This is a genomic window from Pseudarthrobacter sp. Y6 (assembly GCF_050156205.1).
Taxonomy (GTDB): Bacteria; Actinomycetota; Actinomycetes; order Actinomycetales; family Micrococcaceae; genus Arthrobacter.
In genome coordinates this window covers 1412231-1527573 of record NZ_CP189574.1, presented here as the reverse complement: position 1 = coordinate 1527573, position 115343 = coordinate 1412231, and the positions used below count along the sequence as shown (strand labels likewise).

The window sequence follows — 115343 nt, the reverse complement described above, 5'->3', positions numbered from 1 at the left end:
AACCGCCTCACGATGCGGGCTGGTCCCGGGTTCGCCGGCGGCCATCGCCGGCAATGCCGCGGTGAGCCGGCCCGTGATCCGGTCCACAACGGCGGCAAAGGAATGGCTGAGCAGTTCTTCACTGCCGGCAAAGTAGTGCCGAACGGAGCCCACGGCGAGGCCTGCTTCATCGGCCACCTCCCGCAGTGACGCCCGCTCGAGGCCGTCGACGGCGATGATCCTGAAGACCGCTTCGACGATCTCTGCGCGCCGGGCTTCGGCATCAACAATTTTGGGCACCCTTATTATTTAGCACACCTGTGCTGAAATCCACGCATCCACGGAAATGGGATAGCGTGGGGGCATGAAAATTCTGGTCACAGGTGGCACCGGGTACATCGGTTCGCACACAGTCTTGTCCCTGCAGGAAGCCGGCCACGACGTGGTGGTGATCGATAACTTGGTGAACTCCAGCGAGGAGTCACTGCGCCGGGTAGCCGAACTCACCGGCAAGACCGCGGAATTCCACAACGTGGACCTGGTGGACGAAGCCGCCGTGGAAGGTGTCTTTGCCGCCCACACGATCGACGCCGTGATCCACTTTGCCGGGCTCAAGGCCGTGGGTGAGTCGGTCCGCGAACCGCTCAAGTACTACTACAACAACCTCGTGGGCACGCTGAACCTGATCCGCGTTATGGACCGCCACGACGTCCGCTCCATCGTCTTCAGCTCGTCCGCCACCGTGTACGGCGAGCACAATCCCATCCCTTACGTGGAAAAGATGGAGATCGGCGCCAACAACCCGTACGGCCGCACCAAGGAACAGATCGAGGACATCCTCGCCGATCTGGGCGCCGCTGACAGCCGTTGGCACATTGCACTGCTGCGCTACTTCAACCCGGTGGGCGCACACCCGTCAGGCCGCATTGGCGAGGACCCCCAGGGCATCCCCAACAATCTGGTGCCCTTCATCGCCCAGGTGGCCGTGGGACGCCGCGACAAGCTCATGGTGTTCGGCGGCGACTACGACACCCCTGACGGCACCTGCCTACGGGACTACATCCACGTGGTGGACCTCGCCGAAGGCCACGTCGCAGCCCTGAACCACGTCGCGGACCGCTCAGGCGTCTACCGCTGGAACCTTGGCTCCGGGAAGGGGTCCTCGGTCCTGGAGGTCCTGCGGTCCTTCGAGAAGGCCGTGGGGCAGCCCATCCCCTACGAGGTCACCGGACGCCGCGCGGGCGACCTCCCGGCATTCTGGGCCGACGCCACCTCCGCCCTGGCCGACCTGAGCTGGTCCACCACCAAGACCGTGGACCAGATGTGCGAGGACCACTGGCGCTGGCAGAAGAACAACCCCCTCGGCTACACCGCTTAAACAGCAACGCGGGGTCACTTACGGCCCGTCCCGAAGCTCGGGATGGGCCGTAAGTGACCCCGCGTTGTTCTGTAGCGGAGTTCTTAGCGGACCGGGTAATCGCGCTCCGGCTCGCCGATGTATAGCTGGCGCGGGCGGCCGATCTTGGTGTTCGGGTCGCTGATCATTTCACGCCACTGGGCGATCCAGCCCGGCAGGCGGCCGATGGCGAACAGCACGGTGAACATCTTCTCCGGGAAGCCCATGGCCTTGTAGATCAGGCCGGTGTAGAAGTCCACGTTCGGGTAGAGCTTGCGCTGGATGAAGTAGTCATCGTTCAGCGCCTTCTCTTCCAGGCGCATGGCGATCTCGAGCAATTCGTCGTTGCCGCCGAGCTTGCTGAGGATCTCGTGGGCCGTGGCCTTGACGATCTTGGCGCGCGGATCGTAGTTCTTGTAGACGCGGTGTCCGAAGCCCATGAGGCGGACGCCGTCTTCCTTGTTCTTGACCTTCTCCATGTAGTCCTCGGGCTTGGTGCCGTCGGCCTGGATCTGGCGGAGCATCTTCAGCACCGCCTCGTTGGCGCCGCCGTGGGCAGGGCCGAAGAGAGCGTTGATGCCGGCTGACACCGAGGCAAAGAGGTTGGCGTTGGAGGAGCCCACCAGGCGCACGGTAGAGGTGGAACAGTTCTGCTCGTGGTCGGCGTGCAGGATCAGGAGGAGATCCAGCGCCTTGGCGATAACCGGGTCCACTTCGTACTGCTCGGCGGGAAGGCCGAAGCTCAGGCGCAGGAAGTTCTCCACAAGGTTGTGGGAGTTGTCCGGGTACAGCATGGGCTGGCCGATGCTCTTCTTCAGGGCGTAGGCGGCGATGACCGGCATCTTGGCCAGCAGCCGGTACGTGGACACCTCGACCTGCTCGGCGTTGAACGGGTCCAGCGAGTCCTGGTAGAACGTGGACAGCGCCGACACGGCCGAGGACAGCACGGGCATCGGGTGGGCGTCACGCGGGAAGCCGCTGAAGAAGCCCTTGAGCTCCTCGTGCAGCAGGGTGTGGTGACGGATGCGCTGGTCGAAGGCTTCCAGCTCGGTGGGGCTGGGCAGGTTGCCGTAGATCAGCAGGTACGAAACCTCGAGGAAGCTGGAGTGCTGCGCCAGCTGCTCGATGGGGTACCCGCGGTAACGCAGGATGCCCGCATCGCCGTCGATATAGGTGATAGCGGAGGCGGTTGCTGCGGTGTTCATGAAGCCGGGGTCAAAGGTGACTGCGCCCGTCTGCTTGAGCAGCTTGGAAACGTCGTAGCCTTCGTTTCCTTCAACAACCTGGATGCGCGGGAGCTTGAGCTCGCCTCCTGCATGGTGCAGGGTTGCGCTGTTGGTCTCAGTCATGGAGTCCCCTTCATGAGGCGCCTTGGGCCTCTGTCGAAAGCTTGATCCAACATCAGGTGAGCCGTGGCACTGTCCCTGTTCATCCAGGAATCCAACACCCGGGCTGCCTTCTTGTAGAAAGCCACCATTGATAGTCACTTAAAAAGTACCCGCCCGATCGCGGGTGTCACTAATCGGTGGCGCTGGAAACCCCCATAAAATGACGGCTTTGTGGTGCGAGTCACATGATTGTTACGGCGTCGTGCCCAGTCTGGCCACTGCGGCATCGATCCGTTCGTCCGTGCCCGTCAATGCAACACGCACAAACCCGTTGCCGGCTTCGCCGTAAAAGACGCCCGGCCCCACCACGATGCCCCGCTCAGCCAGCCGCGCCACGGTGTCCCAGGTGCTCTCGCCGGCGGTGGACCAAAGGTACAATCCGGCGTCGGAATCCTTGATCTCCAGCCCAAAGCCCTGCAGTGCCGGCACCAGGCGGTCCCGGCGTCCGCGGTACAGGTCCTTCTGGGCCTGGACATGGGTGTCGTCGCCCAGCGCAACCCGCATTGCTTCCTGCACCGGGTAGGGGACGATCATGCCTGCATGCTTGCGGCTGTTGACGAGGTTGGCCATAATCGCAGGGTCGCCGGCCACAAACGCTGCACGGTAACCTGCGACGTTGGACTGCTTGCTCAGCGAGTACACGGCCAGGAGGCCCTCGTGGGACCCGCCGGAAACGCGCGGATCCAGGATGCTGGGCACGGGCTCCCCGCCGTGCTGTGCGTCCCAGGCGCCCCACCCGAGTTCGGCGTAGCACTCGTCCGACGCCACCACGGCGCCCATTTCGCGGGCCTGCGCCACAATGGTCTTGAGGGACTCAACGTCCCTGACGCTTCCGGTGGGGTTGCCCGGGGAGTTCACCCAGATCAGCCGCACGCGTGAGCGGGTGGCATCGTCCAGCTCGTCGAGGTGGTCGGTAGCGACAGAGGTGACGCCGGCGAACGTAGCGCCGATGTCATAGGTGGGGTAGGCAACCTTGGGACGGACGACGACGTCGCCCGTCTTCAGCCCGAGCAGGAGCGGCAGCCACGCCACCAGTTCCTTGGAGCCCACCGTAGGCATGATGTTCTTAGGGTCCAGGCCGTGGACGCCGCGGCGGCGCTCAAACCACGCCGCAATGGCTTCCCGCAACGGAACGGTACCGTGGACAGTCGGGTACCCGGGGGCATCCGCGGCGGCCCTGAGGGCATCCTGGATCAAGGAAGGAGTGGGGTCGACGGGCGTGCCGATCGACAGGTTTACGGCCCCGCCAGGGTGCTCGGAGGCTTTGGCCAGGTACGGCGTCATTGCCTCCCACGGGTAGTCGGGCAGGCTGAGGCCAAAGCTGTTCACGGCTGCGGTCAACGCGATGCCCGGTTCAGTGGTCTTGGTTCTGCAGCGGCAGGGCGGCGATCATCGGGTGGTCCTTGCCCGTGTTGCCCACCTTGGCGGCGCCGCCGGGCGAGCCCAGGTCATCGAAGAATTCGACGTTGGCCTTGTAGTAATCAGCCCATTCCTCGGGAGTGTCATCCTCGTAGTAGATGGCCTCCACCGGGCATACCGGCTCGCAGGCACCACAGTCGACACACTCATCGGGGTGGATGTACAACGAACGTTCACCCTCATAGATGCAGTCAACGGGGCATTCCTCAATACATGCCTTGTCCTTGACATCTACACACGGCTGCGCGATTACGTACGTCACGTCCCTTGCCTCTCCACGATATTTCCCGGCGGTGGCCGGCACTTGAATCCGGCACCGGCCGGACTGTTGACTTCTGAGCCTATTATCTCCCAGTTCGTCCACGCGAACCTAGCGGGCAGCCTTAGTATGAACTGGTGAGTCCCGCCGAGCCTACGCCCCGAGAATTTCTGGCCACCGCCCCGCCCGGAACACGGGTGGTAGTCCGATACCGGATCGAGGGCGGCCTGACCGACGCCCTGGGGCATCTGGTGGCCACTGACGACGGCGGCTGCACAGTCCGCACGCGGAAGGCCGACGTCGTCATCCCCTTGGACCTGGTGGTGGCTGCCAAGGAAGTCCCGCCGGCGCCCGAGCGGCGCCCCGCCCGCATCCGCGACTGACCTTTTCCTGACGCAAAAGAAACTGCCCGTACAAAGAAGCTGCCGGTACGACGGCGGGATTCCCGCCTGCCGTACCGGCAGCTTCATGGAGTTTTTGTCCAGATATCGCGGGCAAAACCGCCCTAAAGTGCGTTTATCTGGACAAAAACTGGGTTAGGCCTTGGCGCGTGCCCGGGTGGACTTGGCACGCTGGTTGACGTCCAGGATGAGCTTCCGGATGCGGATGGACTCCGGGGTGACCTCGACGCACTCGTCTTCGCGGGCAAATTCGAGGGACTCTTCGAGGGTGAGGTCGCGCGGCGGCGTCAGGTTCTCGAAAGTGTCCGAGGAAGCGGCACGCATGTTGGTGAGCTTCTTTTCCTTGGTGATGTTGACGTCCATGTCGTCGGCGCGGGAGTTCTCGCCGACGATCTGGCCTTCGTAAACCTCGGAGGTGGGGCGAACGAAGAAGGAGCCACGTTCCTGCAGGTTGATCATGGCGAACGGCGTCACAACTCCGGCGCGGTCGGCCACCATCGAACCATTGGTGCGGTACTCGATCGGGCCGGCCCAGGGCTCGTAGCCCTCGGAGATGGAGGCTGCGATGCCGGCGCCGCGGGTGTCCGTGAGGAACTTGGTGCGGAACCCGATCAGGCCACGGGCCGGAACGATGAACTCCATGCGGCACCAGCCGGTGCCGTGGTTGGCCATGTTGGTCATGCGGCCCTTCCGGGCGGCCATCAGCTGGGTGACGGCGCCGAGGTACTCTTCCGGCACGTCGATGGTCATATGTTCCATCGGCTCGTGGATCTTGCCGTCGACGGTCCGGGTGACAACCTGCGGCTTGCCGACTGTCAGTTCGAAGCCTTCACGGCGCATCTGCTCGACCAGGATGGCCAGCGCGAGCTCGCCACGGCCCTGGACTTCCCAGGCGTCGGGACGCTCGGTGGGGAGAACCTTGATGGAGACGTTACCGATCAGTTCCTTGTCCAGGCGGTCCTTAACCTGGCGGGCCGTGACCTTGGCGCCCTTGACCCGGCCGGCCAGCGGCGAGGTGTTGATACCGATGGTCATGGAGATCGCGGGATCGTCCACGGTGATCAGCGGCAGCGGCTGCGGGTTGTCGACATCGGTCAGGGTCTCACCAATGGTGATTTCCTCGATGCCGGCGACGGCGACGATTTCGCCCGGACCTGCAGACTCGGTCGGAACGCGGTCCAGTGCCTTGGTGGCCAGCAGTTCGGTGATCTTGACGTTCTTGAGCTCTCCGTTGGCGCGGGCCCATGCAACGGTCTGGCCCTTACGCAGGGTGCCGTTGTAGATGCGCAGCAGGGCAAGACGGCCCAGGAACGGGGAGGCGTCCAGGTTGGTCACGTGTGCCTGGAGCACGCCGTTCGGGTTGTACGTCGGAGCCGGGATGTGCTCGATGATGGTCTTGAACAGCGGCTCAAGGTCCTCGTTGTCCGGAGCAGATCCGTCGGCGGGCTGGTCCAGGGAGGCGCGGCCTACCTTCGCTGCTGCGTAGACGACCGGAACTTCAAGGATCTTGTCCAGGTCCAGGTCCGGAACTTCATCGGCGAGGTCCGAGGCGAGGCCCAGGAGGAGGTCCATCGACTCGTGGACAACTTCCTCGATGCGGGCGTCGGGGCGGTCCGTCTTGTTGACGAGGAGGATAACCGGCAGGTGCGCGGCCAGGGCCTTGCGCAGCACGAAGCGGGTCTGGGGCAGCGGGCCCTCGGAAGCGTCAACGAGGAGTACAACGCCGTCCACCATGGACAGGCCGCGCTCTACTTCGCCGCCGAAGTCGGCGTGGCCTGGGGTGTCGATGACGTTGATGGTGATGGTTTCACCGTTGGAGGACGGTCCGTTGTAGGCCACTGTGGTGTTCTTGGCCAGGATGGTGATGCCCTTTTCGCGCTCCAGGTCACCGGAGTCCATGACGCGGTCTTCGAGGTGGTTGTGTTCGGCAAAGGAGTTGGTCTGCTTGAGCATGGCGTCGACCAGAGTGGTCTTGCCGTGGTCAACGTGGGCCACGATCGCGACGTTGCGGAGGTCACTGCGCGATGCAGTGGCTACCGCGGTGTTGGTGGTGGTTTCAGACATGCGTGATTGCTCGATTCAGTGGTGAAGTCAGCTGTTGTATCGCGACATTTCCAACCGGAACGCACGACGGATTAGCCCAATAACACAGGGCTCCTTCCCTCATTCTAAACGCTGTGCCTATTGTTGGCCTAAAAATCTCGAACCAGCCCAGTCCGGCCGGTGGGTAATTTCGGCCCGCAACGGCCCAAAGAGTGACCAAGCTCACTGGATTTTTGTGACTTGATGCCCCATCATTGCTGTGATAACCACAGCAAGCCCGGAGAACCCCTGATGCGAAAAGCCTCGGCTCTGACCCGCTTTTTCGCACATGGAATCGCGGTAGCCGCGCTCCTGAGCGGCTGCGGACAGACCCCAGCAGCCACACCGGATTCCGGCGTGGCATCCCCGGTACAGGCGGCCGCGGCCGGCGCTTACCAGGCCCGCGGCGGGTATCCGATCAGCCTGCCTGCCGGTTCTGTGTACCGCAACCCGGCCAGCGGGCGTGACGAGGTGGTGGTGCCGGACATGCGCCACACGGCCCTCCTTATCGGCGATTCCCAATCCGAGCCAAATGACGGCTGGCCTCGTCTTGGCCTTGCAGCCATTGGCTACAAGGTCCACTTCTGCGGGCTCGGTGGAACGGGATTCGTGGCGTCTAACGGCAAGACGGGCAACTACATCGACGCCCTGCAGCGCGGTGACTGGAAGCTGCCGTACGGGACGCCCGCGCTGATCGTCATCCAGGGCGGTGGCAACGACGCCGCGCGCGGTGCTACCGATGCCCAGATCGTGGCCAACGCCGACCGTCTGATCGGCGCACTCCGGGACCGCTATCCAGGCGCCAGGATGGCCGTGATCGGCACGCTGGCCCGCGGCGCCAACTACGGCGGCGGGCGCAGGACGCAGGTGGACGCGCTGCTGGGTACCGTAGCGGCCCGGCACGGCATACCTTTTGTGGGCGTGGGCGACTGGCTGTCGAAATACAACCTCGCGAAGAACCTGGCAGATGCCGTCCACATGGATGCGGCAGGCCGCAGGTCACTGGGCGGGCTGCTTGAATCCAGGCTTCGGCAGTTGGGGCTCGAAGGCCCACCTCTGGACGGCACAGTCCCGGCGGCAACCCCCGCAGCCACCCCGGCGGGCTGAACAGACTCCTAGCGGACTGAACCGGCCCTTAAAGGCGACGGAGCCGGTGACCTGAAGGGCACCGGCTCCATCCTTAACGCGGGATACCGCGGCCGGATCAGGCCACTTCGGGTGGAAGCATGAGCTTCGCACCGGGAATGGCGTTGAGCAGCGCCTTGGTGTATTCCTGCTGAGGGGACTCGAAGACATCGTCCGTGGACCCAGTCTCCACCAGCTTTCCCTTTTCCATCACGCACACGTGGTCGGCAATCTGCCGGACCACCGCGAGGTCGTGAGTAATGAACAGGTAGGTCAGACCGAGATTGGCCTGCAGGTCCGCGAGCAGGTTAAGCACCTGTGCCTGCACCAGCACGTCCAGCGCGGACACGGCTTCGTCGCAGATGATCACCTCGGGGTCCAGAGCCAGCGCACGCGCGATGGCGACACGCTGGCGCTGGCCGCCGGACAGCTCGTTCGGGTACCGCTGCATGCTGGACTGCGGCAGCGCCACCTGGTCAAGCAACTCGCGGACCTTCTTCTCCCGGCTGGCTTTGTCACCGATCTTGTGGACGCGCAACGGCTCCTCAATGGTACGGAAGATGTTGTACATCGGGTCCAGCGAGCCGTAAGGATCCTGGAAGATGGGCTGCACGCGGCGACGGAATTTGAAGAGTTCCGCCGGTTTCAGCGCGGAAGTGTCGACGCCGTCGAACAGGATCTTGCCCTCAGTGGGCTTTTCGAGCTGCAGGACCATCTTTGCCACGGTGGATTTGCCCGAGCCGGACTCCCCCACAATCGCAGTGGTGGTTCCGCGTTTGACGCTGAAGGACACGTTATCAACGGCAGTGAAGTCCGTGGCCTTGATGATCCCCGAGCGCAGCTTGTAGACCTTGGTGAGGTCCTGGACCTGCAGGAATTCCTCATCGGCTGGGGCCGGTTGAACTGCCGCCTCACTCGGGGCGAGCAGCTCATCCGTTTCCACGCCGAGTTCCTTGGCAACCTGGATCCGCCGTGATGCAAGGGACGGTGCCGAAGCAACCAGCCGCTGAGTGTACGGGTGCTGCGGATTCCGGAGAAGTTCCAGCGACGGACCCGCCTCCACAACGTTGCCCCGGTACATGACGACTACTTTGTCCGCCCGCTCGGCTGCGAGTCCCAAATCATGGGTAATGAGCAGGACGGACGTACCCAGCCCCTTGGTCATGGTCTCAAGGTGGTCCAGGATCTGCCGCTGGACGGTCACGTCCAGCGCCGACGTCGGCTCGTCAGCGATCAGCAGCCTCGGCTGGCAAGACAGGCCGATGGCAATCAGCGCGCGCTGCCGCATGCCGCCGGAAAACTCGTGGGGGTACTGGTTGGCGCGCCGGTGGGCATCCGGCAGACCAGCCTCGGCCAGAACCTTGGCAACATCATTCGGACCGCTGGGACGCCCATTTGCCCGGAGCGTCTCCTTGACCTGGTATCCGATCTTCCAGACAGGGTTCAGGTTGGACATCGGGTCCTGCGGAACCATGCCAATCGTGTTGCCGCGCAGCTCAATCATCCGCTTTTCACTGGCGTGCGAGATGTCCTCGCCGTCCAGCAGAATCTGCCCGCCGGACACCCTGCCGTTCGTGGGCAGGAGTCCGATTGCTGCAAGTGCCGTGGTGGACTTTCCAGAACCCGACTCCCCCACAATGGCTACGGTTTCACCCGGCATGATGGTCAGGTGCGCGTTGCGGACTGCCTGGACATCGCCGCTGCCGGTTTTGAAGGTGATGGCGAGTTCGCGGATTTCGAGCAGGGGGGTGGTTCCTGAAGATCCGGCCTCGGCGACGTGAACGTCAGGACTTGTCAACTTATTATCTCTCATCGCTGCCGGCTCTTCGGGTCTAGGGCATCACGCACGGCATCGCCAAGCATGATGAAACTAAGGACGGTGATGGACAGGGCCGCCGCCGGATACAGCATGATTTCCGGCTTGGTCCGAATTGAGGACTGCGCTGCGGCGATGTCGTGCCCCCACGACATAACACCTTCCGGCAGTCCGATCCCCAGGAATGACAGGGTAGCCTCAGCCACAATGAACACGCCGAGTTCCAGCGTGGCGAGCACGATGACCGGGGCCAGCGCGTTCGGCAGGACGTGCCGGACCAAAGTACCGAACTTTGAGACCCCCAACGCGCGGGCAGAGGTGACAAAGTCCGCATTGCGGACCTCGACTACCGCGCCGCGGGTAATGCGCGCCATCTGCGGCCAGGAGAGCAGCGCAATGACCATCACCACGGTCCAGACGCTCTTGTTCGCGCGGAATACCGGCAACTGGGTGATGACCAGCGCCCCAAGGATCAGGGGCAATGCAAAGAAGATGTCACCGAGGCGGGCCAGCACCGTGTCGAGCCAACCGCCGTAGAAGCCGGCGAGTGCCCCAAACGTCACACCGACAATCAGGACGCAAATCACGGAGAGGACGCCGACTGAGAGTGAGGCCTGGGTCCCGTGGACAACCCGCGAGTAAATGTCGCAGCCCTGGAACGTGAAACCGAACGGATGCCCCGCCGCGGGACCGCCTTCCGAGTTGCCGAGTTCGCAGCCGTCGTTAGGCGCCACAGTGGAGAGGAGGCCCGGGAAGAGTGCGATGACCGTCAGTGCCAGGATCAGCAGTGCGGAAATGATGAACAACGGACGACGGCGAAGCTTCCGCCAGGCATCGGCCCACAGGCTTAACGGCGCCTCGTCAGTTTTCAGGGCATCCGTGGCAAGCAGCGGGGTTTCTTCCATGGGTGCCACAAAATGGCTGTTCTTACTGGTCATAACGAATCCTCGGGTCGAGCCAGGCATATAGAAGATCAACGAGCAGGTTAGCCACCACAAAAACCAGCACCAGCACGCTGACGATGGAAACGATGGTGGGACCCTCAGTCCGCAAGACGGCCTGGTAGAGCTTGTTTCCTACCCCTGGAACATTGAAGATGCCTTCGGTGACAATGGCGCCGCCCATAAGGCCGCCAAGGTTCGCCCCCAAGTAGGTCACCACGGGGATCAGCGAGTTGCGCAGGATGTGAGCCACCACTACGCGGGAACGCGATAGGCCCTTGGCCGTGGCGGTCCGTACGTAGTCCGCGTTCATGCTCTCGCTGACCGACGCACGAGTAAGTCGCAGCACGTAGGCAAACGACACAAGGCCTAGTACCACTGCGGGCAGCAGCAGGTTGCCCCAGTCCGCGCTGGCACCTACGGTCGGTTTCGCCCATCCGAGCTTGACTCCGAAGATCAGCTGGAAGACGAAGCCGAGAACGAAGGTGGGGACCGCGATGACAACCAGGGAGGCTACCAGAACCGTGGAGTCGAACCAACCACCGCGACGGAGTCCGGCGAAAACACCGAAAACCACCCCGAAGACGGCCTGGATAATGATCGCTTCAACGGCGAGCATTGCAGTCACCGGAAAAACCCGGGCCAAGGTGGCCGCAATCGGTTGACCCGTGAAGTCGTTGCCCAGGTTAAACGTGAAGAGGTTCTTGAGGAAAATGCCGTACTGCACCCAGAACGGTTCATCCAGGTGGTACTGGCTGCGCAGCGTGTCAATGACAGCCTGCGGTGGCTGGCGGTCGCCGAAGAGTGCGGCGACTGGGTCGCCAGGAAGGGCGAACACCATGTAGTAGACCAGGAGGGTGGTGCCAACGAAGACGGGGATGACCTGGAGAAGCCGGCGAAGAATATAGCGGACCACAGGATCACCGGCCTTCCGGGAGGGAAGTGCTGAGTTTCATTTTTGCCTTCCTGCCGTGCAGGAGAATGGGGGCCCGGATTTTGACCGGACCCCCATACGCCTGGCGGCAAGTTAGATCCTGGAGACTACTTGGCCGTGATGTCGTAGTAGAGAATTCCGCCATTCCAGCCGGTCTCGGCCTTTACAACGTGGCTGCTCCACACAATCGGCCTCGTATAATCCCAGAGCGGCAGTCCGGGAAGGTCCTGGAAGAGGACCTCCTGCGCCTGGTTGAACTTGGCGTTAGCCTCGTCGGTGGTCTTGGCAGCGAGGCCCTCCTTGAGCAGTTTGTCGAACTCAGGGTTCGAGTACTTCTCGTAGTTGGAGGAGGCGCCCGTTGCCCACACCGGTCCGAGGAAGTTGTAGAGCGACGGGTAGTCGCCCTGCCATCCGGAGCGGGTCAGGCCCGGCAGAGACTGGGACTTGCGCAGGTTGAGCACTTCAGCGAACTTGGCAAAGGGCTGAATTTCAGCCTGGATGCCGAGGTTGTTCTTGAAACCGTTGGCGACGGCGTCAATCCACTCTTTGTGTCCTCCGTCGGTGTTGGAGGCAATCTGGAGCGGCTTGGAACCGTCATACGGCTTGATCTTCTCGGCCTGGGCCCAGAGGTCCTTGGCCTTGGCGGCGTCGAACTTCAGCACCTCGCTACCCTTGAGGTTGTCTTTGAAACCGGCGATGACCGGGGGCGCGAAGGCCTTGGCCGGCATTTTGGTTCCGTTGAAGACCACCTTGGTGATTTCCTCACGGTTGATGGCGTAGGACAGAGCCTGGCGGCGCAGCTTTCCCGCTTCACCCTGGAAGTTCGGGTTGTAGTCCGGGATGTCCAGCGTGGCGTTTGACGCAACGGCTTTGGTGGCGTTGCGGTCCGGGAAGTCTGTGACGTAGGTCTTGGTGGCGTTGGAAGGCAGTACGTCGGTGATGTCCAGATTGTCAGCCTGCAAGTCGGTATAAGCGGGGCTTGGATCGGTGTAGATCTTAAAGGTCACGCCACCGTTCTTGGCTGCGCGGGGGCCGCTGTAGTCAGGGTTCTTTACCAGCGAAATGGACTGATCATGGATCCAGGAGCCGGTCTTTTCGAACTTATACGGACCGTTGCCGACCGGGTTTTCGCCGTAGGTCTTCGGGTCTTTCAGCGCAGCGGAGGGCAGCGGGTAGAAGGCCGAGTAGCCAAGTCGCAACGACCAGTCAGCTTCAGGCTGGGCCAGTTTGACGGTGAGGGTTGAATCGTCGGTGGCCGTCAGGCCGGACATGGTCTCGGCCTTTGGAGCCGGGGTGGTGGTGGTCTTGCCGTCCGCGGACTTTTCAGTGGTTACTGCGGAAACATCTTCGTAGCCGGCAATGGATTCGAAGAAAAACCCGTTGTTTTGCAGGTTCTTGGAGTTCGCTGCGAAGTTCCAGGTATCAACGAACGTCTTGGCGGTGATCGCTTCCCCGTTCGTGAACTTTTGGCCCTGCTTGACCTTGATGGTCCAGTTCTGGGCGTCCGGTGAGTCAATGGACTCAGCAACGGCGTTGACGGGCTTGCCGTCGGCGTCATAACTGCGAAGACCTTCGAACAGCAACTCGACAACGTGCCCACCACTTGTTTCGTTGGTGTTCGCCGGCATCAAGGGGTTCTGGGGTTCGCCGTTGTACGCGGTGATGACCTTGTTGGGGTCGCCGGCAGCCTGGCTGGCACCGTCATTGCTTCCGCCGCCAGCGCCGCACCCGGTCAGGGCAAGGGCGGCGATCGCCATTATGCCGAGTGCTTTGGAAGTGCGCGTGAAACGCATTCCGCCTCCTATGAGTTGTGGGAGATATTCAGGGGAAATCTTTTGCTCCCCGGTAGGCACCTCTCAGGTTCATACTGTGACGTGGCCTACATATACGAGTAGCCTAACCGCACAAAGTCCAAATACTGGTACTCCGTTGCCAAACCGTAACCAGTTAATCGCCAATAACTAGCCGGTACCTGGAAGTTACGCAAATCACATGCTACTCGCTGGTAGGACATGCGGCGAATCGAGGACCGGGGCGTGCTCCCACGGCCGGGGCAGGCCCTCAGGGGAGCCTATTTCAGGCGCCACTCCCACACGTTCCACCAGACGCCCAAAGGTCCGGAACTGGGCCTGATTCCCGTCACGCGGCTGCTGAAAGCGACAGTTCCGGTGGTCTGGTAGAGCGGCAAGCCGGAGGCGCTCTCCCACACGCGCTTGTCGACAGCGGCCATCAACTCGTCCTGCTTTGCAAGGTCCGTGGTGGTTGCGAGTTGTTCCATCGCTTTGTCGGCGTCGCCGTCGGAAAACCCATTGAAGTTGCTGCCGCCACCGGTCTTGAAGATCTGCGGGACACGGCTGACGCCGACTCCGGGACCGATCCAGCCGAGGATGGCGGCGTCATAGCTTCCGCTTCCGAGCGCCTTTGCCCAATCCGAGTTGCCGAGGCCTGCGTCTTCAACGGTGAATCCGGCCAGGCGGGCCGAGTCACGGATCAGGGAAAAGGCCCGCACGCGGTTGGGGTTGTCCTTGTTGTACAGAATCCGGACGGCCGGAGTGGCACCGCGCAACTGCGCCTTCGCCCCTTGGATGTCGACGTCCGAATATTCCGAGGAACCGTTGTTTTTCACAGTGTCCGCGTACGTAGGGTGACTGGGCAGGAAAACGTTCGAATCCAGGGGTTTCGCGTTGGCGACGAATCCGCCCACGACATCATCCACGATCTCCTGCCTCGGGACCGTCTTCAGGAATGCCTCGCGGACGTCCTTGGTGGCAAACGTGCCGGAAAACTTGAGATCGAGGTGGTCGTAACCGGACTGGCTGTAGCGCTGGACAGTATTGCCCTGGGCCGTCAGGCCGTCAAAGAGGCTTTCGGTACCGGCAGAGGGTTGTGGGGCGATGATGTCCGCCTGGCCGCTCCTGAGCGCGGCGATGGCGGTAGAGGCGGCACCTGTGAACTTTCCGGTGATGTCATCCAGATAGGGCTCCGGTCCCCAAACATAGTCCTTGTTCCGGACCAGCCGTACCGAGGCGTCCGGAACGATGTCCCTGACGATGTAGGGGCCGCTGGAGAGGTACATGGCAGGGTCGTCAGGGAGTGTTTTCGTGTCGAAGCCCGAGTTCCAAAAATTGCTGACCCGCTTGAGCGGGGAATTGATTGCAGGCTCTTTGGTGTCTCCCCGGGGCGAGCCCTTGATCAGGTCTATGAGGTCGGCTTCGTCGTTCAGGCCACTCTTGGCGGCTACAACATGGGCGGGGAGACCGACGTCGAACGCCACTTCCCAATCCGCGTACGGCTCGGCGTATTCCAGGGTGATGGAACGCCCGTCACCGCCGATCTCCGGGAGTGCGGTGGCCGCCAGGCCTGTCTTGTCAGCTGCAGCCGAAAAGTACGTAGTGCCGGTCCCCGCCTGGGGGTCAGCGTCGTCGAAGTAGCCCGAGCCGGCCGCCCACGACAGGAGGAGGTCGCCTGCGTCGATGGCGTCGCCGTCGGACCATTTCACACCCTCATTGACGGTGTACTTCACCTTCAACGGCCTGTCGGAGATCTTCTCGTAGCGGCCGAACTTCTCATTCCGCACCACCTTTTCGGTGTCATCCACGTAGTAGAACCCCGAATGGGTGATGTGGCCGATCTTGGTGTTGATGTCCGTGTTTCCATCGGCACTGAACGGGTTGAAGGACGTAAAGGCATTCACCTCGGCCACGGTGGCACTGCCGCCGCGGTTCGTCTCACCGACCACCACCGGAGGCGCTCCCCCCGAAGCGGAGCACCCCGAGATAACCAGCGCCGCAGCGACGGCACCGGTGATGACCTGAATCAGACGCCTCAGGGGCATGCCGTCTCCTTTGCCTGTCCGGAATCAGACGTTGAAGCGGAACGTACCTTATACCCGCACGACGTTGAATCTCCTTGTTTTCCTTGAATTCTAGCGGTTCAGGGCGGGGGCCAATGTCGTCCTATCATGAGGATCAGCCGTACACCGATCCTTGAAGGAAGCCCATGCCCCACTCTTCACGACCTCTACGCAAGCTTGGATTCCTCACGATTGGCCTGTTCGATCCGGCGGATCCGGCCGCAGGGCACGAATCGACGTTGCAGGTCATAGAACTGGGTGAGCGGCTTGGATTCGACAGCGCGTGGCTGCGCCACCGCCATCTGCAGTTCGGAATCTCCTCCCCCATTGCGATCATGGCCGCGGTCAGTCAACGCACTTCGCGGATCGAGCTTGGAACGGCTGTGACCCCGATGGGATGGGAGAACCCATTGCGCCTGGCCGAGGACCTGGCCACCGTGGATCTGCTCGCCGGCGGACGAATCAACCCGGGCCTGAGCGTGGGTGAACCAATGCGCTATGACACGGTGAAGCACGAGTTGTACCCGGATTCCGCCGAGCTGGAGGACTTCAGCTACGCACGCGTGGATCGGCTTGCCCGTTTGATTGCGGGGGAACCGGTACGGGAATTTTCCGGCAAGCAGGGTGTCGTCGAGGAATTCTCCAACCGCGTCGAGCCGCACTCTTCCGGGCTGCGTGAACCACTTTGGTATGGGGCTGCAAGCAAGAAATCTGCCATCTGGGCCGGTGCAAACGGATTCAATCTGCTCTCCAGCAGTGTGATCTTCCCCGAAGCGAATCAGGAACCGGCGTTTGCCCAAATCCAGCGATCACAGATCCGTGCTTATCGTGACGCCGCCGCGACATCAGGCCAATCGCACGCACCAGCTCGGGTCTCACAGGGCCTGGTGGTAATCCCGACCGATTCGGCTTCAGTGAAACAGCGGGAAAAGTACCAGCGATACGTCGATGAACGCACGCCCCGTGCCCGGGCGCCGCAGGGGCCAAGAGGGATGCTGTTCGCCCCCGATATCATCGGCACCAGCGATCAGATTGCGGAACAGCTGTACGCACATGCGGGATTCCAGGAGGTCGACGAAGTGGCGTTCGCGCTGCCCTTCAGCTTCGACCATGAGGACTACGTCCAGATCCTCACCGACATCGCCACCAAATTGGGTCCCGCCCTGGGATGGACCCCGGCCGGGTATGCGATACCCGCTTGCCCGCGGCCGCTGCAAGCCGTTGAACGCAGGCAGAGACAAAGAACCCCACTGGGGACCTGAACTGGTCCCCGGTGGGGTTCTTTGGAATCACGCGGTTAGACGTTGAATCGGAACTCCACAATGTCGCCGTCGAACATCACGTAGACGGGCACCTTGATGCGCTGAACAATGACGACGCCGTCGGGGTTCTTATGTGCAGTCTCAGCGCGTTCCATGCCACGGATCTGGAAACGGAGCTGCTCCGGACAGAACGGGATCAGCTGATCGTTGGGGGGGGGTGTCTGCCTTGTCTTGCGGACCTGGCGTGGTCATGGCGAGCATCATCCGATCATGTAGACCATGCCGCGTCCCTCCGCAGCGAGGTTCGCCGTAAAGGTCCGCGCTTGCCGAAGGTAGCTCACGACATAGTCGACCTCACCATCAAAGTCCAGACTGAAGCAATGCGATTCCCGCAGCCGCAACTCCACGTCCTCGTCGGAGACCTCTTCCAGGTCCCTTGCGACAGCCAAAACCTCCGGTGGGGTCAATGTCCGCACCCAAGGCTCCCAACCCATGTCATTCATGACCACTGCGCCCTCGAACATCCGATAGGCACGACGAGCCATCAGGTCTGGTTCCGCTGGTGCGGTGAGGCACTGCAAATGCCGCCATGCTTTGTCGAGGTACAGCATGTCCCGATTAGGCACCGCTTGCTCAAACATCGGGGTGTTGACCGTGGCACAGTGTTCGAATCCCCATGCATCGGCGAGCGGATCATTGGAGAGAAAGCTGAGCGGATCGACAAGCGCTTGATCGGTCAGGTTGCCGTCGAATGCGTACGCGTAGTATCTGATTCCCATTCGCCAAGCATCGCCGGACTGCGGGCTGCACGTAACCGCCACATTCGGGTATGTGGATAACCCGGTGGTTACTTGGAAGCAACGGCCAGCTCCCTCCTGGTGGCCTGGACTCCATCCCTTACTGCCAGAGCAACAGGCACCATAGTGAGTGCCAACAAGAGAATCACGGCCCCGATGAGGTAGGGCAACGGCATTTCCTCTCCAAAGGATTCGAATCGAGAATAGCCTTCGTAATCCCCGAGTCACACGTTGAAGCGAAACTCCACTACATCGCCGTCAGCCATCACGTACTCTTTGCCTTCAATGCGCACTTTGCCACGGGACTTGGCTTCAGCCATGGACCCAGCCTCGATGAGGTCATGGAAGGAAACCACTTCTGCCTTGATGAAGCCGCGCTGGAAGTCGCTGTGGATGACGCCGGCTGCCTGCGGCGCGGTGTCGCCCTGGTGGATGGTCCAGGCGCGGGTTTCCTTCGGACCGGCCGTGAGGTAGGTCTGGAGGCCCAAGGTGTGGAAGCCGACGCGTGCCAGTTGGTCGAGGCCGGACTCGTCCTGGCCGTTCATTTCCAGCATTTCGCGTGCCTCCTCCTCGTCCAGCTCCACGAGGTCGGATTCGAGCTTCGCATCGAGGAAGATGGCGTCCGCGGGGGCCACCAGGGCCCGCAGCTCGTCCTGCTTCTCCGGGCTGCCCAGGATGCCTTCGTCGGCGTTGAAGACGTAGATGAACGGCTTGGCGGTCAGGAGGCTGAGCTCCTTGAGGTGCTCCATCTCCAGCTTGTCGCTCTCGATCGAGGAGAAGATTGTGTCGCCGCGTTCCAGGACCGACTGCGCGGCCTTGATGGCCGCCAGCTCGGCGGCTTCCCGTTTCTTGATCTTGACTTCTTTTTCGATCCGGGGAATCGTATTTTCGATGGTCTGAAGGTCAGCCAGGATCAGCTCGGTGTTGATGGTTTCCATATCCGAGCGGGGATCCACTTTGCCGTCGACATGGATGACGTCGGGATCATCAAACACCCGGACCACTTGGACGATGGCCTCTGCCTCGCGGATGTTGGCAAGGAACTTGTTGCCCAGGCCTTCGCCCTCCGACGCGCCCTTCACGATTCCGGCGATGTCCACGAAGGACACCGGGGCCGGCAACAGGCGCTGCGAGCCAAAGATGTCAGCCAGCTGCTGGAGCCGGGGATCCGGCAGGTTCACGACGCCGACATTGGGTTCGATCGTTGCGAACGGATAGTTCGCCGCGAGCACCTGGTTGCGGGTCAGTGCGTTGAAAAGAGTTGATTTGCCGACGTTGGGCAGTCCGACGATGCCAATAGTAAGAGCCACGAGCATTGATTCTACCGGTTGCCGGACACATGGGCCCCAGGCGGTCCCCCGCGGTGTCGGCACCTTGATGGAACGGGTGGTCGAATATGTCGCTTCCGTAAATTGTCACAGGGTCATGCCACAGTGAGGATATGGATGCTTTAGCCCTGATTCTTGCCCTGTTGATGCTGCTGGTGGGTGCCGTCGCCGGCGCCGCCGCCGCCTACTTTTCCTTGCGCCGGCACAGCCGTGCCCTGGAGGACGACTTCGACGCCGTCTCGTCCCGCCTTTCCGAGGTCAGTGCCCAGTTCGCCGCCGCGGACGCGGAGCGCCGCCTCCTTGCCCTGCAGAACCGGGAGCTCGGCGAGTCCCGTAACCAGGACGGGAGCGTTCTCCGAGCACTCGCCCCGGTGGCGGAAAAGCTGACCGCGGTGCAGCAGCAGGTGACACTGTTGGAACGCGACCGTCTGGAACAGTACGGCCAATTGTCGCAACAACTGCAGGAGGCCCGGCTTTCCGATGCCCAGCTCATCCGGTCCACGCACGCCCTCGAGTCAGCCCTGCGCTCCAACAGTGCGCGTGGACAGTGGGGTGAAGTTCAACTGCGCCGTGTGGTTGAAGCCTCAGGCATGCTCAAGCACGTGGATTTCCTGGAGCAGGTCCACAGTGCCGGAACCGATTCAGCGGTCCGTCCCGACCTCGTGGTCCAGCTTCCTGGCCAGAAGCAGCTGGTGGTGGACGCCAAGGTGCCGTTGTCCTCTTACCTGGAGGCTCAGGAGCTGGGTGCGCGTCAGGATTCGGGCACACCTGGGAACCTGGGCAGCCAGCAATCCCTGCTGGCCGCCCACGCCAAGGCGCTGCGGGCCCACGTGGACGCGCTCAGCAACAAGAAGTATTGGGACATCCCCGGAAACTCCCCCGAGCTGGTGATCTGTTTCCTGCCAGCCGAATCCATCCTGGCTGCCGCCTTAACGGCCGATGCGACGCTGTTGGACCATGCGCTCTCGAGGAATGTGGTGCTCGCCTCGCCAAGTACGCTGCTCGCAGTGCTCAAATCGGTGGCATTCACGTGGCGCCAGGATGTGCTGACGGACAGTGCGCGGGAACTGTTCGACCTCGCACGTCAGTTGTACGAACGCATGGGAACGCTCGGGGATAACGTGGGCAAGCTGGGGTCGTCCCTGAAGTCTTCGGTGGACCGGTACAACTCCCTGATCGGCACCCTGGAAGCGCGGATCCTGCCCACTGCACGGAAGCTCAACGCCATGGATGAATCCGGGCTGCTCACTCCGCCAGCACTCGAGGTCACGCCGCGTTCGCTGGCGGCCCCGGAATTTCAGCAGGACGAAGCCGCCGCCTGACACGCGACCAGGCGCGGGACATGTCAGTCGCGGGACATGTCAGCTGCAGGAGATGTCACTTGCAGGAGATGTCAGTTGCGGGACCGGCGTCCGCCGAGCGCCCGGCTGACGTCTCCGGCTTCCTTCAGGGTTGCGCGGAGCTCCTTGGGCAACGAGAAAAGGAGGTCTTCTTCGGCAGTGACAACTTCCTCCACGGAGCCATAGCCGTAGTCGGCCAGCAGTCGCAGGACGTCCGTGACCAGGATCTCGGGCACGGAAGCCCCTGACGTGACTCCGACAGTTGCCACGCCTTCAAACCACGCCTCGTCCACTTCGTTGGCGAAGTCCACGCGGTAGGAGGCCTTGGCGCCGTACTCCAGGGCGACTTCGACCAGGCGGACCGAGTTCGAGGAGTTGGCCGATCCCACCACAATGACCAGGTCAGCCTGCGGTGAGATCTTCTTGATGGCCACCTGACGGTTTGTGGTGGCGTAGCAGATGTCGTCGCTGGGCGGATCCTGCAGGGTGGGGAACCGATCCTTCAGCAGGCGGACCGTTTCCATGGTCTCGTCCACACTGAGAGTGGTCTGGGACAGCCAGATGACCTTTTCTGGATCCCTGACGGTTACCTTGTCCACTTCATGGGGACCGTTAATGATCTGGATGTGTTCCGGGGCCTCGCCGGCGGTCCCTTCAACTTCTTCGTGACCGTCGTGGCCGATCAGAAGGATGTCGAAGTCGTCCTTGGCGAACCTCACGGCTTCCTTATGGACTTTCGTGACCAACGGGCAGGTGGCGTCAATAGTCCGCAGCCCGCGGTCCTCCGCTGACTGGACGACGGCCGGGGACACGCCGTGGGCGGAAAAGATCACCAAGGCGCCTTCCGGGACCTCGTCCGTCTCATCGACGAAGATGGCGCCCTGCGCCTCCAGCGAGCTCACCACGTGGACGTTGTGCACGATCTGCTTCCGGACGTAAACCGGCGGACCGTAGTGCTCCAAAGCCTTCTCGACGGCGATCACGGCCCGGTCCACACCGGCGCAATAGCCGCGGGGCGCAGCCAGGAGTACCTTTTTGGGACCGGTCACCGGAGCCGCGGCGGCTACGTCCTCAGGCGAGCGCCGCCTGCGCGGGACAGTTGGCATCGAGAGGGACACAGCTGAGGAAGTCATCCCTCCATGCTACCGGCTTGGGGGCCGCCGCCCCGGCGAGGCGATCCGGATCACAAGGGCCGCCGCGACCAGCACACCGCCGGTTATCGCGGCACCACCGACCCAGGATTGGAAGCTGCTGGAAGCGGCCGCCACAAACGCATCCTTGAACATGTCCGAAAGCCCGTTGCCGCTCGCCGTCCCCAGGACGGCATCCCTCGCCAGTTGCGAGCCGACAGACCACAGGCCGGCCAGCACCAGCGCCGCAAGTCCCACAGCGAAGACCACTGACCAGCGACGGCGGGCGGAAACCAGGGCAAGCGCTAAGGCGAAACCCGCTCCGATGGCAAGGGAGTAGCCGAGCGGCGCATAGGCGGACACCCGCTCGACCAGCTGGAGCTGCTCCGGTTCTCCAACGTTGACCAGCGTCTGCTCGGGCGCAGTCAGCGGCAGTCCCGTGGTGCGCGCGAGCTCCTCCGTCGCCAGGGCCACCAGTGGCGCCACGTCCAAGGTGAGCGACGACGGGGAGTTCGGTTCGGCAGGAACGGATGCGGGTGCCGCGAAGCTGAGCCGATGGCTCTTCCGCAGTGACTCCTCCCAGGCCGCCGTGTAGCCGGGCAGCGCCGTGAGGGAACCGGCAGCCGCCTCGAGCACTGGCCTCACCAGACCTGCCAGGGCGTCCGGGATAGCCCCCGTGTCGATGGTGCCCACAGCGGCGGCGGCCAGCCGCTGTTGGAATTCTGCGTCCTGCCCCAGCGGAGCAGCCAGCGCCACAAAGCCGTCCTCCTGGACCACATTGCGGTCAAGCCAGATGGCGGGGACGGCGAGGGCGGACAGTAAAACGCCCAGGACGACGGCGACGGCTGAAACGAAAGTGCGCAAGAACAGGTCCTCACTGGTTGGCGGCGGCACAGCCATCATAGGGCTGGTGTCTGGACAAGGAATGTCAGTCCCGGGTGATACAGCTTATGGATAAGGTTGAATGGCAACCGCCAGCTCACTGACAGCAGTCCGTTGACTGACAGCCGCCATTCAAACACGAACCGCCACCTGACGAACAAAGGACCGCCATGCCGCCACCCACAGCATCCCGGGGCAGCGGACATGTCTGAACAGGCCGCCCTGCCAGATACTGCTTCCACCACGCTGCCTGCCACAGCCGCTGAGACCAGCCCGGACAATCCATGGCCGTTGCAGTTGCTGTCCCAGAAACTCAAAGCCCATATCGACCGCACACCGTCGGCGTGGGTGGAGGGCCAGGTCATCGAGATGAACCGCCGGGGCGGTAACGCGTACCTCACCCTCCGGGATGTGGACGCGGAAGTTTCCCTGCCGGCGTCGGTCTGGACCAAGGTTCTGGACCGCCAAAACATGCCCCTGGAGCGTGGCTCCCGCGTGGTGGCCTTGCTCAAGCCGGAGTTCTGGCTGAAGACCGGGCGGCTCAATATGCAGGTCAGGGACATCAGGCCTGTAGGGCTTGGCGATCTGCTGGCGCGGATCGAACGGTTGCGCCAGGCCCTCGCGGCCGAGGGGCTGTTTGCCGATTCACGGAAGAAGCCGCTGCCGCTGCTCCCCCACCGTATCGGCCTGATTACCGGACGGGACTCCGACGCTAAGAAAGACGTCGTCCAAAACGCCGCACTGCGCTGGCCCGCCGTCGAATTCGAGATCCGGGAGGTGGCGGTCCAGGGCAACACCGCGGTTTCGCAGATCATCCGCGCCCTCCAGGAGCTGGACGGCCGCCCCGACGTGGATGTCATTGTCATCGCCCGGGGCGGCGGAGCGTTGGAGGACCTGCTGCCGTTCAACAGCGAGGAACTGATCCGTGCCGTCGCGGCCACGGCTACCCCGGTAGTCAGCGCCATCGGACACGAAGCAGACCGACCCCTCCTCGACGACGTCGCGGACCTCCGCGCGTCCACCCCTACTGATGCAGCCAAGCGGATCGTGCCTGACGTTGCCGAGGAACTGGCCGGGGTGCGCCAGGCACGCGAGCACTTGCGCAGGAGCATCGGCAGGCTCGTGGACAGGGAGTCGGACCGGTTGTCCGCACTCCATTCCCGGCCGGTTCTGGCAACCCCCGAAGCGATGGTCACCGGACGCGCGGAGGAAATCGAACGCCTCCTGCGGAGGTCATCGGCCGCCGTCAGTTCAACGGTGGTGCGGGCGGCTGACCAGCTGGTTCACCTGCAGGCCCAGGTCCGTGCCCTGTCACCGCAAAAGACGCTGGACCGCGGCTACGCCGTGGTCGAACTGGCCAACGGCCGGCCGGCCCGTGCCACTGAAGCTGCCGGCCACGCTGTGGTCCGCGACCCTTCGGAGGCGCCGTCGGGAACTGCATTGTCCGTACGCGTGGCCCAGGGCCTGTTCGGCGCCACATCCACTGGGGAACTTCAACAAGGAGAAGCACATGCCCGAGACAAAGCCTGACCCGGAAATCGAAGCACTGAGCTATGAGGAAGCCCGCGAACAGCTGGTACAGGTGGTGGGGAGGCTTGAGGCGGGCGGCGCCAGCCTCGAGGAATCCCTGGCACTCTGGGAACGCGGCGAAGCCCTGGCAAAGCGCTGCGAGGAGTGGCTGGAGGGCGCCCGCAAGCGGCTCGCTGCCGCCCGCGACCAGCCGCTCTGACCAGCCCTCTGACCACCCAGTGCGGGCCTACCCTCGGAACAACCTGCCCCAAACAGGTCAGGACCGATCAACCAGTTCCCGTTCGATGGGTACATCGAATTCAGCTTTTGGCCATTCCAGCTTCATGTCAGACAGCGCGCCCAGGACCAACTGCTGCACCGCGATCCTGGCGTACCATTTTTTGTTGGCCGGAACCACATGCCAGGGTGCCGCTTCCGTGTTGGTCTCGTCGAAGGCAGCCTGGTAGGCGCCCATGTAGTCGCCCCAGAACGCCCGTTCCTTGAGGTCACTGCTGCTGTATTTCCAGTGCTTGGCGGGGTTGTCAAGCCGGGCAAGGAGCCGTGACTTCTGTTCATCCTTGCTGATATTGAGCATCACCTTGATGATTTTGGTTCCGGCATCGGTCTGGCGCGCCTCGAACTCATTGATGGCCCGGTAGCGGCGCTTAAGTTCGTCGGGCGTCGCCCAGTTATGGACCCGGTGGATCAGGACGTCCTCATACTGGGAGCGGTCGAAGATGCCCACCATGCCCGCTCCGGGCACCTCCTTCTCGATCCGCCAGAGGAAGTCATAGGACTTCTCCTCCTCGGTGGGTGCCTTGAAAGCCTTGAACTGGACGCCCTGCGGATCCATGGTGGCCATGACGTGGTTGACGATTCCGCCCTTGCCCGCGGTGTCCATGGCCTGCAGGATCAGCAGAAGCCGTTTTTTCCCGCCGAAGCGCGACTCCGCGAACAGCTTTTCCTGAAGTTCGGCCAACGCGCCGTCCAATTCAGCCAGAATTGTCTGGCCATCGGCTTTGTTGCCCTTGTAACCGGGCGTGGCGTCAGGGTCGGCGTCGGCCAGCGAGAAGCCTTTCCCCACCCTCAGCGTATCGACGGGGTGCTTCTTGAACTCAACCAAGTCGGCCATCGGGGTCCTTTGTCCGCAGTGTCCGCGCCAACAGGCGCGTCCCCACAGGCTAGTTCCCTTTGTACCTGCTCAGGAAGTCCCCCATGCGGTTGATGGCCTCCTCGAGGTCCTTCACCAGCGGCAGGGTAACCATCCGGAAGTGGTCGGGGCGGACCCAGTTGAAGGCCCGGCCGTGGGAGACCAGGATTTTCTGCTCGCGCAGCAGGTCCAAAACGAACTTCTCGTCGTCGCGGATGTGGAATACCTCGGGATCGAGCTTCGGGAAGAGGTACATGGCGCCACGGGCCTGCTGCGTGCTCACACCGGGGATGGCGTTGAGCATGTCGTAGGCTTTGTTCCGCTGTTCCAGCAGCCTGCCGCCGGGCAGGATGAGGTCATTGATGCTCTGGTATCCGCCGAGTGCGGTCTGGATGGCATGTTGGGCGGGCACATTGGCACAGAGGCGCATGTTGGCCAGGAGGCTGATGCCTTCCAGGTAGTCCGAGGCATCCTTCTTCGGGCCCGAGATGGCCATCCAGCCGGCACGGTAACCGCAGACGCGGTAGGCCTTGGACAGTCCACTGAACGTGAGGCAAAGGACGTCGTCGCCCGTAAGCGCGGCCATGTTGATGTGCACGGCGTCCTCGTACAGGATCTTTTCGTAGATTTCATCCGCGAAAAGGATCAGCCCGTGCTTTTCGGCCAGGGCCACGATCTTCTTCAGTGTCTCTTCCGGATAGACCGCGCCCGTGGGGTTGTTGGGGTTGATCACCACAATGCCTTTAGTGCGCGGCGTGATCTTGGCTTCAAGATCCTCAATGTCCGGCTGCCAGCCTGATTCCTCATCGCAGAGGTAGTGCACGGGCTTCCCGCTCGCCAGGGCAACGGAAGCCGTCCACAGCGGGTAATCCGGTGTGGGGATCAGCACTTCATCGCCGTCGTTGAGCAGCGCCATGAGGGACATGGTGATCAGTTCGCTGACGCCGTTGCCCAGGTAGATGTCGTCCACATGGATGTTCTGGATTCCGCGGGTCTGGTAGTACTGGGAGACGGCGGTCCGGGCCGAGAAGATGCCCCGGGAGTCGCTGTAGCCCTGGGCATGTGGCAGATGGCGGATCATGTCCACCAGGATGGCGTCCGGGGCTTCAAATCCAAACGGCGCCGGGTTTCCGATGTTCAGTTTGAGGATCCGGTGACCCTCCGCCTCCATCTGCTGGGCGGCCTGAAGGATCGGTCCACGGATGTCGTATAGGACGTTGTGAAGCTTGGTGGACTGCTTGAATTCTGCCATCCATCAAATATGCCATATGACGGATGTACTTCCGTTGAGACCTCAGACACAGAAGTAGAGAGCAGACGACGGCGGCTGCCGGCCCGTGTGGGTCCGGCAGCCGCCGTCGTGATCTGCGTTGTGGAGTCAGGCGTTACTTGACGATGCCCTTGTCCTTGAGCCAGGTGGCCGCTGCGTCTTTGGCATTTTGCTTCTGGCTGCCGCTGACTGCGCGGTTGAGGTTGACCAGGTCCTCAGTGGTCAGGATCTTTGATACGGCGTTGAGCGCGTCCTTGGCCTTGTCGGTCATTTTTGCCTTGTTGTAGAGCGGCAGGACCTGCTGGGCCTTGAAGTTGTTCTTGGGATCCTCCAGGACCACCAGATCGTTGTCCGCGATGGACGGCGTGGTGGTGTAGATGTCAGCCACCTGGACGTCGTCGGTCAGCAGTGCCTGCAGGGTCAGGTTGCCGCCGCCGTCGCTGAAGGGCTTCAGGGCCTTGAGTTCGCAGCCGTAGTTCGCTTTGAGCCCGGGCAGACCATAAGCACGGGTTTCGAAGGTTGCCGGGGCCGCCATGGTCAGGTCCTTGCAGACTTTGGCCAGGTCCTCAACGGACTTCAGCTGGTACTTCTCAGCGGTGGCCTTGGTGACCACCATGGCGTCCTTGGACTCAGCTTTGGACGCCTGCAGGACTGCCAGCCCTTCGGGGAGCTTCCCCGGCAGGGCCTTGTAGACGTCATCGGCCGAGACCTCGGCAGCTTCATGATCCACATGCGAGAGCAGGTTGCCGGAGTAGTCCGGGACAAGGTCAACAGAGCCGTCCTGGACCGCTTTGAAGTAGATTTCGCGGGCACCAATGTTGGGCTTTGTGGTTGCAGTGACCCCTGCAGCAGTGAGTGCGCCGGCATAGATTTCAGCCACGATCTGGCTCTCCGGGAAGTCTGCCGAGCCGACCACCAACGATCCGCCGCCGGCGCTTCCGGCGCTGGTGCTGGGGGTGGCCAACGGGTCACTCCCTCCGCAGGCTGTCAGCGCGACGGCCAGGCCGACGCCGGCAGCCATGCCAGCCAGTCCCCGGCGGGTAAGGATTGTCTTGGTGTTCTCTTTCATGGGTTACCTCCTTGAACAGCAGCTGGCGCAGGCGCGGCAGCTGGGAGATCAGCGGCGGCCTTCTGGCCACCGTGCAGATCGGTTTTGAGGCCAGGCGAAAGAAGGACTCTTTGCACCGCGGCCAGGATGAGGTCAACAACGATGGCCAGCCCTGCAATCAGGAAGGACCCGGCAAGCATCCGCGGAAAGTCCTGCAGCGCTAGGCCGTCAAAGAGGTAGCGGCCCAGCCCGCCCAAGGGCAGGTACGCAACCACAGAAACCGTGGCTATGACCTGCAGAACGGCGGTTCGGACACCGCCGAAAATGACCTGCAGCCCGTTGGGCAGCTCAACCCGGATCAGGATCTGCAGCTCGGTCATGCCCGTGGCCCGGGCAGCGTCCACCACGGCCCAGTCCACACTCGAAATGCCGGCGTACGTTCCGGCAAGGAGCGGCGGCACGGTCAGGATGACCAGCGCCCACACCGGTGGCATCAGACTGCTTCCCGCCAGGAGGGCGAAGAGGACCAACAGGCCCAGGGTAGGCAGGGCCCGCAGCGCACCTGCCACTGCTACGGCCACCACGCGCCCGCGGCCCGTATGGCCGATGTAGAGCCCTGCGGGAACCGCGATGCCAGCGGCAATCACAAGGACCAGCCCGCTGTACTGGAGGTGCTCCAGCAACCGGACCGGGATGCCTGAACTGCCGGTCCAGTGCAGGGGATCGGCAATCCAGGCCAGGGTGTCCACAAAAACGTTGCTCACTGCGCGGCCCCCGTGTGGACGTTGGCATCGGCCACGTAGCCTGCAGCCGAAGGCGCCGAGGGGCCGGCCGCTTTGGCGGCTCGGGTCCACGGCGTCAGCAGCCGTTCGAGGAGGACCAGCACGGCATCCATGAGCAGCGCGAGCACCAGGATGGCGATGATTCCCACCACCACTTCCGTGACGAAATTCCGTTGCAGTCCATCCGTAAAGAGCATGCCCAGGTTCCCCACGCCCAGGAGTGCTGCGACGCTCACCAGGGAGATGTTGCTGACGGAGACCACCCGAAGCCCGGCAAACAGGACCGGAAGGGAGAGCGGCAGGTCAATCTGGACAAAGCGGAGCCAGGGGTTATACCCCATGGCAATGGCAGCCTGCCGGAGGTCCTCCTCCACGGAGTCAAAAGCATCCAGGGCGGCCCGGACCAGCAGCGCCACCGCGTAGATGGTCAGGGCGACAATGACGTTGAGCGGGTCCAGGATCCGGGTTGCAAGAATCGAGGGCAGGATGATGAACAGCGCCAGCGACGGGATGGTGTACATCAATGAACTCGCGGTCACCACCAGCGACCGCAGCGCCGGGTGGGTCCGAGCCAACTGCGCCAGCGGAATGGAAATAACCAGCCCCAGGACCATCGGAATGAGGGCAAGAACCAGGTGCTGGCCTGCCAGCCCCATGACCATGCCGCTGTTTGCCAGGAACCAATCCATCAGAGCGCAGCCTGCCTGACCTGGCGGGCTTGTTCAATGACACCGAGGACTTCCTGTGCCCTGACGGTTCCCACCACCCGGCCGTCGCCGTCCACCGCCACACCTTGGCCGGAAGGGGACGAAAGCGCCGAGTCCAGTGCCCGCCGCAAGGTCTCACCGGGGCGTAAGAGTGACCCGCCCGGGATGAGCTCAGAGTCCGTCCCCGGCCTTGCCCAGCCCAAAGGGCGCAGGTCCGGATCCACCACGAGCTGCCAGTCGGTCACCGCAGCGGGATCGCCGGCGAACTGGCCGGCACTCATAACGAGCGTCGGCACCGGGTGGATGGTCACGGCGTCGGACGTGGTGAACCCGAGGTGGCGGAAACCGCGGTCCCGCCCCACGAAGGACGCCACAAAATCATTGGCCGGTGCCCGGAGGATTTCCTCAGGGGTGGCGTACTGGGCCAGCCGGCCGCCGACGGCGAAAACGGCCACCTTGTCGCCGAGAATGGTTGCCTCGTCGATATCGTGCGTGACGAAAACGATGGTTTTTGCGAGGTCCTTCTGCAGTCTCAGGAGTTCATGCTGCAGTTCGTCACGCACCACGGGGTCAACGGCGCTGAACGGTTCATCCATCAGCAGGACTGGCGGATCGGCGGCGAGCGCCCGGGCCACACCGACGCGCTGCTGCTGTCCGCCCGAGAGCTGGGAGGGGTACCGCTTCCCGAGCGCGGAAGCCAGCCCGACGACGTCGAGCAGTTCCTTGGCGCGCTTGCGGGCCTCAGCCTTGGACACGCCGTTGAGCCGGGGCACGGTGGCGATGTTGTCCAGCACGGAACGGTGCGGCATCAGCCCGGAGGACTGCATGACGTAGCCCATGGACCGTCTCAGCTCCGCGGCAGGAACCGAGGTCACGTCCCGCCCGTCCACGGTGATCACGCCGGATGTCGGTTCCACCATGCGGTTGATCATCCGCAGCGAGGTGGTCTTGCCGCAGCCGGACGGCCCCACTAACACGGTGATGGAGCCCTTATCGATGGACATGGTGAGCTGGTCCACGGCCGGATGCCCGCCCTGATACTGCTTGGTGACGCTTTGGAACTCAATCATGGCTTGGTCCATTCCGGACTTACCTGTTCTGTTGGACGGCATCGGACAGTGTTGGGTCATAAGCTCACTGATATTTACGGTAACGCAATCCGTTGTCAGCGTAACCGGATCAGCAGGCAATCCGGGCAAGAAAATCCCTACTGAAATCATTCGTTCTGTAACAGCGCGTGGATGGGTCCCTTCGATCACCGTGTGTCGCGCTGCGCTTACGCCTGACTCTGCCCCGGCCTATTGTTGGACTGTGACAAACTTGGAAATGGCTCCGCAACAGGAACTTTGTCCGCCTGCCGGCCCCGAAGGAACGTCCGGCCCCTGCCTGCAGCTGTTGCCGGAACGGGAGGTTCCGCTGGGCGGCGTGCGGGCCATGAACGTCCGGCGCACGCTCCCGCAGCGCGGCCTGCCCACCATCGGCGCCTGGTGTTTCCTGGACAGTTTCGGTCCGGACCGCACCGCCATGTCCGTGCTCCCCCACCCGCACACCGGGCTGCAGACGGTGACTTGGCCGCTCGCCGGGAACGTCCGGCACCGGGACAGCGTGGGCAGCGACGTTGTGGTCCGGCCCGGTGAGCTGAACATCATGACCGCCGGACACGGGGTGTCCCACTCCGAGTTCGCCGTCCTGCCGGATCCCGACGCTGGCGCACCGCTGCCCGTGCAGCGCGGCCTGCAGCTCTGGGTAGCGTTGCCGGACGCGGAACGCCGCCGCGAACCCGCGTTCGAGCAGCACCGGGAACTGCCATCTGTGACTGGGCAAGGTTTCACTGCGACGGTGATGGTGGGCGAATTCGCCGGGGCGGTGTCACCGGCCACGATGTACTCCCCTATCGTCGGAGCAGACATCTCCTGCGAGGGCTTGGCCGTCCTGCCGCTGAACGCTCACTTTGAACATGCCGTCCTGGTGCTCGACGGCGGGCTGACGCTGGACGGGCAGGAGGTCCCGCCAGGGCCGCTGGGCTACCTGGGCGCGGGACGCGCGTCACTTGACTTCCAGGCCCAGCCGGGCACACGGTTCCTCCTGATCGGCGGGGAGCCCTTCGAGGAGGAACTGCTGATGTGGTGGAACTTCGTGGGCCGCACGCACGACGAAGTGGAGCAGGCCCGCGAGGACTGGGAAGCGCAGGCCGTCCTGGCCGACGATGCCGCCCGTGGGGCCCGCTACGGGTTGGTTGAAGGGCACAGCCCGGATGCGGGCGCCGAAGCCGGCCGCATCCCCGCTCCCATCATGCCGGCCGTCAGGCTGACACCGCGGAAGCGGTCAGTAGGCACCTGACTCTTCCGAGACCAGCTTCAGGACGCCAAATACGGGGTCCTGGTCCAGGACACGGACATCGGTGACGCCGGCGGCCGCCAGATGGCTCCGGAAAGAGTCCTGCAGCGGGACCACGTTCATGCCCAGTCCGCTGCCGAGAATTACCGGGCCGTCGATTCCAAGCTTCCGCAATGCCTGGGCAGCCAGGCCGGCAAGATCCTTGCCGGCCTGGTCCAGCAGCTCCTGGCTGGCCGCGTGGCCCGCCGCTGCCGCGTCCACCACCAGGCGTGCCTGCTGGGCCCAGAACCGGCGGCCGGTGGCCGGGGAATGGAAAAGCGCAATCAGCCTGTTGGGGTGGTCCACTCCGCACGCGGAAAGGAGCGCATCGGTCAGCTGGTCCGCCGGGAGTCCCTGGTTCATCCGGCGCAGGCTGTGCCGGACCGCCTCGCGGCCCAGCCAGTAGCCGCTGCCTTCATCACCGAGCAGGTAGCCCCAGCCACCGGCACGCGCCTCATCGCCGGCGGCGTTCCGTCCCCAGGCGGCGGAGCCCGTTCCTGCGATCACGGCCACGCCGGTGCTGGCACCGCCCGCGGCCAGCAGCAGGCGGGAATCGTGGACCACCGTGATCCTGGCTCCCGGAACATGGGGTTCGATCAGCGCCGCAAGGGCGGCGGCGTCGTGGTCGGTGTCGATGCCCCCGGCTCCCGCATACACCTGGAGCACTTGGCCGCCGCCGATCCGGGCGAACAGATCCGCGAGGTTCAAGGCTGCCTGTTCGCGGCTGACGTTCTGGACGTTGGAGCTGCCGGCGGACTGGTCGGCCACGGCAACTCCGTCCTCAAACCTGACACCGCGGGTCTTTGTGCCGCCGATGTCCATGCCGATGATGACGCCCGCGAGGGGACCCGGGGCCGCCGCGGACGGGGCGCCGCCCACAGGCTGGTTTCGGGAAGTTGCGGTCTGGGGGTGCTCGCTGTCAGTCACGTCCCCAGCCTACTGAAATGCTGCCGGCGAATCACGGCCATGCCGCGGGCCGCCGTCGTGTCTCAACACCCCGTCGCTTACCCGCTCCCTGAACGGGCGGCAACCAGGCCGGCCAGCAACTGGGGACCCTCCTGCAGGACCATCTCACGGAAGAAGCGGACAGGATCTGGCTCGGCATCGGGGCCAGGCTTCCGCCGGCGCCAGCCCAGCCCGATTTCCCGGTACGCGAGTCCGGATTCCAAGGCAAGCTCGACCCAGCCCAGGTTGCCCGTTTCCGGGCTGACGCGGCGCCCCGGCGCATTGCCCCCGGGTGGCAGAATGCTGACACCAAGGCCCGCGGCGACCAGGCCACGGGCGGTGTGGGTGTCCTGGCTTTCGAACGCGATCCGAGGCCGGAAGCCTGCCTCGCGGAACAGCGCATCGGTCAGTGACCGCATGCCGTACCCCGGCTCCAACGCCACGAAGGGGTCCCGGCGGATGTCCTGCACCCTGACGCTGCCCCGGCCGGCCAGCGGATGGCCGTGGTGAACCACCAGGCGGAGGGGTTCACGGTAGAGCGACGCCGAGGAGATGGTGCTGCTTGCCGCCAGAACAGGGGCCGTCAGGGCCAGGTCCGCCTGGCCCGAGGCGAGTTCTGCGAGGCAGGTGTCCCGCGCCCCCTGGCTGAGGATGAAGCCGGCCTCCGGGTGGCGGCTGCGGAAGGCACTGATGAGCAGGGGCAGGGTGGCCTCGCCGAACGTGTGCTGAAAGGACAGGGACACTTTCCCCCGCACCACGTCCGACTCGTGCCGGACCAGGTCCAGTCCGGCCTGGAATTCAGCCAGGGCCGACTCGATGTACGGCAGCAAGGTCCGGGCGGCAGCCGTGAGTCGGATGCCCCGTCCGTCACGGATCAGCAGTTCAGTTCCGACGACGGCGCTGGCCCGGGACAGTGCCCGGCTCACCGTGGACTGGGGTACTCCAAGGAATTCAGCTGTTTCCGTGACGTGCTGGGTCCGGCCCAGCTCAGCGAGGATGGGGAGCAGCGGCAGGAGCCTCACCAGCTGTTTGTGGTCGGCGTGCATTGGCCCACCCTTCCAAACGTTGCACTTTTGATATTGATCGTATCTAAAAGATGCATTGGAAGCATACATTCCGGAAGCCTACCCTTGAGCTATGCCTCAAAATGCCGCAGCCCCAGGAACCTTCACTCCACCGCAGAGTGACTGGGCGGGACATCCCAAAGGCTCCGCTGCCTACAACAAGATCCTCGCCGGCCTGGCCTTCGCGGGCGTGGCAACATTCGCCCAGCTCTACTCCACCCAGGCGGTATTGCCGCTCCTGGCCGCAGACCTGAAGGTGACCGCCGCAGAGGCCGCGTTGACCATTTCGCTGGCCACTGTGGGCCTGGCCATCACTGTCATTCCCTGGTCCTTCCTGGCGGACAGGACCGGCCGGGTCAAGGCCATGGCATGGGGCATCTCCGCTGCTACCATCCTGGGCCTGCTGGTACCGCTCGCCCCCACCTTCGGCGCGCTGCTTGCCTTGCGGCTACTGGAAGGCATGGCACTGGGCGGGATCCCGGCCATCGCCATCGCCTACCTGAACGAGGAAGTGAACAGGGCCCATGCTGCGATGGCCGCAGGCAGCTACGTTGCCGGCACAACGCTGGGCGGGCTGGCCGGCCGGCTGGTGGCAGGCCCGGCAGGCGAGTTATGGGGCTGGCGCACAGCCGCCCTGGCCGTGTCCCTGCTGGCAACAGTGGCCGCCGGGCTCTTCCTGGTCCTTGTACCGAAGGCGAAGGGATTCACCGCCGCACAGGCCGCCGGGCTGCGCGGTGCCGTGGCGACTCTCGGCGGGCATGTCCGCAATCCCCGGCTGCTGGCGCTCTACATCCAGGCGTTCCTGATGATGGGCGGGTTTGTGGCCGTCTACAACTACCTTGGCTTCCGCCTGTCCGCTGAGCCTTTCACGCTGCCTGCCACACTCATCAGTCTCATCTTCCTGGCCTACCTTTCGGGAACGTTCTCCTCCCGCTGGGCAGGTGGGCTGACGGCCAGATTCGGCCGCAGGAATGTGCTGCTCGTGGGCATCGTCCTGATGGTGGTTGGGCTGGCCCTGACGCTGGCACAGGTGCTCGCCGTGATCCTTGCCGGCCTGGTGATCTTCACCGGCGGCTTCTTCGCCGCCCACAGCATCGGTGCCGGGTGGACCGGAAGCATCGCCACCACCGGCCGCGCCCAGGCGTCGTCGCTCTACAACCTTGCCTATTACCTGGGCTCGAGCGTCATCGGCTGGGCGGGTGGGCTGGTGTTCCAGTCCCTGGGCTGGGCGGCGCTTGCCGTGGCAATCATGGTCCTGGCCTGCATCACGGCGGTGACAGTCGCCGTCGTACATCTCCGGGGGAACGACGAAACCGCACGGCCCGGCACACGAGGGCGGACGGAAGCCGCACAGCCGTAGAACTATCAGCCATCAAATGGCAGGTGGCTCTGGCGATTGTTCGGCGAGAAGGACGCGTTCCGGGGTGATCGGCCGGAATCCGGCGTCTAGGATGAACTGACGGACATTCAAGGAGATTCCATGAGCAGCAACCCAAAAAACATCCGGCCGGCCAGCCACTTTGAGCCGCTGGATGCCATTGATGAACGGCTTCTCGCCGCCTTGGTGGACGATGCACGGATCTCCAACAAGCAGTTGGCAGAACTCGTGGGGATCGCCCCGTCCACCGCGCTCATGCGGACCCGCGCATTGTCCGAACGTGGCATCGTCCAGGGATTTGAGGCGAAGCTCAGCCTCTCGGCCATCGGCAGGTCCGTCCAGGCACTGGTAGCTGTCCGGTTGAGGGCCCACGACCGGGACCAGATCGACCGCTTCACCGCCCGCGTTCCGCACCTGCCCGCGGTCCTCTCCACGTTCCACACGTCAGGCTCCGTGGACTACCTGCTGCACATCGCAGTTGCCAGCACCGAGGACCTGCGGGATTGGGTCCTGGACAATCTCGCTACCGACCCCGTAGTCGGCCACACCGAGACCACCCTCGTCTTTGAGCACATCCAGGGGAACCACGGTCCACTGCCGGACTGATCCGCCCCCGTCCGGCGGCGCTCTGCGCACTCCCCCACCGGCTATTGCGCACTGACTATTGCCCTCCGCGCTGTAGCGCTGTCCGAAGCGTGACGGCGGACAGCGCCAGTGCGGCGGCGCTGCACAGCACCACAAAGCCCGTGACCGACGTCGGCAGCCCGAACACCGCTGTGGCCCAGCCCAACCCGATGACCGGCACGGCGCTGCCCAGGTACGTGATGACATAAACGGTGCTGATGACCTGGGCATGCTGTGACGATTCCACCTTGGCGGCCACATCATTGAAGACCGTGCGGAAGGCGACTCCCTGCCCCAGCCCCGCGCAGACGCTGGCAGCGGCCAGAAGCAGCGGACTGCTCCATGCCGCTGCTGCGGCCAGGAGCAGCACCGAGGCTCCCAGGACTGCCAGCCCGGCGGGCACCACAAAGCGGCCCCGCACGGACAGCACCTGGCTCAGGGCTGAGGCAGCCAGCGTCATCCCGGCCAGGGCGCCGATCAACGGGCGTGAATCGGTGTGAACGATCGGGGCGAAATAGGCCGGTGCCAGCGACAGGCAGAATCCAAAGACGGAGAAGCTGAGGAATCCGACGGCGGCCGCAAGCCAGAACGCGCCCCTCGCCTCGGTAGACACCGAGGGCCGGCGGGGAGCCAGGACCAGGACGGGGCGCCGACCGGCCGGAGGCTTGATGGCTGGCCGGGCCTGAAGCAGGTAGAGCGGCACCAGCATTCCCGCCAGGACGAGTGAGTGAACGTAGTACGGGGCGGTGGTGGGCCCCGGCAGCAGCGACAGCAGGCCGCCGATGACCGGACCGGCCGCTACTCCTCCCGCCGTCGCCAGCAGGGTGAAGCGGGTGGCCCACTCCGGCCGGGACGGGAGCAGTTCCCGCAGTGCGGCGGCACTGGCCCCCGTGGCGAGGGCAACGGCCACACCCTGAAGGGCCCGTCCGGCAGAGAGTGCCACCAGGTTATCTGCCTGCGAGAAGACCCAGCTTCCCGCCAGGCCGGCGAGGACTGCCAGGATGAGCGCTGCCCGCCGGCCGATGTGGTCCGACCAGTGGCCGGCCAGCATCAGCGTTGCCACCAGGGCCAGGACATAGCTGGCAAAAGCCGCTGTGACCCCGAGGGCCGAGAGGCCGAGGTTTGCCTGGAGCAGCGGATACAGGGGCGTGGCCAGGTTCGCTCCGACCAGCAACGTGAAAATGACGGCGCCGGCCATCACCAGCCGTGCGGTGGTGGATGCATCCCAGCCCTGCGGCCCGGCGGTGGCCGGACGCATGCGGAGTTCACTGAAGACTGTCATTGCTGCTGCCTTGGCGTCGACCGGGGCGGGAGGTCCTTGTGGGAAGCCGCCCCGGGTGGAAATTGATACCTAAAGGATGCTTCACGGTTGACTGATTTAGTCCTTGCTAGTGGAATAATTGAGCAAAATACACAATTCCTTATACCCCTAATAAGTGAAAGTGACAGTTTGCCTAGTCTTGATCCCACTGATTTGAAGATCCTGCTGGAACTCATCCGCGATCCCCGCGTCCAGATCGGCGAGTTGGCCGATCTGCTGGGGATTGCGCGAAACACAGCGCAGTCGCGCGTGCGGCGCCTGCTCCGCGCCGGGGTGCTGCACGACGGCGGACGCGAGATCGACCTCGCAGCGGTGGGGTACGACGTCGTCGCTTTCGTCACGATCGAAGTGACACACCGGGAACTGGACGGAGTTGTGGGCGCCCTCCGGCTGCTCCCCCAGGTTCTGGAGGTCCATGAGATCTCGGGGCGAGGTGATGTGTGGTGCCGCGTGGTGGCCACCGATACGCACAATCTGCAGTCCGCCCTCCGCCAGATCCTCCGCATCAAGGGCGTCATCCGGACAGAAACTGTCCTGGCTCTCCACACCCATATTCCGTACCGGACCGAACCCCTGATCAGCCGCCTCGCACAGGCCGTGCCCGGCACCCCAACACGGCCGAAGCAATTGTCCGGGCGCGGCGGCGGGTCCGCTGAAGGCGGTTAGGATTCGAGCATGGATTGGCTTTCACATATTTCACAGATCAACTGGCTCGCCGTGCTGCTGGCTTTCATCTCGAGCATGGCTATCGGCTTTGTCTGGTACGTGCCGGCCGTGCTGGGCAAGCGGTGGATGGCCGCCATCGGAAAGACTGAAGAGGACCTCAAAAACATTGGTGGCGGCGCGGGGATCTGGGTTCCCATGATGGTTGCCGCCGCCCTGACCGCCGTCCTGCTGGCGGTCCTGATCAGCAAGCTGGGCCTGGACAGCGCCGTGGCGGGCGGCTGGTTCGCCCTGGTGCTCGCGCTGGTGTTCCGCGCCGGCGCGCATGTCATCCATAACGGGTTCGCAGGCCGCCCCACTTCTGTCACCCTGATCGATTCCGGACACGACCTGCTCGCCATGACGGTGGCGGGCGCGATCATCGGGGCCATGTCCTGACGTGACCATCATCGACAATGCCGTCTACGTGGACGGTGTCCGCAGCGCCGAGCCGCAGAGCCTGGAGCAGACCTTCGAAACGCTCTCGGAGCACGGGGGCATGGCCTGGATCGGGCTGTACCGGCCCACGGCGGCGGAAATGACGGCCGTGGCCACCGAATTCGGGCTGCATGCCTTGGCGGTGGAGGACGCCATCTCGGCGCACCAGCGGCCCAAGCTTGAACGCTACGAGGACAACCTCTTTACGGTGCTGCGCCCGGCGCGGTACCTGGATGCCACCGAGACCGTAGAGTTCGGCGAGCTGCACATCTTCACCGGCCGGAATTTCGTGGTCACCATCCGCCATGCCGAAATGGCCGGCGTTGCCCGGGTGAGGCGGCGCCTGGAAGGCCGCCCCGACCTGCTCCGGCACGGCCCGGAAGCCGTTCTCTACGCACTGCTGGACCTGGTGGTGGACGACTACGCACCGGTGGTGGCCGGACTGGAAAACGACATTGACGAGATCGAGGACCAGCTCTTCAGCGGGGACACCACCGTCTCCCGCCGCATTTATGAACTGGCCCGCGAAGTCATCCAGTTCCAGCGCGCCATCCATCCCCTGCCGGACATGATGCAGCAGCTCAACCGGGGCTTTGAAAAGTACGGCGTGGATTCTGAGCTGCAGCACAGCCTGCGGGACGTCGAGGACCATGTGGAGCGGGTCATCTCGCGCGCGGATTCATTCCGTGACCTGTTGCAGAACGCCCTCACTCTGGACGGGACGCTGACCGCCAACCGGCAGAACGAGGCCAGCGCCGAACAGAACGAACAGGTCAAGAAGATCTCCTCCTGGGCGGCGATCTTCTTTGCACCTTCCTTCGTAGCCGGGGTCTACGGAATGAACTTCGACCATATGCCCGAACTCCACTGGGCTGCTGGCTACCCGATGGCCATCGCGCTGATGGCGGGCACCGCAGCCCTGATGTACGCCATTTTCAAAAGGAAAGGCTGGCTGTAGGGCTGGAGGCAACGCGGGGCTTCAGGCGGCGCAGGGCCTCAGGCGACCTGCAGGTCCACAGTCCCGTGGCCCGAGTCCGCGGCTCTGAAGACCAGACGGCGGTTGGCGATCTTGTCCGTAAAGAAACGGTCGTGGCTGACCACCACCACTGCTCCCGGGAAATGCAGCAGGGCGCGCTCCATGACCTGCGTGCTGGAGAGGTCCAGGTGGTTGGTGGGCTCATCCAGCAGCAGGACAGAGGCGCCCGAGAGCAGGCATTGGGCCATGGCCACGCGGGCACGCTGGCCGCCTGAGAGGTTGCCGATTTTTTGCTTGAGATCAGCTTCGGAGAACTGGAACATCGCCAGGAACCTGTTCACCGACTTCTTCGTCGCTGTCAGGGCCAGGCTGTCAGGCATCGCGTTGACCGCATGGGTGACCGTGTCGTCGTCGTCCAGTTCTTCCAGCACCTGGTTGTAGGAGACCATTCCGGCGCCCTTAGCCCAGGCGACGCTGCCTGAATCGGCCGGCTCTTCGCCGGTGAGTGCCCGGAGCAACGTGGTCTTGCCGCTGCCGTTGGACCCGACGACGGCGATCCGGTTGCCGCGCCCGATCTCGAAACTGAGGCCGCTGAACAGTGTCCTGCCGCCGTAGGCCTTGCTCAGGGATTCCACCCGGCACAGGACGTCCTTGACGTACAGACCGCCGTAGATCTCCGTGATGATCTGGTCCACCGGCCGGGGCGCACGGGACTTCTTGATCCTGGCCAGCTGGTTTGCGAGTCCTTTGCCTGCTGCCTTGGCCGCTTCCCGCCGGTCGGAGATGCCTTCGGCTTCGAAGGCGAGCAACTCAGACTCATGGACGAACTGGCTCTCCAGGCTTTTGAGTTTGAACTGCTTCGCCACCACGTATTCGGCGAAGTTGCCCGGGTATTCGTGGAGGTGGAAGTTCTCCACTTCGATGATCCGGGTGACAACGGAGTCCAGGAACTTCCGGTCGTGCGAGACGATGATCGCAGCGCCTTTGAAGGTCCGGAACCAGCCTTCAAGCCATTCGACGCCGGCCACATCAAGGTAGTTGGTGGGTTCATCAAGCAGGAGGACGTCCGGGGCTTCCAGCAGGATTTTTGCCAGGGCTGCCCGGTTCCGCCAGCCGCCGGAGAGCTCGTCGATGGCGCACGTGCGGTGGTGGTCGCTGAAGCCGAGGGTGGTAAGTACTTTGTCGATGCTGCGCTGGTAGTCCCAGCCGTCCAGCCGGTCCATGGCCTCAAAGAGTTCGGACTGGCGGTGGATCAGTTCATCCAGCCGCGCCGCGTCCGAGGAGTCGGCGGCGATGGCCGCGTCGATGCCGGCGAGTTCGGCTTCGATCTCCTTGACGTGGGCGAACAGCCCGTCCAGGACTTCCGCGATGGTGGATTCGCCGTTCAACTCTGAGAACTGCGAGAAGTAGGCGGCCTTGGTTCCGAGCTCGACGGCGACGGTCCCGGTATCGGGAGCCACCTGGCCCTGGATCAGCTTCAGGATGGTGGACTTGCCGGAACCGTTCTTGCCGATCAGGCCGACCCTGTCCCCTGCTTCAAGCTTGAAAAAGGCTTCGCGGAGAACCTGGGTTTTGTCAAAGCTCACGTTGACGTCGTTCAGCCGGATCAAACTCATTGATGGTGTCCAATCCAGTCATGGTCAAGCTTAAAAGCAGCGGGGGCCTGCAACCTAGGCCGTTCGCTCGCCTTGGCTGATAGTACCCTTGAGTGTCGCACTCCCCCTTCGAGAAAGGCAACGCGCTTGCTGGTGCTCCACTCGTTCTGGTCGCTCAACCGGGGCCCTGGGCTCTGGGCCGAAGAATCCGAGAAGGCGGTAAAGAGCGGAAACCAGGGTCTGAAAGCGGCCCGGCCCCATCCCTTCGCCGCATCGGCCGACGTCGTCGCGGCACTGCAACCGGGCGAGCTAGGCAGTACCACGTTGTTGTTGCCTTCGCTACGACACGCACCGTTGGACTCTCCCGAGATCGTGCGGATAACGCCCCGCCCCTCGAGCTCAACCGGTCCGTCCCTGTTGCCGTGGACAGTGCCCGTCGTGTGGGTCAATCCGGCGGCATTTACTGCCTTTGGTGACGAGCGCAGTGGCCTGGGTCTGGGTCTGGCGTCCACGCTGTTTCCTGAGCGATACCCGGGAGACGAGCCCGACTCACTCGGCGACGTACGTATTGCGGCTTCCGTGCGGTTCCTCGCAGAAGTGGGGCGATTTGCCGACGAACTCGCGGAGCGGGGCCGAGTGCTCCCGGGGATCGCCTGGATGACCGACGGGTCCGAAGACGCCGTCGCCGAGGCACGGTGGCGGGCTGTGTTGAGGGGGCCTGACGCACTCGCATTCGGCGATCTCATTGCCGGCATGCCAGCCGCGTTTCGGGCAGAACCGGGCTCGGAGGACGCGGGGGAACTGGGCACGTCGGCCCTCGACGTCCTCATCGATGCCGCGGTTCGGGGCCGACTGCCGCGCGACCTGCCAATGCTGCCTCCGCGCCGGGGGCGGAAACCCCTTCAACCCCGCGCTGCTGAGGCATGGCTGGAGGCGCTTCATACCTCGGACACCCGCGTTCGGGTCCCGGCGTCGGCGCTTGCTGAATTGGAACAGGGGCTCGCGCCTTGGAGTGAGTATGCGCGGGAGGCCGCAGCTCCGGCCCGCGCAACGTTCCGCCTCAGTGAGATTCTCAGCACGGAGGATGTCGGGGAAGACCTGCTCCTTTCGCCAGATTTACCAGAACATGCCTCCGCTGTTGGCGAACCGCTGGATGTGCCTGCATGGCGGCTGGAGTTCCTGCTTCAGTCTTCCGCAGACCCCAGCCTGTTGGTGGCGGCAGAACAGGTATGGCGCGATGGCGGCGCCCTGGCCCGCTGGCTTGGCCGCCCGCAGGAGGTGCTGCTTGCCGAACTGGGGAAGGCCGTCCGTGTCTACCCCGACTTGGAACCGGGCCTGCGGCAGCCGCGCCCCACAGGGCTGGACCTTGACTCGAATGGCGCGTTCGCCTTCCTGCGGGACGCTGCTCCTGCCTTGGACGAGGCCGGTTTCGGAGTTCTGCTGCCCTCATGGTGGGACCGTCGCTCGAAACTGGGACTGAAGCTTTCGGCGTCCACACCGATGGGCGATGATACTGGCAAAGCACCTGCCTTCGGCCGGGAGCAACTGTGTGACTTCCAGTGGAGCCTCGCCGTCGGCGACCACACCCTCACCGATGACGAGATCGCAGCGTTGGCTCAGGCGAAGGCCCCACTTGTTCGGATGCGGGGCCAGTGGGTGAGCGTTGACCCCGAGCAACTGCGCCGCGGTATTGAATTCCTGAGGCGCGAGGAAACGGGGCGCGGCACCGTTGCGGATGTTCTCCGTCTTGCCGCCGCGCATCCTGACGACGTCGAGCTGCCGCTGGAAGTCGCCACCGTCACCGCCGACGGGTGGCTGGGAGCTCTGCTGGACGGCTCGGCGGACGCGAGGATTCAACCGGTCTCCCTCCCTGAGAGTTTCCGGGCCACGTTGCGCCCCTATCAAGAACGTGGTCTGTCGTGGCTGAACTTCCTCGCCGCCCTTGGTGTCGGTGCCTGCCTCGCCGATGACATGGGACTTGGCAAGACCGTCCAGCTGCTGGCGCTGGAGGCGGTGCGCCGGGAGGAAAACCCCGAAGCCGGTCCCACCCTGCTGGTGTGTCCGATGTCGCTGATCGGCAATTGGGAAGCTGAGGCTGCAAAATTCGCCCCTGGGTTGCGGATGAGTGTGCACCACGGACCGGACCGATTGCGCGGCGAGGACTTCGGCGCGGCCCTGACCGGCATCGATATCGTAGTCACCACTTACACAACGCTGACGCGCGATCTGGAGCAGTTCGAGGCCCTCACCTGGAACCGAGTCGTGCTCGATGAGGCGCAGGCGGTGAAGAACCGGCTCTCCCACGCGACAAAAGCCGTGAAACGCCTTACCGCCACCCATCGGATCGCCCTCACGGGCACCCCGGTGGAGAACCGACTCGGCGAGATGTGGTCAATCATGGACTTCCTGAACCCTGGGATACTGGGTTCGGCGGAGCTGTTCCGCACCCGCTATTCGATACCGATCGAACGCCACCGCGACGAGGCAGCGGCCGAGAGGGTGCGGGCGATCACCCGGCCGTACCTCCTGCGGCGCGTAAAGACCGACCCGGCCATCATTGACGATCTGCCGGAAAAAATCGAAATCAAGCAGTACTACACCCTGACGAATGAGCAGGCGTCGCTTTACCAGTCGGTCGTTGACGACATGATGGAGAAGATCGAGGAGTCCGACGGCATCGAACGTCGCGGAAATGTGCTGGCTGCGATGGCGAAACTCAAGCAGATCTGCAACCATCCAGCGCAATTGCTGCACGATCGCTCGGCCATTGGGCGACGCAGCGGCAAGGTGCTCCGGCTTGAGGAGATCCTGGACGAGATCCTTGCCGAGGGCGACAAAGTGTTGTGCTTCACGCAATACACCGAATTCGCCGAGATGCTGCTGCCGCACCTCGCGGCCCGCTTCGACACCGACGTCGCCTATCTGCACGGCGGCACGTCCCGGCAGAACCGGACCGAGATGGTGCGCCGGTTCCACGCGGACGACGGGCCGCCGATCTTCCTGCTCTCACTCAAGGCCGGCGGCACGGGGCTCAACCTGACGGCCGCCAACCACGTCATTCACCTCGACCGCTGGTGGAACCCGGCCGTCGAGAACCAGGCCACCGACCGGGCATTCCGGATCGGGCAGAAACGGCGTGTGCAGGTACGGAAGTTCATCTGCCGCGGCACGTTGGAGGAGCGCATCGACAACATGATCGAGGAGAAGGCATCGCTGGCGAACATGGTGGTCGGCGACGGCGAGGGGTGGCTCACCGAGCTGTCCACCCAGAGCCTGCGCGAACTGTTCGCCCTGTCAAAGGAGGCCGTCAGTGACTAGGGGCCGCTATGAATCACCGTTCTTTCCGCCCTCCACCCCGCGCAGCGTCGACGGTGGCGTCAAAGCCCGAAGCGTGCGGGGTGCCATCGGTACGAGCTGGTGGTCGGCACGGTTCATCGAAGTGCTGGAAGGTCTTGGAGTGGGTGGGCGGCTGCAACGCGGCCGGAATTATGCCCGGCGGGGTCAGGTGATCTCGCTTGACATCGACGCCGGCACGGTCACCGCGAGCGTCCAGGGTTCACGTGCAAAGCCCTACCGCGTACGGATCGGCATCACTGCGTTCGGGAAGGCAGAGTGGGCGGCGGTGGAGGAGGCGCTCGCCGGCAACGCTTGGTATGTGGCGACCCTGCTGGCGGGGGAAATGCCCGCCGACATCGAAGACGTGTTCACCGCAGTCGGGCTGTCACTGTTCCCCCGTAGTGCAGGCGAGCTGAGCCTGGACTGCTCCTGCCCCGACTGGGAAGTGCCATGCAAGCACCTTGCGGCGGTGTTCTACCTGTTGGCCGAGCAGTTCGACGACGACCCCTTCCGGATCCTGGCCTGGCGCGGACGCGAACGCGAGGATCTTCTGGGACGGATGCACGCGGCGGACGCCGTTGGCGGGAATGAGAAACGCACCGGCGCCCCACTCACGGAAGTGCTGGACACCTTCTTCGTCTCGCCTGCGCCGATTCCTGCGCGACGCAGCCCTGCGGCCGTGGGACTGCTGGTGGATCAGCTTCCTCCAGTGGATGTCACGGTCCGCTCGCGTCCGCTTGCCGAAGTTTTGCGACCGGTTTATGCGGCGCTCCGGGCATCCGCTGAACGCGACTGAGCGGCGCACGTCTCGGAGAAGGGCCGGTTCGCGGTGCTGCAAAATGCGGCGGCATCCAACACTCAGGCGTTTGGAAAGAAATGCGTTTGCCCCACGGCTGCCCCACGCGGAGCCGTTCAGGACAAAACAAAAGCCCGTCAGGACGGGACAACCGGCGTCCTGACGGGCTTTACTATCAGTGGAGCTAAGGAGATTCGAACTCCTGACCTCTTCGATGCGAACGAAGCGCTCTACCAACTGAGCTATAGCCCCGGAAGAGTCCGCGTCCCCGGGAGGAACGGCGGTACCGGTGACCTTAGGCTACAAATTTTCGTCCCGTATTGCGAATTGACACTCCGCCCCGGGCTGACGGCCGGCTGGGTCTGCTTTTAGCGACCCAGGTGAGGCATCAGGCGCGGCGGCGCTGGAGGACGTCGTCGAGGTTGCTCAGGGCGCTCTGGGCCTTGGTGAGGGGCTTGGCGGCAGGCGCGGCGGGCGTGGCCGCGGGAACGCCCTGCTTCAGGGACGGCTTACCGACGGCTTTGGGCGCCTCGGGGAGATCAAGCGGCTGGGGGGCCGGGCGCTCAGCCTTCGCGGCCTCAACGTACACCGGCTTCGGCACGTCCACCGGTTCCCAGGTTGTGTCAGCCGGCTTCAGCGACGCGGCGGCGCTGGCATCTCCGGCGGCAACAGCGACGGCCAGTGCGGCTTCGCGGAGCTCCATCGCTGTCAGGGGCTTAGGCTTTGGCTTGGGCTGGTGGGCCTCGGCGTCAAAGAGCCGGCTTTCCGGCCGGGCGGCGGGACGAGCTGCGGTGTCCGTGGCGACAGGTCCGTGACGCCGCACCGGCGCACTCATCGCGGAGCGGAACGCGGCGTTCACTTTAGCTTTGCGGTCCCGCACGGCCAGGAAGCGTAGCACAGCCACAGCTGCGACGGCGACGGCAAGTCCGGCCACCGGCAGCAGCGCGCTCCCGATTCCGAACGGCAGAAGAACACCCGAAACAAACGCAGTCAACAACGCCAGGACACCAACAAGGGCGATCCCTGACCTGCCATAGCGGATCCGGAACGCGCCGCCCGCCGTGGCGCTGCCGGTCGTTTCCCTTGCGGTCTGGGGGCTCTTCCTGATCTCCATGGTTTTCTCCTGCTGGGCGGTGATGTTCAGTACCGTCCCGGCTCTCGGTTCCGACGATTCAATGGCTGGTACTTCCGCAAGGAAGTCGCCAACGGCCTGGGCCTGGTGCCGGCGGTTCCGCAGAACGTAGGGCGCAACCCAGACGATCCAGAGCACAACGGCAACCACAAGGATCACTGAGCTGCTTAGGGGGAAGTCCACAATCAAAACCGTATGAGTATTACGGCAGCCGCCCCCGCATTAGCCACGGTGTGTCGCCGGCAACGTGGCAATTGATTGGATTTATGACCTTGGAAGTGCCTACGGCGGAAGTGCCCATGGCCGGGTCAGGTCCGGCGGGTCAGGACCGGGACGTGAGCCACCCTGCGAGCAGCCCCTCCGGGACCTCGTCCGCGGTCAGCGCGAAGGACCGGTGGTCCGCCCACTCGCCGTTGATGTGAAGGAACCGCGGACGGTAGCCTTCGTCGCGGAAGCCCAGTTTCTCTACCACGCGCAGGCTGGGGCCGTTCTCGGGCCGGATGTTGATCTCCATCCGGTGCAGGCCGAGGGCCTGGAAGCAGTGGTCCGTTGCCATAGCCACGGCCGTGGGGGCGATGCCATGACCGGCGCGCGCCTGGTCAACCCAGTACCCCAGCGTGGCCATCATGGCCGAACCCCACACAATCGATGACACAGTGAGCTGGCCAACGATGACAGGGGCGGCCAATCTGGGCGTGCGCTCAGTGATCAGGAACGGCAAGGCCGTCCCCTGGGCGGCTTGGATTTTCAAGGACCGCACCATCTGCCGGTAGTCAGGCAGCGCACCGCCAGGTGCGGGGTTGGAGGCTTCCCATGGCGCCAGCCACTCGCTGTTGCGCCCCCGGACCTGGGTCCATTCCTTCTTGTCCCGGTACCGGATGGGGCGCAGGATCAGGTCGCCGCATTCGAGTGTCACGGGCCAGATGGGTCCGGGGCGCACGGCAGCTATTTAGCGAGACCGGCTGTGAACACGGGCAGCCACTCCCTCAGGCCAGGGCCGAGGTCGTCGCTGTCAATGGCGAGCTGGACGCAGGCCTTGAGGTAGCTGAGCTTATCGCCGGTGTCGTAACGGCGGCCGCGGAAGACCACGCCGTAAACTCCGTACCCTTCGCCTTCGCCGGCTGCCAGTTCCTGCAGGGCGTCGGTCAACTGGATCTCCCCGCCCCGGCCCGGGCCGGTGTGCTCCAGCACATCAAAAACTGCCGGGTGGAGGACGTACCGGCCGATGACGGCCAGGTTTGAGGGCGCATCGTCGACGTCGGGCTTTTCGACGAGCTTGTTGATCCTGACGTAATCTTCACCGTCGATGGCCTGCACATCGGCACAGCCGTAGGCACTGATCTGGGAGGGTTCCACCTCGATGAGGGCCACCACGGATCCGCCGGTCTTGGCCTGGACTTCGATCATGGTGCTAAGGAGTTCGTCCCGCGCATCGATCAGGTCATCGCCCAGGAGGACGGCAAACGGTTCGTTGCCGACATGCTGCTTTGCACGCAGGACTGCGTGACCCAGGCCGTTGGGGTCACCCTGGCGGACGTAGTGGATGTCACCGAGGTTGCTGGCTGCCTGGATGGACTCAAGTTTGGCCAGGTCGCCCTTGGCTTCCAAGGTGTCCTCCAACGACGGAACCCTGTCAAAGTGGTCCTCCAGGGCACGCTTATTGCGTCCCGTGATCATCAGGATGTCGTTAAGTCCGACATTGACAGCCTCTTCAACCACGTACTGGATGGCCGGCTTGTCCACCACCGGGAGCATTTCCTTGGGCATGGCTTTTGTGGCCGGCAGGAACCTGGTACCGAGTCCGGCAGCGGGAATAACGGCCTTGCGTACTGTCTGCTGAGTCGTAGTCACTGGACTAATCTAACGGAGGGACTGATCATTCAGTAATTATTGGTGGGCTCCCGGGCCAGCGCGCCGCAGACGCCGCAACGGCCACACCGAACGGCAAAGAAGGAGCAGCATGTCCGAAGGCAGCAGCCACGCCAAGGCGGACATCCGCGCACGCCATCGTGCGCGCCGCGCCGCGACGGACGCCAGCCAACGCGACGCGGCCGGCGCCTCCCTTGCCGTCCACGGCGCCGCATGGGCCGAACAGCTGACCGGTGGGACGCCGTCGACCATTTGCGCCTACCTGGGAGTAGTCCCCGAGCCGCCCACGCTGCCTCTGATCAGCGAGCTCCACCGGAATGGCCACACCGTCCTGCTCCCTGTCTGTGAGCCCGGCCGCCGGCTGAGCTGGACGCAGTGGACCCCCGGCGTCGAGTTTGTCCGCAGCCGCTATGCACCGGTGCTGGAACCGGCCGGACCGCGCCTGGACCGCGGCATCATGGCGTCCGTTGCCGCACTCTTCATCCCCGCCACGGCCGTGGACAGGGACGGCAACCGCATCGGCCAGGGCGGCGGCTACTACGACGTCCTGCTGGGCTCCCTGGCCGGGGACGGACTTGAGATCCCGTTTGCGGCCATCGTCTTCGAGTCCGAATTGCTCCCGGCCGGGAGCATTCCCGCCGAAGACTTTGACCGGAGGGTCCCGGCTGCCCTGACTCCCTCAGGTTTGATCCGGCTGCCGGATCAAACCTGACTGAGGGCTACTTTCCGGGGGTGATAGAATTGGCACTCAGGCCCTGCGACTGCTAATGGACGGTTTCCGTTCAGCGCAGCACAGGACCTCTCGTTTGCCCCAGAGGAGGATCACCAGTGCCCACTTATGCCTACGCCTGCAAGGATTGCGGCCACGCCTTCGACGTTTTCCAGTCGTTTACCGACAGCACCCTGACTTCATGTCCGGAGTGCCAGGGCGCCTTGCGCAAGAAGTTCAACAGCGTGGGTGTGGTCTTCAAGGGCTCCGGTTTCTACCGGACCGACTCCCGGGATGCCAAGGGAAGCACCGTTTCGGCTGCCCCCTCCGCCCCCGCAGCCGCACCGGCGCCGGCACCTGCCACGGCCGCTGCCGCCAGCTGACCTCGGGTCTAAAAAGACGTACGACGCCGGCAGCACGGTTGTCCACATAGGCACCTCTGTTGCTGTCGGGTTCGGTTGCCGCTACGTAGCGTGGTTCCCATGCCCGTTACCCTCTTTCGTTCCAGCCGCGGATCCGCCCCGCCGGGACGCCAGGTCCGCCGCCCGCTCCCTTCAGCACGCACCCGAGGCGCGCGCGGCCACAGGCTGTTGTCCTGGCTGGGCCGGAACCGGCGTCTTGCGATAGCCCTCCTACTCAGCCTTGCTGCCGGAATCACGGTCCATCAGCTCACTCCCCCGCCCGCCGATACGGTCTCGGTCTTGGCGGCGGCGCGGGATCTCCCCGCAGGTACGCCCTTGTCAGCCACGGACCTGACTGCAATGCAGATCCCGCCAGGGATGCTGACCGCCGGGTCCATGTCCGGCACCAGTGAAGCCGCGGGAAAACAACTGGCAGCCCCTTTGCGGAAGGGCCAACTGGTGACGGACTCCCTGCTGCTGGGACCCGGCCTCCTGACCGGAACGCCTCCAGGCTCCGCAGCCGTGCCCTTGAGAATGGCCGATCCTTCCTCCATCCAGCTGGTATCGCCCGGGCAACTCGTTAACGTGGTGCTGACCGGGGCGAACGGCTACGACCAGCAATCGCCCTCAGAAGTGCTGGCTTCATCCGTTCCCGTCCTCTGGACGTCAGGACAGGGCGGCAAGACGGGTCAGTGGTTGGGCACCGGCGAGACCGACGGGCTGATCGTCGTGGCAGCAGCCCCGGAGCAGGCTGCCCGGCTGGCGGGGGCCTCCACGCAGGGCAAGCTGTTTTTTGTCCTGGTGGGACCCGAGGGCGGGGCCGGGTGACGCCGTGGCAGCCTGAAGGTCAGCCCCAGTGCGGCGGCTTGTTTTCCTTCAGCCATGCGTCGTGGTCGTTGTCGGGGCCATCGCCCCAGCGCTTCGGGTCATCCTCCGCAGCCTTGTTGGGCAGGATGCCCGCTGTCCCTGGCAGCTGGCGGTCGGGCACAGCGGCGTTCCCGGTGACTGGGTTGTCCGCCTGGTCGTTACCGTGCGTATCTTCCTGATCGGCATTCTGTGGGGTCACAACCACCGCCTCCTCACTGGCCAGGCGTCCTGCCTGGTCTTCGTTCCTGTCACTTTGTACGCTCCCCAGCACGAGGGAGTCCATGTCCTCGTCGAAGAATCCGCCCGAGGCTGTTCCTCTTCCGGGCGGCAGAACATTCTCAAGGCCCAGATAGCCGGCGATCCGGTCCGCACAGGCGGACGGGTCCGTGAAGACCTCGATGGTCCACAGCGGCATGTACCGCCAGCCCATCCGTTCGAGCAACTGTGGGCGGAGCCGGCTCCGTTCCCGGACGCTCATGGTGCGGTATTGCTCCGTGCCATCCGATTCGATGGCCACCGGCCGCGGAATCTCGGCGTCGTCCTGACCCATGGTGCTGAGCGGGTCTGCCGCCGCCACCACGTCAATCACGCCATCGTACTGGTGCCAGACGCGGGCGCCACGGGCACGCAGCCGGTCGCCAAGATCGGCCACGAGGGGATCGGCTCCAAGCGCCTGCTCACTGGCAGCGGCACGGGACGCCGGAGTGCCGAGATCGGTCTTTCCCGCAATCTCACGGTTCAGAAGCTCGTAGAAGTCCACCGCCCCGTAGGACAGCCGCGTGTGATCGAGGTCTTCGGGCTGGAAACAAGTCAGGACGTGGAGCGAACGCCGGGCACGTGTCATCGCCAAAGCGAATTTTTCCCGCCCGCCCTCAGCGGACAGGGGTCCGAAGTTATGCAGCGCCCGGCCATGGGGAGTGCGGCCGAAACCGGGCGAGAAGATCACGTGGTCACGGACCAGGCCCTGCGCCCGCTCAAGGTCAACCACCCGGAACGACTCGGATCCTGCGCTGAAGAAGCTTGCCAGCCCCGGGTGGTTCGGCAGCTGAAGACGAATGGACTCACCGATCCGGGCAGCATGGCGCAGGCTGGCGGTGACCACCGCCAGCGACGTGCGTGGCCGCGTCCGGGCGTGCTCGAAGACCAGCTGCACCACCCGGTTAACCTCGGCCACCACGGATTCGACGCCTTCGTGGTCGGCGCTGGGCAGCCCCGTGCCGTCGGGCAGGTACTCAACCAGGAGCGCTCTGTCCAGCCCTGTGGCAGACTGCCCCTCCGGGAGCCTGTGGAGGGCGCCGTCGTAGGAGTTCTTGCTCAGCTGCAGGACCAGGTCCTCGTCAACCGCGCGGTAGACAAATTTCAACCGCCAGACAGGCAGGACGGCAGACAGTGCCGAGTACGCGCTTTCGACGCGCTGGTGGGCCGCTTCACCGGCGGCCAGCCGCTCGACACCCACGGTGAAAGTCCGGGGGCTGGCAATCTGGGCATCACCGAAAGCTATGACCTGACTGGCGCGGGCGATGGCGGGCAGGACGGCCTGCAGGGACGTCGCTTCGGCGTCCAGGATGACCACGGCGTCGAAGCGCTGTTCGGCGGGCAGGAGCCCGGTCATGAGGTACGGGCTGACCGACCAGACCGGCACCAGCATGGGGACCAGCTCGGCGGCCTGGGCCGTCAGCGCGGCGAGGGTAACCCGGCCATCCTTGAGCAGGCTCCTGAGAAGCTGGGCCTGGCGCGGGTGTTCCGCAAGCGCGGCCCGCCATCGTTCGGACAGGTCCCAGCGCAGGCGCGCCGCGCCGCTGGCAATATGGGCGTTGTCCGCGAGCCGGAATTCCGCCTCAAGCTGCCGGAGTGCTTCGCCGTCGGACATGGCCAGGTAATCGTCGCCGCTGATCATCGCTTCCAGCGCGGACTGCCACCAGGCCAGCTCAAGCTCGGCTGCGACGGACCCTGCGGGAACCTCCCGTTCCGCAAGATCGGCGAGGAGCTCCCCCAGTCCGTGCTCGCGCATATTTTCCACGAGCAGCGTGCGCTCGGGCAGCGTTTTCAGCGTGTGGGTGTCGGCCACTAGCCGCTCCAGCCGCTCCATGAGTTCCACATAGCGGGCCGTTGCCAGGGAGCCGCCGGCCTGTGTGTGCCGGAGTGCCTCCCCCAGCTGGGCCAGCTCCCGGTCCAGCGACCGGTACATCACGTTCATTTCGGCTAGGCCCGAGGGGACGGCCGGGTGGCGCTGCGAGGTCGCGTACCCGGACCAGAGGGCACGCTGGTCCTGCACCAGCACCAGTGAGCTGTGGAGATCGGTGATGTGGACGCCCGGGCGGACGTACTCTTTCGCGACGCGGCGCAGGCGGGAACGCTGCATGGAGGCCATGTCGACGTTCCGCTCCCGGCGCCAGGCGGAGGACGCCGTAGCGGAGATGAGATCGTTGACCGGCCTGTCGAAGATGTCCGGTGTGAACTTATCGAGGCTTTCGCGGACAGCCATGAGGAGTTCGAGCTGCTCCCCCCACTCCGAGAAGGATGTGCCAAGCCGTATCTCGGCATGTTCGGCGACGCTGTTCATCCGGTCGCGGAGGACCGGCAGGTTCTTGGCCACTGACCGGGCGAGCTCCTGGGCTTCCTCGGTCTCCTTACGGGTGAGCAGCCGGGCGCCGTGCCACGGGCTGGTGGTGGACGCGCGGCTGAAGCTGCCAAGTTCGGCGGCGCGGCGAAGCCTGCCGGCGAGCTCGTTGCGGTCGCGGATGCTATCCAGCACACTGCGCTTGAGCCGCACCGTGGTGGCGGGGGCGGGGTGGATGGAGGTCAGCTCGGCCAGCGACTGCATGGCCTGATACGGCGAGCAGCCCCAGCGCTGGCGCACGTTATGCAGGGACGCCACGTGGTCCATCAGCGCGTGCCGGTGCTCGGTGAGGGTCCGGTGGAGGTTCCCCAGCTGCGGTTCGAGTGATTTTTCATTCCGCACGATGGCCCGCACCAGCTGGGCCTTGAGCTGCTGCGGTGTGGCTGTGCCGGAGAGCTGGAACAGGATGGATTCAAGTCCAAGCGATTCCAGTTGTGCCGATACTTCGTTCAGGCTGGCCCGGCGGTCACCGACCACCAGGACTGACCGCCCCGCGTCCACCAAGGCACCGATGGTGTTGATGGCCGTCTGGGTCTGGCCCGTGCCCGGCGGGCTGCTGACCACCAGGGAGTCTCCTGCGCGGGCGGCATCAATGACGTACTGCTGGTCCGGATCGGCGTCGAGGAGCAGTAGTTCATCGTCCGGGTGGCGCGCGTCCACACTCGGGAAGCGGAAGGGGTCCGGCGCGGGTACGTCAGTGACCTCACCGCTGGCTGCCTTGGCCAGGGCGGCGACCAGCGGGTTGCCCTCATTGATCCAGGGATCGTCCAGGTTGCCGGAGAGGTCCGCGAAAGTGGACACCAGCAGATTGTGCTGGGCCTCGGCGCCGTGGATGGGCCGGATGAGAGTTGCGAGCTTGTCCAGGACAGGCTGGGGATCGAAGCGTGCGGTGCTGTACGCGAGGCGTGTCACGGCGTTAACGTCAAAAACAATGCCATGGATGGTCTTCAGGTGCCGGACCAGGGCCGGGTTGATATTGGCCTGCTCGGTGAGCTGCAGTTCGTAGTCGTCCTCACCCGGGCGGACCGTGAGCGAAATTGCGGTGAGCATCACCGGCGCGGAAACCCGCTGGGGTTTGCCGCCAACCGCAGACGTCCACACGACCGTGCCCGCGGAAAGGTAACCGGCATCAATGCCACGGTCATTTCCGAGTTCGAAGATTTTCGAGCGGATGTTCCGCGATGCCCGGGCCGCGACGACGTACTGCTGGTGGTCACGGATTAGTGTGGACAACCGAGTGCGGCGGCCGGCCATGAGCTGGGCCAGACCGGACGGGTGGGCATGGGTCAGGTCAATGGAACCTTCGGGGGTCTTGGTGAAACGCAGCATGGTGTCTGCCCCGGTGACGGGTTTAAGCCCGGACAGCCATTTTCCGAGCTCCCCAGAACCCTCCGAGTGGCCTTGACCAACTGACACTACTGCCTTCTTTTCTGCGTTTACACGTGACGCCCTAGACCATACCGGCATACTTTCGAGCGTAGCCGCAAAGAAGCCGGGATGAGAGACCGCAACACTGGATCAGGCCAAATTGCGGTGGATTTCAAGAGATGATAGCAATGGCCGGCCTCCGCTTACGGAGACCGGCCACTCACACTGCTATTCCCACTCGATGGTTCCCGGCGGCTTGCTGGTCACGTCCAGCACCACGCGGTTGACGCCTTCCACCTCGTTGGTGATCCGGTTCGAAATCCGGGCCAGGAGATCGTACGGCAGGCGGGACCAGTCCGCCGTCATGGCATCCTCGGACGAAACCGGACGGAGCACGATCGGGTGGCCGTAGGTGCGGCCGTCACCCATGACGCCCACACTCCGTACGTCAGCCAGGAGGACCACAGGCATCTGCCACACCTCGTTGTCCAGCCCGGCTGCGGTCAGCTCTGCACGCGCAATTGCGTCCGCCTTGCGGAGCAGGTCCAGGCGCTCCTGGGTGATGTCGCCGACGATGCGGATTCCCAATCCGGGGCCGGGGAACGGCTGGCGTCCGACGATTTCCTGCGGCAGGCCCAGCTGGGCGCCCACGGCGCGGACCTCGTCCTTGAACAGTGCCCGGAGCGGTTCCACCAATTCGAACTGCAGGTCCTCGGGAAGGCCCCCGACATTGTGGTGGCTCTTGATGTTCGCAGCACCTTCGCCGCCGCCGGATTCGACGACGTCCGGGTACAGCGTGCCCTGGACCAGGAACTTGATCTTCTCGCCGTGGGCCGCGGCCTCGGCGATGATGGCCAGCTCAGCCTCTTCGAACGCGCGGATGAACTCGCGGCCGATGATCTTGCGCTTGGTTTCCGGATCGCTGACGCCGGCCAGGGCCGACAGGAAGCGCTCCTGCTCGTTGGCTACATACAGCTTGACACCGGTGGCAGCAACGAAGTCGCGTTCCACCTGCTCGGCTTCGCCTTCACGCAGCAGGCCGTGGTCAACGAACACACAGGTCAGCTGGTCGCCGACCGCCCGCTGGACGAGCGCCGCTGCAACGGCAGAGTCAACGCCGCCGGAGAGCCCGCAGATAACCCGGGCGTCGCCGATCTGCTGACGGATCCGGTCCACCTGCTCCTCGAGGATGTTCCCCGTAGTCCAGTTGGGCTCCAGCTTTGCGCCCTTGAACAGGAAATTTTCCAGCACCTGCTGGCCATAGGCCGAGTGCTTGACCTCGGGGTGCCACTGCACGCCGTAGAGGGCCTTCTCTTCGTTGGCGAAGGCAGCCACTTCAGCGCCGGCCGTCGTCGCCAGCACTTCGAAGCCGTCGGGGGCCTCGTGCACGGAGTCGCCGTGGCTCATCCAGGTGTTCTGGTGCTGCGCCATCCCTTCGAGGACGGAGCGGCCCTCGCCGAGGATGGTGGTCCGGGTGGAGCCGTACTCGCGCAGGCCGGTCTTGTCGACCTTCCCGCCCAGGGCGTTGGCCATGGCCTGGAAGCCGTAGCAAATGCCGAAGACCGGGATTCCGGCCTCAAAGAGGTCGGCCCCGACGGAGGGTGCCCCGTCCGCGTAAACGCTGGAGGGGCCACCGGAAAGGATGATGGCGGCGGGGTCCTTGGCCAGGAGCTGCTCGGTGGTGATGGTATGCGGAACCACTTCCGAATACACATTCGCTTCCCGGACGCGGCGGGCAATCAGCTGCGCGTACTGGGCACCGTAGTCAACAACCAGCACCGGCTTCTGGGAAGTCTGGGATGCAGTGGGAGTAGTCACCGTACTAGCCTACTTTGCGGCGTCGCCCTGCCGCACCTTGGCGTGCCCCGCTGTGACGGAGCAGACTCTCCCCGTCCCGGTGCCGCTCCCGCTTTGGCTTCCTCAGTACCGCTGTGCGGCCTGCGGGTTCGCGGCCAGTTCGGCTTCCACCTCGGCGTGGAACTTCTTCTCCACCACGAAGGACAGGAAAGGCACTACGCCGCCCAGTGCCAGAAGGATGAGCTTCATGAACGGCCACCGCATCAGCGTCCACAGGCGGAAATTGGAGATCAGGTACACCACATACATCCAGCCGTGGACGATCAGCACGGCGACGGAGATGTTCGCGCCGCCCACCACGCCGTTGGGCTCAGCGTCGGCGAAACCCAGGCCGAACGGCTGGCCCGTGACGGCGCTGGTGCCGCCGGCAAACAGGTAGTGGCCAAAGGCGTAACGGGCGATGAGTTCGGCGCAGAGCAGCAGCAGCATGGCGCCCGTCAGGTATGCCAGCACCTTGTAGAACTTCAGGGCGGAACGGATCTGCCGCTCCGTACCGCCGAAGCGGCGCTTCTTGCTCTTGCCCTGCGCAGGACCCTGCTGGACGGCCGGTTTCGGTTCGATCATGGCTTTACCTTTTGTTGAAGCTGTTCAGAAGTTGCTTGGGTGGGTGGCGTGGGCTGAGCATCCTGGTGGAGATGGTCGTCGAATTCCTCTTCGAGGTCCCGCCGGTAGTCGTCTTTCACCAGCCGCCACCAGATAAACAGGGCGAAGCCAGCGAACACCACCCATTCGAGCGAGTAGAAGAGATTGAGCCAGTTGACCTGCTGCGCGGGCGGCTGGGGACCGATTTCCAGGGGTTTCAGGGCTCCGTCAATGGTTGCCGCGGACACGTCGGACCCGGCCGCCAGTTCGGAGGTTGCGGCCACAAATCCCGGGTACATGCTGATGTCCCAGTAGTTGATGAGTTCGGCAACCGACACGGCGGAGGCGCGTCCCGCGTCCGGTGCGGTGGACGGCAGCGGCGATTCAGACGGCAGCAGCCGTCCGGTCAGGTTCACAACGCCCGACGGCGGCGCGCCGGCGTCGTCGGGATCTGCCACCCAGCCACGGGCTACTGGAATCCAGGTCTGGGGGGAAGCAGCGACGCCGGTGACCGCAGGCCCTCCGGTCACGGCGAAGGCGGAAACCACCCAATAGCCGTTTTCGCCATTCTTCAGGCGCCCTGGCACGAGGACCTGTTTGGCGGGGTCGTAGGTTCCGTCGGCGGAGACCATCTGGTCTGACACTGAACCTGGGAAGAAGGCTCCGGGCTCAAGCGTCTCCGTCAGCACCCTGACGTCCTCGGTGGCGGGATTCACCGCAACTTCGGGCTGCGTGGAGCGCCCGAACTGCCACTGGCTGAGCAGGACAAACACCCCGGAGACGGCGATCGCGAAGATCAGGCCTGCGATCCATCGGGGCTTAAGGGCTGTTTTCCACACGTGTTAACCGTACTTCGTTCCACTGTAGAACAACTAAACGACCAAGGGCCCAATCCCTAGTGGTCGTAGAACACCAGGCTGGAGTTGATGAGCTCGGCGATGACTTCGGCATCGTACGCCCGCCGCAGCGACTCCCGGAAGGAATCCTTGGACAGAGAGCGGGCCAGCGTGGCCAGGACTTCGAGATGATCGGAAAACGAGCTTGCAGGGGTGGCGATCAGCAGAACGACGGTGGCCGGACCGTCGGCGGCACCGAAGTCCAGGGAGTGACCGTACTTGGTGATTCCCACGGCGATGGACGTCCGCGAGACGAATTCGCTGCGGGCGTGCGGGAGGCCGATCCCGCCCGGCAGGCCGGTGGCGAGCTGGTGTTCGCGGGCGTTGACGTGCTCCAGGAACCGCGGCAGGTCCGTGACCCGCCCGGCGGCGAAGAGGCGTTCTGCCAGTTGCGCCGCGGCGTCCGACTTGTCCGTTGCCTCCAACTCCAAAATCACCAATTCGGAGGTGGTGAGATCGGCATCGTACCGGTCAAGTGGTTCCGCCAAGGCGTGTCCCTTCAGTCAGGAGAATTGCTGGTGTGCGGTGCCGCGTCAGCGCAAAGGGACGATGTCCTCCACACCCAGCCGTGCGGCGTCGGCGGATTCGTCGTCCGGCTGCTGCTGGCTCAGCCGTTCAGCTTCAACGCGTGCTATGTAGTGCTTTATTTCGCTTTCGCGCTGTACATCGCTCCAGCCAAGGACTTCGCCCATAAGTTTAGCGACAACCGGCACCGCCGACACGCCACGGTCCCAGGCCTCGATGGAGATGCGCGTCCGCCGGGTCAGGACATCATGGACATGCCGGGCGCCCTCGTGGGTTGCGGCGTAGACGGCTTCCGCCTGCAGGTAGTCGTCAGCACCGGGCAACGGCTCCGCCAACTCAGGATTCCGGGCGATGATGTCCAGCACCTCCGGAGTCATGGACCCGTAACGGTTGAGCAGGTGCTCCACCCGGGCCACATGCACGCCCGATTCTTCAGCGGTCCGGCTCCGTCGGTTCCAGGCAGCCTTGAAGCCACTGGCGCCCAGCAACGGAATGGTTTCGGTGCAGCTCGCCGGGACCCGCTCATCCATGGTGCGGGTGGCCTCGTCCACGGCGTCCTTGGCCATGACCCGGTAGGTGGTCCATTTGCCGCCGGCCACCACCACCAGGCCCGGTACGGGGTGGGCCACGATGTGTTCACGGGAAAGTTTCGCCGTCGAATCGTTCTCCCCTGCCAGGAGGGGGCGCAGTCCGGCGTAGACGCCTTCAACATCTTCCCTGGTCAGCGGGCGTTTCAGGACCCGGTTGACGTGCTCGAGGATGTAGTCGATGTCCTTGCTGGAGGCCGCCGGGTGGGCTTTGTCGAGGTTCCAGTCAGTGTCCGTGGTGCCGATGATCCAGTGCCTGCCCCACGGAATGACGAACAGCACGGATTTTTCGGTGCGCAGGATCAAACCCACCGTGGACTGGAACCGGTCGCGGGGCACTACGAGGTGGATGCCCTTGGACGCCCGGACCTTCAGCTGCCCGCGGTCAGTGACCATGGCCTGGGTTTCGTCGGTCCACACACCGGTGGCGTTGATGACCTGCTTGGCTTTGATGTTGAAGTGCGTATTGTCTTCGTGGTTGACCACTTTGGCCCCCACCACGCGTTCACCTTCCCGCAGGAAGTCCACCACCGCCATCTGGTTCACCGCATGGGCGCCGTAGTGTGCTGCCGTCCGGACGAGGTTTGCCACGTACTTGGCGTCATCCACCTGGCCGTCGTAATAGCGGATGGAGCCCACAAAGGCGTCTTTTTTCAGGCTGGGGGCGGCCCTGAGCGTGCCCCGCCTGCTGAGGTGTTTGTGGAACGGCACGCCGCGGCTGTGCCCGCCGGTAATGGACATGGCGTCATAGAGGGCGATCCCGGCGCCCACATAAGGCCGCTCCAGGAACGGTTTGGTCAGCGGATACAGGAACGGCACGGGCCGGGCCAAGTGCGGGGCCAGGACCGAAAGAATCAGGCCACGCTCGTGCAGCGCTTCCTTAACCAGCCCGAAATCCAGCATCTCCAGGTAGCGCAAACCGCCGTGGATCAGCTTGGATGACCGGGACGACGTGCCAGCCGCCCAGTCGCTGGCCTCCACGATCCCCACACTGAGGCCTCGGGTCACGGCGTCCAGCGCCGCACCGGTGCCCACGATGCCGCCGCCGACAATCAGGATGTCCAGTTCATTGCCGGGTTCCGAGGTGGCCCTGAGCCTGGCGATCGATGCTTCCCTGGCCGCGGGACCAAGGACCCCGCCTTCGTTTGGAACAGTGTTCACGGAACGCCTCCCTTGCCGCTGCTGCCGGTGGTAGATCCACACTACTTCTTTGCCGCACGGTTGGGCAGTGCGGGTTCAGCGAGGGAGGCGCTCCAGCGGACGCCACAGCGGCGTCGGCCGCTTGTCAGTGCGAGCCTAGTTACCCGTGTACGGAGAAACTACGACGTCGACGCGCTGGAATTCCTTCAGGTCCGAATAGCCGGTGGTCGCCATCGAACGGCGGAGTGCGCCGATCAGGTTGGACGTGCCGTTGGTGTGGTGGCCGGGCCCGAACAGCACCTCTTCGAGCGGTCCGACGGTGCCGACGTTGGCGCGGTCACCGCGGGGAAGCTCCAGGTGGTGGGCCTCCTGGCCCCAGTGCCAGCCCTTGCCGGGTGCCTCTTCGGCCCGGGCGAGAGCGCTGCCCAGCATCACGGCGTCGGCGCCCATGGCAATTGCCTTGACGATGTCACCGGAGGTGCCCATGCCGCCGTCGGCAATTACATGGACGTACCGTCCGCCGGATTCATCCATGTAGTCACGGCGGGCGGCCGCGACGTCGGAAATGGCGGAGGCCATGGGCGAGTGGATCCCCAGGGCGCGCCGCGTGGTGGCGGTGGCTCCTCCGCCGAAGCCGACCAGGACGCCGGCGGCGCCGGTGCGCATCAGGTGCAGGGCGGGCGTGTAGCCGGCCGCCCCGCCCACAATCACGGGGACGTCCAGTTCGTAGATGAACTGCTTGAGGTTCAGGGGTTCGTGGTCTTTCGAGACGTGCTCGGCTGACACGGTGGTCCCGCGGATCACAAAGATGTCGACGCCGGCAGCCACCACGGTTTTGTAGTGTTCCTGGGTGCGCTGCGGGGTCAGTGAGCCGGCCACCGTCACGCCGGCGGCGCGGATCTCCGCGAGGCGGGACGTGATCAGCTCCGGCTGGATGGGAGCGCGGTACAGCTCCTGCATACGGCCGGTCACCGCGGGGCTGTTGACCTCATCCTGGAGGGCACCGATCTCGTCAAGGATGGGCTGCGGGTCCTCGTAGCGGGTCCAGAGGCCCTCGAGGTCCAGCACGCCGAGCCCGCCCAGGCGGCCCAAGGAGATGGCCGTCTCCGGGGACATGGCCGAATCCATCGGGGCGGCTATCACGGGCATGTCGAACTTGTAGGCATCGATCTGCCAGGAAACGGAAACGTCCTTGGGGTCGCGGGTACGACGGTTGGGGATAATCGCAATGTCATCCAGGGAGTAGGCACGACGCCCACGCTTGCCACGGCCGATCTCGATCTCGTAAGTCACTGCTCTAGGTTATCCCAGCCGAGGCCCGGACCGTGGACGGCCGAGCCCGGTGCCGACGAGGGGACAAGTCCCCATCGCGGTGGGCGCCGCATTGAAATAGTTTGAAGACAACAGCGGACCGGCACGGACTGCCGGTGACAATCAAACTTGGGGGACAACATGGCGCCAGGCATCTTCGGTGCTGACATCGAGCAGCTCAGAGCGCTGTCGAAATCTCTGGGACATTCAGGCACACGTCTAAAGAACGTCGAGTCCAGTGTGAATTCCCTGGTGCAGTCCACCGTCTGGAAGGGCGAGGACGGGGCAAGGTTCCGCAGTGAGTGGACGTCCTCGCTGCGTCCGATGCTCAACAAGACCTCAGAATCCCTGCAGGAACAGTCCAGGTCGCTGCTGGTCCACGCTGACGAACAGGACCAGGCCAGCAACTCAAACGCAGGCGCCGGCGCCGGATCCACGCCAGTCACGCCGGGCTCCACCGGCGGCTCCGATCCGCAGCGGAACTGGGGTGATTCCTTTACGGACCCGGACTATCAGCACGCGCCATCGGGAATTGAGTGGCTCCTCGAGAAGATCGGCGTCGGCGATGGCAGTGCCGCCTCAGGGATCGCCACAGCCCTGATGTTCGCGGCGGACAAATTCAACTGGAACCTCGAGCTCGCCCAGGTCCAGGCGGGTGTCGGCAAGTTCTTTGACTTCATGAAGGGCGCCGGGAAGGTACTCGGCGTACTGGGCGGCGCGATTGGCGTCCTCGATGTCCTCTCCGGGATTGAGAATAAGGACCCGTTCAGGATTGCCGACGGCGTCATCGGTGGCGGACTGTCGATAGCCGCACTGGTTGCCACCGGAACGATCGTTGGAGCACCTGCCGGCGTGGTCCTGGGCGGACTTGCCCTGGGTTGGGGATTGCTGGGAATGATGTCGGGTGACGTTCCTGTCACCAAGAGAATCTGGGACTTCGGCGCTGGCGTGGTAGGCGGCGTCCAGGACGCCGCCGGCTGGCTGGGCGGTAGGCTCGGATTCGGCTGAGACTCCCTTTGAAACCATGAGCCGCAACCAACAACGTGAGGAAATGATGACTGACCCCACCGGCGCGGAGGCCAAGCGTGCCGATACCGCCATGCCTGCCGCCGCATACCGCATGACCAGCCACGAGATTCTGGCCCTGCTCGCTTTCGAGCCCGGCGCCGGAACCGCCCTGACGCGCAGAGTACTGGGTTTAGCCGACCTCGCGGACGATCACGATCTGGTGCGCGCGGGTGTGGGTACCTTGAATATCCGCGGCACAGTCGAGGTCAGCGGCGAAGAAGTCACCCTTCTGGCCGAGGCAAGGATTCTCGCCAGGATTTTCAGTACGTGTTCCCAGTGGTACGACATCACACGGATCGGGTCCGGAGCAGTCTCACCAAGTTATCTGGTGGACTCCCCCGCAGGCCGTGCAGCCATTTTCCTGCGTCCCTTGAGCGAGTACGTTTGTCTTCCGCTGCGGGACGACGTGGACTTGCTCGATTTTGTGCAGATGACCGTGGACGAAGCCGTGGCCGATTTGACCACTGCCGGTGGCGGCATAGTCAGTTCCCGGCGTTACCACATGGACGTAGCGAAGCCTGTCGTGGCCAACATCAAGGTTTTGGAAGCCGGTACCCTGCAGGTTGCTTCGGCGCCGCTGGATGCCGGCGGACAGCTCGGTGTCCGTGACCTGGAGTCCGGCGAACAACCAGGCCTGACGGTCCGATCGTTGCTGGCTGCTGCATCGTGATGGACCTGAAGTCGGACGGCACCGCGCAATCCAGGGAGTATGCCTCGGGCCATGCCCATCGGCGGGCCCGTGTCTTCTGGTTCTGGTGGATGGGCATGGTCTTCGCACTCCCGGGCGCGGCACAGGCAGCCGTCCTGGCCGCTACTGGCCAAAGCCCCGAGAATGGCCTGGTACTGGCAGGCCTGGGGCTTGCCCTGTCTGCCGGCGGCTGGTTGGTCAGCCTGGGCCCAAGGTTCACACGTAAGGCGCCGGTTCCGGCGGAAGACGTTGCCCGCGCGGAGCAGTACATCCGAATCGTTCCGGGCGTGGCCATCGCCATCGTGGCTGTGATGCTGGCCATAGTCGTAGCCATGATGCTCTTCGCGCCAAAAGGAATGTCACCCGATGTCCTGCCCATCATGGGGTTCCTGGCCGTGTTTCCTGTTCCAATTGCGGCCGGCATGCTGTATTCGCGTCACGTACACCGTCACCGCGACCGGATGTATGCCAAATGGCTGGGGCGCCCGTAGCAGCAAGGCGTACCCACGAAAGTCAGACTCCCTCGGTCTCGTCCACGGTCAGCTGGGATTCGAACATCCGGAAGTAGCGGCCGCGCAGTGCCACGAGTTCAGTGTGAGTGCCCTGCTCCGCGATCCGGCCGTCTTCGAGCATGTAGACAATGTCGGCCTTCTCAATGGTGGCAAGCCGGTGGCTGATGGCAATGATGGTGCTGCTGCGGTCCGCGAACAGCCGGGAGAAGATCCGGTGCTCGGCCAGCGCGTCAATGGCAGACGTCGGCTCGTCCATCACCATGAAGGTGGCGTTGCGGTAGAAATTCCGGGCCATCGCGAGCCGCTGCCACTGGCCGCCGGAAAGCCCGCTCCCCTTCCGGCCGCGCGGATCCTCCATCCAGTTGCTGACGTAGTTGTCCAGGCCGTTGGGCAGCTTGTTGATGAACTCCAACGCTTCGGCATCGCTGGCCGCCCGGCGGATCCCGTCATCGTCCCGGGGCGAATCGACGTCGCCAAAGCGGATGTTGTCGGCGGCAGTGGCGAATTCGTACTTGAGGAATTCCTGGCTCAACACCGCCAGGTGGCGGTGCCAGGACTTAACGTCGACGGCGGCGAGGTCAACGCCGTCGAGCATTACCTGCCCTGAATCCGGCCGGTAGAGTCCGGCGAGGATCCGGATCAGGGTGGACTTCCCTGCGCCGTTCTCACCCACGACGGCGATGTGCTGGCCCTCGCGGATGGTCATGCTGATGCCGCGGATCACCTCGATGTCACTGCCCGTGTAGGTGAAGCGGATGTCCCGCAATTCCACTGTTTTGGGTGCCTGCAGCAGCGGCGGCGAATGGTCCGAATGCACCGGCATTGCCATGAACAGCTCGTAGTCCTTGAGGTTGGCGAGATCCTCGTCAATCGAACTCAACGAGGACACCAGGCTGTTGGCTGTGGACAGTGCGCGGCTGACGATCTGCTGGACATAGAGGAACTGGCCAACGGGCTGGGCGCGCGCGATGATCTGGCCCACCACCCAGATCAGGGAGATCACCTCGGCGCCGTACTGCAGGGCATCGGCGGCGAGCTGCTTGGGAATGTAGCGCTTCTGGAAGTCCAGGCGGCGCCGCTCATCGGCATCGCGCAGCCGGGAGCGGAGGTCCATCAGGTAGCCCACGATCCCGTAGAGCCGCATCTCGGCGATGTGCTGCGGGCGGAGCAGGTTGGTTTCGATCATCCGCCGCTGCCGGCGGGAGTCCACCTGGGTGTTCCAGTGGGCGATCTGTTCGCGCGAGAGCTTGAACTGCAGGTAAACGCTGGGCACTATCGCCACGAGGACAATCACCGCGATCCACCAACTGACCAGCAGCAGGGCTCCCACGGCCAGGATCACCGAAACCAGCTGTGTGAAGATGGCCGCGATCCGGTCCAGCACGCGGGCATACGAATCGGAGAAGCGTTTGGCCCGGTCGTAGAGGTCCACGGTTTGTTTGTCGTCATAGCGCCAGAACTCCAGTGCCAGGAAACGCTCGTACATCTGGTCGCCGACGATGGCGCCCACCTTGAAGCTCATGAGCTGCTGGATGTAACGGTCCACGCTGCTGAAGCCGCCCCAGAAGAGCCCCAGGGCAGCCGTGATGATGACGTACACAATGGCCTGTTGGCCTGCTGCGGAATCACCGGAGTAAGCGGCCGCCAGCGCCGTGGTGGTCAGCGCTGCGAAGTACGTGGTCACCAAAGGCAGCGTCGCCGAAATGAGCGAACCGACTACTTTCATCACGACGGCGGCCGGCGAGGCCCGGAAGCTGACCCGCAGCACCTGCGCCACAGCCCGGGCGTAGGGCCTCAGGGCCAACCGCCGCTGAGGGTCCTTTTTTGGGTTCAGTTCGGCGGGATGGCGTGGTTGGGACATGGCTTCAGCCTAGTTCCATGCCTGGCTACAGACTCCTGCAGCTAGTACTTTTCCCCATACTTGTACTCGGGGAAATCGAAACAGGCGCTGTAGCCGGCCACCCGAAGCGTCACTGGTGAATCGTAGAACGAAACGAGCAGGTGCGTCCCGTCGTCGTGAAGTATGTCGACGCGCCGGTCCCCGTCCTGATCCGTGTCGTCGGAGACCTTCCACCCGTCGCGGCCCGCAATCGAGTCCCGCACCTTGTCCAGGAAGACTTCTCGGTCGATGCCGGGGGCGAGCTCAATTTCGGCGGCTCCAGTCCACTTCTTTTGCTCACCATCGCAACGCATCAGGCTCGACACGTCATTGGCAAAACGGGAGATCACCAGATCTTCGGGAACCATCACCGTGATTTCCTGCTGCAGCGAGGTGACCTTTGATTTGGCTGATTCGAGTGTCGTTGTCATCGTTTTTCCGCTCTCCGCCTGACCGCACGCTGCCAGCGTGAGGGACAGGAATATAGTTGCAGCCGTGCGCCAGTTCAATGCCGTCCTGCGCGCTTTGCCGTTATCTACCACGAATTTCCTTATCAACATCTTCCAGCGCCTTCTCGTTATCCGGACCTGTGGTCGCAATGAGGCTGTGGTTCTCGAAGCTCAAGCCGTCCGACCATTCGAAGCCCCCGGGCGGGGCGTAGACGTGCTTGTCAAAGGCCGGTTCTTTCATCGGGTAGTTTTCACCAACGACACCGCTGAGTTCCGCGGTCAGCAGGCCGTCCGGATACGTGAAGGTGGAGTATTCGGTTCCCTGATTTGGGTTCCAGCCGGGTGGCATTGCAGCACCGGACAAGGCGATGACCTTGTCATAACGTGCCCCGTCATTCTCCGAGCCCGCTATCAGCCGGAACCCCCAGCTGTGGCCCATCGCCGCGGTCAGGGCGGATGCGGGCTTCTCCAAGTCCACGGCTGCCTGAAAGTCCCGGAGAGCGGGAGACTTGTCGGCAACGAAATGATCGCTCTTGGCTTCCACCAGGAACGCCTCACCGTAGTTTCCGTCAGGAAACTCCGACCCCTTGTAGACAAAGGCCACCGTTCCGCCAGTCCCGTCGGACTCAACGAGATATCTCGGGACGTCCTGCAGTCCCCCGCCGTAGAACGAGGCCTCGTTCGTCAAGGTACCCGGCACGTACGTCACGCCCGTGGTCGTGCCGCTGTCGAAGTCTCCGATCATCTCCACTATGGAGTTTCTGCCCGGGTCGTATCCGGCCAGCTTGATGTCTCCGTCCACCACTTTTTGCAGGTATGACTGGCGCTTTTCCCACGCTTCGTGTTGGGCGGTGAACCGTTGCGGATAGCCCGCATCCATGAGCAGCGGGTTGAACAACGGCTCGGGGTCGTTCTGGTTGAGCCAATCGATCCGGTTTTGCGCATTGATGCGGTTCGCCTCTACGCGGGTATCGAAGGGGATGCCGTTGGTGTTGCCTGCCTCCACGGGGTGGTCACGGATAAAGTGCTGCCGCTCGCGCTCCGTCAGCTCTGCCGACCAGTTTTTAATCTGCGCCGCGGATTTGCCTTGAAGGTGCAGCGGGTCTGGCTTCCACACATACACGCCAGCGGAGCTCGGCGGGAACACTGGTCCTCTCACCGCCGAACTCGCCGCATCCTGCTCGTTGGCGTTCCTGCTCAGCTCTGCGGCCGCGCTGTTGAGAAAGGCCACGGCATCCCGAAGGACACAGCTGTGGCCGGACTTCCAGTCCTGCCGGAAGTATTCCGCATCCGGGCCTGGCCACCGGGTGGACGCAATGCCTGAACTGAAATTGCTTAGCTGCATCTGCAACGTGGTTCCGGCAGACCGCATCGCCGTCGCCAGATGCCTCAGCTGGGCAACGTCTGCGCCATAGAACCCGTCCGACACGTCGCTCCCCCATATTCGATCAAGTATTTACTCCATCGAATATACAATGCCTGCGACCGATTGGAGATGGGCAGGCCTCCCCCATAAACTGCCGGACGCAGGCTGAACCAGCGGTGGGCCCACGGTGCCCGGGTTCCCTGGCCGCGGCGAAGCAAGGTCAGGGAGGCGCCGGGTGGGCCCACGGTGCCCGGGTTCCCTGGCCGCGGCGAAGCAAGGTCAGGGAGGCGCCGGGTGGGCCCACGGTGCCCGGGTTCCCGGCCGCGGCGAAGCAAGGTCAGGGAGGCGCCGGGTGGGCCCACGGTGCCCGGGTTCCCTGGCCGCGGCGAAGCAAGGTCAGGGAGGCGCCGGGTGGGCCCACGGTGCCCGGGTTCCCTGGCCGCGGCGAAGCAAGGTCAGGGAGGCGCCGGGTGGGCCCACGGTGCCCGGGTTCCCTGGCCGCGGCGAAGCAAGGTCAGGGAGGCGCCGGGTGGGCCCACGGTGCCCGGGTTCCCTGGCCGCGGCGAAGCAAGGTCAGGGAGGCGCCGGGGATTATCGCGAACCGTAGTTCGGGGCCTCCACGGTCATTTGGATGTCGTGCGGGTGCGATTCCTTGAGGCCGGCCGGGGTGATGCGGACGAACTTGCCGCGGGCCTTGAGCTCCGGGATGGTGGGCGCGCCGGTGTAGAACATGGTCTGGCGGAGGCCGCCTACCAGCTGATACGCCACTGAGGCGAGCGGGCCGCGGTAGGCGACGCGGCCTTCGATGCCCTCGGGGATCAGCTTGTCATCACCGGAGACGTCCGCCTGGAAGTAGCGGTCCTTGGAGTAGGACGTGTTCTTGCCGCGGGACTGCATGGCGCCCAGCGAGCCCATGCCGCGGTAGCTCTTGAATTGCTTGCCGTTGACGAAGATGAGCTCACCCGGGGACTCATCGCAACCTGCGAGGAGGGAACCGAGCATGACGGTGTCGGCGCCGGCAACCAGCGCCTTGCCGATGTCGCCCGAGTACTGCAGGCCGCCGTCGGCGATCAACGGTACGCCCGCGGGGATGGCTGCCTTGGCGGACTCGTAAATAGCGGTAATCTGCGGGACGCCCACACCGGCCACTACGCGGGTGGTGCAGATGGAGCCGGGGCCTACACCCACTTTGATGCCGTCGGCACCGGCGTCGATCAGGGCCTGGGCACCTTCGCGGGTGGCAGCCTGGCCGCCGATGATGTCCACGTGCGCTGCTACGGGATCGGACTTCAGGCGGCGGATCATGTCCAGCACACCCTGGGAGTGGCCGTTGGCCGTGTCAACGAACAGTGCGTCCACGCCGGCCTCGACCAGTTCCATGGCGCGTTCCCAGCCGTCACCGAAGAAGCCGATGGCTGCGCCTACGCGGAGCCGGCCCTCGTCGTCCTTGGTGGCCAGCGGGTACTGCTCGGCTTTGGTGAAGTCCTTGGTGGTGATGAGGCCCTTGAGCCGGCCCTGCTCGTCAACAAGCGGGAGCTTTTCAATCTTGTTGGTGGCCAGCTTGTGGGAGGCTTCCTCACGGCTGATGCCAACATGCCCGGTGATCAGCGGCATCTTGGTCATCACGTCGCTGACCAGCCGCAGCGGGAAGTCGGCTTCTGGCACAAAGCGGGTGTCGCGGTTGGTGACAATACCGAGGAGCCGCATGCCCTCGTCCACAACGGGGAGGCCGGAAACCCGGTACTGCGAACAGATCTCATCCAGTTCCGCCAGCGTTGCCTCAGGGCCAATGGTCAGCGGGTTGGTGATCATCCCGGACTCGCTGCGCTTCACGCGGTCCACCTGGTCGGCCTGGTCCTGGATGGACAGGTTGCGGTGGATGACACCCAGGCCGCCCTGGCGTGCCATGGCAATCGCCATCCGGGATTCGGTGACCGTGTCCATGGCGGCGGACAGCAGCGGTGTGTGAACGGTGATCCGCTTGGAAATCCGCGATGACGTGTCAGCCTCGGACGGGATGACGTCCGTGTGGCCCGGAAGGAGCAGGACGTCGTCGTAGGTCAGGCCGATGAAGCCGAAAGGATCGTGCTCGGGCTGGGTCATGAGTGCGCCTCTTACCTTGGTTATGGGTTCACGGGTAGGGGTTGCAGCTAATGACCAGCCCGTCATTACGGGACTGGTCCGTGCAGGGCCTTAGTACATTCGGGTGCCTCATGCGCGGTCACCGCGCAGAAAGCTTTGAGTAAATATTAGAACCTCGACGCCGATCCCCCTATTCCGGGAGTCCCTTGTGAGCAACGGCACGGATCCCCGCCCGAGCCCTAACCTCGCAAGCTCGGCCAGGGAACCCTGCGGGCGTGGGCCCTACTGCCGACGTGTCAGCTCCAGCCCGTCGCCGCCAGCATCCGCTCCTCAAACATGGGAATCATGCTTTCCACATATGTCCGGCTGAGGTGGTTGTCGTCCTTGTACACGTAGACGTTGCCCACCACGGCCGGGCAGATACCGCCGGCGCAGATGAAGTCGCTCAGGTCCATCAGGTGCAGCCCGTCGACCTTCCTACGGTAACTTTCCAGCGGTGATGGCTCCACCAGCGATTCGTTCAGCGGCGGGTTGCAGGCCGGGGCGTCTGCGCCGTGGCGCTGGACGCACTCGGGCATGTTGATGGTGAAGCGCGGGTTGTCCCGGATGCCGACGATCTCGATGCCGGCGTCCGCGATGGGATGGATGCCTTCGAGGTAGGCCGGCACCTCGGTCTCGAACGGGGCTTCCTCATGGGTCAGGGTGGCCACGGTAAAGACGGCATCCGGCCGGTGTTCCAGCACGTACGCTGCGCTGGCCCGGTTGTAGGCGTTGCACTCGGCACTCCGGGCCTCGGATTCGGCCCCGAAACGGCATGCCGGCATCAGCAGGGTGACCAGCTCCCAGCCGCGGGCTTCCGCGATGGGAGCCAAGGCGGCCAGATACTGCTGGGCATGGGAGTCGCCCAGCACAACGATTCGTTTGGTGGCTTCGCCTTCAGGGACGGCCTGCTGGCACCCTTCGAGGACAGGGTCCTCGGTGGCATTCGGACCGACACAGGGCCCTTGGATTCCGGCCCAGTCGTTGTCCAGCACGGTGGGCCCGGGAATGATCCTCCCCTGCGGCGCCGGCGCTCCGGCGTTGCCCGGGGTCAGCAGGGCCGCTCCCGGCGACAGCTCGCGGGGCTGCGCGGCAGTGGCAGCTTCCTCCGCGGTGAGGCTCGTCTGCCAGACCGCCACCGGTCCGGCCAGCAGGGCACAGCAGGCAACCACGACGACGGCGGTGCGCCACGTGCGCACCTGCGGCCAGCGCCACTCGCGAAGCGGACTTTCCACAAAGCGGGTGGTGAGGATGGCCAGGACCATCGAGGCGGCGATGATCGCGGCGCCTTGGATGAGGTTGGGTGACTCGACGCCACTAGCGGCCAGCGCAAGCACCAGAATGGGCCAGTGCCACAAATAGAGGGCGTAGGAGTTGTCCCCCAGGGAGACCAGCGGCTTCCAGCTCAGGAGGCGGTCCACACCAAACCGGCTCCCGCTCTGCCCGGCTACGATGATCGCCGCGGCAGCCAGGGTGGGCCACAGTGCCACGAATCCGGGGAACGCCCGGTCCACGGTCAGCAACAGACCGCAGGAGACCATGGCCACCAGGCCGGCCCAGCCGAGCACCACACGCACGAATTTCCCCGGTTTCAGGTGCGGCAGGCTAAGTGCCAGCAGCGAGCCCAGTGCGAATTCCCAGAGCCGTGTCCGGGTGTCGAAGTAGGCGTAGGCCTGGTTAGTGGCCGTCTGGTCAATCGAGAACGCGAGCGAGGCAACGAGGATGCCGGCGAACACGGCTGCCACCACGGCGCGATAGCTGGCGTTGTACCGGTGCCGGAGGAGCCGCCACACAACAGCGGAAGCGGCGAAGACGAGAGGCCACAAGATAAAGACCTGTCCCTGGATGGACAGGGACCAGAAGTGCTGCAGGGGGCTCGCCGCGGCGTGGTCCTGGGCGTAGTAGTCCACGGCGGTGTCCGCCAGTAACCAGTTCTGCCGGTACATCAGTGCCGCCCAGGCCTGGTCCAGGATGACGGGCCAGCGTCCTTGCGGGAGGATCAGCCACGTGCCTGCCAGGACCCCGAGGATCACCACGACGGCGGCCGGCAGCAGCCGCTTGAAGAGGTGCAGCCAGTGCCGCAGCAGATTGAGGGAGGTGCCGGATTCCACCTTCCGGACGAAGGACAGCGTCAGCAGGAAGGCAGAGATCAGGAGGAAGATATCCACCCCGCCGGACACGCGGCCAAGCCATACGTGGTAGGTCACCACCATCAGTACAGCGAGGGCGCGGAGGCCTTGGACTTCGGGGCGGAATGTCGGTTTGCGGGCCGGCTTCCGCGAGCCGGTCTTTGCGTCCAGCGCAGTGCGCAGGGCAGCCTCGGCTGGTGCACTGGACACAGAAGGCCTCTCGAAGCGGTAAGCAAAGCATCAAGCCTACGGAGCCGCGCGGCCGATGGCCAATCAGGATCCGGTCCCGAAGGGCACTTCAGGCCGCCGCGCGTGCGGCTTCGCGGTGAGCCGGAACAGGGATCCGTCCCGCCAGATAGCGCGCATCACGGCATGCCCCGGGCAGCGTCGCCGACGCCGCCGCGTACAAGAATTCCTGGCCCAGGAAGAACAGTCCAGGGGTATCAAGTGCCACGCCGCGCCGCTGCCTCGGCAGCGCGCCGCCGTCGAGCATTACTGGGTCTATCCAGCCGAAGACATCCCGGAACCCCGTGCACCAGATCACGTTCGAGACCTCAAGCCGGGTCCCGTCCGCGAGGACCGGCAGCCCCTTCTCCACCCCGGCAACCCGCGGCACGAGCCTCACACCAGCGGCGGCCAGGTCCTTGGACTTCGTCCTGATCAGGGGCGCCGCGTGTGCTTTGAAGGAGGGTGCCGCTTTGCGGCCGATCGGGTTGTTGAGGGTGAGGACGTGGAGTCCGACGAACCGCACCACGGGCAGGAAGTACCGGGCCGCCGTCGGGCCGTGCTTCACCGGAATCTCGCCACCGGGCTTGCCGGCCAAGACCGTGGGATGGCTGCGGGACACTTCCAGGCCGATCTCCGCTCCAGAGTTCCCCAGCCCCACGACCAGGACAGGGCCTTCCTGCAGCTGCCCGAGGTTCCGGTACTCACTGGAATGGAGCTGGACGATTGAGGGTGCCAGTTCCGCGGCGAAATCCGGTACCTTGGGCGCTTGGCTGCAGCCGGTGGCGACGACGACGTTGCGCGCCTCCCAGCGGCGGCCGTTGGAAGCGGCGACGAAACCGTCATCTTCCCGCCACAGGTGTTCGATCCGGACCCCGTTAACGATGGGCAGGTCGAACCTTGCGGCGTACCCCTCAAGGTATCCGGCAACGTCGTCCTTAGTCGGGAAGGACAACGGGTCAGCCGGGAACGGAACGCCTGGGAGTCCGTCGTACTTTGCGGGCGTAAAGACGCGGAGGGAATCCCAGCGCTGGCGCCAGGCGTCTCCGGTTCTGGGACTTGCGTCCAGGATGAGGAACGTCCGGTTTTGCTCTTTCAGGTAGTGGCCCAGGGCCAGGCCTGCTTGCCCGCCACCTATGATCATGGTGTCCAGCGTGCCGGTCACGCCGTTGTTATTCATGGCTGTTCTCCTTGGTTGTTTGCGGGGATTGTGATGGCTGAACCTTCCGTGGGCTGACCCGCTTTCCGGTACCGGAGCCACCATGCCAGCATCAGCGCGGATGCCAGGAGGTACGCCAGGTGGAGTGCCCAGATGGGTCCCGCAGGCAGGTTAAAGACGTAGACGGAGTGGACGGCGTTGGCAACGTTGGTCAGCATCAGGTTGCTGAGGCTGTACGAAGCCAGGTCCTTGGTCCGTGCGGCTTTAACCAGCATCGGCAGCATTCCCGCGGCGAACAGCACCGTGGAAAGTGTGCCGGCAAGGACTGGAAGGTTCATGCTTTGAGGCTATGGCCGCGCGCCTGGTGCCCGCGTCGGCCGAATTATGCAACTTCAGCCGCGGAGTGGCTGGGTATTTCTATGTAGGCCAAGTGGCTCTATGTGGACGTCAGCCTGCGAGTCCGTGTTCATAGGCATAGCTGGTGGCGGCCGCCCGTGAAGACAGGCCCAGTTTCAGGAAGATGTTGCTGATGTGCCGGGCAACCGTCTTTTCACTGAGGTAGAGCTCGCCGGCAATGGCCCGGTTGCCCATTCCGGTTGCCACCAGCTGGAGGATTTCAAGTTCACGGCGGGTGAGGAGGCCCGCTGAATCCGGCGTGGACCCGCTGTCCAACATGCTTTCGTGCAGCAGCGACGCCGCCCAGGTTGCCGCCGGCGCCGCGCCCAGGTCCAGGAGCGCAGTGTGGGCCGCCTCCAGGTACATCAGCGCCGAGGCCTCATCGCCAAGTGTGCGGCAGGCGCGGCCTGCCAACGCCTGGCAGCGCGCCGCTTCGTACGGCACACCGAGCTCCTGCCACAGCCTCCACGCCTCGCGGAGCGGTTGCAGGGCAGCGGAGGGGTCGCCGTCGGCCAGTCGGACCGCGCCGTCCGCCTGGCCGGCAACGGCCCGGACCATGGGCATAGGGCATTCACTGGCCAGGGCTTCCAGCTCCTGAACACCTCGCCGCGCGGCTTCCAGGTCGGAGGCGGCCAGCTCGATCTCCACCAGTGCGGGCAGCATGTTCCGGCGGGTAGCGGCGTCTGCCGTGCCGGCCGCCCTGCGGACCATCAACTGCGCCTGCTGCGCGTCTCCGCGCGCCAACAAGAGGAGCGCAAGGCCAGGCTGCGGCTCGTAGCCGCTCCGGGCAGCCTGCCGGTAGGAAGCCTCGGCGTCGTCCAGTTTTCCACTCAGCCGTTCCACTTCGCCCTGCTGGTAGTAGCCCCCGTAAAGCGCCTGGGGATCACCCTTTACGGAAAGTCCCTGGGCAGCCGCAGCCGCCATCAGCGCCTCGGCCCAGGCCCCGTGGAGCATGAAGAGTTCGGCGCGGTGTGACTGGCACTGGCCGCTGAAGGTCACCATGTCAGGGCGTGCACTGCACCAGCGGTCCAAGGCAGCCGTCCATTCCAGGGCCCTTTCCAGGTCGAAGGCCAGGTGGCAATTGCCAATGACAGCGCAGTAGATAATTCCTGACGGGATCGGGGAGAGTTCACCTGCCGTAACGGCGACCATGACCTCGTCGAACATCCTGAGGCCCTTGCCGGCCTGCCCAAGCATGAGAGTCGCCTGACCTGTACCGAGGAGGCCCAGCGCGGACAGGTCTTTGTCCTGGAATCTCTGGCCGAAGTCCGCAACCTGGGAGAAGACCTGCAGGGCGCCTACCGGATCACCGCCATAGAGCTTGCCGAGGCCCATCGGAACGAGCAAGAGGCCCTGCACAGCGTCCGGCTCGGCCAGTTCATCCACGAGCCGCTGGCCGCGGGCAAACCACCCCCCGGCCCGAGCCGGCTCATCCAGGAACATCAGCTGCATCCCCATCCAACCGGCACACCGGGCGGCACCAACGACGTCGCCCACAACCAGGTATTCCTCATGGGCCCGGGTGAGGGTCTCCAGGCCTGTGGTCATCTTGCCGGTCAGGATCTCCGCGGTTGCGAGCCGTTCAAGGTCCGGGGCCGGCAGTCCGCCGCGCCGGTCGGCATCACGGAAGTTCTCGAAGGCATCGGTCCAGCGGTTTTCGCGGAACGCTGACCTGCCCTGGTCAAGGCCCGACTCAGCTGACATCTGGCCTCCTTTCGGATACCGCCCACCCAGCCGGTCTGGCCCGCCGCACGCTGGGCGTGACGGCGGTTAAGCGCCACGGTACGCCCGCTGGAGATCCGGCACAAGCGGGCCGCAGGTGCCTCGTGGACCTGACCCTGGTGTCATCTCCGGCGCGTCGAGTGCGGCCGGCCCGAAGGATTCGTCTTCATCTGGGCACTAACGCAGCAGTGCGCGCAGCGTCTGGATAGTGTCGGCCTCCGCCGCCGTCTTGTCGTCGCGGTAGCGCTTGACACGTGCGAACCGCAGCGCAATTCCGCCCGGATAGCGCGAGGAACGCTGCACGCCGTCGATCGCGATCTCAACCACGGTGACGGGCTCGACCCAGACGGTACCCGACGTGCGCCGCACCTCGAGCTCTTGGAACGTCTCGGTCTGCCAGCGCAGCAGCGCGTCGGTGAGGCCCTTGAACGTCTTGCCCACCATCACGTAGCCGCCGGGTTGGCCGAACTCGCCGGCCGGGTCCAGGGCTCCGAGGTGCAGGTTCGACAGCAGCCCAGTGCGCCTGCCTGACCCCCACTCGCAGGCGAGCACCACCAGGTCGTAGGTGAGCACCGGCTTGACCTTGATCCAGTTAGAACCACGCCGACCGGCCGCGTAGGCCGATCCGACCGCCTTCACCACCACGCCCTCATGGCCCGCGGCGAGCGCATCGCGAGACACTCTCTCAGCAACGGCCGCATCCGCCGTGATCTCCCCCGGGATCCGGTGTTCGGGGGCGATGCGTTCGAGCACGCCGAGGCGCGTCGCCAGCGGCTCGTCGAGCAGGTCGCGCCCGTCGATGTGCAGCACGTCAAAGAACCACGGATGCAGCACCGTAGCGCGCGCCGCATCCGCCCCGAACCGGGCCATGGTCTCCTGGAACGGTCGCGGGCCGCCGTCCTCGTCGAGGGCGAGGGTCTCGCCGTCGAGGATCACATCGCGCACCGGCAGTCCGCGCACCACCTCCACCACCTCAGGCAGCCGGTGGGTCACCTCGGCCAGGGTGCGTGTGTAGATGCGAACATCGTCGCCGATGCGATGCACCTGGATGCGCGCCCCGTCGAGCTTGTATTCCACGGATGCCTCCCCCGTGACCTCCAGCGCGGCGCTGGCGCTCGCCGCGGTTGCGGCGAGCATGGGCTGCACAGGACGGCCGACGATTAGGCCGACGGCGTCAAGCTGGGCCGCCGTGCCCGTGATCGCCAGCAGTGCCGTCTCGCCGAGATCGCCGGAGAGCATCGCCGCGCGGCGTACGGCGTCGGCGGGCCGATCGGCGGCGCGGGCGACGGCATCCGTCAGCACCCCCTCAAGCGCGCCGGTGCGCAATTCACCGAGGAGCATGCCGGCAATGAAGGCCTGCTCGCGCTCGGTGGCTGCCGCCGTGAGCAAACGGAGGGTCACTGCGCGCTCCGCGGCCGAGCCGGCGCCTGCGGTGACGAGCAGCCGATCCAGCGCAGCGTCGAGGTCGGCGACAGTAAGGCTCGGCTCGGCGGCCGGCTCCCCCATGGCCGCTGTCATGCCGCGCCAGCCGATCCCAACGCGGCCCTGTCGCGGCTTAGCGATGAGCAAGCCGACGGCCGTCGCGATGTCCACGGGCTCGAGCCGGCGCAGTAGGTCCGCCAGTGCATCGACCTTCGCGAGTCTGGAGCGGGTCGACGCGACGGCATCCGTGGTTTTCACGAGCTCATCGAGCAGCATGGGACCAGTCTGCCACTCCAGCCGATGCTGGACGCGTAGGCGGCAGAAGCGGGCCACAGGTGATTTGTAAGCACAAAAAACCGGCCCAGCAGAGGCTGGACCGGTTCTTTGTGCGGAGACTTGCTACGGAGGCTGTGGTGGGCCCACGCGGTCAGGGTTCCCTGACCGAGCGAAGCGAGGTAAGGGAGACTGCAGCCTAGTGGCTGTGGCCTGCGTGCTCGTCTTCGTTTGCGGGCTTCTCCACTACGAGGGTCTCGGTGGTGAGAACCAGCGCAGCGATGGATGCCGCGTTGCGCAGGGCTGCACGGGTGACCTTGACCGGGTCGATGACACCGGCGGCGATCAGGTCTTCGTACTCGCCCGTCTTGGCGTTGAAGCCGGTGTTGGTTTCGAGCTCGGCAACCTTGGCGGTGACAACGTAGCCGTCGAAACCGGCGTTCTGGGCGATCCAGCGAAGCGGCTGGACCAGCGCGCGGCGGACGATGCCCACAGCAGCGGCGGCGTCGCCTTCGAGGGCCTTGACTGCAGGATCCTCGTCGAGGGCCTTCAGGGCGTGGATCAGTGCGGAACCGCCACCGGCCACGATGCCCTCTTCGAGGGCGGCGCGGGTGGAAGACACTGCATCTTCGATGCGGTGCTTCTTTTCCTTCAGCTCAACTTCGGTGGCTGCGCCGACCTTGATGACACCGATGCCGCCGGCCAGCTTGGCCAGGCGCTCCTGGAGCTTTTCGCGGTCCCAGTCGGAGTCGGTGCGGGTCAGCTCGGCGCGCAGCTGGGAAACCCGGGCTGCGACGTCTTCTGCGGAACCGGCACCGTCAACAATGGTGGTGTTGTCCTTGGTGACCGTGATGCGGCGGGCGGTACCCAGCACCTCGAGGCCCACCGAATCCAGGCTGAGGCCCAGTTCTGCGGAGATGACCTGCGCACCGGTGAGGGTGGCGATGTCCTGCAGCATGGCCTTCCGGCGGTCGCCGAAGCCCGGAGCCTTGACGGCAACCACGTTCAGGGTGCCGCGGATGCGGTTGACGATCAGCGTGGACAGGGCCTCGCCCTCAACGTCTTCGGCAATGATGAACAGCGGCTTGGAGCTCTGCAGCGCCTTCTCCAGGAGCGGCAGGAAGTCCTGCACGGAGGAGATCTTGCCCTGGTTGATCAGGATGAGGGCGTCCTCGAGGACGGCTTCCTGACGTTCGGTGTCGGTCACGAAGTACGGGGACAGGTAGCCCTTGTCGAACTGCATGCCTTCGGTGAGGACCAGCTCCGTCTGCGTGGTGGAGGACTCCTCGATGGTGATCACACCATCCTTGCCGACCTTGCCGAATGCCTCGGCGAGGAGCTCGCCGATTTCGTCGCTCTGGGCCGAGATGGCTGCCACGCTGGCAACCTGGGTGCCTTCAACCGGGCGTGCGTTCTCGAGCAGGCGGGCTGCAACGGCTTCAACGGAAACCTCGATGCCACGCTTGATCTGGCCCGGAGCGGCGCCAGCCGCAACGTTGCGCAGGCCTTCCTTGACCAGGGCCTGGGCGAGCACGGTGGCCGTGGTGGTGCCGTCGCCGGCAACATCGTTGGTCTTCGTGGCTACTTCCTTGGCCAGCTGCGCGCCAAGGTTTTCGTACGGGTCATCCAGCTCGATTTCGCGGGCGATGGTGACGCCGTCGTTGGTGATCGTGGGGGCGCCCCACTTCTTGTCGAGCACGACGTTGCGGCCGCGGGGGCCGAGCGTCACCTTGACAGTGTTGGCGAGCTTGTCGATGCCGGCTTCAAGCGACCGGCGTGCAGCGTCGTTAAACGCAAGCTGCTTTGCCATGGTTTTGTCCTTTCAAAGACAGAACCCCGCGCCGCTGTTCAGTCAGGGACGGAACAGCGGCACGGGGATCCAAAGAGTTACTTTACGACGATCGCCAGAACGTCGCGGGCGGACAGCACGAGGTACTCGTTGCCACCGGTCTTGACTTCGGTTCCACCGTACTTGGAGTAGATAACAACGTCGCCTACGGCTACGTCGACCGGAACGCGGTTGCCATCTTCAAAGCGGCCGGGGCCTACTGCAACAACTTCGCCTTCCTGCGGCTTCTCCTGTGCGGAGTCCGGGATAACCAGGCCGGAAGCCGTGGTCTGCTCGGCTTCGAGCGGGCGGACAACAATACGATCCTCAAGAGGCTTAATAGAGACCGACACTCGGACCTCTCCTTCTACGTCAGCAAATTCATGGACAGTTGAGCTGCTTCGCCGTGGCTGGCAAACCGTCGTCGCGGTGCCGGCAGCAGCCTGGCTGGCAGCTCTTCATGTATTAGCACCCTCCTAGGGAGAGTGCTAATGATGACTCTATGTATTCGTTAGCACTCGGTCAAGGTGAGTGCCAGAATTATGTCTCCGGCGAACAGCCTTTACCGGCCGGTGAGGTCCTCAAGATCGACGTCTTCGTCGCCGTCGTCCCCTTCATCGACGGTGCCCCGCCGCAGGTACAGCACCACGGCGCCGCCCAGGGCAGCCAGCAGCGAGAGCACCAGCAGGATGATACCGCCCACGCGTGCCCCGCTGTAGAGGCCGCGGATGTCCCGTGCCTCGTCCGTGGCGTCCTGGATGTCGTTGCCGCCCACGGAGTAGACAGTGGCGTTGAACGTGTCCAGGAAGAAGATGATCACCAACAGCGCGATGCAGACCACGGCCACTGCGGATCCTGCAATCAGCGCGGGGCGGGCAATCTTCACCAGGTCCGGTTTGCTGGCTTGGCGTGGTCCGGACGCTTGGGTGCCTGCACTGTCTTCCATGCCTTCAACCCTAGCGGGAACTGGCCGCGGGGCCACCTCCACTAGGCTTGAACCCATGGCTCAAGCACCGCAGGACCAGATCGCCCCACTGCTCACAAGCGAAGGCTGGGAGCTGCTGGCGTCCCTGGGACCGTACCGCGAGGACGAGGCCTTCGAGCTCAACTCGGCCCTCCGCAAGGCCGGGCACTCCCCCGCGCTGGTCTCCGCCGTCCTCACCCAATCCCGGCTGCGCACCAAGGCCGCGCTGAAGTTCGGGGAATTCGCCCGGAGCATGCTCTTCACGCAGGCCGGGCTGGAACAGGCCACGCGTCTCACTGTTGCCGCCCGGCACGCCGAGCGCTTTGCGCAGGCCGGCGTCCGCCATGTCGCCGACCTCGGGTGCGGCCTCGCCGCGGACTCCCTGGCCCTGGCATCGATGGACATTACGGTCACAGCCGTGGAAATGGACGAAACCACGGCCGCCTGCGCCACGGTCAACCTGATTCCCTTCCCCAACGCCACCGTGGTGCATTCGGACGCCACCACCGTCCCGTTGGAAGGGGTCGACGGCGTCTGGCTGGATCCCGCACGACGGGTCACCTCCACGTCGGGTACCAAGAGAATCTGGGATCCTGAGGCGTTTTCGCCGCCGCTGTCCTTTGTGGAATCGCTCGCTGCCACCGGGCGCGCCGTCGGGGTCAAGATGGGCCCCGGCATGCCGCACGAATCGGTTCCCGCCGACTGCGAGGCGCAGTGGGTATCAGTGGGCGGCGACGTCACCGAGGTGGCCCTGTGGTTCAACTCCGTGCGCAGGCCCGGAATCCGCCGGGCGGCGCTGCTGCTTGGCCCGCAGGGTGCCGCCGAGCTGACCAGCGCTGAAGACTTCGACGGAGGTCCCGCCGCGCCGGTGGGTCCGGCGGCGGGCTACCTGTATGAGCCCGACGGTGCGGTGATCCGCGCCGGCCTGGTGGCCGACGTCGCGCTTCAATTGGGCGGGCACCTGCTGGACGAGCACATCGCCTACATCTGCGCTCCGGAGCTGGCGGACACGCCGTTCGCCCGGGCCTACAAGGTCCTGGAAGTGATGCCGTACAACGTCAAGGCGCTCAAGGCCTGGGTGAAGGAGAACGGCATCACGGTCTTGGACATCAAAAAGCGCGGCACCTCGGTAACCCCGGAGGAACTGCGCAAGCAGCTGTTCGCCGGAAGCAAGGGGGCCGGGAAAAAGGGCGGACAAAAGACAGCCACCCTGGTCCTGACCCGCATTGGGGAGGACCGGGTGGCCATCTCGGTGGAACCGGTCTGAGGCAGCGAAGCCTTCTGAGCCCGGGCCTTACTGGGCGCGCATAAAGTCCTCGGCCGCCCGGACCTGCTCGTCTGTGGGCCGGACACCGGTGTAGAGCACAAACTGCTCGAGCGCCTGGATGGTGGCAACCTCGGCGCCCGTGATGACCTGTTTCCCGGCGGCACGGGCGGCCTTGATCAGCGGCGTCTCCGCAGGCAGCGCCACGACGTCGAACACCACGTTGGCTGCCGCGATCGCATCTTCCGGGAAGGACAGGGAGTCCACCTCCGGGCCGCCCTGCATGCCTCCCGCCATACCGATAGGCGTGACGTTGATGATCAGGTCCGCCGTGCCGCCGTCGAGCGTTGCCCGCCACTGGAACCCGTACTGCTCAGCAAGCGCCCGGCCGGTGTCTTCGTTCCGGGCGATGACGGTGACGTCCGTGAAGCCGGCGTCGCGCAGTGCCGCGACGGTGGCCTTGGCCATGCCGCCTGCGCCCTGGACCAGCACCGAGTAGTCCGTAGGCACGGCGTTGCCGGCGAGGAGCTGTTCGATGGCGGTGTAGTCGGTGTTGTAGGCCTTCAGATGCCCGTCTGTGTTCACGATCGTGTTGACCGAATCGATTGCTTTGGCGGAGGGATCCAGCTCATCCACGAGGGCCATCACGTCCTCCTTGTACGGCATGGACACCGCGCAGCCGCGAATTCCCAGGCCCCTGACGCCGGCGATCGCCTGGGCCAGGTCGGTGGGGGCGAAGGCCTTGTAGATCCAGTTCAGGTCCAGCTGCTCGTAGAGGTGGTTGTGGAACCGGGTCCCGTTGTTGCTGGGCCGGGCCGACAGCGAAATACACAGGGTCATGTCTTTATTCAGAATGGGCACCTGTCCATTAAACGCGTTCCCCCAACTGGGTCGCAGTAGATGTCGTTATGAGCGCTCAAAACGACACCTACTGCTACCTAGTTGGGGTGGGTACGTTCCGTTACGGGCAGCCCGTCCCGGCTGGGTAGCTTCCGACGGCGGCGGGCAGCTTGCCTGGGGCAGTCGCCTTGCCTGCCAGCACGGCAACGAGGACGTCAAAGGCACCCGGGGTCCGGCCGTACAGCGCAATCTTTACCGGGGCAGTGGAATCCTGCAGCGGCCATGGCGCATCCAGGGCCACGGCGATATCGCCTCCGACCGGCCGCCCGGCGTAGCCGGTGAGGCTGACCAGGGGTCCGGCCCCGGTGCCGAGCCCGGCCTTCGCTGCAGCCGCCTCAAACCGCGCCCTGTCCTGCGCTGATCCCCCGGCAATCCGGAGGCTTCCCTGGACGATTGGAGCACCGCAGTGTCCGGACAGCACTGTGACGGCGGCCGCCGAGACCCGTGCCGAGATGTCCCCGCCGCTGCCGGGGGCGGCGCTGGCAGGGGCGGCTCCCGGCGGTGAGGCGATGCGGCCGCGCCAGGTCATCATGGTGGCCACGCGGATGGCCGCTTCCTCCAGGCGTGCCGCGGGCAGGGTTCCGGCAGCCACAGCACTCACGATGGCTGCGTGGGCCTGCCCCACGTCCGTAGGCATCAGGAGCAGGTCCGCGCCCGCGGCGAGCGCCGCCGTCGCTGCGGAGCCGCCCGGGTACTGCTTCTGGACGGCACCCATGTTGAGGGCGTCGGTCACGGCCACGCCTTTGAAGCCCATGCCGCGCAGCGCAGCATAGGTGGGGCCGGACAACGACGCCGGGACGCCTGGCTCCAGGGCCGGTACAGCGATGTGCCCGGTCATGACCATGGGCACACCGGCTGCGATGGCTGCCCGGAACGGCTTCCAGTCCCGGGCCTCGAGCTCCGCGATGCCCGCGGGCTGCACCGGGAGGTCCTGGTGCGAGTCAACCGTGACGGAGCCGTGACCCGGAAAATGCTTGACGGCAGGCAGGACGCCTGCCTCCTGCATGCCCTGGGAGAACGCCACGGCAAGCGCCCCCGCTGCATCCGGGTTGCCGGACATTGACCGGGCACCGACGGTTGGATCCGCGGGGCCGATGGTCACGTCTGCAACGGGCGCGAAGTCCACGGTGAAGCCCAGCGACCCGATCTCCGCGGCCAAGGCCCGGCCGGCGTCCTTGGTGAGCGGCACATTGCCGGCCGCCCCGTAGCTCAGGGCCGTTGGCCATTCGGTCAGGGGCGCGCCCAGCCGCGCCACAATCCCGCCCTCCTGGTCCACGCCGATGAGACCGGGCCAGGGCCTGCCGTCGGCCTTGGTGGCCTGGGCGAGCCGGGCATTGACCGCCGTCATGGCTGCCGTGTCCGCTTGACCGCGCGCGTCGAGCGGGACGTTGTCGCCCATGATGATAGACCCGGCCAGATGGAGGCGTTCGATGATTGCGGCCTGGGCTTCGGGGTCGGTCCCGGCGTACACGGGCATCAGGATCTGACCGGCCCTCTCCTCGACCGACATCGCCGCCACTGCGGCTGAGGCAGCATCCTGGTCCCGCTGTTCGGGGCCCCAGCCCAGCGGCCGCAGCCCGGCGTCAGGTGAGGGAGAAGCGGACGGAGGTGCCGTCGTCGGACGCTCTGATTCCGGCGTTGAGGCCGGCACTGAGCCAGAAGTCGCCGGGGCGGTGGCGGGAACCGCCGTGCAGGCAGTCATGGCGGCCACGGCGGCAGCCGCAAAGAAGAGGGTGGATTTGTGAATACACTCACGGGTCCACATGAACAAGGCCATCAAGACGATGCTACCCCTGCATTAGACTTGAATGCGGCGCGTGCCCAGGGATATCCGAACAGTTAGGGGAACGCATGAAGATTGATTTCGCTTCATCGAAGCAATCAACTCTTGGTGTGGAATGGGAGCTGGCCCTCGTGGACGGCCAGACCGGCGAACTGGCATCAGTGGCCAACGACGTACTCCGCGGCGTTGTTGCCAAGCACCCCGAACTCAACGAAGACGACGAGCACCCGCACATCAAGCAGGAGCTGCTCCTGAATACGGTGGAACTTGTCACCGGCGTCTGCGAGACCGCCGGCGAAGCCAAGGAAGACCTCAGCCGGTCCCTGGCCGCGGTCCGCGAAATCACCGACCCCATGGGCGTCGAGGTTTTCTGCGCCGGCAGCCACCCGTTCAGCCCGCCACAGCTGCAGCCCGTGACGGACAAGGCCCGGTATGCCAAGCTGATCGACCGCACCCAGTGGTGGGGCCGGCAGATGGTCATCTACGGAGTGCACGTCCACGTTGGCTTGGATCGGCGCGAAAAGGCGCTCCCCGTGCTGGACGGCCTGGTCAACTACTTCCCGCACTTCCAGGCGCTTTCGGCGTCGAGCCCGTTCTGGGGCGGCGAGGACACCGGCTACGCATCGCACCGCGCCCTGATGTTCCAGCAGCTGCCGACGGCGGGCCTGCCCTTCCAGTTCCCGTCCTGGGACGAATACGAGTCCTACGTCCAGGACATGTTTACCACCGGTGTGATCGACACCCTGTCCGAGATCCGCTGGGACATCCGGCCCGTTCCCAACCTCGGCACCATCGAAATGCGCATCTGCGACGGCCTGGCCACACTGGAGGAGGTGGGCGCCATTGCCGCGCTCACCCAGTGCCTGGTGGATGAATTTTCCACCACGCTGGACAACGGCGGCACCATCCCCACCATGCCGCCGTGGCATGTCCAGGAAAACAAGTGGCGTGCCGCCCGCTACGGCATGGAGGCCATCATCATCCTCGACGCCGCCGGCAAGGAAAAGCTGGTCACCGACCACCTCCTGGAGACCTTGAACCGGCTTGAGCCGGTGGCCGCGAAGCTCGGCTGCCCGGACGAACTGGCCGACGTCGAAAAGATCATCCGTCGCGGCGCCGGATACCAGCGGCAGCGCCGCGTCGCTGCCGAGCACGGCGGCGACCTGCAGGCCGTGGTGCTGGACCTGGTCAAGCAGATGCGGAACGGCCCGACGGGCTAAATCCCCCCGTTGCTCTATCATTCTTGGTCCCTAAAACCGTGGTTTGGGGACCAAGAATGATAGAGCAAATGGGATGAATCGTCGGGTCAGGCGGGGAGTGACACCGCGGTGACCGGCATCGAGGAGTCCGGGGCGAAGCGGATGCCGCTGGGCCTGATCCCGGCCATCACCAGCTGCGCACCGAGGGCAGCCACCATGGCGCCGTTGTCTGTACACAGGTCCAGCGGCGGCACGTGGAGTTTGATGCCGGCGGACGCACAGCGCTGACCGGTGAGTTCCCGCAGCCTGGAGTTGGCCGCCACTCCCCCGCCCAAGAGCACATCTTTGATGCCGTGCTCGCGGCAGGCCAGGACAGCCTTGGACGTGATCACATCCACCACCGCTTCCTGGAAGGCTGCGGCGATGTCGGCCACCGGCACCTCCTCGCCACGGGCCTCGAACTGCTCGACGCACCTCGCCACCGCCGTCTTCAGGCCGCTGAAGGACCAGTCGTAGCGGTGCTTTCCCGGTTCCTCGGCGGTGCCCATGTACTTGGGCTGGCTGAGGCCGCGCGGGAACCGGATGGCTTTGGGGTTACCAGTGTGGGCCAATTTGTCGATAGCCGGGCCGCCCGGGTAGCCGAGGCCCAGGATGCGGGCCACCTTGTCGTAGGCTTCGCCGGCAGCGTCGTCGATGGTGGAGCCGAGGAGCTGGACGTCGCTGGTGATGCTGTTGATCTTCAGGATCTCAGTGTGCCCGCCGGAGACCAGCAGGGCGCCCAGGTTCTCGGGGAGACGCCCGCCGTGGCCGAGCCCTGAGGCAAGAGTGGCGGAACGGCCGGCCCCACGGCCGGCGCCAGCACCGCCGTCGGGGTTTCCGTCCAGCAGCCCGACGCCGACATGCGCCACCAGGTGGTTGATGGCATACAGCGGCTTTCCGGTGGCCACGGCCATGGCCTTCGCGGCGCAAACCCCCACCATTAGGGCGCCTGCTAGCCCGGGCCCGGAGGTGACGGCGATGGCGTCGATGTCCTCCAGCGTCACAGCGGCTTCGGCGAGGGCCTGGCGCAGGGTGGGCACAAAGGCATCAAGGTGCGCGCGGGAGGCTATCTCGGGGATCACTCCGCCAAAGCGAACGTGCTCGTCCATTGAGGAAGACACAGTGTTGGTGAGCAGCGTGGTGCCGCGGACGATCCCGACGCCGGTTTCGTCGCAGGAGGATTCGATGCCCAGCACCAGGGGCTGCGAGCGGTTCATGCCTGGCCTGCTTCTGTTGAGGGATCAAGGGCTGGTGCGGAGTCGGCTGGTGTGGGGTCCGGCACTGAGCCTTCGGGGACCATCTGCAGTCGCATGATCAGGGCGTCAACCCCGTCGCGGTAATACCCCCGGCGGACGTGGATCTGTTCGAAGCCGAACCGCAGGTACAACTGCTGCGCCCGGGGATTGTCCGCACGGACCTCCAGGAGGACGTCCGCCGCCCCGCGGTGCCGGGCTTCCTCAATCAGCCGGGTCAGGAGCGTTGAGCCGATGCCCCGGCCTTCGAATTCAGGCACGACGGCGATGGTCTGGACATCCGCGATGGGCTCGATGCACATCAGGCCGGCGTAGCCCACAATGTCCCCGCCGCTTTCCGCCACCAGGTAGCGGCGCGTTTCGCGCTGGGAAAGTTCGGACAGGAACATGTGCAGCGGCCAAGCGTCAGCCGGGAACAGCCGCTGTTCGAGAGCGTCCACGGCGGGCACGTCATCCAGGGTCATGTCCCGAAAGACCACTCCGTCAGCACTGGTCGGCATGCTCACAGGGCCCGCTTTCGCGGGCCGGGCACCTGGGCGTCGGATTCCCGGAGGTACAGGGGCGTGGAGTCGAGCAACTGCGCGCCGGCGGCGAGCCGGGCCAAGGCGAACTGTCCGAGGTAGAGGGCGTCCGGCTGTTCGTTGCTGAAGCCAGGGTCTGCGCGCAGCACATCACTGTAGAGTCCGGCGCCGGCCCCGTAAGCCGGGAGGTCCGGCAGGTCCGCGGCGAAACTGACATGCGGACCGTCCTCAAGCTGCGGCAACTGGCCGTCGGCGAGGCTGTAGCGCGCCCAGTAGACCTCCTTGCGCCGGGCGTCCGTGACCACCAGGAATTCGGCCGCGGCATCGGTGGACTCTGCCACTTCCAGCGCCACGGCGTCCAGGCTCATCAGCCCGTACAGCGGTTTGTCCCACACGAAGGCGAGCGTCCGGGCGGTTGCGATCCCGGAGCGCAGGCCAGTGAACGGGCCGGGGCCCACGCCTGTCACGATGGCGTCGATGTCCCGGCCGGTGACGCCGGCAGAGGCAAGGAGGTCCTCGATGCCGGGGGCCAGCACTTCGGCGTGGCTGCGGGTGTCCTCGGTGGAGAAGCTGGCCACCACGCCTTCGAGGGCGTCGTCCGAGACGAGTGCCGCACTGGCCACGGCGGAGGTATCGATGGCGAGAATGAGCATCAAGGTGTCCCTTTGATGGCGCCGCCCAGCGCAGGCCGCGAACTCCAGCGGGGACCAAAGCCGCGCATCACGATGGTGCGGGGTTCGTCGAGGTCCTCGGTGTCAAAGTCGAGGATTTCGGTGTGGCCGGGCATTGGTTCCGCGGCGCCTATGGCGTCCAGCCCGATTGCCCGGTGTAGGTCCACTTCCAGCCGGCTCTCGCTCAGGTGCTCCACCCGGCCGCGCCCCCACTCCACCACGGTCACGGACGAGTCCAGCGTGTTTTCCAAGTCAATGTCGTCAATTTCCGACGCCGAGCCCAGCCGGTACGCGTCAACGTGCACCAGGTCGGGGCCACCGGGTCGCCGGCCGTCGGGCAGGTTGGGGTGGATACGGACCAGGACAAACGTGGGCGAGATGATGCCCGCCCGCACGCCCAGGCCTTCGCCAAGCCCCTGCGTGAAGGTGGTTTTCCCGGCACCCAGCTCGCCGGTCAGCACCAACAGATCCCCGGACTGAAGCTCCGCCCCTAAAGCGGCACCGAGCGCATGCGTCTCATCCGCCGTCGTGACTCTCAGCGTCTGTTCCCAGGTTGGCATCTCTGCCGGGAGCACGCTCACGGTGTTGCCTGCCCGGCGCCGGGATTGACCACGTCGGGCGCATCGCCGGCTGGGCTGCTGCCGGGAACCTCGACGACGGGGCTGTCGTTAATGACCCGGCGCGGCACCCGCGGGCTGATCCGGGTCACGATCTCGTAGTTGTTGGTGCCGGCGGCGACCGCCCAGTCGTCCGCCGTGGGCCCGCCGTCGTCCCCGTTGCCGAACAGCACCGCCTCGGCGCCGAAGAGGTCCGCGCCGGCGGGGCCGATGTTGCCGAGGTCGATGACCATCTGGTCCATGGCTATCCTGCCCACCACGGGGTAGGTCCGGCCAGCCACCCGGACCGGACCACCGGTGGCGATGCGGGGCACACCGTCGGCGTATCCCAGCGGGATCAGCGCCAGGGTGCTGGGGCCGCTGGTGCGGTAGCGCAGGCCATAGGAGACGCCCTGCCCGTCGGGGACCTGCTTGCATTGGGACACCAGGGTGCGCAGCGTCATCGCGGGGCGGAGGCCCAGTTCGGCGGACGTCTGCCCTTCAAAGGGCGAGAGGCCGTAAATGCCCAGCCCTACGCGGACCAGGTCAAAGTGCGTATCGGGGCGGGACAGTGTGGCCGGGGTGTTGGCCAGGTGGCGGACTTCGGGGTCCACGCCGGCGTCCTCGGCCAGAGCCAGCACCTCGCGGAAAGCCGCCAACTGATCATCGGTTTCCGGCCGTTCGGGTTCATCCGCCACGGACAGGTGGGAGAAGATGCCCACCACCCGCAGGAGGCCCTGGTCCTGGTACTCCATGGCTTCGCCCAGCAACTGGTCCCAGGCATCGAGCGTTGCGCCGTTCCGGCCCAGGCCTGTGTCCACTTTCAGGTGGATGCGTGCGGGACGCTCCTGGTCACGCGCGGCGGCCACAATCCGGTCCAGTTCCCAGCCGGAGCAGCCGATGTCGACGCCTGCAGCCACCGCTGCGGCGAAGTTGCTTTCCGCCGTGTGCAGCCAGGCCAGCAGCGGCGCCTCGATGCCCGCGGCCCGCAGTGCCAGCGCCTCGGAGATATGTGCGACGCCCAGCCAGGATGCGCCGGCTTCGAGGGCGGCCCGGGCCACCGGAACCGCGCCGTGCCCGTAAGCGTCGGCTTTCACCACCGCCATGACCTTGGCGGGTGAGGCCGCGTCCGCCAGCCGCCGCACGTTGTGGCGGATGGCGTCCAGGTCGATGACGGCGGACCGCTCGTACAGAGGATCAGGTCCTGAGGCCGCGCTGAAGTCACCGGTTGTTGAGGGATAAGTCACCTTAGTGATTCTAGTGCGGGCGCTCAGTGCGGGATAATCGCGCTGCGTTCCGCGCGTTCCCGGCGCCCCGGCGTAGGGCGTCAGGCATCGGACAGGTGCGCGATGGTGGCGGTGGCGCGGCGCTGCGCCGCGAGCGGGACGTCGCTGACAATGTCGGCGAGGAAACCGAAGCGGCGGAGCCACTGGCTGCTCTGGCGTTCCGGCCGGGAGTTGGCCCGCTTCCACCAGTCGGCGATGTCGCCCCAGCCTGGCGCCGCCAGCGAACCGCCCACCTCCTGCACGGCCAGGGAGGCGCAGAGGTTGGCGAAACGGAGCCGGTTGCCCAGCGGCCAGCCGGCAAGGCTGCCCACGATGAAGGCCGCGTCAAAGCAATCGCCGGCCCCGGTGGGATCAAAGGCAGTCACCGGCAGAGACGGCACCCACTCTTCCTCCCCCGTTTCCGAGTCCACAGCCATGGCACCCTGTGCACCGAGTGTCACCACGGCCACGGGCACGCGGTCCGCCAGCGCGTACAGCGCGGACCACGGGTTGTCCTTCCCCGTGAACGCCATGGCCTCACGCTGGTTGGGCAGGAAAGCATGGAAATACTGCAGGTTTTCCAGCCGTACCGGAGCCCACTCCCCGCTGGGGTCCCAGCCCACATCCCCGAACAGCTTGACCCCCGCCTGGTGCGCGGCCACCGCCCACGGCTCGATCTCAGCGTCCAACGCGGCAATGCCGGCGAGTGCAGGGGGCGGCGACCCGATCAGTTCCGACGACGTCACGGGGGCCGGGTGGCCATGCGTCACCAGGGAACGGTCGTTGTGGACGCTGAGCGAGACGGTGACCGGGGAATGCCACCCAGGAATGCGGCGCGACAGGCTCAGGTCCACGTGTTCCTGCCCGGCCAGGATTTTCCAGTTGTAGTCGCCGTAGCCGTCGTCGCCGAAGGCGGCTGCCAGTCCCGTGCGCAGTCCCAGCCTCGCCGCCGCAATGGCCTGGTTCGCGACGCCGCCCGGGCAGCTGCCCATGCCTTCGCTCCAGATTTCCGTGCCCGGCTCGGGCGCGTGCGGCAGTCCGGTGAAGATGATGTCCTGGAAAACCGTGCCCGCCAGCAGCAGGTCGAATCCGCCGTCGGACGGTGTGCGGACGGTTGAGAGCGGATCGAAGCGGCGGTCCGGGATGGCGTCCATGTCCGGCACACTACGCCCTGCCGCGGCCCCACGGTAGGGGCGCGCCCGGCGGCCCCCTAGACTGCTGACTATGCGGCTTATGATTGCCGGCGGCGGCGGATTCCGCGTACCGCTTGTGTACCGGGCGCTGGCGTCCGGCGCGTTTGCGGGGCTGGTCAGCGAACTCGTGCTGTTCGACGTCGATCCCGCCCGCCTCAGCGCCATCAGCGCGGTGCTGCGCGCCATGCCCGAGTCCGACGGCGGTGCTGCCGCCGGCGCCAACGAGCGTGCCCAACCGCCCGCCGTGCGTATCACCACGTCACTGCCGGAGGCCCTGGCGGGTACAGACCTGGTGTTCGCGGCCATCCGCCCCGGCGGCACGGCCGGCCGGATCAAGGACGAACGCGTGGCTCAGGACCTTGGCCTGCTCGGCCAGGAAACCACCGGCGCGGGCGGCATTTCCTACGCCTTGCGCACCATCCCCGAGATGCTGCACCTGGCACGTCAGATGCGGGAGCTCTGCCCGGAGGCCTGGCTGATCAACTTCACCAACCCGGCTGGCATGGTCACCGAAGCCCTGCTGCCCGTCCTCGGCCGGAAGGTCATCGGGATCTGCGATTCCGCGGGCGGGCTGGTGCACCGGGCGGCCCGCGCGGCCGGCATGCCGCTGCCGGACGGAAGGCTCGACGGCGTGGGTTACTTCGGTCTCAACCACCTGGGCTGGCTCTACCGGCTGGAGTCCGGCGGCCGGGATCTGCTGCCCGGGCTGCTGTCAGACCCGGCCGCCCTAGGCACCTTTGAGGAAGGCCGGCTCTTTCCGCAGCCGTTCCTCAAGGATCTCGGCGTCCTGCCCAACGAATACCTCTATTACTACTACCAGCGGGACAGCGCCGAAGCGGCCATGCGCGCCATGGCCCAGACCCGCGGCGAGTCCATCCACCACCAGCAGGCCGAGCTGTATCCGCGGCTCGCATCTGCAGGGGCCGATGCGTACAAACTGTGGGACGCGGCCCGCCGCTCGCGGGAGGAAGGCTACCTCGCGGAGGCACGGACCCACGGCGAGCAGCGCGACGAGGACGACCTCGCCGGCGGCGGCTACGAACGCGTGGCTCTGGCCGTGATGCGCGCATTGGCGGGGGCCGGGGATGCCCAGCTGATCCTCAACACCCCCAACATGCTTCCGTCCGATCCTGGCGGGGCAACCACCCCCGGAAGCACCACCCCGGAACCGGCAATTCCGGGACTGCCGGCGGACGCTATCGTCGAGGTCCCCTGCACGGTAACGCCCGACGGCGCGGTGCCGCTTCCGCAGTCAGCCCCGGGACCGGAGCAACTCACCCTGCTCCGGCGCGTCAAGGAGGTGGAGCGGCTCACTGTCCGGGCAGCGACGCACGGAGACCGGGCGGACGCCGTCGGCGCTTTCAGCCGGCATCCTCTGGTGGACTCCCCCGCCTTGGGCGCCGAGTTGCTGGCCGGCTACGAGCGCGCCTTCCCTGCTCTGCCTGGGGTTTGGCGCGGCTAGAGCTTCCGGTACATCACGTGCCGGGGGCGTACTTGAACCAGCGGGCACGGGCGTCTGCCTCTGTTGTGTCCCGGTCCCAGGTGAACGTCTCGCCGGACCGGATGACGGGCTCCAGCACGGCCCACATGCCGCGCCAGTCGGCGTCCGTGGCGTGTCGGATCAAGTATTCTGCGGAACTGGGCGGAGTGGTGGCTGCGTTCACACGCGCCACGTTTAGCAGCAGGTCACGTGCCGGGAGGCCGCCCGGGAGCGGCTGGAGTAGTGTTTTACCGAGTGGGCAACAGCGGGCCCACGCCGCGCCAGTGGTGGGAAGGAGAAGCCATGACAGTGATCCGCAGGGTCGCGTTGCTCTCCCTCCATACCTCCCCGATGGAGCAGCCAGGCTCCGGCGACGCCGGCGGGATGAACGTCTACATCCGGGAGCTGGCCTCTGCGCTCGCCGAGACCGGCGTGGAGGTGGAGATCTTTACGCGCTCCACGTCAGCCAAGCAGGCCGCCGTCGAACATCCGGACCCCGGCGTGTGCGTCCATAACGTCCTGGCCGGGCCGCCGCGGAAGATCCCCAAGGAAGAACTCCCGGCACTGCTCCACAGCATGGTGGCCGAGATCGAGCAGATCCGCCGGCGCCAGCCGCACGGCCGCTATGACGTCATCCATTCGCATTATTGGGTGTCCGGGATCGCCGGCCTGGAGCTCTCCGAGCTCTGGGGCGTGCCGCTGGTCCACACCATGCACACCATGGCCAAGGTCAAAAACCTGCTGCTGGAGTCCGGCGAACAGCCCGAGCCGCGGCGGCGCGAAGATGGCGAGCACCGGATCGTCGACGGCGCCGCCCGCCTGATCGCCAACACCACCGCCGAGGCCGAAGAGCTGGTGTCCCATTACGGCGCCGATTACGACCGCATCGATGTGGCGCCGCCAGGCGTGGACCTCAGCACGTTTACGCCTGCGTTCCGGGCGCGGTCCCGGGCGGAGCGGGGTGTTTCGCCGGAGACGTTCCATTTGGTCTTCGCCGGCCGGATCCAGCGGCTGAAGGGCCCTCAGGTCCTGCTCAAGGCCGCGGCCCTGCTGCGGACCCGGCGCCCCGAGATCGATCTCCGGCTCACCATCCTGGGTGCCCTCAGCGGAAACAAGGATTTCAACCTCCGGCACCTGATCGCGGAGTCTGGAATGGACGACGTCGTCACGCACCTTCCCCCGGTCATCGCGGCTGACCTGGCGTCCTGGTTCCGGGCGGCCGACGTTGTGGTGATGCCTTCTTACAGCGAATCGTTCGGGCTGGTGGCCATTGAGGCGCAGGCCTGCGGGACGCCCGTGGTGGGCACCCGGGTGGGCGGACTGCCCCGCGCCATCTGCCATGGCCGGACCGGGCTGCTGGTGGACGGGCACCACGCCTCGGACTGGGCGGACGCGCTCGAAGCCCTGTACGACGATCCGGACACCCGGGCCGACATGGGGCGGGCCGCGGCCATCCGGGCGGAGAACCTGGGCTGGCAGCGCACTGCCGCCATCACGCTCGAAACGTACCACACCGCCGTCGAACAGCATCTGGGCCACCGGCTGATCCCGGCGGTCCCGGCACCGTGAGACGCGGGCAACCGCCGTCGGCCCTTACCGGCCTCAACCAAAGGACAAGGATGTCTGAACGGAATACGCTGAGCGACCTCGAGATCGCACGGCAGGCCACCATGAGGCCCATCGAGGAGATTGCAGCTGCCGCGGGCATCAACGCCGCCGCGCTGGAACTGTACGGGCGGTACAAGGCGAAGGTTGATCCGGCACGGCTGACTGCTTCCGCGCCGGCCGGGAAAGTGGTGCTGGTCTCGGCGATGTCGCCCACGCCCGCTGGTGAGGGGAAGTCCACCACCACGGTGGGGCTCGCTGATTCGCTGGCCCGGGCCGGGCACAAGGTGATGATCGCGCTGCGGGAACCCTCACTGGGCCCCATCCTCGGCATGAAGGGGGGCGCCACCGGCGGCGGCTACTCCCAGGTGCTGCCCATGGACGAGATCAACCTGCACTTCACCGGTGATTTCCATGCCGTGACCTCGGCGAACAATGCCCTGATGGCGCTCGTGGACAACCACATCTATCAGGGCAACGAGCTGAACATCGACCCCCGGCGGATGACGTTCAAACGCGTCCTGGACATGAATGACAGGTCGCTCCGCGAGGTCATCATCGGCCTCGGCGGGCCCACCCAGGGTGTCCCCCGGCAGGACGGCTTCGACATCACGGTGGCTTCGGAGATCATGGCGGTTTTCTGCCTGGCCACCAGCCTGGCTGACCTCCGCGAGCGCCTGGGCCGGATCACGTTCGGCTACACGTACTCCCGGGTTCCGGTCACCGTGGCGGACCTCGGCGTCCAGGGCGCCCTGACCCTGCTCCTGAAGGACGCCATCAAGCCCAACCTGGTGCAGTCCATTGCCGGCACTCCCGCGCTGGTGCACGGCGGCCCGTTCGCCAACATCGCGCACGGCTGCAATTCGCTGATAGCCACCCAGACGGCGCGGCGGCTCGCGGACATCGTGGTCACCGAGGCCGGCTTCGGCGCCGACCTGGGCGCGGAGAAGTACATGGACATCAAGGCGCGGATCGCTGACGTGGCGCCGTCCGCCGTCGTAGTTGTGGCCACCGTCCGCGCGCTCAAGATGCACGGCGGCGTGGCCAAGGACCGGTTGACTGAGCCGGACCTTGAGGCGCTGCAGGCTGGCGTCGCGAATCTCCGGCGGCACGTGCACAACGTGGAGAAGTTCGGGGTGGCGCCAGTGGTGGCCATCAACAGGTTTTCGTCCGACACCGCAGAGGAGCTGGACTGGCTGCTGGAATGGTGTGCGGCCGAGGGGGTCCAGGCCGCGGTGGCGGACGTCTGGGGCCGGGGCGGCGGCGGCGATGGCGGCGACGAGCTGGCGGCGAAGGTGGCGGCCGCCGTTGCTGCGCCGAACAGCTTCCACCATCTGTATCCCTTGGACCTGCCTGTGGAGGAGAAGATCCGGACCATAGCGCAGGAGATCTACGGGGCCGACGGCGTGGACTTCTCCGTCCCTGCCCTGAAGCGCCTGGCTGACATCGAAAAGAACGGCTGGTCCGGGCTGCCGGTCTGCATGGCCAAGACCCAGTACTCCTTTACGGATGACGCCTCCCGGCTGGGGGCTCCCAAAGGCTTCACCGTGCACGTCCGCGACCTCATCCCGAAGACCGGCGCGGGTTTCATCGTGGCCCTGACCGGTGCCGTCATGACGATGCCAGGCCTTCCAGCCGCCCCCGCCGCAATGCGCATGGACGTGGACGACGCCGGCAACCCAGTAGGCCTCTCCTGACCCTCCCTCCCCTCCCCTTTACCCGGTTTGCTCTATCACTTTTCGCTCTCATTCCGGCGGTTTAGCGACCAAAACTGATAGCGCAACAGAGGGTGTGGATAACTTCTGCGGGCGGCAGCGGCTTCGGGCAACAATGGTGCACATGCGCCCATCCTCGCCCCTGCCGACTCATCTTTCTTCCGTCCCGTTCACTGTCCATGAGGGGCGGGCCGCCGGTCTGAGCAACGGCAGGCTCCGCTCGTCAGACCTTGCCTCGGAAGGACGGTTGCTCTATCTGCCGACTGGCTGGGACTTTGAAATTCGGGAGTTGGCCAGAGCGCTCTCGGCAGCCACCCCGGGCGCATGGATCTCGCACCTGACCGCCGCAGTTTTGCTCGGACTCTGGCTTCCTACCTGGTTCCGCGACTGCCGCGAACTCCATCTGAGCAAGCCCAGGACATTACCGCCCGTACGGCGCAAGGCCGTGGTGGGCCACACTGTCCTGGCCTTTGAGCAGGAGGTCATGGAGCTGGACGGGATGCGAATCTCCACACCGGCCCGGACCTGGCTTGACCTTGCCGGCATCCTTCCGCTGGAGGATCTGGTAGCCGTGGGTGACCAGTTGGTCCGTCAGCCCCGGCCCGGCCTCGAAGACCGCGTGGAGCCTTGGTCAACGCTTCCAGAGCTGCACGAAATGCTGAAGAGGCACCCGAAGCTTAAGGGCATCGTGAAGGCCAGGGAGGCTGCAGAGCTCATCCGCCACGGCTCAGATTCTGCACCGGAGACCTTTCTGCGCCTGGCCCTGACTGCTGCAGGCCTTCCCGAGCCGGAACTGCAGCTGCGGGTTGTGGAGGATGACCCGTATTCGCCGTCGGCAGATTTGGGATATCGCGCACAACGGATCGCCATCCAGTACGACGGCGGCCAGCACCTGACCCGCGAGCAGCAGTCGCGCGATAATCGCCGCGACGAATCATTCAATGCTGCCGGCTGGAGGTACTTCAAATTCAACGCGGACGATCTCGCGCGGGACTTCCGCCGTGCCGTCATCCAGGTCCGGATTGCGGTCCAGTCCCGTTAAAAGCCAGTTGCCCTATCACTTTTGGTCGCCAAACCCGAGGTTCGGGGACCAAAAGTGATAGAGCAACCAGAAAGGAAGTGGTTAGCGCTCGAGGTCTCCGCGGATGAAGGCCTCTACCTTTTCACGGGCGAGGTCGTCGTTGAACTGCTCCGGCGGGGACTTCATGAAGTAGCTCGAGGCGGAGAGCAGCGGGCCGCCGATTCCGCGGTCCAGGCCGATTTTGGCAGCGCGGATGGCGTCGATGATCACGCCCGCGGAGTTGGGTGAGTCCCATACTTCGAGCTTGTATTCCAGTGACACGGGTGCGTCACCGAAGTTGCGGCCCTCGAGGCGGACGAAGGCCCACTTGCGGTCGTCGAGCCACTGGACGTAGTCGGACGGGCCGATGTGGACGTTGCGCGGTGCAATGTCGGCTTCAACGTTGGACGTCACGGCCTGGGTCTTGGAGATCTTCTTGGACTCGAGGCGGTCGCGCTCCAGCATGTTCTTGAAGTCCATATTGCCGCCGACGTTCAGCTGGTACGTGCGGTCCAGCGTGACGCCGCGGTCTTCGAAGAGCTTGGCCATAACACGGTGCGTGATGGTCGCACCGATCTGGCTCTTGATGTCATCGCCCACGATCGGGACGCCGGCCGCGGTGAACTTGTCGGCCCATTCCTTGGTGCCGGCGATGAACACGGGGAGGGCGTTGACGAACGCCACGCCGGCGTCGATGGCAGCCTGCGCGTAGAAGTGGGCAGCATCCTCGGAACCAACCGGGAGGTAGCAGACCATAACGTCTGCCTTGGATTCGCGGAGCGCGGCGACGATGTCAACGGGCTCTTCGGCGGACTGTTCGATGGTCTCGAGGTAGTACTTGCCGAGCCCGTCGAGGGTGTGGCCGCGCTGGACGGTCACGCCGGTGGGGGGCACGTCGGCGATCTTGATGGTGTTGTTCTCGCTGGCCAGGATGGCGTCGGCGAGGTCCACGCCCACCTTCTTGCCGTCCACATCAAAAGCGGCAACAAACTGGACATCGTTGACGTGGTACTTGCCGAACTCCACGTGCATCAGACCCGGGATCGTGGCCTGGGGATCGGCGTCGCGGTAGTAGTGCACACCCTGGACGAGCGAGGCGGCGCAGTTACCCACACCAACGATGGCAACACGAATCGGATTTGCAGACACGGAACTCCTTCGAAGACAACTTCAGCCGCGGGGACGTTCAGTACCGGAAAGTACGACGGCGGCACGCTGGCAGTGCGCCATTCGGCGCCTTTTCATCTTACCCAACCAAGCGGGGGCCGGGATTGTTCCCGGTCCCGCCAGTTGAAGCGTTACGTGGTTACGTCTGCTTCCACAGGTTGATGTCCGATTCCACGGCGAACTGGTCGATGGCATTAACCTCGTCGGCGGTGAAGTCCAGGTTGTTGACGGCGGACAGGGTGTCTTCCAGCTGCCGGACGCTGGATGCGCCGACGAGTGCGGATGTCACGGAGGAACCCTTGCCCTGCTCGCGGAGAATCCAGGCAATGGCCATTTGCGCCAGGGTCTGGCCCCGGCCCTCGGCGATCCGGTGGAGCCCGCGCACGCGGTCCAGATTCTCGGCGGTGATCATGGCTGAGTCCAAGGACTTGTCCTGTGCCGCCCTGGAATCTGCGGGCACGCCGTTGAGGTAGCGGCCCGTGAGCATCCCCTGGGCCAGCGGTGAGAACGCGATGCAGCCGGCGCCCACCTGCTCCAGGGCCTCGTAAAGGTTGGGGCTGCCGTTCTCGGTCCAGCGGTTCAGCATGGAGTAGCTGGGCTGGTGGATCAGCAGCGGCGTGCCCAATTCCTTCAGGATCCGGGCCGCTTCCAGGGTCTGCTGCGGGGTGTAGGACGAGATGCCGGCGTACAGGGCCTTGCCCGAGCGGACGGCCTGGTCCAGCGCGCCCATGGTCTCTTCCATCGGAGTTTCCGGGTCCGGTCGGTGGCTGTAGAAGATGTCCACGTAGTCCAGGCCCATGCGCTGCAGGGACTGGTCGAGGCTGGCCAGCAGGTACTTGCGGGAGCCCCAGTTGCCGTACGGTCCAGGCCACATGTCGTAGCCGGCCTTGCTGGAGATGATGAGTTCGTCGCGGTACGGCCTGAAGTCGTCCTTGAAGTGGCGGCCGAAGTTGGTCTCGGCGGCGCCGTAGGGCGGGCCGTAGTTGTTCGCGAGGTCGAAGTGGGTGACGCCCAGATCGAAGGCGCGGCGCAGGATGGCGCGCTGCACTTCGAAGGGCTTGTCGTCGCCGAAGTTGTGCCACAGGCCCAGGGAAATGGCCGGCAGCTTCAGTCCGCTGCGTCCGACGCGGCGGTAGGGCATGGATTCATAGCGGGTTTCCGCGGGTGAATAAGTCATACGTTCCATCCTGCCACCAGTGACCCACGCGACAGACCGCAGGGGCATCGTTACGGCCCCGGGGCCGGCAGGGAATTGACGACGGCGGCAATCGCCTCGTCGTATTGGGGCGCCTGCAGGTAGTCGCTGTGGCTCACTACGAGGAACTGGTACGTGAACGGATCCATCTCCTGCGCGTAGGGGTCCGTCCCAATGTTCTCGGCACCTCCCGGGCCCATGTACAGGACAGGGAAGCCGAGGTAGTCGGTCTTGCGGTACAGGTTCACCCACCGGTGGGCGCCGGCGCCGAGGATGTGGCTGAGGTTCACGTCGAACTGAACGCTCGGATCGCCCGTGACTATACGCTCGTCGTCCGGGCTCCCTGCGGCGGTGAGTTTTGTCCGCGCGACCGGAGCGGTGGCGAGGACGGCCGGCCCCAGGAGTTCAGGGAAGAAACGGCCAAAGTAGGATCTCAACTGGGTTCCGTAGGTCAGCAATCCGATCCGGTTGAAAGGCAGGTCAGGCCGCGTTGACTTCAGATGGAACAGCGCGCTGACGGCGATCACCGCCCCGAGGCTGTGCGCCGAGATCGCCACCAGCCCGGTCTTGGCAGGCTGAGGTGCGCCGTCGGCGCCATCCAGCCAGGCCGCGATCCTGGCGGCAAATTCGGGGACCGCCCGCTCGCCGTAGCTGGGAGGACCGAACGGATGGGCGGTCTTGGGCATAAAGCACATCAGATCCCAGAGGAGTGCCAGTGGCCGGGAGTTCGGCTTGGCCGACATCACGGCGAGCGAAACAATAGTGGCGCCGGCCGCAGCCAGGCCCAGGACTCCCATGCTTTCGATAAGCCCATAGAGCCTAGCCACCGCGCCGGTACTCCACCAGTCCTTGAAAGTCCCCAGAATAAGGGCAGACAGCAGTCCCAGGAAAATGAGGATGGCCAGCAACGACACCACGGCCTCCGCCCGGTGAGCGAGGGAAGCGGTCCGCCGGGCCGCCACCAGTTTGCGGCCGGCTGCTTCCTGTTGCGGCAAGGGCGGAACAGCATCATAGGCGGACAGCAGTTCCGAGACTGCGGCCTCCTGCGTATTCCACGTCATCGAACGCACTGCCCGCCACGTGCAAACTCCCCATGCGACGGCCCCCGCGACGATCACTGCCAGCAGCAGCCCGCTAAATAACGTGAAGACCGACGGCGGTATCAGGACATCGCCAGCCACGGGCCCAAACCGCCACATCCCGTCGTCCGTGGCAGCACGCCGCTCGAGGTTGCGCTGCAGCACGGTGGCAGCGGCCCCCACAATCGCGCAGCTCAGGATAGTCGCCGATCCCAGTGCGAGTGTCGAGAAAACAGCCGAGCCTTTGCCCCGCCAGCCGAGGGTCCGCTCGTCATAGCCCTGCCTTCGGAGCCAGCTCATGGTGAGGATCAATACCAGCATCACGAACATGAGCCCGGCCGGGGCAGTGCCGAGTCCCAGCATGCGCGCTGCGCCAGGGACCCCGCCGTCGGGAGCCCCTGAAAGAACGGCGGCCAGCCCGGCCGCCAGGACGCTCATGATGGCTCCGCCGGCAATCGGGCCCATCCATGATGAGCCGTCCCGGGAGGGCATGTCCGGATTGTCCGAGGACTTCCGGACCGTCTCAATCCCCGCAAGCACCACCGCACCCGCCGCGACCAGCCATGCGGCCATCATTAAGATCCCGTCCAGGCCGATTCGCCCGGGCGCCAGCGGGACGCACTCCGTGAAGAATGTGCCCAGGCTTCCGCAGGCGACGCCGTCGATCCGTGTCCAGAAGCCGTCCCACGCGATGATGGCGCCAACCGCAGCCAGCGACGCCCACACGTGCAGCCACCCGTTGTAGCGGATCTCCTTCCGCGCTTCCCAGAGATTCCGGATCATCAGGGTAGGGAGCGCTAATATTTCCTCGCCACTTGTGCCGGCCACCATCGGAGCACCGTTACCGAGGTTCGGGCGAGGGTGGAACCGTGTCCGCGCCAGGTAGGCGATGGCTGCCAGAACGGCCACCGCCACGACGGGTATCAGGGCGAGCAGGACGATGCGCTGGCCCCGGGTCCAGCCGGCCAGGCCGTCCAGGAAGGCCGGCAGCGCGGAGCAGACGCGGCGTTCCTGGTCCGGAACGTCGGCCGGAAAACACTGGACGGCGATCAGGTCCATGGAGACCACGGCCGCCGTCACCACAAAATAGAGGGTCAGAACCAGCGCGAACAGCCTGATCCGTCCCGCGCCGTCGCGCCCGCGGGGCATCTCGACTGCGTAATCGATGCGCGGTTCCGCCTGCCCGGACATTGGATCGGCACCGGCCTGCTGCTTCACGGCGGGCAGCGGCCGGCTCCAGTAGGCCGCATTGGTCAGCCCGAAAGGCATTAGCAGGAACCACGCCGTCCGGACTGCGGCATCGGCGATCCTGCCGGCCATACCTACCCCCGTGAAGCGCGCCAACCGGCCCCACGAGTACGCCTCCACCATCCGAGGGCTGCCACCGTTACCTGCGGTACCGGACGCGACGGCCACGGCGCCCTCGGCCCCGGCGCCCGCCTCAGGCTTAACCCGGTAGAAGCCCGCGAGCTCGTCACCCCAGGCGAGCTCAACGTCGTCGGGCTTAAGCGACCGGTTGCCGGACCGGAGGAGCTCGTGGGGCGGGGTATTGCGGATGCCATGGATGCGGAGTTCAAGCGTGGCAGGAACCTTCGACGCGTTATCCACTGGGTCACCCATGACGGCCTCCATCGCCCGTACGCAAGTCACCGAGCCGCCTATTACGGCTGGTCAGTACGGGAATAGTACGCCCAGGTAACTCCAGTGTCTACGTTAACTCGAGGCTACTTCTGCCCCAGTAGTCAGAACCGCCCCACTGTGTGCCGCCAGCAAGAACGCATCCCCGTCCAGCAAAGACGCCTCATCCGTCGAAAGCAGCACCGTGCCCCGCGAAGCCGGAAGCCGGACCGGCTCCGCCGAGAAGTTCAACAGCACCTCCACGGCCCCGCGCCGGAAGCGCAACCAGCCGGCGTCGTCGTCGAACGTCACGTCCGTTTCCGCGAACCCCAGGCCCGCCAGCTCGGGGTAAGCGCGCCGCACGGCTGTCAACGACCGGTAAAGCGACAGGAGGCGCGCGTGGTCACCGTCGGCGGCCTCCGCCCAGCTGAGCTTGGAGCGCCGGAACGTTTCGGGATCCTGCGGATCGGGTACGACGGCGGGATCCCATCCCATGCGTTCGAACTCGCGGATCCTGCCCTCCGCCGTCGCCTTGCCCAGCTCCGGCTCGGGATGCGAGGTGAAGAACTGCCACGGCGTGGAGGCACCAAATTCCTCACCCATAAACAGCATGGGCGTAAAGGGCGAGGTCAGGGTCAGCACCGCGGTCACGGCCAGCGGGCCGTACGGCAGGGACTGGGACAGCCGGTCCCCGATGGCCCGGTTGCCGATCTGGTCGTGGTTCTGGCTGCACACCACCAGGGCCGCGGGGTGGACCAGCGAGGTGTTGATGGGCCGGCCGTGATGGCGTCCACGGAAGCTGGAGTAGCTGCCGTCGTGCAGGAAGCCGTCCTTGAGGACCTTGGCCAGCACGCCGAGGGACGCGAAGTCGCCGTAGTACCCCGCGGTCTCGCCGCTGACGTTGACGTGCACGGCGTGGTGGAAGTCGTCGCTCCACTGCCCGGCGAGGCCGTAGCCGTTGGCATCACGGGGATAGATCAGCCGCGGATTGTTGAGGTCCGATTCGGCGATGAGGGTCTTGGGAAGCCCGGTCTCCGCGGAGATCGAATCGCCCAGCGCACCGAGCTCCTCCAGGAGGTGCACGGCCCGCTCGTCGCGGAGTGCGTGGACGGCATCCAGGCGCAGCCCGTCCACGTGATAGTCGCCAAGCCACAGAGCCGCGTTGTCCAGGATGTATTCACGCACGACGTCGGACCCCGGGCCGTCGAGGTTGACCGAATCGCCCCACGTGTTGGCGTCGCCTTGCTTGAGGTAGGGGCCGAATTTGGGCAGATAGTTGCCGCTGGGGCCCAGGTGGTTGTAGACCACGTCCTGGATGACGCCCAGCCTGGCTGCATGGGCGGCGTCCACAAACCGTTGGTAGGCCGCAGGCCCGCCGTAGCCTTCGTGGACCGCGAACCACTGGACGCCGTCGTAGCCCCAGTTGTGGGTTCCGTTGAACCCGTTGACCGGCAGCAGCTCCACAAAATCGATGCCGAGGTCCGCGAGGTAGCCGAGTTTATCCGCGGCTGCATCCAGGGTTCCCGCGGGCGTAAACGTTCCCACGTGGAGTTCGTAGATGACCGAGCCGCGCAGGTCCTTCCCCCGCCAGCCGGCGTCCTGCCAGGCGTAGGAACCGGGATCGTACGTGCGGGACAGGGCATGGACGCCATCCGGGAGGCGACGCGAACGGGGGTCCGGCAGCGGGTGCGTCTCGCCGTCGAGCAGGTAGCCGTAGTCCACGTCTGCGTCCGCCGGCGCGTCCGGCGCGGACCACCAGCCATCTGCGCCGGGGCCTCCGGACACCTCCTTCATGGGGTACTGCCGACCGTTGGCGAGCAGCGAGACGGCCGAGGCGTCCGGGGCCCAGACATCGAACCGGCCGGAACCGTGGTGCGTCAGGCTCATGCGTTGTCTCCGTTCACGGGCGCGAGCAGCGCCACAGGGTAGGGATGGAGGATCTCGGCCACCGGCACCGGGCCGGGGCCGTGCGTCCGGCCCGTAAGTTCGTCCCGCAATGCGGTGGAAAGTTCGACGGCGGTGTCCCGCCACCCGCCCGCGCGTTCCAGTCCGAAGGGAAGCCTCGTCGCAAGGGTCAAAGCGCCGGGCGTGCTTCCAGTGCTGTTGCTGTCCGCGCCGCGGTCGAACGCCACCAGGTGGTCCGCGGCTGCGCCGGAAGCAAGAACGGGCCGGTAGCCCTGGAAGAGTTCCGGCCGGTCCCGGCGGAGCCGGAGCGCCCGGGAGGTCAGCAGCAGTTTCGTGGCCTCGTCCCGGAAGTCCGCCGGAATCGTGCCGGCATCGAGTGCGGCCAAGGCCGCTCCGCGGGATTCGAAGTCAACAGCCCGCCTATTGTCGGGGTCGGCCAGCGACCGGTCCCGGAATTCCGTCCCCTGATACACATCAGGCACCCCCGGCATGGTCAGCTGGAGCAGCTTCAGGGACAGCGAGTTGGCGGCGGCAAAGGCGTCCGTCCTGGCGACGAAGTCCTCGATCACCTTCGTGACCCGGGCATCGTCGAACGCAGCATCCACAGCTGCCTTGACGCGTGATTCGAACTTCCGGTCCGGATCCGTCCATGTGGTGGAGTTGGCTGCCTCCCGGGCAGCCTTCTCCGCATAGGCCTGCAGCCGTTCCCGCGACGCCGGCCACGCACCGATGACCGCCTGCCACAGCAAGGTCTCGAACGGGCCGTCGGGCACCGGGGCGAGCCCGCGAAGGGTGTCCAGGGTTGCTGCCCACTCCGGCAGCTCGGCGATCACGGAGATCCGTGCCCGGGTGTCCTCACTGCGTTTGGTGTCGTGGGTGGTCAGCGTGGTCATGGACAGCGGCATGGATTTCTGCCGCCCGGCCATCCGCCGGTGGAATTCGTCCGGGGCGAGCGAGAAGTGGGACGGGTCCGCTCCCACTTCCGTCAGTGTCCCCAGCCGGGTGTAGCGGTAGAACGCCGTGTCCTCAACGCCCTTGGCCATCACCATGCCGGACGTCTGCTGGAACCGCAGTCCCAGTTCAGTCCCGGGCTTCAGCAGCAGGGGCAGCAGCACGTCCAGGACCTCGGCCAGGTCAGGGCGCTGGCGAGCCGCGGCCACGCAGGCCTCGCGCAGCACCTCCTCACCCGTAGGCAGGTACGTGCGGTACACGGGGAAGGCCGCGATGACCTGGGCCAGGCCATCAGCCACAACGTCCGCGGACTGGTCCACGGCTGCAGGCACCAGGCGGGCCAGCCGCAGGATCTCGGACCGGAGCATGCCGTCCGCCACGGCGCGCTTGGTCCCCAGAATCATGGCCGCATAGTCGGCAGGCTCGCCGGAGCGCAGCTGTGCATCCAACGCGTCCAACGCAGCCTCGCCGGCCGGGTCCACCAGCAGGCGGTCCAGGTCGGCCAGGGCGTCGTAGCCGGTGGTTCCCTCGCAGGCGAATTCCGTCGGGAGCTCCTCCCCCGGCTCCAGGATTTTCTCCACCAGGACGTAAGCGCCGCCGCTGAGGTCCTTGAGCCAGCGAAGATACCCGGCAGGATCCGCCAGGCCGTCCGGGTGGTCCACACGCAGCCCGTCAACCAGTCCGTCGTCGAACCAGCGCTTCACCTCGGCATGGGCCTGGTCGAAGACCCAAGGGTCCTCCACCCGGATGCCCGCAAGGGTGTTGACGGCGAAGAACCGCCGGTAGTTCAGCTCGCTGTCCGCCCGGCGCCAGGAGATGAGTTCATAATGCTGCCGGTCATGCACAGCCCGCGGGGAGTCGCCGTCGGAGTATGAACCTGCGGCCAACGGAAAGCGGTGGCCGTAGTAACGGAGCTCGCCATCTGCCACCTCCAGAAGCCCAAGGTCGTCATCACTGCCCAGGACGGGAATCCGGATCCGGCCGGCACCAAAGTCCCAGTCGACGTCGAACGCTTCCGCGTAAGGCGAGCGGCGCCCTTCCTGGAGCAGCGAGAACCACCACGGGTTCTGGGCGGGCGTGGCAACGCCGACATGGTTGGGGACGATGTCCACCAGCACGCCCATGCCATGCTCCCGCGCGGCTGCAGAGAGTGCCAGCAGCCCTTCCGGGCCACCCCGCTCCGGATCCACCGACGACGGATCCGTCACGTCATAGCCGTGATCGGACCCGCGTTCCGCCGTCAGGATCGGAGACAGGTAGACCCAATCAACGCCCAGCGATTTCAGGTACGGAACTGTTTCGGCAGCATCAAAGAGCGTGAAGCTGCGGCGGATCTGGAGCCGGTAGGTGGACGCCGGGACTTTCACTTACCGGCGTCCTTCCGGGCCCCGGCTTTCGTGGTTCCCCCGGGTTCGGCCACCATCGGCGCACTGAGAGCCTCGGTTTCGCTGGTGGCAGTCTGCGACAGCGCGGCGAGTGACGCAGCCACGGAATGGTCCGGTTCTACGTCGGGAACGGTGTGGGCACGGAGCACCACCAGCGACTTTGCGTCCACCGGCAGGGCCTCGCCGGCCTTGACCGGCTCGGTGTCCGCGTTATGACCGGCGGTATCGATGATGATGTCCCAGGCCGGCGCATACTCATCGGCCGGCAGGGTGAACTTCACCGTGTCGTCGTGGGCGTTGAAGTACAGCAGGAAGTTCACGTCCGTGATCCGGCGGCCACGGACATCTTTGCCCTGGATGCCGTCGCCGTTGAGGAACACGCCCACCGAGCGGCCGAAGCCGCTGTCCCAGTCCTCCGGCTTCATGGTGTCGCCTTCAACATCGAGCCATACGATGTCCGGCAGCCGTTCGCCTTCACCTCTGCGGACGGGGCGGCCGTCAAAGAACCTGCTCCGGCGGAAGGTGGGGTGCTTGGCACGGAGCGCGTTGACGGCGGCCGTGAATTCGACGAGCGGCTGGTCGATGTTCTCCCAGTTGATCCAGGTCAGTTCCGAATCCTGGCAGTAACCGTTGTTGTTGCCCTGCTGGGTGCGGCCCATTTCGTCACCGTGCAGCAGCATGGGCACGCCCTGGGACAGCAGCAGCGATGCGATGAAGTTCCGCTGCTGCCGGGCGCGCAGCCCGAGGACAGCGGGATCATCGGTGGGGCCTTCCGCTCCGCAGTTCCAGGACCGGTTGTGGGATTCGCCGTCGTTGTTGTCCTCGCCGTTGGCGTCGTTGTGCTTCTCGTTGTAGGACACCAGGTCTGCCAGCGTGAAGCCGTCATGGGCAGTGACAAAGTTGATGGACGCCACGGGACGGCGGCCCGAGTGCTCATACAGGTCAGCGGAGCCGGTGAGGCGGGAGGCAAATTCGCCCAGCGTGGACGGTTCACCGCGCCAGAAGTCCCGGACCGTGTCGCGGTACTGGCCGTTCCACTCTGTCCACTGCGGCGGGAAGTTGCCCACCTGGTAGCCGCCGGGGCCCACGTCCCAGGGCTCGGCGATGAGCTTGACCTGGGACACCACCGGATCCTGCTGGATGAGTTCGAAGAAGGTGGAGAGCTTGTCCACGTCGTAGAACTCGCGGGCCAGGGTGGAAGCAAGGTCGAAGCGGAAGCCATCCACGTGCATTTCGGTGACCCAGTACCGCAAGGAATCCATGAGCAGCTGCAGCGAGTGCGGCTGGCGGACATTGAGCGAGTTGCCGGTGCCCGTGTAATCCATGTAGTGCTTCTCGTCGCCCTCCATCAGCCGGTAGTAGGAGGCGTTGTCGATGCCCTTGAAGGACAGCGTGGGGCCAAGGTGGTTGCCTTCGGCGGTGTGGTTGTAGACCACGTCGAGGATCACTTCGATGCCTGCGCGGTGCAGCGTGCGGACCATGGCTTTGAAGTCCTGGACCTGCTGGCCGGTGTCGCCGGTGGAGCTGTAGGTGTTCTGCGGCGCGAAGAAGCCGATGGTGTTGTAGCCCCAATAGTTGCTCAGGCCTTTGTCCTGCAGGGTTCCCTCGTTGACGAACTGGTGCACCGGCATCAGCTCGATGGCGGTGATGCCCAGTTTCTGCAGGTGCGCGATGACCGACGGGTGCGCCACGCCGGCGTACGTGCCGCGCTGCTCCTCGGGGATCTCGGGGTGGAGCTGCGTGAGGCCCTTGACGTGGGCCTCGTAAATGACTGATTTGTGGTACGGGATGCGCAGGTTGTGGTCGCCGTCCCAGTCGAAGAACGGGTTGATGACCACGCCCATCATCATGTGCGGTGCGGAGTCGTCGTTATTGATGGAGTCCGGGTCGCCCAGGTTGTAGGAGAAGAGTGCCGGGTCCCAGTCCATCTGCCCGTGCACGGCCTTGGCGTAGGGGTCCAAGAGCAGTTTGTTGGGGTTGAAGCGGTTGCCGGAGTCCGGGTCATAAGGCCCGTGGACGCGGTAGCCGTATTTCTGGCCCGGCTGGACCTGCGGGATGTAGCCGTGCCACACGTAGCCGTCCACTTCATCGAGCCTGAACCGCGTTTCGACGCCGTCGTCATCGAAGAGGCACAGCTCCACCTTTTCGGCGTGTTCGCTGAACAGGGCGAAGTTCGTGCCGGTCCCGTCAAAAGTGGCGCCAAGCGGATATGCCGTTCCGGGCCAGATTTCCATGCGTGCTCCTCATCGTTTGTTCGACAGCGGGAGCGTGGACACAAAACCGCCCCTGCCGGTGCAGAACCTATGCCTACGGTAGCGGGTGGGTGTGACTATTACGTTTCCGGCCCGCTGGTTTACTAAGCAGGCTGACTTTATGCCAAGCGTCTGGTACAGCGTCTGCAATCCGGCCCGCCGTCAGCGGTCCGCCGCCGGTGGCGGCTGACCCCGCGAGGCCGTGGAGGCTGGCCCCGAGTGCGGCAATAGCCGCCCAGCGCTCGTCCGGATCTATGCCCGCGTCACGGAAGCGCCCGACGTCGGACCCCAGTTGGGCGAGCAGCGCACCGATGATCCCGGCCAGGACGTCGCCGCTTCCGGCAGTAGCGAGCCACGCCATGCCGTCCGCCTGGCTGTAGAAATCCTGGAAGGGGGAGGCCACCAGCGTGGTGGCGCCTTTGAGCAGTACGGTGGCCTCGGTAAGCACGGCGGCATGCCGGGCAGCACCGAGGGTGGAAGCCTCGACGGCGGGACGGTCAGGGGCAGGATCAAAGTCCGGGCTGTCCGGGGACGAGCCGAGTCGCTCCAGGAGCGATGCCAGTTCGCCGGCATGCGGCGTGAGCACCACCTGAGGGCCCAGGACCGCGGGCAGTGCCGGCAACGCCCCGGCATCGGCGATCACGGGCAGGCCGGATTCCACCGCGTCACGGGCGCGCTGGAGCTGTTCCGTGTCGCCCGGGCCCATCCCTGAACCCACCAGCCACGCCTGGACGTGCAGGTCCGCCACGGAGCCCGTGCTGCAGACCACCTCGGGGCAGGACTGCCGCACCAGGTTGGCCACCTCGGGCGGGCCCAGGTAGCGGACCATCCCCGCGCCGGCAGCCAGCGCACCCCGGCAGGCCAGCACGGCGGCGCCCGGATAATCTGCAGATCCGGCGACCACGCCCAGGACGCCGCGGGAATACTTGTGCGAGCGCCTCCGGGGCTGCGGCAGGAGCCAGGCCAGGTCCACCGGTTCAAACCTTCGCAGCGCCGGCCAAGGCAGTTCCTCTTCGATGCCGATGGGCACCACGTGGATGCGGCCGGCGTGATCGGCCCCCGGGTCCGCCAGCAGCCCTACTTTGGCTGCGGCGAAAGTTACGGTCACATCCGCGGACAGCACCGGCGCATGGGCCTCACCGGTGTCGGCGTCCACGCCGCTCGGAACATCGCAGGCCACCACAATTCCCGGCTCCTGGGACGCCAGCCGCACTTCCGAAAGGCCGCTCACCAGGTCGGCCGCCGCTCCCCGAAGGCCGCCGTGGGCGCCCGTCCCCAGGATTGCGTCAATCACGACGTCGGCACCCGCCACGTGTGCCGCCAGCTGGCTGGAATTGAAATCAGTGAGAAGGTGCACGCGCCCGCCGGCGCGCTCAAAAGCAGCCAGCGCCTCGGCGTGGGCCGTTCCGGCGGTGAGCACCGCCGTCGTACGCATTCCTCTGGCGGCCAGGAACGAGGCGGCGAAGAGTCCATCTCCCCCGTTGTTGCCTTTGCCCACCAGAACGGCCACGCTGGCGCCGTAGAGCCGCCGGCCGCGTGCCTTCAGCTCGTGGACCACAGCGTTGGCGAGCCCATGGGAGGCTCTCTGCATCAGAACAGCGCCCATCCCGGCAGTCAGGAACGGCTGTTCGGCCGCCCTGATCTGGGTTCCGGTATAGGCGCTGATCATGGTGTCAGGTCCGTTGATGGCTCAGCCGCAGGGGCCCTCAGCCTTCGGCGATGACCGTGGCGGTGGCGATCCCGCCGTCGTGGCTCATGGAGACGTGCCAGCGCTTGACGCCCTTGGACTCGGCCACCGCGAGAACGGTGCCCTTGACCTGGATAGTGGGGCCGTGCTGGTCCAGGCCGATCCAGCAGTCCTGCCAGTTCATACCGGCCGGCGCGCCGAGGACCTTGGCCACGGCCTCCTTGGCGGCGAACCTCGCGGCCAGCGAGCGGGTGTTCAGCTCGCGTTCCGCGGGCACGAACAGCCGGTCCCGGAGGCCCGGGGTGCGCTCAAGCTGGCGGCCGAACCGCTCGATGTCTACAACGTCTACGCCAATGCCAACAATCATGGCGCTATTCTACGGGGACGCTCGTGACCTGCCGCGCACCGCGCACCGCGCTGCGCGATTATCAACCGGCCGAGTATTACGTCTTCGTAATCACACTGGTACGATTACGAAGAGGTAATCATTTCTCTTCTATTACGAATACCTCATCAAGGAGGCCGTGTGCACGGCGTTATGAAATCAGTAGCGGATCTGGGCCTGATGGTCTACGGCATCCGTCAGCGCAGCGGGCTCTCCCAGCGCGAGCTTGCCAGCCGGCTCGGAGTCAGCCAGCGGTACCTCTCCGAACTGGAGACAGGCAAGCCCAAAGTCCTCAACGACCAGTTCTTCGCCGTCATGGAAAAACTCGGCATCGAGCTGACGTTCCGGGAAGGCGCCGACCGTGACTGAAGCGCGGGATGTCCACCTCTACGGCACGGTGATCGGCCGCATGGTCCGGGCCAGCGCGTCCACGGTGACGTTCGAATCCTCCGAGGCCGGGATGGCCCGGTTCGGGATCGGCTCCAGAATCCTGTCCGCCAATCTGCCCCTCGGACCCCGCCCCTCGACCCCGGAGGCGGCCACCGCGTTCTTTGGCGGACTGCTGCCGGAAGGCTCCGGCAGGACGAATCTCGCCAAACAAACGCAGGCCAGCCGCAATGATGTCTTCGCCCTGGTCTCTTATGCCGGCCGTGATGTCGCCGGCGCGGTCCGCGTCGGTGGGGACCCCGTGGAAGCCGCCGAATCCTATGAGGCACTGACCGATGAGCAGATCGCCGAGCGGTTAACTCTCATCAACGACTACGCGCTCGGCGCCGTAGGCGGGGGCGCCTCCTTGGCCGGTTACCAGCCCAAAACCACGCTTGCCCTGCTGGACGGGGTGTGGCACGCGGGGGTCGACGGCGCCGCATCCACTCACATCATCAAGCCGGTGGCTGCCGGGAACGAGCACGCCCTGCACGCCGAAGCGTTCTGCCTGGCGCTTTCGCGGCGGATCGGGCTGACCACGTTCGCCAGCGACGACGCCGGGACGTCCTCGGTGCCGGGCCCGATGACCGCGAGATGTTACTCGCGCACACGGCCTTCAACACCGCCATCGGCAACACCGACGCCCACGCCAAGAACTTCTCCACCCTCCGGAGCCCCAACGGCGCTGTCACACTGGCGCCGCTCTACGACGTGTCAACACACGCCCTCGCGCCCGACGGCCAACTGAACATGTCCCTCCGGGTCAACTCCCGCGCCTATCAGCCGTCAGTGACGGTAGATGACCTTGTCACCGAAGGCGTCTCCTGGGGACTCGACGAACGGCATGCACGGCACGCCGTCACCGGAACGCTCGAAGAGCTGGCCCACTCCCTCGAACAGGCCGACGCATCCGCCGTCGGGGAGAAAGTGGCACGGTACATCGGCCACGGGACGAGGAATCTTCTGGACGGCAAGGCTGCCGGAATCGGCGGCGCGCACCCGTCCCTGGCCGCACCGGGTCCAGTACCGGCCATGCCGCCGCGGAGCTGACAGTCGAGCCTGCGCACCAAGAACGGAAGCCCCGAGCCTAGGGCTCGGGGCTTCCGTTTCGCTGAGCACCAACCGGCACGGGGCCGGTCAGCCGCCGGCTACTCTACGGTGACGCTCTTGGCGAGGTTGCGGGGCTGGTCCACGTCGTAGCCCTTGGCCGAGGCGAGGGCCAGGGCGAAGATCTGCAGCGGGACCGTGCTGAGCAGCGGGGCCAGCAGGGTGTCGGTCTCCGGGATGTAGAAGACGTGCTCGGCGTAGGCCTTCACTGCCTCGTCGCCCTCTTCGGCGATCACAATGGTCTTGGCGCCGCGCGCCCGGACTTCCTGGATGTTCGAGACAACCTTGGCGTGCAGCGAGTCGCGGCCGCGCGGGGACGGGACCACCACAAACACGGGCTGGCCTTCCTCGATCAGCGCGATGGGGCCGTGCTTGAGCTCACCGGCGGCGAAGCCTTCGGCGTGGATGTAGGCGAGCTCCTTGAGCTTCAGCGCACCTTCCATGGCCACCGGGAAGCCGACGTGGCGGCCCAGGAACAGCACAGACTTCGCGTCGGCCATGGACGCGCCGAGTTCCTTGATCTCGCCCTCGTGGTCCAGGATCCGCTGGATCTTGGCGGGGATCTTGTTCAGGTCCGCCAGGATGTCCTTGATCTCGCCCTGGAACTTGTTCCCGCGCAGCTGCGCCAGGTACAGGCCCAGCAGGTACGCGGCGGTGATCTGCGCCAGGAACGCCTTGGTGGAGGCAACGGCGATTTCCGGGCCGGCGTGCGTGTAGAGCACGGCGTCGGATTCACGCGGGATGGTGGAGCCGTTGGTGTTGCAGATCGAGACCGTCTTGGCGCCCTGTTCCTTGGCGTAGCGGACGGCCATCAGGGTGTCCATGGTCTCCCCGGACTGGGAGATCGAGACGATCAGGGTGTTCGCGTCCACGATCGGGTCGCGGTAACGGAACTCGTGGGAGAGCTCCACCTCGGTGGCGATCCGGCACCAGCGCTCGATGGCGTACTTGGCCACCTGCCCGGCGTACGCGGATGTGCCGCAGGCCAGCACAATGATCTTGTCGACGTTTTTTAGCAGTTCCGGGTCGATCCGCAGCTCATCAAGGGTCAGTCTGCCGTCGATATCCGAGCGGCCCAGCAGGGTCTTGGCCACGGCGTCGGGCTGGTCATGGATTTCCTTCTCCATAAAGGACGGGAAACCGCCCTTCTCCGCAGATTCCGGGTCCCAGTCAACGTGGTATTCCTTGCCCTCGGCCGGGGCGCCGAAGAAGTCGGTGATCTCCACCGAGTCAGCGGTGATGGTGACAATCTGGTCCTGGCCCAGTTCCACCGCGCGGCGGGTGTAGTCAATGAACCCGGAGACATCAGAGCCCAGGAAGTTCTCGCCCTCGCCCAGGCCAACCACCAGCGGCGAGTTGCGGCGGGCTGCAACCACAACGTCGGGCTGGTCAGCGTGCACGGCCAGGAGGGTGAAAGCACCCTCGAGGCGCTGGCAGGCGAGCTGCATCGCAGTGGTCAGGCCGCCGTCGGACACGTCACCGTTGAACTTGGTGCGGAAAATGTCGCCCAGCAACACGGCCGCGACTTCGGTGTCCGTCTCGGACTCGAAGGCGTAGCCCTTGCCCACCAGCTCCAGCTTCAGCTCGGCGAAGTTCTCGATGATGCCGTTATGGATCAGGGCCAGCTTGCCGCCGTCGGCCAGGTGCGGGTGCGCGTTCTGGTCCGTGGGGCCGCCGTGTGTGGCCCAGCGGGTGTGGCCGATGCCGGTGAACGTCTCCGGCAGCGGGTTTTCCTCCAGCTCGGCCAGGAGGTTGCTCAGCTTGCCGGACTTCTTCCGGGATTCGATGAACCCCTTGGAGACCACCGCCACCCCCGCAGAGTCGTAACCCCGGTACTCCAGGCGGCGCAATCCTTCAAGGACTACATCCAACGCACTGTGACCGGTATTCCCACGGCCAGCAGAATGGCCCACATATCCAACGATTCCACACATGGGCTCCAGCTTATCGGCAGCAGGGTTGAGGTTTAAACCGCGTGACGAGACTCACGCCCAAACCTGCTGATGTAATCCGCCATCCCAGGAACGGTGAAGGCGAGATAGCCGCGGCGTGGGGCGTAGATGAGACCCGCATGGATTAGTGACTGCCTCGCTGCGGACACCGCAGTTTGAACCCTGCCCAGCCGTGTAGCGATGTCGCTGACCAGTGAAGGGGCGTCGTTGTCCTGGGCCATGGCCGCCATGAACTCCTGCTGGGCAGTGGTCGCTCTTTCCCAGCGTGAGTTGTAGAGTCCGGCGTCCACTTCGTCGCGGGCCCTGCCGATCCCTATGCGTGCGTCATCTGCGTCGATTGTCCGGGAAGCGGCAACATCCCAGATGTGCTTGCCGCAGGCCTGGACGAAATATGGGTACCCGCCGGATGCTTTCAGGACAACAACCAAGGCATTTTCGCTCCAGGTCACGCGCTCCCGCTGCGATGGTGTTACGAGGGCGTCTTTGGTGTCCTCGTCGCTTAGGAGCCCCACAGTTCGATAAAGATACATGCGCTCTGCGTAAGTGGAAGCTTTGGCAAGGACGGAAGGCAGTGACGGGAGGCCCGTGCCGAGGAACATGAGCGGCGCGGGACGCGGATCTTGGCCGAGCTGGTGCAAGGCGACGTTGAGCGCCTCCAGGTCCTTCTTTGGTGCTTCTTGCAGCTCATCGACAGCCAGCAGAACTCCCGTTCCGGCGGCACGAGCGGCGAGCCCCAGCGATTCCAGCATTTCGGCAAGGTCTGTTGAGAGTTGGCCGCTGTCGGCCTTCCCTGCCGCGGCCTGGATGTCGAACCCGAAACCGTACGTGCCGGCCGGGTCGACTTTGAGCTGAAAGGAGCGGAAGACGGCGAAGGCCTCACGGAATGACCGCTTGACCTTCTCGGAGGCCGTGGCCGCTTTGCGTAGGGCGACGTAGATTTCTTTGGCCAGCTGAACCGCCAGCGGCTGGCTGCCGGATGCTTCAAGCTTGACGACGACCCAGCCTGCATCAACGGCGTTTCGAGCGCATTGGTTCAGCAGCACGGTCTTGCCAACACCCCGAAGGCCGGAGATGATCCATGGCCGCTCCCCCTCGCCGTCGGCCGCTACGGCTTCGAGCATGCCCATGAAATCAGCCAGTACTGCAGAGCGACCAGCCAGTTCAGGAGGTACCCGGCCCGCGCCGGGCCGGAAAGGGTTAGGGGTATTCAGAATCATGAATCCAACCCTATCTGCAATTATTGCGAAATCAAGATAATTATGGATTATTTGGCATAAAGCTGCACCATCCGCGCGAGAAAAAATACCTGAGGCCAGCACAACACTTATGCGAGCATCCTGACGGTAAGTCGTTACAGCCGGTCACCGCATTTCGCTCTGGGCCGCGCGGGGGGCAGAATCTCTAAAGTGACTTTGCAACGCAACGAAGCAAACGGGGAGGGCGTCTCCCCGTTCGTTGAACTGGACCGCCAGACCTGGTCCCGGCTCGCCGCCCAGATGGAGCAGCCCCTTAACGAAGAGGACATTGTCCGTCTGCGTGGCCTCGGCGACCCCCTGGACATGAAGGAGATCCGCGAGGTCTACCTGCCCCTGTCCCGGCTCCTGCACCTCTATGTGGAGGCCGCGGGCCAGCTTCATTCGGCCACCACCACCTTCCTGGGTGAGCAGACCCAGCGCACCCCGTTTGTCATCGGCGTGGCCGGCTCGGTGGCCGTGGGCAAGTCCACCATCGCCCGTGTGCTCCGGGAGATGCTGCGGCGCTGGCCCGGCACGCCGAACGTTGAGCTGATCACCACCGACGGCTTCCTCTACCCCCTGGCCGAACTCAAGCGCCGCCAGCTGCTGGAACGCAAGGGCTTCCCCGAGTCCTACGACCGCCGCGCGCTGCTGCGTTTTGTGAGCGAGATCAAGGGCGGCGCGGAGGAAGTCCGGGCACCCTGGTACTCCCACGTCACCTATGACATCGTGCCGGACAAGGAAGTGGTGGTCCGCCGCCCGGACGTGCTGATTGTGGAGGGCCTGAACGTGCTGGCCCCGGCCCGCCCGCGCCATGACGGCAAGCAAGGCCTGGCGCTGAGCGATTTCTTTGATTTCTCCATCTATGTGGACGCCAAGACCTCCTACATCGAGGAGTGGTACGTGGAGCGGTTCCGCAAGCTCCAGAGCACCGCGTTCGCGCAGCCGGAGTCCTACTTCCACCGTTACGCAACACTGTCCGACGCCGAAGCCGAGCGCACGGCCCGGGACATCTGGAAGCGCATCAACGAGCCCAACCTGGAGGAAAACGTCCTCCCTACCCGTGGCCGCGCCCAGCTGGTCCTGACCAAGGATGCGGACCACTCCATCCGCCGCATGCTTCTGCGGAAGGTTTAACACACATGTGCCACAACTGCGCGGCAGGCGGTGTCTCCCCGGGATCCAGTCGCAGGTCCTTCGCCCGCTTCCTCGCCGCCGGCGCCGGGCTGACCGTCCTGGCAGCGTGCACGCCGGAGGCACCGGCCGGGGTGGCGCCGTCGTCGTCCTCCCCCGCGCCGGCGGTGACCTCCGCATCCTCCTCCCCCGTGGCAGTCCCGTCAGTGGAAAGCACGACGGCGGCAGCTGAGCCGCCGCCGCAGGTTCCCGCACCGCCGTCGGCAGCGCTGCCCCGGCAGTCCTCCCTCACGGATCCGGCCAGCCCTTGGCTGGTGGTCAACAAACGCCGTCCCCTGACGCCGGCGGACTACGTTCCCGCGGACCTGGTCCAGCCCAACATTCAGCTGGCAGTCTCCGGCGAGGCGGCGCTGCTGAACAGCACGACGGCGGCTGCCGCGGAAGCGATGTTCGCCGCGGCCGCGCAGGACGGCGCGAGCATGACGCTGGCAAGCGGCTACCGCTCCTATGGCACCCAGGTGGCCACGTACAACGGCTATGTGGCGGCCCGCGGCCAGGCCGATGCCGACACCGCCAGCGCCCGCCCCGGCTACTCGGAACACCAGACCGGCTGGTCCTTCGACATCGGCGACGGCGGGGGCGTGTGCGGTTTTCAGCCTTGCTTCGCCGAGCAGCCGGCGGCGGTGTGGGCGAAGGCGAACGGCCACCGCTTCGGATTTGTGGTCCGGTATCCGTCGATGTTCCACCCGATCACCGGCTACTACTACGAGCCGTGGCACCTGCGGTACATCGGCGTGGAAGCCGCCACCGACATGGCGAACCGGGGCATCAGCACGGTGGAGGAGTACTTCGGGGTGGACGCGGCACCGGGGTATTCCTAAGCAGCACATACACAGCCCTAGTCCTCG

The 115343-nt window shown here is 65.2% G+C and carries 96 protein-coding genes, 1 tRNA gene and 1 pseudogene (1 of these 98 cut by a window edge); 32 read left to right on the top strand and 66 right to left on the bottom strand.

The features are described 5' to 3' along the window. On the bottom strand, positions 1 to 279 hold the 5' end (the start) of the coding sequence (locus tag ACQCSW_RS07305; RefSeq protein ID WP_426990149.1) for a TetR/AcrR family transcriptional regulator. Its footprint begins 333 nt before the window's first position; the window shows 279 of its 612 coding nt (coding positions 1-279); it begins with the start codon at positions 277 to 279; the stop codon falls past the left edge of the window. A 64-nt stretch (positions 280 to 343) separates the two neighbouring features. On the opposite strand from ACQCSW_RS07305, the gene galE reads away from it, so the two are divergent. Next, positions 344 to 1357, top strand: coding sequence for a UDP-glucose 4-epimerase GalE (galE, locus tag ACQCSW_RS07300; RefSeq protein ID WP_426990148.1), 1014 nt, complete (start codon positions 344 to 346; stop codon positions 1355 to 1357). 83 nt (positions 1358 to 1440) lie between these two features. Here galE and ACQCSW_RS07295 read toward each other — a convergent pair whose 3' ends face one another. From ACQCSW_RS07295 to fdxA, 3 genes are all read right to left on the bottom strand, one after another. Then, positions 1441 to 2724, bottom strand: a complete 1284-nt coding sequence (locus tag ACQCSW_RS07295) for a citrate synthase (protein ID WP_354252406.1) — start codon at positions 2722 to 2724, stop codon at positions 1441 to 1443. A gap of 231 nt (positions 2725 to 2955) precedes the next feature. Then, positions 2956 to 4104, bottom strand: coding sequence for a succinyldiaminopimelate transaminase (gene dapC / locus ACQCSW_RS07290; RefSeq protein WP_426990146.1), 1149 nt, complete (start codon positions 4102 to 4104; stop codon positions 2956 to 2958). A 13-nt stretch (positions 4105 to 4117) separates the two neighbouring features. Then, positions 4118 to 4444, bottom strand: a complete 327-nt coding sequence (gene fdxA, locus ACQCSW_RS07285) for a ferredoxin (RefSeq protein WP_056344030.1) — start codon at positions 4442 to 4444, stop codon at positions 4118 to 4120. A 134-nt stretch (positions 4445 to 4578) separates the two neighbouring features. Between fdxA and ACQCSW_RS07280 the strand changes: the two genes are divergently transcribed. Continuing rightward, entirely contained in the window at positions 4579 to 4824 is a 246-nt protein-coding gene (locus tag ACQCSW_RS07280) for a hypothetical protein (protein ID WP_426990145.1), read from the top strand. 153 nt (positions 4825 to 4977) lie between these two features. Here the strand turns inward: ACQCSW_RS07280 and typA are convergent, their stop codons facing one another. Then, on the bottom strand, positions 4978 to 6906 hold the full coding sequence (typA, locus tag ACQCSW_RS07275; RefSeq protein ID WP_058931842.1) for a translational GTPase TypA: 1929 nt from the start codon (positions 6904 to 6906) through the stop codon (positions 4978 to 4980). A 270-nt stretch (positions 6907 to 7176) separates the two neighbouring features. Between typA and ACQCSW_RS07270 the strand changes: the two genes are divergently transcribed. Beyond that, on the top strand, positions 7177 to 8031 hold the full coding sequence (locus ACQCSW_RS07270) for an SGNH/GDSL hydrolase family protein (protein WP_426990144.1): 855 nt from the start codon (positions 7177 to 7179) through the stop codon (positions 8029 to 8031). 97 nt (positions 8032 to 8128) lie between these two features. Here ACQCSW_RS07270 and ACQCSW_RS07265 read toward each other — a convergent pair whose 3' ends face one another. The 5 genes from ACQCSW_RS07265 to ACQCSW_RS07245 all read right to left on the bottom strand — a co-directional run bounded on the left by ACQCSW_RS07265 (position 8129) and on the right by ACQCSW_RS07245 (position 15575). Beyond that, complete coding sequence (locus ACQCSW_RS07265; protein ID WP_426990143.1) at positions 8129 to 9847, bottom strand: dipeptide ABC transporter ATP-binding protein; 1719 nt, start codon at positions 9845 to 9847, stop codon at positions 8129 to 8131. Positions 9848 to 9858: 11 nt separating this feature from the next. After that, the gene (locus ACQCSW_RS07260; RefSeq protein ID WP_426990142.1) at positions 9859 to 10803 is read right to left on the bottom strand and encodes an ABC transporter permease; all 945 of its coding nucleotides are present in this window, start codon (positions 10801 to 10803) and stop codon (positions 9859 to 9861) included. Continuing rightward, a complete protein-coding gene (locus ACQCSW_RS07255) occupies positions 10793 to 11722 on the bottom strand; it encodes an ABC transporter permease (RefSeq protein WP_426990141.1) in 930 nt (309 codons plus the stop codon). The genes ACQCSW_RS07260 and ACQCSW_RS07255 overlap by 11 nt, the downstream gene beginning before the upstream one ends. A gap of 125 nt (positions 11723 to 11847) precedes the next feature. Continuing rightward, positions 11848 to 13533, bottom strand: coding sequence for a peptide ABC transporter substrate-binding protein (locus ACQCSW_RS07250; RefSeq protein ID WP_426990140.1), 1686 nt, complete (start codon positions 13531 to 13533; stop codon positions 11848 to 11850). Positions 13534 to 13811: 278 nt separating this feature from the next. Further along, positions 13812 to 15575, bottom strand: coding sequence for an ABC transporter family substrate-binding protein (locus tag ACQCSW_RS07245; RefSeq protein WP_426990139.1), 1764 nt, complete (start codon positions 15573 to 15575; stop codon positions 13812 to 13814). A gap of 164 nt (positions 15576 to 15739) precedes the next feature. Between ACQCSW_RS07245 and ACQCSW_RS07240 the strand changes: the two genes are divergently transcribed. Next, the gene (locus tag ACQCSW_RS07240) at positions 15740 to 16855 is read left to right on the top strand and encodes an LLM class flavin-dependent oxidoreductase (protein WP_426990138.1); all 1116 of its coding nucleotides are present in this window, start codon (positions 15740 to 15742) and stop codon (positions 16853 to 16855) included. Positions 16856 to 17115: 260 nt separating this feature from the next. Here ACQCSW_RS07240 and ACQCSW_RS07235 read toward each other — a convergent pair whose 3' ends face one another. Next, positions 17116 to 17634 (bottom strand): DUF1877 family protein, encoded by a 519-nt coding sequence (locus ACQCSW_RS07235; protein ID WP_426990137.1) that lies wholly within the window; start codon positions 17632 to 17634, stop codon positions 17116 to 17118. A 242-nt stretch (positions 17635 to 17876) separates the two neighbouring features. After that, positions 17877 to 18962 carry a redox-regulated ATPase YchF gene (gene ychF / locus ACQCSW_RS07230; RefSeq protein WP_426990136.1) on the bottom strand — a complete coding sequence of 362 codons (1086 nt, stop codon included), beginning with the start codon at positions 18960 to 18962 and terminating at the stop codon, positions 17877 to 17879. Positions 18963 to 19093: 131 nt separating this feature from the next. Between ychF and ACQCSW_RS07225 the strand changes: the two genes are divergently transcribed. Beyond that, a complete protein-coding gene (locus ACQCSW_RS07225; protein WP_426990135.1) occupies positions 19094 to 20302 on the top strand; it encodes a DNA recombination protein RmuC in 1209 nt (402 codons plus the stop codon). 71 nt (positions 20303 to 20373) lie between these two features. Here ACQCSW_RS07225 and ACQCSW_RS07220 read toward each other — a convergent pair whose 3' ends face one another. Both ACQCSW_RS07220 and ACQCSW_RS07215 read right to left on the bottom strand, forming a co-directional pair. Continuing rightward, positions 20374 to 21453, bottom strand: a complete 1080-nt coding sequence (locus ACQCSW_RS07220) for a 4-hydroxy-3-methylbut-2-enyl diphosphate reductase (RefSeq protein ID WP_111908446.1) — start codon at positions 21451 to 21453, stop codon at positions 20374 to 20376. A gap of 9 nt (positions 21454 to 21462) precedes the next feature. Continuing rightward, positions 21463 to 22314 (bottom strand): hypothetical protein, encoded by an 852-nt coding sequence (locus tag ACQCSW_RS07215; RefSeq protein WP_426990134.1) that lies wholly within the window; start codon positions 22312 to 22314, stop codon positions 21463 to 21465. Positions 22315 to 22536: 222 nt separating this feature from the next. On the opposite strand from ACQCSW_RS07215, the gene xseA reads away from it, so the two are divergent. Next, positions 22537 to 23862 carry an exodeoxyribonuclease VII large subunit gene (xseA, locus tag ACQCSW_RS07210; protein WP_426990133.1) on the top strand — a complete coding sequence of 442 codons (1326 nt, stop codon included), beginning with the start codon at positions 22537 to 22539 and terminating at the stop codon, positions 23860 to 23862. Next, positions 23843 to 24061, top strand: coding sequence for an exodeoxyribonuclease VII small subunit (locus ACQCSW_RS07205; RefSeq protein ID WP_111908444.1), 219 nt, complete (start codon positions 23843 to 23845; stop codon positions 24059 to 24061). The genes xseA and ACQCSW_RS07205 overlap by 20 nt, the downstream gene beginning before the upstream one ends. A 57-nt stretch (positions 24062 to 24118) precedes the next feature. On the opposite strand, the gene ACQCSW_RS07200 is transcribed toward ACQCSW_RS07205, so the two are convergent. From ACQCSW_RS07200 to ACQCSW_RS07175, 6 genes are all read right to left on the bottom strand, one after another. Continuing rightward, positions 24119 to 24973, bottom strand: coding sequence for a polyphosphate kinase 2 family protein (locus ACQCSW_RS07200; RefSeq protein WP_426990132.1), 855 nt, complete (start codon positions 24971 to 24973; stop codon positions 24119 to 24121). Between the two features lie 49 nt (positions 24974 to 25022). Continuing rightward, on the bottom strand, positions 25023 to 26243 hold the full coding sequence (locus ACQCSW_RS07195; RefSeq protein WP_111908442.1) for a pyridoxal phosphate-dependent aminotransferase: 1221 nt from the start codon (positions 26241 to 26243) through the stop codon (positions 25023 to 25025). A 133-nt stretch (positions 26244 to 26376) separates the two neighbouring features. Next, positions 26377 to 27330 (bottom strand): glycine betaine ABC transporter substrate-binding protein, encoded by a 954-nt coding sequence (locus tag ACQCSW_RS07190; RefSeq protein WP_426990131.1) that lies wholly within the window; start codon positions 27328 to 27330, stop codon positions 26377 to 26379. After that, the gene (locus ACQCSW_RS07185) at positions 27327 to 28073 is read right to left on the bottom strand and encodes an ABC transporter permease (protein WP_426990130.1); all 747 of its coding nucleotides are present in this window, start codon (positions 28071 to 28073) and stop codon (positions 27327 to 27329) included. The genes ACQCSW_RS07190 and ACQCSW_RS07185 overlap by 4 nt, the downstream gene beginning before the upstream one ends. Next, positions 28070 to 28780: an ABC transporter permease gene (locus ACQCSW_RS07180; RefSeq protein WP_426990129.1), complete on the bottom strand. Its 711-nt coding sequence runs from the start codon at positions 28778 to 28780 to the stop codon at positions 28070 to 28072. The genes ACQCSW_RS07185 and ACQCSW_RS07180 overlap by 4 nt, the downstream gene beginning before the upstream one ends. Beyond that, positions 28780 to 29880: an ABC transporter ATP-binding protein gene (locus ACQCSW_RS07175; RefSeq protein ID WP_426990128.1), complete on the bottom strand. Its 1101-nt coding sequence runs from the start codon at positions 29878 to 29880 to the stop codon at positions 28780 to 28782. Before ACQCSW_RS07175 ends, ACQCSW_RS07180 begins: the two co-directional genes overlap by 1 nt. Before the next feature lie 229 nt (positions 29881 to 30109). Between ACQCSW_RS07175 and ACQCSW_RS07170 the strand changes: the two genes are divergently transcribed. Further along, positions 30110 to 31138, top strand: a complete 1029-nt coding sequence (locus tag ACQCSW_RS07170; RefSeq protein WP_426990127.1) for a pirin family protein — start codon at positions 30110 to 30112, stop codon at positions 31136 to 31138. Here the strand turns inward: ACQCSW_RS07170 and ACQCSW_RS07165 are convergent. After that, entirely contained in the window at positions 31124 to 31996 is an 873-nt protein-coding gene (locus tag ACQCSW_RS07165) for a BadF/BadG/BcrA/BcrD ATPase family protein (protein WP_354252425.1), read from the bottom strand. The genes ACQCSW_RS07170 and ACQCSW_RS07165 overlap by 15 nt on opposite strands. Positions 31997 to 32178: 182 nt before the next feature. Further along, positions 32179 to 33165, bottom strand: a complete 987-nt coding sequence (locus ACQCSW_RS07160; protein ID WP_426990126.1) for a LysR substrate-binding domain-containing protein — start codon at positions 33163 to 33165, stop codon at positions 32179 to 32181. 91 nt (positions 33166 to 33256) lie between these two features. Between ACQCSW_RS07160 and ACQCSW_RS07155 the strand changes: the two genes are divergently transcribed. After that, the gene (locus tag ACQCSW_RS07155) at positions 33257 to 34543 is read left to right on the top strand and encodes an MFS transporter (RefSeq protein ID WP_426990125.1); all 1287 of its coding nucleotides are present in this window, start codon (positions 33257 to 33259) and stop codon (positions 34541 to 34543) included. Between the two features lie 120 nt (positions 34544 to 34663). After that, positions 34664 to 35167, top strand: coding sequence for an Lrp/AsnC family transcriptional regulator (locus ACQCSW_RS07150; protein ID WP_111908434.1), 504 nt, complete (start codon positions 34664 to 34666; stop codon positions 35165 to 35167). Between the two features lie 55 nt (positions 35168 to 35222). On the opposite strand, the gene ACQCSW_RS07145 is transcribed toward ACQCSW_RS07150, so the two are convergent. Then, positions 35223 to 36467 (bottom strand): MFS transporter, encoded by a 1245-nt coding sequence (locus ACQCSW_RS07145; RefSeq protein WP_426990124.1) that lies wholly within the window; start codon positions 36465 to 36467, stop codon positions 35223 to 35225. Between the two features lie 168 nt (positions 36468 to 36635). Here ACQCSW_RS07145 and ACQCSW_RS07140 point away from each other — a divergent pair, with 168 nt between their 5' ends. The 3 genes from ACQCSW_RS07140 to corA are packed head-to-tail and all read left to right on the top strand — an operon-like array spanning position 36636 to position 38604. After that, positions 36636 to 37172: an Lrp/AsnC family transcriptional regulator gene (locus tag ACQCSW_RS07140; RefSeq protein ID WP_426990123.1), complete on the top strand. Its 537-nt coding sequence runs from the start codon at positions 36636 to 36638 to the stop codon at positions 37170 to 37172. A gap of 9 nt (positions 37173 to 37181) precedes the next feature. Beyond that, positions 37182 to 37607: a DUF1761 domain-containing protein gene (locus ACQCSW_RS07135; protein ID WP_426990122.1), complete on the top strand. Its 426-nt coding sequence runs from the start codon at positions 37182 to 37184 to the stop codon at positions 37605 to 37607. Position 37608: 1 nt separating this feature from the next. Continuing rightward, on the top strand, positions 37609 to 38604 hold the full coding sequence (corA, locus tag ACQCSW_RS07130) for a magnesium/cobalt transporter CorA (RefSeq protein WP_426990121.1): 996 nt from the start codon (positions 37609 to 37611) through the stop codon (positions 38602 to 38604). Positions 38605 to 38642: 38 nt separating this feature from the next. On the opposite strand, the gene ACQCSW_RS07125 is transcribed toward corA, so the two are convergent. After that, positions 38643 to 40238 carry an ABC-F family ATP-binding cassette domain-containing protein gene (locus ACQCSW_RS07125; protein ID WP_426990120.1) on the bottom strand — a complete coding sequence of 532 codons (1596 nt, stop codon included), beginning with the start codon at positions 40236 to 40238 and terminating at the stop codon, positions 38643 to 38645. Between the two features lie 417 nt (positions 40239 to 40655). On the opposite strand from ACQCSW_RS07125, the gene ACQCSW_RS07120 reads away from it, so the two are divergent. Both ACQCSW_RS07120 and ACQCSW_RS07115 read left to right on the top strand, forming a co-directional pair. Then, positions 40656 to 43535, top strand: coding sequence for a DEAD/DEAH box helicase (locus ACQCSW_RS07120; protein ID WP_426990119.1), 2880 nt, complete (start codon positions 40656 to 40658; stop codon positions 43533 to 43535). Then, positions 43528 to 44349, top strand: a complete 822-nt coding sequence (locus ACQCSW_RS07115) for an SWIM zinc finger family protein (protein ID WP_426990118.1) — start codon at positions 43528 to 43530, stop codon at positions 44347 to 44349. The genes ACQCSW_RS07120 and ACQCSW_RS07115 overlap by 8 nt, the downstream gene beginning before the upstream one ends. Before the next feature lie 179 nt (positions 44350 to 44528). On the opposite strand, the gene ACQCSW_RS07110 is transcribed toward ACQCSW_RS07115, so the two are convergent. From ACQCSW_RS07110 to galU, 4 genes are all read right to left on the bottom strand, one after another. Continuing rightward, a tRNA-Ala gene (locus ACQCSW_RS07110) sits at positions 44529 to 44601 on the bottom strand. 136 nt (positions 44602 to 44737) lie between these two features. Then, complete coding sequence (locus ACQCSW_RS07105) at positions 44738 to 45640, bottom strand: hypothetical protein (protein WP_426990644.1); 903 nt, start codon at positions 45638 to 45640, stop codon at positions 44738 to 44740. Between the two features lie 163 nt (positions 45641 to 45803). Beyond that, positions 45804 to 46421 carry a GNAT family N-acetyltransferase gene (locus ACQCSW_RS07100; protein ID WP_426990117.1) on the bottom strand — a complete coding sequence of 206 codons (618 nt, stop codon included), beginning with the start codon at positions 46419 to 46421 and terminating at the stop codon, positions 45804 to 45806. Positions 46422 to 46426: 5 nt separating this feature from the next. Beyond that, complete coding sequence (gene galU / locus ACQCSW_RS07095) at positions 46427 to 47332, bottom strand: UTP--glucose-1-phosphate uridylyltransferase GalU (RefSeq protein WP_160672921.1); 906 nt, start codon at positions 47330 to 47332, stop codon at positions 46427 to 46429. Between the two features lie 109 nt (positions 47333 to 47441). Between galU and ACQCSW_RS07090 the strand changes: the two genes are divergently transcribed. From ACQCSW_RS07090 to cpaB, 3 genes are all read left to right on the top strand, one after another. Beyond that, positions 47442 to 48062, top strand: coding sequence for a 5-formyltetrahydrofolate cyclo-ligase (locus ACQCSW_RS07090; protein ID WP_426990115.1), 621 nt, complete (start codon positions 47442 to 47444; stop codon positions 48060 to 48062). A gap of 116 nt (positions 48063 to 48178) precedes the next feature. Next, positions 48179 to 48442: an FmdB family zinc ribbon protein gene (locus tag ACQCSW_RS07085; protein ID WP_111908424.1), complete on the top strand. Its 264-nt coding sequence runs from the start codon at positions 48179 to 48181 to the stop codon at positions 48440 to 48442. Positions 48443 to 48541: 99 nt separating this feature from the next. Continuing rightward, the gene (gene cpaB / locus ACQCSW_RS07080; RefSeq protein WP_426990114.1) at positions 48542 to 49288 is read left to right on the top strand and encodes a Flp pilus assembly protein CpaB; all 747 of its coding nucleotides are present in this window, start codon (positions 48542 to 48544) and stop codon (positions 49286 to 49288) included. A 19-nt stretch (positions 49289 to 49307) separates the two neighbouring features. On the opposite strand, the gene ACQCSW_RS07075 is transcribed toward cpaB, so the two are convergent. The 7 genes from ACQCSW_RS07075 to ACQCSW_RS07045 all read right to left on the bottom strand — a co-directional run bounded on the left by ACQCSW_RS07075 (position 49308) and on the right by ACQCSW_RS07045 (position 60195). Further along, on the bottom strand, positions 49308 to 53414 hold the full coding sequence (locus tag ACQCSW_RS07075) for an AAA family ATPase (RefSeq protein WP_426990113.1): 4107 nt from the start codon (positions 53412 to 53414) through the stop codon (positions 49308 to 49310). Between the two features lie 129 nt (positions 53415 to 53543). Next, positions 53544 to 55133 carry a glutamine-hydrolyzing GMP synthase gene (gene guaA, locus ACQCSW_RS07070; protein ID WP_426990112.1) on the bottom strand — a complete coding sequence of 530 codons (1590 nt, stop codon included), beginning with the start codon at positions 55131 to 55133 and terminating at the stop codon, positions 53544 to 53546. Positions 55134 to 55235: 102 nt separating this feature from the next. After that, complete coding sequence (locus ACQCSW_RS07065; protein WP_426990110.1) at positions 55236 to 55736, bottom strand: DUF3817 domain-containing protein; 501 nt, start codon at positions 55734 to 55736, stop codon at positions 55236 to 55238. Continuing rightward, entirely contained in the window at positions 55733 to 56593 is an 861-nt protein-coding gene (locus ACQCSW_RS07060) for an SURF1 family protein (RefSeq protein WP_426990109.1), read from the bottom strand. Before ACQCSW_RS07060 ends, ACQCSW_RS07065 begins: the two co-directional genes overlap by 4 nt. A 56-nt stretch (positions 56594 to 56649) precedes the next feature. Then, complete coding sequence (locus ACQCSW_RS07055; protein ID WP_426990108.1) at positions 56650 to 57138, bottom strand: PTS sugar transporter subunit IIA; 489 nt, start codon at positions 57136 to 57138, stop codon at positions 56650 to 56652. Positions 57139 to 57183: 45 nt separating this feature from the next. Then, positions 57184 to 58923, bottom strand: a complete 1740-nt coding sequence (locus ACQCSW_RS07050; protein ID WP_426990107.1) for a glycerol-3-phosphate dehydrogenase/oxidase — start codon at positions 58921 to 58923, stop codon at positions 57184 to 57186. A gap of 135 nt (positions 58924 to 59058) precedes the next feature. Next, complete coding sequence (locus ACQCSW_RS07045; protein WP_426990106.1) at positions 59059 to 60195, bottom strand: GuaB3 family IMP dehydrogenase-related protein; 1137 nt, start codon at positions 60193 to 60195, stop codon at positions 59059 to 59061. 159 nt (positions 60196 to 60354) lie between these two features. Between ACQCSW_RS07045 and ACQCSW_RS07040 the strand changes: the two genes are divergently transcribed. Genes ACQCSW_RS07040 through ACQCSW_RS07030 form a run of 3 tightly spaced genes read left to right on the top strand, consistent with a single transcriptional unit; the run spans position 60355 to position 62460 of the window. Then, a complete protein-coding gene (locus ACQCSW_RS07040; RefSeq protein ID WP_426990105.1) occupies positions 60355 to 61221 on the top strand; it encodes a WXG100 family type VII secretion target in 867 nt (288 codons plus the stop codon). A 16-nt stretch (positions 61222 to 61237) separates the two neighbouring features. Further along, complete coding sequence (locus ACQCSW_RS07035) at positions 61238 to 61951, top strand: hypothetical protein (RefSeq protein ID WP_426990104.1); 714 nt, start codon at positions 61238 to 61240, stop codon at positions 61949 to 61951. Beyond that, the gene (locus tag ACQCSW_RS07030; protein ID WP_426990103.1) at positions 61948 to 62460 is read left to right on the top strand and encodes a hypothetical protein; all 513 of its coding nucleotides are present in this window, start codon (positions 61948 to 61950) and stop codon (positions 62458 to 62460) included. The genes ACQCSW_RS07035 and ACQCSW_RS07030 overlap by 4 nt, the downstream gene beginning before the upstream one ends. Before the next feature lie 22 nt (positions 62461 to 62482). Here the strand turns inward: ACQCSW_RS07030 and ACQCSW_RS07025 are convergent, their stop codons facing one another. From ACQCSW_RS07025 to ACQCSW_RS06970, 12 genes are all read right to left on the bottom strand, one after another. Next, entirely contained in the window at positions 62483 to 64342 is a 1860-nt protein-coding gene (locus tag ACQCSW_RS07025) for an ABC transporter ATP-binding protein (protein WP_426990102.1), read from the bottom strand. A 41-nt stretch (positions 64343 to 64383) separates the two neighbouring features. After that, on the bottom strand, positions 64384 to 64902 hold the full coding sequence (locus ACQCSW_RS07020; protein ID WP_426990101.1) for a hypothetical protein: 519 nt from the start codon (positions 64900 to 64902) through the stop codon (positions 64384 to 64386). Continuing rightward, positions 64892 to 66040 (bottom strand): hypothetical protein, encoded by a 1149-nt coding sequence (locus ACQCSW_RS07015; protein ID WP_426990100.1) that lies wholly within the window; start codon positions 66038 to 66040, stop codon positions 64892 to 64894. The genes ACQCSW_RS07020 and ACQCSW_RS07015 overlap by 11 nt, the downstream gene beginning before the upstream one ends. Positions 66041 to 66766: 726 nt before the next feature. After that, on the bottom strand, positions 66767 to 68278 hold the full coding sequence (gene guaB, locus ACQCSW_RS07010; RefSeq protein ID WP_426990099.1) for an IMP dehydrogenase: 1512 nt from the start codon (positions 68276 to 68278) through the stop codon (positions 66767 to 66769). Positions 68279 to 68553: 275 nt separating this feature from the next. Beyond that, positions 68554 to 70608: an acyltransferase family protein gene (locus ACQCSW_RS07005; RefSeq protein ID WP_426990643.1), complete on the bottom strand. Its 2055-nt coding sequence runs from the start codon at positions 70606 to 70608 to the stop codon at positions 68554 to 68556. A 115-nt stretch (positions 70609 to 70723) separates the two neighbouring features. Continuing rightward, entirely contained in the window at positions 70724 to 71830 is a 1107-nt protein-coding gene (locus tag ACQCSW_RS07000) for a flavin-containing monooxygenase (protein ID WP_426990098.1), read from the bottom strand. Beyond that, on the bottom strand, positions 71827 to 72147 hold the full coding sequence (locus ACQCSW_RS06995; protein WP_354252617.1) for a hypothetical protein: 321 nt from the start codon (positions 72145 to 72147) through the stop codon (positions 71827 to 71829). The genes ACQCSW_RS07000 and ACQCSW_RS06995 overlap by 4 nt, the downstream gene beginning before the upstream one ends. A gap of 109 nt (positions 72148 to 72256) precedes the next feature. Beyond that, positions 72257 to 73909 carry a LuxR C-terminal-related transcriptional regulator gene (locus tag ACQCSW_RS06990; protein ID WP_426990097.1) on the bottom strand — a complete coding sequence of 551 codons (1653 nt, stop codon included), beginning with the start codon at positions 73907 to 73909 and terminating at the stop codon, positions 72257 to 72259. A gap of 195 nt (positions 73910 to 74104) precedes the next feature. Further along, positions 74105 to 75625 carry an ATP-dependent DNA ligase gene (locus tag ACQCSW_RS06985; RefSeq protein ID WP_426990096.1) on the bottom strand — a complete coding sequence of 507 codons (1521 nt, stop codon included), beginning with the start codon at positions 75623 to 75625 and terminating at the stop codon, positions 74105 to 74107. Positions 75626 to 75821: 196 nt separating this feature from the next. Next, positions 75822 to 77432, bottom strand: a complete 1611-nt coding sequence (gene groL / locus ACQCSW_RS06980; protein WP_426990095.1) for a chaperonin GroEL — start codon at positions 77430 to 77432, stop codon at positions 75822 to 75824. Positions 77433 to 77509: 77 nt separating this feature from the next. After that, positions 77510 to 77803, bottom strand: a complete 294-nt coding sequence (groES, locus tag ACQCSW_RS06975) for a co-chaperone GroES (RefSeq protein WP_056344177.1) — start codon at positions 77801 to 77803, stop codon at positions 77510 to 77512. Between the two features lie 209 nt (positions 77804 to 78012). Continuing rightward, positions 78013 to 78396 carry a hypothetical protein gene (locus ACQCSW_RS06970; protein WP_426990094.1) on the bottom strand — a complete coding sequence of 128 codons (384 nt, stop codon included), beginning with the start codon at positions 78394 to 78396 and terminating at the stop codon, positions 78013 to 78015. 55 nt (positions 78397 to 78451) lie between these two features. On the opposite strand from ACQCSW_RS06970, the gene ACQCSW_RS06965 reads away from it, so the two are divergent. Continuing rightward, entirely contained in the window at positions 78452 to 79681 is a 1230-nt protein-coding gene (locus ACQCSW_RS06965; RefSeq protein ID WP_426990093.1) for a THUMP-like domain-containing protein, read from the top strand. Positions 79682 to 79708: 27 nt separating this feature from the next. Here ACQCSW_RS06965 and ACQCSW_RS06960 read toward each other — a convergent pair whose 3' ends face one another. Beyond that, positions 79709 to 80539, bottom strand: a complete 831-nt coding sequence (locus tag ACQCSW_RS06960) for a shikimate 5-dehydrogenase (protein ID WP_426990092.1) — start codon at positions 80537 to 80539, stop codon at positions 79709 to 79711. 100 nt (positions 80540 to 80639) lie between these two features. After that, complete coding sequence (locus ACQCSW_RS06955; protein ID WP_426990642.1) at positions 80640 to 82088, bottom strand: glycoside hydrolase family 3 N-terminal domain-containing protein; 1449 nt, start codon at positions 82086 to 82088, stop codon at positions 80640 to 80642. Between the two features lie 341 nt (positions 82089 to 82429). Between ACQCSW_RS06955 and ACQCSW_RS06950 the strand changes: the two genes are divergently transcribed. Then, on the top strand, positions 82430 to 83581 hold the full coding sequence (locus ACQCSW_RS06950; RefSeq protein ID WP_426990091.1) for a glutamate--cysteine ligase: 1152 nt from the start codon (positions 82430 to 82432) through the stop codon (positions 83579 to 83581). 86 nt (positions 83582 to 83667) lie between these two features. Here ACQCSW_RS06950 and tsaD read toward each other — a convergent pair whose 3' ends face one another. The 6 genes from tsaD to ACQCSW_RS06920 form a co-directional block, all read right to left on the bottom strand. After that, positions 83668 to 84816 (bottom strand): tRNA (adenosine(37)-N6)-threonylcarbamoyltransferase complex transferase subunit TsaD, encoded by a 1149-nt coding sequence (gene tsaD, locus ACQCSW_RS06945; protein ID WP_426990090.1) that lies wholly within the window; start codon positions 84814 to 84816, stop codon positions 83668 to 83670. Further along, positions 84813 to 85352, bottom strand: a complete 540-nt coding sequence (rimI, locus tag ACQCSW_RS06940; RefSeq protein WP_426990089.1) for a ribosomal protein S18-alanine N-acetyltransferase — start codon at positions 85350 to 85352, stop codon at positions 84813 to 84815. The genes tsaD and rimI overlap by 4 nt, the downstream gene beginning before the upstream one ends. Positions 85353 to 85354: 2 nt before the next feature. Beyond that, complete coding sequence (tsaB, locus tag ACQCSW_RS06935; RefSeq protein ID WP_426990088.1) at positions 85355 to 86026, bottom strand: tRNA (adenosine(37)-N6)-threonylcarbamoyltransferase complex dimerization subunit type 1 TsaB; 672 nt, start codon at positions 86024 to 86026, stop codon at positions 85355 to 85357. Then, positions 86026 to 86604 carry a tRNA (adenosine(37)-N6)-threonylcarbamoyltransferase complex ATPase subunit type 1 TsaE gene (gene tsaE, locus ACQCSW_RS06930; RefSeq protein WP_426990641.1) on the bottom strand — a complete coding sequence of 193 codons (579 nt, stop codon included), beginning with the start codon at positions 86602 to 86604 and terminating at the stop codon, positions 86026 to 86028. The genes tsaB and tsaE overlap by 1 nt, the downstream gene beginning before the upstream one ends. Positions 86605 to 86621: 17 nt before the next feature. Continuing rightward, positions 86622 to 87887, bottom strand: coding sequence for an alanine racemase (alr, locus tag ACQCSW_RS06925; protein ID WP_426990087.1), 1266 nt, complete (start codon positions 87885 to 87887; stop codon positions 86622 to 86624). A gap of 80 nt (positions 87888 to 87967) precedes the next feature. Beyond that, positions 87968 to 89059 carry a carbohydrate kinase family protein gene (locus ACQCSW_RS06920; protein WP_426990086.1) on the bottom strand — a complete coding sequence of 364 codons (1092 nt, stop codon included), beginning with the start codon at positions 89057 to 89059 and terminating at the stop codon, positions 87968 to 87970. 70 nt (positions 89060 to 89129) lie between these two features. On the opposite strand from ACQCSW_RS06920, the gene ACQCSW_RS06915 reads away from it, so the two are divergent. Beyond that, entirely contained in the window at positions 89130 to 90560 is a 1431-nt protein-coding gene (locus tag ACQCSW_RS06915) for a 6-phospho-beta-glucosidase (protein WP_426990084.1), read from the top strand. Positions 90561 to 90573: 13 nt separating this feature from the next. Here ACQCSW_RS06915 and ACQCSW_RS06910 read toward each other — a convergent pair whose 3' ends face one another. Then, on the bottom strand, positions 90574 to 90762 hold the full coding sequence (locus ACQCSW_RS06910; RefSeq protein WP_426990083.1) for a hypothetical protein: 189 nt from the start codon (positions 90760 to 90762) through the stop codon (positions 90574 to 90576). Positions 90763 to 90881: 119 nt separating this feature from the next. On the opposite strand from ACQCSW_RS06910, the gene mshA reads away from it, so the two are divergent. The 3 genes from mshA (at position 90882) to ACQCSW_RS06895 (ending at position 94940) form a co-directional block, all read left to right on the top strand. After that, the gene (mshA, locus tag ACQCSW_RS06905) at positions 90882 to 92147 is read left to right on the top strand and encodes a D-inositol-3-phosphate glycosyltransferase (RefSeq protein WP_426990082.1); all 1266 of its coding nucleotides are present in this window, start codon (positions 90882 to 90884) and stop codon (positions 92145 to 92147) included. Between the two features lie 50 nt (positions 92148 to 92197). Beyond that, positions 92198 to 93880: a formate--tetrahydrofolate ligase gene (locus ACQCSW_RS06900; protein ID WP_426990081.1), complete on the top strand. Its 1683-nt coding sequence runs from the start codon at positions 92198 to 92200 to the stop codon at positions 93878 to 93880. A gap of 307 nt (positions 93881 to 94187) precedes the next feature. Next, positions 94188 to 94940: a DUF559 domain-containing protein gene (locus ACQCSW_RS06895; protein ID WP_426990080.1), complete on the top strand. Its 753-nt coding sequence runs from the start codon at positions 94188 to 94190 to the stop codon at positions 94938 to 94940. An 81-nt stretch (positions 94941 to 95021) separates the two neighbouring features. Here the strand turns inward: ACQCSW_RS06895 and ACQCSW_RS06890 are convergent, their stop codons facing one another. The 8 genes from ACQCSW_RS06890 to ACQCSW_RS06855 all read right to left on the bottom strand — a co-directional run bounded on the left by ACQCSW_RS06890 (position 95022) and on the right by ACQCSW_RS06855 (position 108563). Then, positions 95022 to 96107 (bottom strand): inositol-3-phosphate synthase, encoded by a 1086-nt coding sequence (locus ACQCSW_RS06890; RefSeq protein WP_111906578.1) that lies wholly within the window; start codon positions 96105 to 96107, stop codon positions 95022 to 95024. A 157-nt stretch (positions 96108 to 96264) separates the two neighbouring features. After that, on the bottom strand, positions 96265 to 97302 hold the full coding sequence (gene mgrA, locus ACQCSW_RS06885) for an L-glyceraldehyde 3-phosphate reductase (RefSeq protein WP_426990078.1): 1038 nt from the start codon (positions 97300 to 97302) through the stop codon (positions 96265 to 96267). Positions 97303 to 97352: 50 nt separating this feature from the next. Beyond that, positions 97353 to 100019, bottom strand: coding sequence for a hypothetical protein (locus tag ACQCSW_RS06880; protein ID WP_426990077.1), 2667 nt, complete (start codon positions 100017 to 100019; stop codon positions 97353 to 97355). Positions 100020 to 100112: 93 nt separating this feature from the next. Then, positions 100113 to 101903 carry a malto-oligosyltrehalose trehalohydrolase gene (gene treZ / locus ACQCSW_RS06875; protein WP_426990076.1) on the bottom strand — a complete coding sequence of 597 codons (1791 nt, stop codon included), beginning with the start codon at positions 101901 to 101903 and terminating at the stop codon, positions 100113 to 100115. After that, complete coding sequence (gene treY / locus ACQCSW_RS06870; RefSeq protein WP_426990075.1) at positions 101900 to 104239, bottom strand: malto-oligosyltrehalose synthase; 2340 nt, start codon at positions 104237 to 104239, stop codon at positions 101900 to 101902. The genes treZ and treY overlap by 4 nt, the downstream gene beginning before the upstream one ends. Continuing rightward, positions 104236 to 106491, bottom strand: a complete 2256-nt coding sequence (gene glgX / locus ACQCSW_RS06865) for a glycogen debranching protein GlgX (protein ID WP_426990074.1) — start codon at positions 106489 to 106491, stop codon at positions 104236 to 104238. Before glgX ends, treY begins: the two co-directional genes overlap by 4 nt. Positions 106492 to 106564: 73 nt before the next feature. Beyond that, the gene (locus ACQCSW_RS06860; RefSeq protein WP_426990073.1) at positions 106565 to 108178 is read right to left on the bottom strand and encodes an NAD(P)H-hydrate epimerase; all 1614 of its coding nucleotides are present in this window, start codon (positions 108176 to 108178) and stop codon (positions 106565 to 106567) included. 37 nt (positions 108179 to 108215) lie between these two features. Further along, complete coding sequence (locus ACQCSW_RS06855) at positions 108216 to 108563, bottom strand: holo-ACP synthase (protein ID WP_426990072.1); 348 nt, start codon at positions 108561 to 108563, stop codon at positions 108216 to 108218. Positions 108564 to 108722: 159 nt separating this feature from the next. Here ACQCSW_RS06855 and ACQCSW_RS06850 point away from each other — a divergent pair, with 159 nt between their 5' ends. The 3 genes and pseudogenes from ACQCSW_RS06850 to ACQCSW_RS06840 all read left to right on the top strand — a co-directional run bounded on the left by ACQCSW_RS06850 (position 108723) and on the right by ACQCSW_RS06840 (position 110057). Further along, complete coding sequence (locus tag ACQCSW_RS06850; RefSeq protein WP_354250593.1) at positions 108723 to 108950, top strand: helix-turn-helix domain-containing protein; 228 nt, start codon at positions 108723 to 108725, stop codon at positions 108948 to 108950. Then, positions 108943 to 109245: pseudogene (locus ACQCSW_RS06845) on the top strand (HipA N-terminal domain-containing protein); the annotation flags it as partial. The gene ACQCSW_RS06850 and the pseudogene ACQCSW_RS06845, both read left to right, overlap by 8 nt. Before the next feature lie 176 nt (positions 109246 to 109421). Beyond that, entirely contained in the window at positions 109422 to 110057 is a 636-nt protein-coding gene (locus tag ACQCSW_RS06840) for a HipA domain-containing protein (RefSeq protein WP_426990640.1), read from the top strand. A gap of 98 nt (positions 110058 to 110155) precedes the next feature. Here the strand turns inward: ACQCSW_RS06840 and glmS are convergent, their stop codons facing one another. Continuing rightward, positions 110156 to 112048, bottom strand: coding sequence for a glutamine--fructose-6-phosphate transaminase (isomerizing) (gene glmS / locus ACQCSW_RS06835; protein ID WP_426990071.1), 1893 nt, complete (start codon positions 112046 to 112048; stop codon positions 110156 to 110158). Positions 112049 to 112080: 32 nt separating this feature from the next. Continuing rightward, positions 112081 to 113283 carry an AAA family ATPase gene (locus ACQCSW_RS06830; RefSeq protein ID WP_426990070.1) on the bottom strand — a complete coding sequence of 401 codons (1203 nt, stop codon included), beginning with the start codon at positions 113281 to 113283 and terminating at the stop codon, positions 112081 to 112083. Positions 113284 to 113472: 189 nt separating this feature from the next. On the opposite strand from ACQCSW_RS06830, the gene coaA reads away from it, so the two are divergent. Continuing rightward, positions 113473 to 114438, top strand: coding sequence for a type I pantothenate kinase (gene coaA, locus ACQCSW_RS06825; protein ID WP_111906589.1), 966 nt, complete (start codon positions 113473 to 113475; stop codon positions 114436 to 114438). Positions 114439 to 114443: 5 nt separating this feature from the next. After that, the gene (locus ACQCSW_RS06820) at positions 114444 to 115316 is read left to right on the top strand and encodes a M15 family metallopeptidase (protein ID WP_426990069.1); all 873 of its coding nucleotides are present in this window, start codon (positions 114444 to 114446) and stop codon (positions 115314 to 115316) included. Positions 115317 to 115343: the final 27 nt, after the last annotated feature.

Bases quoted from the DNA above. Each gene is read 5' to 3' on its own strand.
- galE (WP_426990148.1), top strand. From the start codon at position 344: ATGAAAATTCTGGTCACAGGTGGCACCGGGTACATCGGTTCGCACACA.
- ACQCSW_RS07295 (WP_354252406.1), bottom strand. From the start codon at position 2,724: ATGACTGAGACCAACAGCGCAACCCTGCACCATGCAGGAGGCGAGCTC.
- typA (WP_058931842.1), bottom strand. From the start codon at position 6,906: ATGTCTGAAACCACCACCAACACCGCGGTAGCCACTGCATCGCGCAGT.
- ACQCSW_RS07270 (WP_426990144.1), top strand. From the start codon at position 7,177: ATGCGAAAAGCCTCGGCTCTGACCCGCTTTTTCGCACATGGAATCGCG.
- ACQCSW_RS07260 (WP_426990142.1), bottom strand. From the start codon at position 10,803: ATGACCAGTAAGAACAGCCATTTTGTGGCACCCATGGAAGAAACCCCG.
- ACQCSW_RS07250 (WP_426990140.1), bottom strand. From the start codon at position 13,533: ATGCGTTTCACGCGCACTTCCAAAGCACTCGGCATAATGGCGATCGCC.
- ACQCSW_RS07245 (WP_426990139.1), bottom strand. From the start codon at position 15,575: ATGCCCCTGAGGCGTCTGATTCAGGTCATCACCGGTGCCGTCGCTGCG.
- ACQCSW_RS07240 (WP_426990138.1), top strand. From the start codon at position 15,740: ATGCCCCACTCTTCACGACCTCTACGCAAGCTTGGATTCCTCACGATT.
- ACQCSW_RS07235 (WP_426990137.1), bottom strand. From the start codon at position 17,634: ATGGGAATCAGATACTACGCGTACGCATTCGACGGCAACCTGACCGAT.
- ACQCSW_RS07225 (WP_426990135.1), top strand. From the start codon at position 19,094: ATGGATGCTTTAGCCCTGATTCTTGCCCTGTTGATGCTGCTGGTGGGT.
- ACQCSW_RS07220 (WP_111908446.1), bottom strand. From the start codon at position 21,453: ATGACTTCCTCAGCTGTGTCCCTCTCGATGCCAACTGTCCCGCGCAGG.
- xseA (WP_426990133.1), top strand. From the start codon at position 22,537: ATGTCTGAACAGGCCGCCCTGCCAGATACTGCTTCCACCACGCTGCCT.
- ACQCSW_RS07205 (WP_111908444.1), top strand. From the start codon at position 23,843: ATGCCCGAGACAAAGCCTGACCCGGAAATCGAAGCACTGAGCTATGAG.
- ACQCSW_RS07200 (WP_426990132.1), bottom strand. From the start codon at position 24,973: ATGGCCGACTTGGTTGAGTTCAAGAAGCACCCCGTCGATACGCTGAGG.
- ACQCSW_RS07195 (WP_111908442.1), bottom strand. From the start codon at position 26,243: ATGGCAGAATTCAAGCAGTCCACCAAGCTTCACAACGTCCTATACGAC.
- ACQCSW_RS07190 (WP_426990131.1), bottom strand. From the start codon at position 27,330: ATGAAAGAGAACACCAAGACAATCCTTACCCGCCGGGGACTGGCTGGC.
- ACQCSW_RS07180 (WP_426990129.1), bottom strand. From the start codon at position 28,780: ATGGATTGGTTCCTGGCAAACAGCGGCATGGTCATGGGGCTGGCAGGC.
- ACQCSW_RS07175 (WP_426990128.1), bottom strand. From the start codon at position 29,880: ATGGACCAAGCCATGATTGAGTTCCAAAGCGTCACCAAGCAGTATCAG.
- ACQCSW_RS07165 (WP_354252425.1), bottom strand. From the start codon at position 31,996: ATGGACATCGGCGGCACAAAGACCCGCGGTGTCAGGTTTGAGGACGGA.
- ACQCSW_RS07160 (WP_426990126.1), bottom strand. From the start codon at position 33,165: ATGCACGCCGACCACAAACAGCTGGTGAGGCTCCTGCCGCTGCTCCCC.
- ACQCSW_RS07155 (WP_426990125.1), top strand. From the start codon at position 33,257: ATGCCTCAAAATGCCGCAGCCCCAGGAACCTTCACTCCACCGCAGAGT.
- ACQCSW_RS07150 (WP_111908434.1), top strand. From the start codon at position 34,664: ATGAGCAGCAACCCAAAAAACATCCGGCCGGCCAGCCACTTTGAGCCG.
- ACQCSW_RS07145 (WP_426990124.1), bottom strand. From the start codon at position 36,467: ATGACAGTCTTCAGTGAACTCCGCATGCGTCCGGCCACCGCCGGGCCG.
- ACQCSW_RS07135 (WP_426990122.1), top strand. From the start codon at position 37,182: ATGGATTGGCTTTCACATATTTCACAGATCAACTGGCTCGCCGTGCTG.
- ACQCSW_RS07125 (WP_426990120.1), bottom strand. From the start codon at position 40,238: ATGAGTTTGATCCGGCTGAACGACGTCAACGTGAGCTTTGACAAAACC.
- ACQCSW_RS07090 (WP_426990115.1), top strand. From the start codon at position 47,442: ATGTCCGAAGGCAGCAGCCACGCCAAGGCGGACATCCGCGCACGCCAT.
- cpaB (WP_426990114.1), top strand. From the start codon at position 48,542: ATGCCCGTTACCCTCTTTCGTTCCAGCCGCGGATCCGCCCCGCCGGGA.
- ACQCSW_RS07075 (WP_426990113.1), bottom strand. From the start codon at position 53,414: ATGCCGGTATGGTCTAGGGCGTCACGTGTAAACGCAGAAAAGAAGGCA.
- ACQCSW_RS07065 (WP_426990110.1), bottom strand. From the start codon at position 55,736: ATGATCGAACCGAAACCGGCCGTCCAGCAGGGTCCTGCGCAGGGCAAG.
- ACQCSW_RS07040 (WP_426990105.1), top strand. From the start codon at position 60,355: ATGGCGCCAGGCATCTTCGGTGCTGACATCGAGCAGCTCAGAGCGCTG.
- ACQCSW_RS07035 (WP_426990104.1), top strand. From the start codon at position 61,238: ATGAGCCGCAACCAACAACGTGAGGAAATGATGACTGACCCCACCGGC.
- ACQCSW_RS07025 (WP_426990102.1), bottom strand. From the start codon at position 64,342: ATGTCCCAACCACGCCATCCCGCCGAACTGAACCCAAAAAAGGACCCT.
- guaB (WP_426990099.1), bottom strand. From the start codon at position 68,278: ATGACCCAGCCCGAGCACGATCCTTTCGGCTTCATCGGCCTGACCTAC.
- ACQCSW_RS07000 (WP_426990098.1), bottom strand. From the start codon at position 71,830: ATGAATAACAACGGCGTGACCGGCACGCTGGACACCATGATCATAGGT.
- ACQCSW_RS06995 (WP_354252617.1), bottom strand. From the start codon at position 72,147: ATGAACCTTCCAGTCCTTGCCGGCACACTTTCCACGGTGCTGTTCGCC.
- ACQCSW_RS06990 (WP_426990097.1), bottom strand. From the start codon at position 73,909: ATGTCAGCTGAGTCGGGCCTTGACCAGGGCAGGTCAGCGTTCCGCGAA.
- ACQCSW_RS06985 (WP_426990096.1), bottom strand. From the start codon at position 75,625: ATGCTGCTCGATGAGCTCGTGAAAACCACGGATGCCGTCGCGTCGACC.
- groL (WP_426990095.1), bottom strand. From the start codon at position 77,432: ATGGCAAAGCAGCTTGCGTTTAACGACGCTGCACGCCGGTCGCTTGAA.
- ACQCSW_RS06970 (WP_426990094.1), bottom strand. From the start codon at position 78,396: ATGGAAGACAGTGCAGGCACCCAAGCGTCCGGACCACGCCAAGCCAGC.
- ACQCSW_RS06965 (WP_426990093.1), top strand. From the start codon at position 78,452: ATGGCTCAAGCACCGCAGGACCAGATCGCCCCACTGCTCACAAGCGAA.
- ACQCSW_RS06955 (WP_426990642.1), bottom strand. From the start codon at position 82,088: ATGTCGGTCGAGGAGAGGGCCGGTCAGATCCTGATGCCCGTGTACGCC.
- ACQCSW_RS06950 (WP_426990091.1), top strand. From the start codon at position 82,430: ATGAAGATTGATTTCGCTTCATCGAAGCAATCAACTCTTGGTGTGGAA.
- tsaD (WP_426990090.1), bottom strand. From the start codon at position 84,816: ATGAACCGCTCGCAGCCCCTGGTGCTGGGCATCGAATCCTCCTGCGAC.
- rimI (WP_426990089.1), bottom strand. From the start codon at position 85,352: ATGCCGACCAGTGCTGACGGAGTGGTCTTTCGGGACATGACCCTGGAT.
- tsaB (WP_426990088.1), bottom strand. From the start codon at position 86,026: ATGCTCATTCTCGCCATCGATACCTCCGCCGTGGCCAGTGCGGCACTC.
- tsaE (WP_426990641.1), bottom strand. From the start codon at position 86,604: ATGCCAACCTGGGAACAGACGCTGAGAGTCACGACGGCGGATGAGACG.
- ACQCSW_RS06920 (WP_426990086.1), bottom strand. From the start codon at position 89,059: ATGGACGCCATCCCGGACCGCCGCTTCGATCCGCTCTCAACCGTCCGC.
- ACQCSW_RS06915 (WP_426990084.1), top strand. From the start codon at position 89,130: ATGCGGCTTATGATTGCCGGCGGCGGCGGATTCCGCGTACCGCTTGTG.
- mshA (WP_426990082.1), top strand. From the start codon at position 90,882: ATGACAGTGATCCGCAGGGTCGCGTTGCTCTCCCTCCATACCTCCCCG.
- ACQCSW_RS06900 (WP_426990081.1), top strand. From the start codon at position 92,198: ATGTCTGAACGGAATACGCTGAGCGACCTCGAGATCGCACGGCAGGCC.
- mgrA (WP_426990078.1), bottom strand. From the start codon at position 97,302: ATGACTTATTCACCCGCGGAAACCCGCTATGAATCCATGCCCTACCGC.
- ACQCSW_RS06880 (WP_426990077.1), bottom strand. From the start codon at position 100,019: ATGGGTGACCCAGTGGATAACGCGTCGAAGGTTCCTGCCACGCTTGAA.
- treZ (WP_426990076.1), bottom strand. From the start codon at position 101,903: ATGAGCCTGACGCACCACGGTTCCGGCCGGTTCGATGTCTGGGCCCCG.
- glgX (WP_426990074.1), bottom strand. From the start codon at position 106,491: ATGGAAATCTGGCCCGGAACGGCATATCCGCTTGGCGCCACTTTTGAC.
- ACQCSW_RS06860 (WP_426990073.1), bottom strand. From the start codon at position 108,178: ATGATCAGCGCCTATACCGGAACCCAGATCAGGGCGGCCGAACAGCCG.
- ACQCSW_RS06855 (WP_426990072.1), bottom strand. From the start codon at position 108,563: ATGATTGTTGGCATTGGCGTAGACGTTGTAGACATCGAGCGGTTCGGC.
- glmS (WP_426990071.1), bottom strand. From the start codon at position 112,048: ATGTGTGGAATCGTTGGATATGTGGGCCATTCTGCTGGCCGTGGGAAT.
- ACQCSW_RS06830 (WP_426990070.1), bottom strand. From the start codon at position 113,283: ATGATTCTGAATACCCCTAACCCTTTCCGGCCCGGCGCGGGCCGGGTA.
- ACQCSW_RS06820 (WP_426990069.1), top strand. From the start codon at position 114,444: ATGTGCCACAACTGCGCGGCAGGCGGTGTCTCCCCGGGATCCAGTCGC.